Source organism: Natrinema pellirubrum DSM 15624, assembly GCF_000230735.2.
Classification (GTDB): domain Archaea; phylum Halobacteriota; class Halobacteria; order Halobacteriales; family Natrialbaceae; genus Natrinema; species Natrinema pellirubrum.
In genome coordinates this window covers 57,672-171,070 of the sequence record NC_019967.1, presented here as the reverse complement: position 1 = coordinate 171,070, position 113,399 = coordinate 57,672, and the positions used below count along the sequence as shown (strand labels likewise).

Here is a 113,399-nt window from a genome sequence, read left to right as displayed (position 1 = left end):
GCCAGACTGGAAGCCACGTCACTGAACGAAGCGTCCGTGATTTCGGTAGAACACCCCACTCTTTTTATCCGAAGCCGCGGCCAACAGCAGCGATGCTCACCAATCGACAGGAGGACCTCCTAATTGCAGTCGCTTTGGCGGAGTTTAGCTACGAGACCGAAGATGTCGATCCCGACCTTGCCAACCATGCGTGGCAACTGGCTGCAGACCGACTCGTCGCGTGGGATGTCACACCGTCTGAGGCCGTCAGAGCACTCAATATTGGAAACCACTGATGCTGACCGACAGTAGTATCGCGCTTTCTACCTCCAGCAACTTGTGGCAGGTAGATACTAATCGCTCCTTCCCTGTACTTGTCATGAGTTTTGTGAGCAGTTCAGAATAAGTCGTGAAAAGCACAGAGAATACTGAAGAAATGATACGGACACCCGACCTCACCCACTCAGGAAACTATTCCTCGAGGTAAGAATTATATCGGTAGCCGCGCAAGATCGAGTATGTCCAATACAGAGTCTCCAGACGGCCCCCCATCCTTTGAGGATGCGTTTCGTGACGATGATGTTGAACAGCGCATCTACGGGACAATCCTTCAGATCCGCGAGCCTGCAACGGCGAGCGCTATCGCAGAACAGGCCGAATGCGACCCCAAGACAGCCCGAAAATATCTGGGCTGGTTCAGTGACCTCGGGATCGTCACGCGTCACGACGGCCATCCGACGACTTACGAGCGCAATGATGCATACTTCCAGTGGCGGCGCATCAATCAGCTCGCTGCTGAGCACACCATCGACGAACTCCAAGAGCACGTCCGCACGCTCACGACACGGATTACAGATTACGAAGAAACGTACGATGCCACAACGCCGGCAGCCGTCGACGCCGTCGATGCTGCAGAGACGAGCGACGAACGGACGATCGACGATGTGTATAGCGACCTTGCCGACTGGGCGACCGCTCGAGATGAGCGCAAGCGCTACGAACGCGCCCGTCAGCAACGTGCTGGCGCTGAGACCGACCAAGCGTCCGGGTAATCCCATCGATGACGCCGCCTGCAGGAGATGGACGTAGCCCCGCGCCTATCGACCGCCCAGTACTCGAGTTTCTTCAGACACGCCTCCAAGCCACAGCGCAGGTCGCTCGAGCGACGATCACGGATTCGAGCGGGCATCTTGAACTCTATGTAACACTCGCACCATCGTACTATCCTGAAACTGTGGGGGAGGCGAGTCTCACTGTTCGCTGGTACACGAACGACGACTTCAAAATCCATTACCGAGAGGTGCATCCAGACCACGCCTGGGAGTGCCGGTGGGACCGGCATCCGAACCCTCACAATACGCGAGACCACTTTCATCCTCCGCCCACTGCCCCGACACCCGGCGAGGACAGTTCGTGGCCAAGCGATCATCGGGATGTACTGCGACTCGTCCTCGATGCCATCGAAGAACGAATCACCAGCTTGTGGGACGAGTAAGCCACAGTGTGGCAGTTTTTCTGCGCCAAAGTGGATTCACCCGCTTCCAACGTTGGCATCTCGTACGTGATCACCGGCCGGGACGATCCTCAGGGCCTCTCGATCAAAGGTGAACTCAAGGAGTACTACGAGAACGAGATCCACTATGGGCGGCTGTATCCGAATTTCGATACGGTCGTCGACAAAGAGCTCGTCTACAAAGACAAAGGCGAGGCCGACAAGCGAACGAACTACTACACGATTACAGTGCGTGGCCGACGCGAACTCGAGGACCGTTGGGAGTGGGAAGATGTACGTGTTTACCCCGAGGTCTCAACAACCGGCACAGTCTGCTCTCGTGAGATCATTTCGTTGTCGTGGACAACCCGCGTAAGTTCCTCGTATGGGTTGCGTCCCTGCTGGCGCCACGTCGCCAGCAGGGACAAGATCGTCTCGTGAACGAACATGCCACGGTCGTTCCGGAGTGTTCCGATGATTTTCCGGAGAACAACAGGTTCACGAAGGGCGTTTTCTGCGGCATTGTTCGTCGGGGAGACCGCTGGCTCACCGACGAAGGTGAGCCAGTGGTCGAGTCCACCTTCGATCTTCCCGAGGAGTGTTGCCACTGGTTCGTCGGTCACTGACCGCTCAACGAGCGATCTGAGGCCGTCCTGACACGCTCGATGCATCTGTGCTCTCGCACGAGGATCTGGGTCGGTCTCCAGCCACGACTGGAGACCGACGAACATCTGCTTGAGATACCGGTACACCGGTTCTGCCTCCTCGTGGTCACTAGCAACGTCTTCAGCCTCCCGGAGAAGATGTGCCCAGCACCGCTGAAGCGTACTGCTGAACGCTGGATACGCCGTCCACCCATCACAGATGACCGTTCCCGCGAAGTCCTCGCCAAGGACTTCCGCGGGAACATCACTCCCACGACTCTCTCTGACCGCGTACAGCGTATGCTCGTCCGTCCGAAACGTCCAGATCCACGCTTGGTCACCGTCACGCTTGATGCCGGTTTCGTCAACGTGGACGATTTCAGCCTCCTGAATCTCTCGACGGATCTGCTCGTACTCACAGCGACCGGCGCGCGCAGCGCGCTCGGTCGCGTGCCACGCGGATGCACCTGAGAGTTCGAGTCCGTGAAGTTGCTCGAAGCGGTCCGTGATTTTCCGGTAGGGAAGGCGGTGATCGTACCGTGACAGGGCAGATTGCGCGATGACGTTCACCCCGAACTGCCCCTCATCGGGGCAGTCGGGGTGAGTCGCAACCGTCTCAGTTCCACAGGAGTCGCATTGGTAGCGGTGTCGGTTGTACTGGGTGACTTCTGGTGGCTGTGGATCCGGGACTTCCTCGACGAGTCGGGGGCTGACGCCCACCGACTCGTCGAAGTGGTCGCCACACTCGGGACAACAGTCAGAGGTGACCTCGATTTCTTCATCAGGATCGGGCGGAGAGCGCCACTCCGGGTTGTGACCGTCCTTTCGACCGGGAGTACCACCATCAGTTCGGACATCGTCGTCTTCGTCGTCCTGCGAGGTCGGGGACTCGTCGGTCCCCGACCGTCGCTTACTGGGTGGAGTGTGTGGATTCTCGTACTTCCGGAGACGTGTTTCGAGTTCTTCGATCCGCTCTTGCTGCTCTTCGATCCGCTCTTGCTGCTCTTCGATCCGTTCGTTCTGTTCCTCGATCCGCTTGTCCTTCTGGGCAATCTTCTCTTCCAGCTCGTCGATTCGCTCCTCCATCTGGAGAAACCGCGAGAGGAGTTCGTCCTTGGAGAGATCGTCCCAGCTCATCGATTCCACCTCGAAACGACGACAGCAGGGCCGACGGGATGGTCTCCGGGCAGCGGAGACCATCCCTGAGAATGTAGACTGACTCCCTGCTGACAGACCATGTATCTGTCACAGGCCACCACCTACGAGACAGTGACGAAATCAGACGGGGCTAAACACGTACGGGAAGATCAGTATGTCGGCGAATTACTCTCGAGTTCGGAGTGAGACGGTTGTGGCCGCTGAGCGTGCGCGTTGAATTGGATTTCTCGAGTGTCGTTTCATCATGGCCACAGTCTCAGGATGTCGTGAATGGAACGAGAATCAGCTAGTGGTATAAAGAACCGACTAGTTGGATCAGCTTACATCTACGTACGTGTGGAATAACAAATATCATCTCGCCTGAATGGCTGGGCCATGGACGACCTTACAGGATTCCAACGCGACCTGCTGTACGTAATCGCAGGTGCTGACCAGCCATCTGGACAGGACGTCAAAGACGAGATCGAGCAGTACTACAGTTCAGAAATCAATCATGGTCGGCTGTATCCTAATCTCGATACGGTTGTGAATAAGGACCTTGTCGAAAAAGGACAACTCGACAGACGCACAAACTATTACGCGATTACAGACGAGGGAGAACAAGCGATCGAAGATCGCCGTGAGTGGAAATCCCAGTACGTCGACTAAATCGAGATCAGAAGTGGTCTGAATTCTTGCTTTGTTCTCTTGAGTCGGGAAGTACAGAACATAGAATTATCATGCAGTGAGACATAGGTCCCTACTATGACAGAGGGAAAAAAGCCGAATGAAGGCATGCTCCCCTGCATGGTATGTGGGGAACCACTGAACTACCTCAATACGCCACATATGGAGACTCACTCCCCCGAGATGCCTCAGAATGTATCTGAGTACCGAGATTGGGTAGCAGAACACTCTGGTCTTGATCGAGATCATCCAGCAGTTGATTCAAACCAGTTACTCAAACCCCAACTCTGGCGGAAAAACAACCACCTTTTCGAAGGCTGGCGGGATTGGGAATAAGAGATCCGAAAAAGCGAGAGGTTTGCAACTGTAGTGTGTGGAGGAGTCACTGAACCAGCTGTGATGGAGTAGATCTCACTGAGCGGCTTGCAATCACCGCTTTCGATAATAGGGTGAAAGCCCCTGGCACGCTCGAGTCCCGCGCCTCGCTGCGCTCCTCACAAGTTGCGGTGCTTGTGTCGGCGGGGTTCCTCGAGCGCGCCAGCCCCTTTTGATCCCACCCACGTGGATTGATCGGGCTGCTGTTGCGTTGGTTACCCCCTTTTGAGTATCGGCCCGCCCCGCTCGCCGCGTGCCGCCCTCCGCGTCGCTCGCGACCGACCATTCCGGGCTGCGGTTCGCTCCTGGCGTCGCTCACCGTTCCGGGCTAAAGTGAATCTGGTCTCGGCGCCAGCATTAAGCGCGTTTTCGGTTGCGCCCCTCGCGGGCTTTCGCGTTCCAGCGCTTGGTGCCGCCTGCGCTGTCGCGCGCCACACCGCGGCGCGCGTTCTCGACGACAGTCGCGCTGGACACGGACCCGCAGTCCGGGCCGGACACGAGAAACGGCTTAAAGCTGGCCGCTCGCTCCGGGCGGGTCGCCGCGCGGTGCTGGTTGGAACACCGCATTCAGGCGCGCTCTCGCTCGCGCCCAGATGGGCGCTCGCGAAGGCGCGAGCGCGAGCGCGCAGATATATCTAGTCGGTCGGTCTCGTCGGAAAACCGCGATGTAGTAGCATCGCGGTGGCAGGCGCGTGAACGCCTTCGGATATACAGCAATGTCTAGTAACAACTCGAGTAGCAAGGCCGTTACGGTCGATGAACAGGCACTCAAACAGGCGGACGAGCAGGCGGTCGATGAAGACGGTTTCCCGGTCGTCGGCGAGACGCCGGAATTCGAGGCAACAGTCGAGCAAGAGGTCCAAGCAAAGGTGGATGCGAACCACCCAGATGGGATCGTCGATACGAGCGATGAGCGGATTCACGGTGCAACCCTCGAGCAGGAAGAGCGCGTTCGAGCACGAGAGGACGAACTCGAACGAATCAGTGCCCAGGCCGAGATAGGAACACAAGAAGGTCGTGCAAAGCGGACACGAACGATCGCTGCGAACCAGAACAAAGCGCGGCGTGTGGAATTCCAGAAACGGGCGGCAAGTGTGGATCCGATGGCGGACCCGGAGCGGGCGGATCCCCGGACAGAACTCACCCAGGAGCAGTTGGCGGCCGTGAACAAGCAGTCGATGCGACTCGCAAAGCAGTTGGATGGCTGGTCTCGAGCAGCGATCAGCCGGCGGTTGAGTGAAGCCGTCGTCGGTGGCCAAGACCTAACGAGTGCGGTCGTCAACGTGTTCGAGGAGCTGCAGACGGCGCCCGGACACGTTATCCCCATCGGAAAACTCGAGGAGGTCTCTCGAAAAGAGGTGAGTATCGAAGGGCGTGTCGAAACCCTGTGGGATCCCTCGCATCCGAGCATCGCACAGGTCGGGCTCATCGCAGACGACAGTGGACAGACACGCGTGACGATCTGGAAGTCCTCAGACGCGCCGTGGATCGAGGAAGGCGAGCAGGTGCGCATTCACAAGGCTGCCCGGAACTGGCACGAGGGCCGTGTCTCACTGGCCGTGACCGGATGGACGACGATTCACTTCCCCGAGCGCGGCTGGTGGTGGGAATAGCCGGGGCGAAGCCCCTTTTTTGCTGGTGAACGCAGTCACCGCCACCTCCCACCACCTCCACGGTCCGGGCTGCTCACGGCCGGTGGCCGCTGCGCTGCCGGGCTTTCGCCACAGCGTGAATCCGTTTCATGACGCTGCCATCACCTAGTAGTAGTTGGTAACACGACTTCTTTATTCAGAAATATGCCTGAAACTGAATCTGGCAATTCAGTCACTACACGTTCGGATGTACCGACTGGATTTATTTCGACCAAAGTCAATTAGACGATATGGAGCCGTCATTTAGACGCGACTCAATCATTTTTATCATTACATATGTGATAGGTGTCATAGCTGTCGGCACTTTTGGAGCGGTTTTGCTCGAACGCACTCCCTCCGTGTTTCTTCGTGATTTACTCACTGACCCTATCTGGCTATTCAACTGTGTGCTACTGATAGTCCTCTGGTTTTTGATGTATCCAAAGCTCCGAAGGAGCTACGAGAGACGAACCAGCTAATTCACTGCTGCTCCGGTAACTACGTGCCCTGTACTGACCGCGAGTTTCACAAAGAGTCCTGAATAAAGGAATCCTGCTACTGCCTACTGATAGAGCAGTTTTTGTGCCCCACGAGTGGGGTGAGGGGCGGTCAGAGTTACACATCGCCCCTCGAGGGTGTCATAGAACTCTTGTCACACCGTGATGATCGTGCTTCCCGGATTGTCTCCGCGTTCATAGTTGGTGATTGCAATAACGAGGCGAAGGCACAGCGCGAGGAACACCTGTGCTCGTGCGTGGACGCGGCCTCGGGCGTGCGTTCGCCCGAGGCCGCAGCCCTTGACTGATTCGTTGGTTCGTTCGACGCCTGTTCGGCGGTTGTACGTCTCGTTTAGCGTCGATTGCTTCAGCTGAACGTCCTCGCTGTGTTGTTCGATGCGGTCTTCGACCCTGTACTCGATGTCCTTCGGGTCATCAGTGTTCCGTGGGTTGTAGGGGGCGACTGGCACGACCCCTGCGGCCAGCAGGTGGTCGTGCCAGTCAAGTGTATCGTAGGCGCTGTCACCAAGCATCCATATCGGTTTAGCGACGGCGAGCGCGTCACGGGTGACGCGCATCGCCGTCTCCTCTGGTGCTTGTTTGCTCTCGGTGAACTCCGCTGCAATCGGGATCTTCGAGCCGGTCGAAACGATCGTGCAGCCGTAGCCGTAGTAGTACTCTTCAGCCGTTGGATCGTAGCATTTCGATGCGTCAGGATCGGCAGGCATCGTTCTCACGTCTGTCGAATCAATCGAGTAGGTCAAGTCGAGCAGGCCGCGCAAGGCGGCCTGCTCGACGAGGTGGTCGAAAATCTTGTCGATGACGTGTTCGAGATCGGTGAGAAAGCGATCGACCGCGTCTCTGGACGGCGGTCGATCGAAGCCACAGCTGAGCCAGACGACTGTGTTGTTCAGTTCTCGTGCAACCGGACGAATGCCGTAGATATCCTTGTAGTAGCAGTGCAGAAACCCACGCATCATTTCGGGTGGTTTGTGAACTCGTGTTCGCCCCGTCTGCGCCGGGGCGAACACGTCGAACTCTTCGAGAAACTCGAAGGAGAGATGCTCAAACAGCGCTAGTGTCTCAGTTTCCACGACATTGAAGAACGTCTCTACCGTAGGATTCTCTTGCAGGGTCGCTGGGCTCATACCACCTCAGCGTTCACCCTGCTCTCTGGTATGAGAACTGTTCTATGACATCCTCATCGCCCCTCGTGAACACCATGACTCTCAGAGAGATCTACCAGACAACGTTCGACGAAGACGTCCAGTCCAACTCGAGCGCCAGTCCGTGCCCCAAATGCAACGGACGGGTGACCACCAACGCAGTCGAAACTCGTTGTGAAGACTGTGGACTCCTTCTCGAACCGCAACAATACCAGACCCAGAAAAGAGTCAATCCCACTTAGATAGAATGCTATTGAGAAAAACTACACAAGTATTGGAACAAGATATTTACTGGAGTAATAACATAGGTTTGGATAATGCCAGAATGTGATGGCTGTGGCTCTCATGTCACCGAGAACTATTTCCGGGTTTTCGCCGTTGATGGTGATCTGCCAGCATGTATCCACTGTGCCAGCAACCGTGAAGCTCGAGAAGCAGGACTCCGCCAGCAATAGCGTCTAAGTGAACTTATTCCCAAGATCTTCTCTACCGGACTGGAACCTGATCAAGACGTGAGGCAATACGACCCAATCAATGACTGATCGAGATTCTGACTTCGAGAAGCTTCGTCCGACCGGCGAAGCGTCGCATATCCCAGATGAGAGACTCAGAGAGTGTACTGAGGGTGAGCCGAATCGACAGCGAGTTGCAACGGCGACGACTGGATATCCAGACACTCCAACGGAAACAGACACTGAGTGTCGCTCCTGTGGCGCACCGATCCCAGCTGGTCAGACCAAATGTCTGTTCTGTCTTACCAATCATCTCGAGGACTCCCCTTCTGAGACAAACGCACCAGCAACAGAGTGGACACTGCTTGGCGTCGTTCACATGCTTGTCGAGTCGTCTACGTTCTACGGTGCCGTCGCGAAAGGCGCGGCCGCTGCGACACTCCTTGCCTCCAGTGCGGCGGAATCAACGGTCGACGACTGTACGATCACCTACGATCTCGAGGACGAGCCTGCAGCCCAATTGACCGATCGGTGGCCTGTACTACCCGCTGCAGTACGGATCTCGTCCACGGACGGTGAGCAACTTCTCGCAGCGGCCCATGATCGAACAGCGTGGACTGACCAATCAGCGGTGGATAGCGACTGCGAACCAACAACCTATCTCTACGACGAGAGTGGATTCGGCATTCGCGATGAGCAGCGACTTGCGACGGTGCTCGACAATGTCGGTGATGATGCGTGGCTAGTTCCTGCAATTGCCCTCCAGCAGGCACCTCAAGAACGTGAACCTGAGCATCAAGATAGTGGCATTCCGACCAAAGAACGCCTCGAGTGCCACCAGTGCGGACGCACAACCGAGCATCGATTCAGCGGTCATGAATCGGTTCCCGACGAAACCTGGACCGGCCACGCAATCTGGGAGTGCCAGGTCTGCGGGACGCCGCGCTATGGACCGAGCCCAGAATGACTTGCTCCGCGTCATGTCTTAACCAACAGACGGCGATGGTGCAGCGTGGCTGTTGGTTAACAGAACGGTCGCCCGTGCTATCGTGTCATGTTTGTCTGCGCCGCGATCGGCTGAGGCGCATTCAATGGACCCACGAAACACACCAGGATACAGACTGCATCGTGCACTCAGTCAACTCAACCATCTCGAGGGCGATCAACTGACTGACGCAGACAGAGAACGAATCGAGACAGCAACGGCGCTCTTGGAGGAAGTGAGCCTTCTCACTCGCTCCCCCATCATCCCAGGCTCTCCATAGACGTTTAAGTCATCCCGAGCCGATTGTGTAGACATGGCCACCGATCTCACCGAACGTGTCCAAGAGATCGCAGAAGCACGAGATGTCGCCGAGTCGGAGATCCTTGAACAGGCTCTGGAACGCGGTGTCGAAGATCTCTGGATCGATCTGGTTCTCTCGCGGTATGTCAACGACGAAATCGATCGGGAAACGGCAATTGACCTCGTTGGGCGAGATCGCGTCAAGCGTGCAGAGCGCGAACTCCAGGTAGTTGAAGACGATATTCAGTGGGGCCTGAGTGCGTGATTGGTACCCTGCACCTCTCCAAAATATATTATCGATACATATACCAATCCTGAGACGAAGACAAGAATTCACCGATTCCGAGAACTCAAGAGCATGTTTCATGGTCCGAAATCATGAAAGTCCATATTCCTAACTCAATTTAGCTTCGTCTTATTTTGCTCTTTGTACGCTATGGACGTAGACAGTGATAAGGACGACAACAAGTCCAAGCGTCCCAAGGACGCGAGCCATTGAGCTCTCAGCTACTGGTGGGATCTCTCGGTGAACCAGTACGAATTCGTCAATCATGAGTCCACCTCCAACGAGAGCGAGGACTGCAAACCACAGCCACATAATTGCGTATCCGAGTTCATCGAGGTGTGTGGTTTTTACAGCATGGCTGAGGAGTCCAATACCAGTCATGATTGGGACGATAAGAAGACTGCGAGTGGGGCTAACCACCAAGATGCCAATACCATAAGTAATTGCCGTAAAATACACGAAAATCGAAAAGAGATGGCGAACGGACTGGAGGAATCTCATAGTTACGGAACTGTTACACATGTTATTAAATACTTTCTCAATAAGAAGATTCGCCACCAATTTCAACAGGTTTCTACACGAGATTTATACTTGAAAAGCTGAAATTGATTCTCGTGGAGTCGGTTTGTGAGACTTTCACAGGGGCTGCTGGTATCCGTTCGTCGATCAGGAAGAGTACGATTCGTCTCTTATCGCCGTCTACGAGGATCCGATAGAAAGTCGACAGAGCCATACAGGATTCTGTTAGATGTCATCTCGTGTATGGTCTTCGGGATCTCCGGAAGTCAACTGTTCGGCGGTGGTCTCGCTGTTGTTGGAACAGTCGTCCTCGCGTTCAGTGGGCGATATGTTTGGCGTGCGACCAGCATCTACAGAGCAGACCACATCTCGACGCTCAACGAAACATCATCTGGAGAACTCGTTCGTATCTCCGGAACGGCTCAACAGGGCGACGCCGATCTCTTGACCGCACCATTTAGTGGCAACGGCTGTCTAACCCTCCGATACGCTGTTGAAGAACGCCGACTGAGTCCGTACTTGCTTCCGTGGTTTGTAACGATACATGAGCTGGCGGGCTCGGACGCGTTCCGTGTCCGTACACCCGAAACTGCAGTTGACATCGTTGAGCCAGCACATACAGTAACACTCAAACGCACTATTGTTGCGACCGTTCCGTCAAGCGATGAGCCACCGGAGCGGATCGCACGATTCGAACAGAACGCCGCTGCAGTCCCAGTGGCGACCCACTGGCGATCACCCCCGTCGCTCTTTCGGCCGATTACAAGGGTTCTTTCGCTTGGGACTCGCCGCTACAGCGAACAACGTGTGATTCCCGGTGACGATGTCACTATCGTCGGCCGCATTACCGAGGCAGGTGACGGCATTGACCCACTCGTCGTCTCTGATCGTCCGGCTGGTTGGACGTTCCTCCGGATGGCCAAGATTTCACTTATCGGGCTCTGTATTGGAATATTCGTCGTTCTACTCGGTCTCGTACTTGTATTATTGTGAACTTTTCACAGGCTCTGTAGCTGATCTCAAAACCGATACAGTCGGGATCGATCTCATCGATCAGCACCAGCAACGACAGTCGTCGAATCACACCCTCGAGTGTGAGTCTCCGAATGCGTTCGCAGTCGATTGGAGGCTAAATCACGTAAAGTATACCGTGGACTACCATGAGCACGGCAGTCGGTGACGTTCATGCTTGGTCGTACAGAATGGCGATCGAAATCGCGTGGGTCGTTCCAACTACCGTCATACTGAGAACAACGCCGATGTACGGGAGAGTAGCCAGCCATCCCGATGCAAGTCCGAACATCACGATGAGCGCGAACAACACGGCACCGTAACCGCGTGACCGCTGCCAGCTCTCTTTCGGCGCGGCACGTAGCGGTTCCACGTGGAGAACGGCGATGGGGAGGAAAAATAGCCGAACGGCAACGAATGCAAGTACCGCGAACGCAGCGATGGCTACAAGTAACGAATTCGGTGTGAAATCCAGATCTATCGCCGAACCCGAGTGCTCGAGGAGAGACAAAATAGCCTGTTGCACGTTCAAGATCAATTCGTCAGACATGGCAGCGTGAGACTGATCCAGTGCGAATCTGCCGAGTGATAATCAATTCGGTGAGAGAAGTCTCAGAAACGCTCGCTGAATCGGGTGTTGGAGTCAGTTTTCGATCACGAATAGAGCCGCCTGAGAGCAATGCCTCTCAGGCGGCGCGTGCTTCGACTCCGGGCAGGGGCCGTCAGATGAGGCGACTGGGAGAACGTATCAGTCCTGGTTTCCCCTGTCGGTATGTGTTTAGCCCGAGCTGATTTCGGTACTGTCTCGTAGGAAGCGTTCAACGGACGCGACATGAACAGGCAGCAGACATCGGATACGACTCTCAGGGATGGGCTCCGCAGCGGAGCCCATCCCGTTGCCTCTGCTGTCATAACTGGTTGGTGGAGTCTGTGAACGCAGACGATTTCACCAAAGAAGAGCTATTTTCTCGGTTGCTTCAGCTTGAGCAGCGGGTCGAAGAACTTGAGCAAGAAAACAAGCGGAAGGACAAGAAGATCGATCAGTTGCAAGAGCAACTTGACCAGAAGGACGAGCGGATAGAAGAACTCGAAACACGTCTTCGCAAATACGAAAATCCGCATACACCGCCCAGTAAGCGACGGTCGGGGACTGACGAGTCCCCGACCTCGCAGGACGACGAAGACGAGAATGTTCGAACCGACGGCGGCACTCCTGGACGGAAGGACGGCCATGATCCAGAGTGGCGTGTAACAGCTGGTCCCGACAAAGAGATCAAAGTCACCCGTGACTGTTGTCCCGAATGTGGCGAACACTTCGACGAGTCGGTGGGCGTCAGCCCCCGACTCGTCGAGGAGGTTCCTGATCCGCAGCCTCCTGAAGTCACCCAGTACAATCGCCACTGCTACCAGTGCGACTCTTGTGGAACAGAAACTGTTGCTAAACACCCCGACTGCCCCGATGAGGGGCAGTTCGGGGTGAACGTCATCTCCCAAGCAGCACTTTCTCGGTACGATCACCGCCTTCCCTACCGGAAAATCGCTGATCGCTTCGAGCAACTGCACGGGTTAGAACTCTCAGGCGCGTCCGCATGGCACGCGACCGAGCGCGCTGCGCGCGCCGGTCGCTGCGAATATGAACAGATTCGAAGACAGATTCAGCAAGCAGAGATCGTTCACGTCGACGAAACTGGTATCAAACGCGAGGGTGAGCAAGCATGGATCTGGACGTTTCGGACGGGAGAGCACACGCTGTACGCCGTAAGAGAGAGTCGTGGGAGCGATGTCCCCGCGGAAGTCCCTCGGCGAGGACTTCGCGGGAACGGTCATCTGCGATGGGTGGACGGCGTATCCAGCGTTCACCAGTAATCTTCAGCGGTGCTGGGCACATCTTCTCCGGGAAGCCGAGGACATTGCTAGTGACCACGAGGAGGCAGAGCCGGTTCACCGGTATCTCAAACAGATGTTCGTCGGTCTCCAGTCGTGGCTGGAGACCGACCCGAGTCCTCGTGAGAGAGCACAGATGCACCGATCATGCCAGAACGGGCTTAGATCGCTCGTTGAGCGGTCAGTAACCGACGAGGCAGTGGCAACACTACTCGGGAAGATCGAAGGAGGGATCGACCACTGGCTCACCTTCGTCGGTGAGCCAGCGGTCTCCCAGACGAACAACGCAGCTGAGAACGCACTTCGTGAACCAGTCGTTCTCCGGAAAATCATCGGGACACTTCGTAACGATCGAGGTATGTTCGTTCACGAGACGATCTTGTCCCTGCTGGCGACATGGCGCCAGCAGGGACGCAATCCATACGAAGAACTTCGTCGAGTCGTCAACAACAATGAGATGCTCTCACGGGATCACGCTGTGCCGGCTGTCGAGACTTCGGGGTAAACTCATACCCCTGTCGTTTTGCGGTGAGTGACGTCGCGACCAGAGCGACTGCCGAAAGCACGACGTGAGTTTCCACGTTGTTCTCCTTGCGTGCGCGGACGCGATCGAGGCCGGTAAAGGACTTCAGCCGAGAGAATACTCGCTCGACACCTGCCCGCAGGTGTCGATGCATTCGTTCCTTAATCGCCTGGAAGATGTAGGTCTCTTCGACGCTGCCGACCTCGACGCCGTACTCTGAGAGTTGCTCTTGTGGTAACCGTTCGAGTGCGTCGTACGGACTGTCGATCTCGTCACCGTGGTTCTTGAACAACTCCTTGATCTCATCGCGGATCGCCTTCAGTGGCGCTGAGCGTCGTGGATTGATCGCCGTCAGCAGCGGACAGTTAAGTTTCTCCTGGGTGAACTCTCGATTGCCTTGGCTGTCGAAGCCCGCATCAGCCAGTGCTGCCTGGAGATCGTCGGTGTCGTACCGCTCATCGAACTCCTCGATGAGCGGTTCGAACGCCGCACAGTCGTTCCTGCTGCCGGTCTCCATCGTGATGGCGACCGGCAGCTCTGCGGCTACGTCCACGACGATGTACACCTTGTACCCGTAGAACTTCCCCTCGTGTTTGCCCCAACTCGCTCCCTCGACCTCACCGTCGTCGATCTCTTCTCGTGTGTTTGCCCAGGCGGCGATGTGCGTGCCGTCGATCACGACGAACTCACCGGCGTGATCGTGATCAGCGAGTAAGTCGCCACACATCGACTGGAGGCAGTCACGGAGTTCATCGGGGTGAAGGTCGTCGAAGGCACGCCAGAGCGACGTCCCGTCCGGGACGTCCTCTGGCTCGTAGTCGAGAGCCTCCCGGAAGGAGTGATTCCGTCGGAGACGGCGTTCGAGGGCGTCGAAGGAGTCGCCCTCGAACTGCCGGAGGACCAGAGCGGCGGCTCGTTCGGGCGGGATCGACTGAATCTCTGAGACAGCAACCGAGAGAAACGTCGCGAGAAGTTCGTCGCGGTAGAGATAGCCCTCTTCGTCGGTATCAACTGGACTGACGTCGGTCGGCTGATCGGTTTCGCGTTGGCTCAGCTGGGCGTCCCGCAGGGACGGCCAGCTGTGGACGTAGACCGTCGTGTTCCGGTGTTCGACAGCGTGGATCTCCTGTTGGTCGGCGAGGTTCCGGAGCGCTCGGTAGCAGCGTCGATCGAGGAGATCGTTGGCTTCGGACGGAGTAAGCCCGGAGGGGCGTCTGAACACGAGATGCTTGAGCGTGGACTTGGTGTCTTCTTTGCGGTGGAAGACGGCGACGCCGTCATCCACCTCGGGTCGCCAGAAGCCGTCATGGGTGGCACGATGGCCGACAACGTGTTTGCTAGCGACGTACTGACCGTTATGGTTCAGGGAGGTGTAGAAGGTGTTTGTCGAGGCAATTTGGTCGATATACCACGCCGGCACGTCGGTGCCGGCGCGGAGCTCGTCTTTGGAGGCGACTTCATCGTGGGTTCGAAGGAACTGACGAACGGTGGCCTTATGCGAAGCGGTGGTGTTCTTACTGGTGTCGGATCTTTGTGTGTACATACCATCGATCCGACTTCTAATCTAGTTAAAGTGACTATTCTAGCTCGTAGTGATATCGCTTGGACATACCTGAGCTAATTTCGAACTCGTGCAACGGGCTACAAAAGCAAGATTCCACCAGTGTAGACAGTGAACCGCCGTGTACGAGCTGCCGTCTCACTCGCACGCGTCATTGTTAGCCACCCAGCAGCGGCGACAATCCCGATTGCAAGAAACTCAAGGCCAGTCGCGTACGCGAATGTGTCGAGCGGCAGGTCGACAAGGGCGTCAAGCGATCGGCTCGTTTCTGTCGTTCCCGTCGGATATAGCGAGTGCGTGATCTGTAGTGTCGACTCCGAAACAGTCGGTTGGACTGGGAGTGGATCTCGCTCTCGAAACACATCAACAAACGTTAACAGACAGCCGGCCGCGAGAAACGGTATCCAGACCGTGGGGTTCGATCGGAGTTCGTAGAGGATCAACGTGACCGCAGGCCGATCATTATTGTCTCGCAATAATTGCTCATCGGGCGAGTAGTCTGTGGACGCATTCGAGTGGCTGTCGTCGCTCGAGTCGGAATCTTTCCTCTCGTTCATGCCGTCTCCTCCAAAGCGATGACGCGGCGTCGATTCGTCAAGTACAGTCGGCCGTCCCCGATAATCGGCGGTGACAGAGGGACTTCTGATGGCTCGTATTCAAACAGTTCCGTACCAGTGCTCACGTCGAACCCGTGAAGTGAATACCCCTGCTCAACGGCATAGACGACGCCGTCGGCGACGACCGGTTGTGTCTCGCCGTGGAACTCTCTCGACCAGCGCACCTCGCCTGTTTCGAGATCGAGAGCATGGAATTCAGTATTACCGTCACTCAACAGCACCGTGTCGTCCGTCACGGCGACCGTCCCCTCAGTTGCGTTCCCGTCAAGATCTCGTTCCCAGACGGAATTACCATCGTTGGTCTCGAGCAGTGCGACACCAGACCGGGACATGACAATGATTCCATCATCTGTCGCTGGTGTACACAGTTGCATCTGTTCGGCACGTTCCCGTTCCCATATCGTCGATCCGTCCTCAATATCGTACGCCGAGACCTTGTTCGGCCAGTTCGCAACAAACAGCGTTTCGTCTTGGATCGTCGGCCGTCCAAACGAAGCCGAGGCGATCTCGTCTTTCTCAACAGTCACACGCCAGCGCACAGACCCGTCGCTAGCGTTCATTGCAGCGATGTCGTTGGTCCCAACGACAGGCGCATACACGGTGCCGTTGTGGGTGACCGGGTCGACCGTCGGGGTATGCTCGATTGTCGGCCGGTACTCTCCGTGTGGCGGTCCATCCCAACGTTCACTCCCGATGCCACGGTCGAGTCCCGGGACCTTGATCCCACCCCCAGCATTCACTCCATACACTCCACCTGTAGATGTGACGGCAAGCGTCAGTGTTCGATACGGCTCCGCGGTGACGGCAGCGAAACTTGATGTGTACGGTCCCCGCCGAACGAATTGTTCGGTCCCATCCTCGACGTGTACCGCAACGAGACCTGTCCCGGCTGCGTAAAGGGTATCTCCGAGCCGAATGGGGGCGCTCGAACCATGGAACCACGACGGTGCGTCATAGGTCCAGGCAGGTTCGACGTCAGACTTCGGTCCCGTCACGTTCGGATTATGTCCAGTCCCTGCCGGGTTATACTGAGACATTGGCCAGTCGCGTTCCGACGTAGGCGTCTCAACTGACGTTCCAGCGGTTGTAGCGACATATCCGCCGGCCGTAGTAGCGGCTAATGCGGTGAGGATACGCCTTCTGGAGGGCATTTAAGTCTGATTTTTACAAATCATTCAGCCTAATTGATTCTATCGATCTTATTGGATATCAACAAACTAGTATCTGCTTCCGGTTGGAAAGCTTGGATTTTTATTTGAAAGAACTGAGTATGAATTATGGATTTCCGTCGCCCTCTTGTCCTCGGTGGCTTCCTCGTGTTGTGTCTCCTCTTCCTTTCCGCCATCACAGTCGCGGTCGGGACACCTGAACCAACGGTCACGTTCGAGAATCAAGACAACGAAACCTACTATGTGACGGTGTATACTGTCTCCGACGAAGACGTAGCCGGCTATCTCAACTTTGAGGTGACGACTGACGAAGGGGATCGTCGACTTGTCACGTACGAGGACCTCGTATGGCCGGGAGAATATGAGAACGTAACACTTGTCGATGATGGAGTTGACACACAGACATTTGTTGTCGAACCCGGCGAGACGAAACACGGTATTGTTACCGGGTGGTCACAGGGAGACGTAACGGTGTACATCTCCGAGCGTGGGCCCGAACGAGAACACGACACCTCTCGCACCATCACTTGTGAGAGCCGCGGCCAGTCGCATTCGCTCACGCTCGAAGAGAGTGGATCTGGGAGTTCAAGCACCTGTGCTGGAGGATTCGGGTGGGTTTTCCGGTAATCAATTTCTCTGGAACCCAGTTCGTTGGACACTCTTTCAACGATGCACCACCACGTCGATGAAAGGCGCAACTAACAGTGAGTACAAGACTAATCTTCGATCGTCGTGCGAATCTCTCGGATCTCATCCCGGATCCGCTGCCACTGAGTTAAATCGCCAGGAATATCCGACTCTTGTCGATTGTTCGCACCAAGTCCGTCGTTGTTTGATGCTGCTCGATCGACGAGCGCTCGGATTTCACGGGGATCATCTATCGCCTGAAATGAGAGGTCATCTCCACCAGCGATCTCGAACTCGACGGAGCCGTACCCGAACATCGATCCTGTAATATCTTGGCCATAGGCACTGTTCTGGACCGTTTCGAGGTTGGCCTGTATGACATGTCGGGTCACTACTCCATGCTTCACGTAGAGTGCCTGGTCCGTTATCACGTACTGCATGCCTTGTACAGCCAAATACTTCCAGAGGGGGATTGCTACACCGACCGGAACGACTGCGAGAAAGAGTAGCGTCTCTTGTACTAGACTGCTGACGACCCCGACGGCGACGAGCAGCAATCCCGTTGCGAGTGCTGGAAGTACGGTCGTAATTCGCGGACGGCCAGTCCACGTGACTGACTCGTGGCTGTCGAGTGGGACAGCCGGGTCGATTGACTCCGTCATTGCTTTCTATCGTTCATCGGCTCGGTCCCTGGTCGGTTTCAGAGGGGTCAGTAGGCTGTTTCGTTCTCTCAGACTCGTTCAATTCGGAGTCAGTCTCGTTATTCGAGTGTCGCTCTTCCGAACTGTCAACATTAGTCATTGTGGCTGCAGTGTCGCCCACAGTCCCCTGTTGTGTCTCGAGAGTAGTGCGAATCTTCTTGAGTTCGATGAGAATTTCATCAAGCACATCACGCTTCGTTTCACCGGATTCCCGGGGTTCACCACGACTAGCCTTTACGCGCTTGTTGATGAGTTCCTGAACCTCACGGGGTTCAGGCACCGACTGGAACTGCATCTCGATACCAGATCCGCCAGCAGTCGAGACATCAACGTTTCCGTAGCCGAACTGGGAGCCAACGCTCTTCCGTAGGAGATTGTTGATGCCGTTTAGCTGTCGCTGTGGAATCGAAGAGAGCAAGGATACCGCGTCAGCGGTGTCCGTTAGGCATGATTCCGCTGGATGTGTTTGGCTCGGAATCGGTCGCAGCGGACCTGTTGCAGCAGGTTCGCTGGCGTAACGGTGTTACTTGCCCCCGCTGCCGTTCTGACCGAACGGTCAAGAACGGCAGCTATGGGCACTTTCAGCGCTATCTCTGTAAGAATTGCGACCGCACGTTCAACGACAAGACCGGCACGATTTTCGCCCATTCGAAGGTTGCACTCAGAAAGTGGCTGTTCTCGATTTACGCGTTTCTCCGGTTTAACACGAGTCTTCGCCAGCTGCAGCTAGAAATCGACGTTCAGTACAAAACGATCCATCAGCGCGTCGAGCGCTTCACGAAGGCGCTCGACGCGCCTTCAGTTAACCTCGTCGGGCCGGTCGAAATCGACGAGGTCTACGTCTCTGCAGGGCTGAAAGGCCGCGAGCGCGACCGACCGTCGCGCTCGCGTAGCCTGTCCACGCGTGGACGAGGATCGTACGAACAGGACAAACCGCCGGTGTTCACGATCGTTGATCGTGGCACCGGCAACCGGTACGTGATTCCCGCGAAATCCGCTGATGAATCGACGATTCGGCTCCTTCTCGCAAACCGCGATGAGGAGCCACTAACCGTCTACACCGACGGATTTCGCGCCTATGATCCACTCAATGAGGACGACGCATTCGACCGCGAATACGTCGTCCACGGCGACGGCGAATACGCTGACAAAGACGTCCACGTCAACACCTGCGAGAGCCACGGATCGCTGCTGCGACCGTGGCTCTCGCCTCACCGAGGCATCTCAAAAGATAAACTCACACAGTATCTCCGAGCCTTCCAACTTCGACGGAAACTACTGCGGAAACCAGGAAGAGAAGCCCTCAAACACGCTATCAAAGCTACGCTGTGAGATCAACAAAGTGCTACACAAGAGCGTTCATCGGAACTTATTCAGCGAATTCGAGAACGCGTTCGAAGAGTGGTGTAGCAAAAACCGAGCCTGAGTTTGCAACTCGTTTTTCATGCCTCGACAGGGGTAGAGGCAACATCCAATGAACGACACGCCAGAGTACTCCCAAGACTCGAGCGACCTCTCACCAGCCCAGCGACTCGAGGCACCGAACACACGGCTCATCGATGCCGGCATCGCAACGATCAGCGATATGAAGACGCTGCGAGCCTGCATCGCCTACGAAAACCAACACCAACAACGTGTCCCGATCCTCCGCCAACTCGAGAAGCGAGCCAACGAACTCCGTTCACAGGATAAGGATGACTAACTCGACGTGCCTGCTGGCAGATTGCATGACGACTGGGAGGTACCCTGCCAACTCCTTGCTCTGTACGTGATGCCACAAAATCCGTTAGCAGTCATCGTTGTACTTCTGTCCCCGCCCGGAAGCTTGTGAGGTCATCGATACGGTCTTCGAGTGCTTCGATTTCCTGTTGCAGTTCCTCGACTTCTGTCTCCTCGCTGGTGGCAAGTCGATCCTTCAACCCCTGGAGACGCGACTCCTTGACGTCGTTATCGACCTCCGCCTTGCGAACGTACTCGCTCTCATCGATCTCATAAACATCGGACTCAGTGAGTGTCGTCACCTCGAGTGCTTCGTCGACCTTCTGGCGATCAACGCTCATGACGCGCTCGCGGTCGATCCCTTCCGCCTCGAGCATCGAGAGGACGTCTTCGTCATCTTTGAGCGAGCGGTTACGGCGACTCGTGCGCTGGACTGAGCCATACTGACCGGCAACAGGCCGGTCGTGATGAAGCCGTGAGAGAAGTACGTCAGCGACTTCCTGCCGAAAGTCGTTGGCGTCACGCTGGACATCCGACAGCAGCGTGTAGAGGTTTACGAGGGTGGCCGTCTCCAAGTCAGGGAGGTCAGTTACGTCGTGGCGCTCGAGTGCATCGATTAGGAGTAGGCCATCCGAGTAGATATCCAGTCCGTCTGGTTCGGTGCGGTCATCGTCGGTATCTGGTTCGTGTGCTGTGTCGGCCAGTTGGGTCGTCGTCGGCCCGTCTGTCTCGGCGATCACACCCGCGTCTTCGTCGATCTCGAATCGGGGATGGACGCTCAACACCGCTGGATACGGATCAGCATCTGGTGGGAGCCGGTCTAGATTAAACCCATCGTGCGCGGTCTGTATCTGATGGTAGAGTGTCTCAAACTGCCCGCGTTGGAGTGGACGCTTCTCGTTCGACTCGTCAAACTGGACGACAACACGGTGTTCCTGGATATCTGTGATATGGATGCGAGAGTGCGACAATGGTGTGATCAGTGTCGCGTCCGCCGGCAGCTCATCCAGATGCTCGAGAAGCGTGTGCCAACTGACGCTGAATGGCATACAGGGAAGTTACGCGCCGACCTGACTAAACCTTGTTCTCGACGGGCAGCAGAGAACTCTCCCACTGGTTTGAGCCATTCTATGACACGCTGGAACTACTGCCGCTTCAGCCGTGAATCGCTAGATTCAGCAGATACGGAGTCTCTCGATTGATTCTAGCAGTTAAGGCCTGAAGCGGCACTACTACCTTCGTGAACACCACTCACGCAAAGCATATCTGCGTTTCTGAATTGACAATACGTGATGGTAGAATCCCATTACAAATGCAGGAATTGTGGTCGAGAATTGCACTATCAAACTACAAAACATAATGGTTGTCTGAACTGCGGACTCGTGCCACACCATAGCGCTGACTGAGTCGAATGACGGAGTAAGGATCGCCTTGTTATCGCATGGATCAGTAGGCGTATTCAGCAGTAGCCTTAGTCAAGGGGTATCATAGAAGTCTCCTCATGGTATTGATTACAGCTATCTCTACGATGAATTGGCCGATAAGTAGGTCTACGAATCTAACGCTAATACTTCTATCAGATTCAGATTATGTTGGTAGATCTATGATGAATCGCTCAGTACAGTCCGTAGACTTAGTTATCATAGTCAGCAACTGCGTTTTCCTGTCGGTGGTACTCCAGTGAAGTGAACTGATATTTAACTAGCTCTGGAATACCTGTCTAACGGTACTTCTTTTGCCATTTTCTACCACTCAAATTATGGCTTCCTCAACGTACAAATCCAAGCGTCGTTATCTAACCAACTGCGGCAACTGACGAACGGAAGTGGATCGAGATCAGTCAGTCTAACAGGCCGAGTTCATCGAGACGTGACGAGATAACGTCGAGTGCGCGGCCAGCATCCGCCGGTTCTTTTGCTCCTGTGACGACGACTTTGCCGCTACCGAAGATAAGGGTGACCACGTTGGGGTCGTCCATGCGATAGACCAGACCCGGGAATTGCTCGGGTTCGTATTCGATGTTTTCGAGACCGAAGCCGATGGCGATGGCGTTTAGATTGACTGCAGATCCGAGGTCGCCACTCGAAACGATATTTTGGATAGTGATTTCTGGATTAGATGGAACGTCGATACCTAGGCCACGGAGTTCATCGAATACAATGTTGAGACTTTCGTAGACGTCGTCGGTGCTTTTCGCACCCGTGCAGACGATCTTGCCCGACCGGAAGATCAGTGCGGCGGATTTCGGGTTCTGGGTCCGGTAAACTGCCCCGGGGAACCTCTCTTGGTCGTAGTCCGTTCCGTCGAGGTCTTCGGCGACCGCCTCGAGGTTGAGTTCTCGATCCACTCCAGTTGAAGCGACGACATTCTCTATCGTGGGAGAGTGTTCCGAAGTGATCATACCTATATGGAGAATAAGCATTTAAATGCGAAATAGGTGCTGATCTCTATGGGATCACTACGTGACGAAATATTCATTCAGATTCTATTTTAACCCTATGCATCTTCGAATACAAGGGAAAAAGTATCGGCTGTGTCCTGTATTTAAATTACATTAGGTAGGTGTAGAAATATAGTGCGTTATTTGGCACGTAGTTTATGGTAGTTATCGTAGCTGTTGATTGTCTCTCTGCTATCTGCTTGACCTGTACTTGTCGATTCAGGAGATCTCAATATGGACAGTGTGAACAGTTCGATGACTCACTCTACGGAGAGAACTTATTGAGCAGGGCGAGTCCAACACCATGGGCGAACCTGTAGACGTATCCCACTTGGTACGGAGAGGCGGCATAGCCGTACTCAGACGTCAGACTACCCTGTCCGCAGGAGTTGTTTTTGCGCCGGTGATGGGTGCCGGCGCACTCGCGCCGGAGAGAAGAGATCAATGTCAACCCGAAGTCAACTCCGATTCGTCCACCGAAACGAGTCTGTAGCAGAACAGCAATCAACCAATCGCATCGCACAGGTCTACCGGCATTCCGACGGTTATCCAGAAAGCGTCCTCCAAGACCTCGCCCACCTCAAGCAGTTGCTCAAGAAGACACGAACAGAACGTGGTCCCAGCTACGCCGCCGCGCAGTTCATCTTCCTCGAGACGCTCTCGAGTATGAGCCTCTACGTGGACGAAGAGCGTGAGCGACGCATTCGCGCTGATCAGCCGGGTGATTTGCTGGACCCGTCGAACATGGCACATCTCGAGCAACCGCTGTTCCTGCTCGGTCACGGCGTTGAGAATCCTTCCAATGGCATTCACGGTGACGAAGAGTATCTCTACATCGTCGAATTGCCGTCGCGGAACCGATTCGACGAACCGGCCGAGTGGACCGTCAAGGTGAGCGACCACGCCGGCTTTCCGCGGTGGGACCGGCCGACAGACGAGGCGTTCGAGCAAGCCTCCTGGCAGTTTCAGGGGTCGCTGGAAACTGCTCTCGAGAAACTGGGCGTCGAACTCGCGTAACCAGAAACCCTGAAGTCCTGAAGATAAACTAGACTGGCTCGTCGCGGAACCTCACGACGTTATCTTCTACGTCATCGAAATCATCGTCTGCCCCGACGAGAAGTGTTCCATCGACAGCGTCGGCCGTCGCAAGCGCATATGCATCGCGGAGTGCCATCGTATACGCTTCCTTGAGTGCGGCTGCACCGTCCCAACACTCTCGAGGGTCAAAGACTGTGACACCTAACTCTTCGAGTCGCTCGAGACTTGCCCGAACATCAGCAGAGCGGAATCCAACTCGAGGTACTAGACTGCTATCGCTACTGTTTGATTATTTGAGCTAGAGAAAATTATTTGAGTCGCATAGTACAAGTGGTAGTACGATGGCTGAATCAAATCCAAGGTCATGGAGGGAAGACATGAGTGGCCGTGAGCGTATCCGGTACGTCGTAGAATTATTGGAGGAGCCTACGCCAGTGCAGGAAATTGCAGACCGGGCGAATGTTTCACGCGCAACAGCCGACGATGAACTCCAGCGACTGCAGAGCGATGACTGGGTTACAGAGACGACTGTCAATGGAACAAAAGCGTATGATCTGAATCCCGTTCGGATGCTCTTCGATGAGGTCACCAATCTAATCGAGAAGCATTCACGCGACGAACTGGAGAGCCAACTCACAGATTTGAAACAAGAGCAGGAAGAGTTGGCAGACGAGTATGCCGTCCAGTCACTCAACGAGTTTCGGGAGCAATTCGCTGCAGACGAACTCTCGGCTGACGAGCTTCGTGAACGCCGCAACGTGATCGCGACGTGGGAGTCGATCAACACGGAACTTGGGCTCGTGAAGCATGCATTGCAGTTATATGGTGATGTGGTTGAACTCTCCTCACCCAAAACAGACTCACACTCGGCACTCGTCTAATGGTTGTCTTTCTCGCTAACCGGAAGAACTTGCAGAGTAAGCGGCTTCACGACCGTATCCAGAATCGACTCAGCCGCGAGTTCGACAATGTTCGTCGACGACGTTCCGAACCGCGTGAAGCTGGCCCGTATCGGGTCGTCGGCGAAGTAAACCCACAACAGTACCTTGGCGACAGCAACTATCCAGCAACAGTAGCTCGCATCGAGATCGGCTTTCAACTGCAGACCGGAGACCCATACGAGTACTACTGGTTCAACTGGATCGAACCAGAACAAAACCTACTCGTCGGCTGGCATCAGGACGATACGCATGACGACCTTGGGCCAGTTCATTTGCAAGTCAACGATGGCTCAATGGCTGCCACTCATCAATCGGCGCAGTTTGTTGACTCACATCCGCTTGATGTCGTCGCACACAGGCTTGCAGCTCTTCCAGATGCAGTCTCAGCTGTTGAGTGGGAGAACGGACACCCTGCTGGACTCGACTCATCTGTCTCTGTCACCAACTAACAACTCTCCAGCTGCTCGAGTCCAGCGTATTTTGTGAGACCCCCAGAGGGGCGGAGGTCTTCTCGAGTTCAGTTCGATTCGATCCGATCCGACCCGATCCGACTCGAGAAGCAGTGATCAAATATGGCTACGAGCAGCAGCTCCCGGGAAACGTTCGACGATTCGGACACCCGGCACGACGAGATGCACAGTACGATCGAGGCATGGATCCAGGACCTCGTCGACGAAGTCGATGACGCCGTCTCGAGCGAGCAGTTCACAGAGTGGTTAGACGTTCAGAGCCGCTTCCACGACTACTCCCACCGAAACACGCTGTTGATCAAACTTCAGTGTCCAGAGGCAACGCGCGTTGCCGGCTATCGAACGTGGCAAAACGAGTTTGACCGACACGTCAAAGAAGGGGAAACAGCGATCTGGATCTGGGCACCGATCATTGCAAAGCAATGTCCCGACTGTGGGAACTCCCCGTCGTACCACGAGCGCAGTGACTGTGAGTACGACGAGACCCCACCGGACAGCTGGGAAAAAGGACTCGTGGGCTTTCGGCCAGCACCCGTCTTCGATATCTCACAGACTGATGGCGAGCCACTGCCCGACCTCGAGACCGAAGCAAAGGGACAGGCTGACGAGTTGGTTCCCGCACTCCTCAAGGCAGCAAGCTTACTCGAGGTGGACGTAGAGGTCGTGCCACCCCAGGACTGGTCGCATGGGAGTGCCAAGGGAATCTGTGAGTACCGCCCCCAAGAGCAGCCCCGCGTCACCGTCCGTGATCGCGAGAACGACGCTGACCTCGCCGTCACGCTCGTTCACGAGTACGCGCATGCGCTGTTACACAGTGGCGTCGACGACGAGGCTGAGCGATCGAAACGTGAACTCGAAGCCGAAGCGGTCGGCTATATCGTTGGGCGGCACTTCGAGTTGGATACCAGTGGGTCAGCGTTCTACCTTGCCGCGTGGCACGGTGACGAGCCGGAGACGATTCTCGACCGGCTTGGGCGGATCAGTTCGACCGCCCAGGAGATCATCGCCGTCGTCAGTGAGATGGTCGACGATGAGTGATCGGCCACTTCTGCTCGAGATCATCACTTCACTCGAGGAACAGGGCTTCGATCGAGACGAGTACCAACTACAGTGGATGATCGACGCCGAAGCCCTCGAGCGACTCGTAGACTCGACGGGTCCACAGACTGATACTGATCTCGAGATTCGATTCTCGGTTGAAGAGTTCTGTATACTGGTCACAGGATCCGATGTGACTGTCTCCAGAGCATCGTAGAGTGAGGATGCATCATCTGTGCTTAAGAAAGCGGATATCCTTCTAGGTAGAGCGTGTCATAGAATCCATCTCATAGCTTCTCACAGCCCGGTTCGTTTCCTCGCTCGTAGTTGGTGATTGCAACGACGAGCCGGAGACACAGTGCAAGGAACACTTCTGTTCGTGCATGGACGCGGCCTCGGGCGCGGACGTGCCCGAGGCCGCAGTCCTTGACTGCGTCATTGGTTCGCTCGACTCCTGTCCGGCTGTTGTACGTCTCGTCCAAGATGGATTGTTTCAGCTGAACGTCCTCGCTGTGTTTCTCGATTCGGTCTTCGACCCTGTACTCGATGTCTTTCGGGTCGTCAGTGTTTCGCGGATTGTATGGAGCGATTGGCACGACTCCTGCGGCCAGCAGGTAGTCGTGCCAATCGAGAATGTCGTAGGCGCTGTCTCCAAGCATCCAGATCGGTGTATCGACGGCGAGCGCGTCACGGGTGACGCGCATCGCCGTCTCTTGGTCTGCTTGTTTGGCCTGTGTGAACTCCGCTGCGATCGGGATCTTTGCGCCGGTTGAGACGATCGTACAGCCGAAGCCGTAGTAGTACTCTTCGGCCGTTGGATCGTAGTTCCACGAGGCAGCATCGTTGTACTGGATCGCCTCGATGTGCGTTGAATCGATGGAGTACGTTGAGTCGAGCAGGCTGCGGGCGGCAGCCTGCTCGACGAGTCTCTCGAAGACATCGTCGATGACGTGTTCGAGGTCGGTAAGAAACCGGTCAATCGTGTCCCTGGATGGTGGTTTGTCGAGTCTGCAGTAGTACCAGACGAGGCCGTGTTGGAGTTCTCGTGCAACCGGTCGTGTGCCGTAGATGTCCTTGTAGTAGCAGTGTAGAAAGCCACGAAAGAGGTCTGGTGGCTGGTGAACTCGTGTTCGCCCCCGCTTCGAGGGGGCGAACACGTCATACTCCAGCAGAAACTCGAACTCAAGGTGCTCGAACAGCGGTACTGCATTCGTCTTTAGTTAAGCGAGAAACCGCGTGATAGCGGCGGCTTATCGAGGCATCTTTCGGAAGGAATGAGGAAGTCCAGTCTGTGCACGACAAGGACTCCTCATCTCGGATTATGCGTCGGCTCACTACACTGTTTCCCTCTGAGTTCCTCGAAGAGCACGCCGAGGAACTCGGCGTGGTCGAACGTGACCGCAAGCTCCAGATCCCTGCCTTCGTTTGGGCGTTCGTGTTCGGCTTCGCCGCAGGCGAAAGCCGAACACTCGCTGGGTTTAGACGCTGTTACAACTCTACTGCCGATGAGACGATCTCTCCGGGTGGATTCTATCAGCGGTTGACACCGACACTTGCGGAGTACCTCCGCGACCTCGTCGAGCATGGTCTCGACGAGGTCGCTGTTCCTAACGCTGTTGACGCTGATCTCGACCGATTTAGAGACGTGATGATCGCTGATGGAACGGTGTTACGGTTACACGAATTTCTCTCAGACCAGTTCGAAGCCCGCCACGAGGAGCAGGCTGGAGCGAAGCTCCACCTGCTCCATAATGCCACAGAGCAGACGATTGAACGGCTCGATACTGCTAACGAGAAAACGCACGACAGCACCTTGTTCAAAACAGGGCCGTGGCTTGAGAATCGCCTCCTGCTGTTCGATCTCGCGTACTTCAAGTACCGCCGGTTTGCGTTGATCGACGAAAACGACGGCTACTTCGTGAGTCGGCTGAAGCAGAACGCGAATCCGCTGATTACGGGGGAGTTACGGGAATGGCGCGGCCGCGCCATTCCCTTAGAGGGCAAGCAGCTCCGAGCTGTTCTCAATGATCTTGACCGGAAATACATCGATGTAGAGGTCGAAGTCGAATTCAAACGAGGGCCGTACAATGGGACACAGTCGCTGGATACGAAGCGATTTCGCGTCGTCGGCGTCCACAATGAGGACGCCGACGACTACCACCTGTACATAACGAATTTAGCGAGGAAAGAGTTCTTTCCGGCGGATTTAGCGGAGATCTACCGCTGTCGGTGGGAAGTTGAGTTACTGTTCCGGGAGCTGAAGACGCAGTACGAATTGGACGAGTTCGACACGAGTGACGAACACGTGGTGAGGATCTTATTGTACGCAGCGCTGCTGTCGCTGCTTGTAAGCCGCGATCTGTTGGATCTAGTCACTGAGCAGGCGGATGATGAGCTTGTGTTTCCGACAGAGCGCTGGGCGGCGACCTTTCGGTCGCACGCCCAGCTTATTCTCCACGAACTCGGTGAGTTCCTCGGCTACTCACCGCCGCCGCTGCTCGACCGGCTGATCGAAGACGCTCAAAAGATCCACAAGCAACGACCAATCTTACAAGAGACGCTCGCTACCGCTACACAACCGAGGTGTGAGTCTTAACTAAAGACGGATGAGCGGTACTGTCTCGGTAGCCGCGACATTCAAGAAGTCGTCTACCGAAGCTACGTCTTGCAGGGTTGCGCTTGTGTTGGACACACTTCGCGCACCCTGCTGCTTCGTACGTGACGCTTTCTATGACACGCTCTTCTAGGTACTCAACAGAATTGGGTCATTCGAATTCAGGCACGAAGTCCTCATCGAGTTCCGGTGCAAGATCGCCACCAGTAAGCCAGGCCACTTGGTCGGCAGCGAACCCGTACTTGGGAATCAACGCCTCCGTTGCTTCACCGAGTGGAATATCGTTTGTTACAACAGTGACCTGATCAGCCGTTCCGTCAATGAGCATCTGGAGTGATAATCCGATGATCTCCGTGTCAGCTTTTTCCACGATATCTTCTGGCCGATCGCTGGCAGTTGCGATGAATCTCCGTGACTGATCCATGATCTTCGAGACTTCCGATATCGAATAGGATGGGCTTTCGGTGACTTTCAGCCAGCCTTCGCGCAATGCTTCGTCGACAGCAAGATCACTTGACTCGTATCCATCGATCGCTGTCTCACCAGAGACTTCGGCATACACTTGCGGAGAAATTCGAAATACAACATCTCGCTGCTTGGCTTCGCGAGCTAGCGCTTGAAACCGTCCACTTCCTCGCCGTCCACAACTGATGAGTACTGACGAGTCAAGAAAAACGATTTCTCTGTCGGCATCCATTCAAATCACTCCTCAACGACGGGACGAAGTGCGTCCAGAATAATACCTGCTTCTAACGATGAGATTTCCTGCTCCCGGGCCATAATTCGATGGGTTACTGATCCCTCAGCATATTCCCGAGCATACTCGAGAGCGACCGCAAGCCCATCCAAGCCGTGACGTTCGATGTACGTATCGATATCGTCATCCCTCTCTCGACGTGCAATCGCCTCGATCAATGCTGGCGTGATCTGCCGCTGGACATCATCCTGTACCAGTTGGAGATCGATCTCACGAGCGGCATATCGTGCCGGTCGTCCCTTGTTTGACTGCTCAATGAACCCTGCAGATTCGAGATCGTTGATATAGTCGTAAGCAGTCCGCTGTGGAATCTCAAGGGAGTCAACGATATCGTCGATAGTGGTGTCCGCATTATGACGAATGTAGGTATAGATCCACGCTTTCCGGGCGTTTCTGAGGAGTTCAAACGCCTCTCCTCCAGTGTCGAGAGGCGTGTTCCAATCTGCTTCTTTTGTAGACATCCTACTAGCGAATTGCACGCAGATCGCAATAAGCCTTTCCAGGAAACCACGACTAGCGAAAGCGCTCGAGTTCCGCCGCTCAGTTTCTGTGGTGCCAGATGGATGGACACCATGACAGATCATCCGACGTTATCGGAGTTCGCTACGAACGAAGCGACTGACTCGAGATCGGCCAGTCAGCCATCGACTGATGAGACCGTGACGATGACGGCTGACGAGCGGGTTGCAACGTATCTCATCGAAGACCAGATGGCGGATCTCACAGACGCGATTCGCGAAGCTGTGCAAAACGGCATCGACAGTCCGGACTCAACTCGAGTTCTGGTCAGCATCTCACCTGAGCGATCGATCATCCTCGACGACGGTGCCGGCGTCGATCTCGAGTCGACCGAGGGACGACGCAACCTCTCAGTACTCGGCGCAGGGAGCAAGCAACGCGCAGACGACGAGACAATCGGTGAGTGGGGCATTGGCAAGGGTGCGATCATTGCAAAGGGAGCCGTTCGCATCTGGAGTCACGACACCGCACTGTGTTTCGACTACCGAGATCGACGCGACTCTGGAACGTGGGCAGACGTCAGCGGACGCGATGGCCAGCTCATGGACGCTGAGCATCATCTCGAGGGGATGCTCGTCGAGATCGATCACTACGAAGACGAGGTGCCTGATCCGGACAGCTACCGCTGGCGGCGCTACGTTCGTGATCTTCGCAAGCGCTTCGCGTACGTGCAGTCACGAACGGGCGTCTCGGTCGTGATCAACGGCGAATCGGTCGACAAGGGTGATCCACTCGAGGCAGTGGCTGACTCGCCACACCCGTCGCTTACTCGCGAAACTGAAGATGCGATTCTCGCACTCGAGTACACACCTCACGAGGGACTCGACATGCTCTGTTGCAGCGTCGAATAGCACCAGTTTCAGCCTTGTTCTCGGCTGATTTCCGTGAGGCTTGTGGGGAATTGGACGCCGTCTTGCGATATGAGGTCGAAACGGCCGATCATACGGCAGTGTAAGAATCTTGCCAAACAGCACGTGGATAACCCTGACGAACCCGCTGCGCCGGACGGCGCCAGCGGGTTCGCCGAGTGGACTCAAATCGCGTTTATCCTCTTGCATGCGGAACTCGACAAAGATTTCCGAGAGACTGAAGCATGGTTCAATGACTCCAGAGCCATCCGTGAAGAGCTTAACATCGACAAATCGCCGGATCACACCACGCTCTGTCGATGGGAGCAACAGGTCGACATGCGTGAACTCCGCAGCCTGCTCCGCCGCAGTGCGGAGCAGGCTGGCTGGTCGGGAACAGCAGCAATCGACGCCAGTGGCTTCCAGCGAGATCAAACCAGCTATCATTACCGGAATCGTGCTGGCTTCTCGTTTCACAAGCTGAAGACAACGATTTTGGTCGATACAGAGTCACTGGCGATCAAAGACGTTCATTTCACGACGAAGCGCAAGTGGGACGGACACATCGGCTTGCAGGTCTATCGGCGCAACGCCGAAGACCTGCAAGAGTTCCTTGCAGATGCGAACTATTCGTGGTCAGATCTCAGAGAGGAGTGTCGCGCTGGCGCGACACGACCGCTAATCAAACACAGGGAGCACAATGCGCTGAAGAAAGCGCATAACGCTCGGATGGACGAAGATCTGTACCATCAGCGGACACTGAGTGAGACTGCGTTCTCACTGCTGAAGGATGACGGTGAGAAGTTACGCTCTCGGAGCTGGCACGGCCAGTTCCGAGAGCTCACGCGCAAGTGTATCGTGCATAACCTATCGCAGGCGGCGAGTTAGGCTCGCCGCCTGCTCTCTTTCTCTGGACGTATCCGCCAGAGACATCGCCGTCATCCACGTACGGGTTCTCACAAAGTGACCTAATTCTGATGGTTGCAGAATCAACGAACTGTACTCCTCCCACATCATCCAGATCTCAAAACCATCAGTACAGGAGTTCTAACGCCACCTGCCTGAATGTCAAAGTTTCAATACTGCCGCCGTCTTGCGTTCAACAGAGCAACTCGACATCTATAGCAACGGTCTGTACGTGACGACGAAACGGGAGTATGGGGTCGGTGGTGTGGTCGTCTCGAAGGGGAACTTGACGCTGAACTTTGCCCGCAACGACATCCAGTCGGGCTGTGATCGCTGGCAGCGGATCGACAGCGCACTTGAGCAGGCACGTGACGACCTGTATGCGGAGGTCTCGGACGATCGGCTGACTGCCGAGAGTCGGGAGGTGATGATCGAGGCGATGGCGTCCGACGGCGATGATGCATCGGACGAGCGGTGGGCAGATCGCAAGCTATTCCAGCTGGCAACGGAGTCCCGAATCAGCCTCGAGGAGATCCAGGCGGCCCCGAAAATCGGGTGGAGCGGCGGTGCCCAGAAAGGCGCGGACAAACTCGTCGAGCGTGGTTACGTCGTCCTCGATACGAGTGATTCGGCGACCCAGCGGCTTCGCGACCTCGCAACCGACGAGGATACATCGATAACGGTGCCGGAGACGTTCGATGTTGGCGAACAAGCAGAGTCAGAGGGAGTTTGGACAGGCTATCATCGAATCGAGGATGAATCGCAGTTGAACGCCGACCAGCAGCGGTATCTCCGCTTCGCTCGAGTGCTCGCACGAGAGCTTGGGATTGAGCGAGACGTGTACTACGGCGAGGCGAGTGCCGATGCCTGGACCGACGGCAGGACGTACATCGTGATCACTGACTCAGCCGTGACGAGCCGCCAGCGTGCAGTCTGGATGCACGACCTGTATCTCGTGATGTTACACGAATCCGCTCACGAAACCTCAAGTCGTGAGGGACCCTCGCATGGGCATCACTTCGAGAGTGCATTCCGATCGCTCGTTGAAGATCCAGGAAATCGAAGTTCATTCGCGGAGCTTGTCCAGCAGGTCGTCGACGAAGGATTCGAATCCGTATTCGAAGAGTATGGGGTGGGGCTCTAGCAGAACGTGGCCATCACTTCTGGACAATTCCGTAATGGAGTGGTGAGATGTCGAACTGACTCGAGTTGAGTGCAGTGGCACGAGATCGGTGTACAGGACAACCCTTCGAAGAGCCGTTAACAATGCTTATCTGGGGACGTCACCCGAAGTTCGTCTTCAACTTCGTAGAAGTAGCCCCGCTCGAGGAGACGCGTAAGTGCGTATTCGACGTCCCGTTGCTCGAGTGCTAACTCTGCATCGGCGGCCAGAATGTCAGTAGCATCGTCATAATTGATCAGCGGAACACTGTCTTCGCCAGTATCTGGCCGACATGCCTGCGTACACAGCCGGTCGTAGCACTCGAGAATCCACTCCGGAAGAGGTGGCCGTGGATCTGTGACGCGAGCCATTGCAGTTCTGTCTGGTTGTTTCAACAGTCATCCGCTTAACAGTACCCGTCGAATACGGCGTTGATCCTGAAGCCGCAGTTGCAGCACTTGAGATTGGAAGATTAAAATAAAGGCCTGAGATAATGTTAGTGGGATTAAATATTTTGTATTTTTCGGAGTGAGTATGTTCACCGACCACGGGCGTCATTATACAAAATCAAGGAGAATACCTGCGGCTTGTGGATTGGTGTGAGTGGTGTCCCAGTATTCGTCAGCATTGGCCCAGAACTCAACGAGGAATTCCTCCATTCCAGGAAACTCGAGATCAGTAGCGCCAGCAGCGGTGTGGAGTTCATCACATTAACAGCGGAAGGACTTTATTCGTACTCCTAGTACTGTGATTTATGCGAACAGGTTCCCTCTCGGTCGCCGTTGGACTGCTTTTAGCGGCGACTGTATTGCTTGCTGTACCGGTTGCATCGCAGTCTGGTTATGATATTGAGGTCGTTAATGCGGTTTCGACACCTGAAGAAACGATCGAACTTGCAGGAACGGAGTATTCGGTTGACGGCGTCGGCATTATTGAGCCGGGCGAACCGATTGAGATGAAGGTGACTTCTTCGGACCAGTACCGTGTCTACCTTTACAACACAGATGAGAAATCGGAGTATGACAACGTGTGGAGTGCTGATGAGACCCGTGTTGCGATGGGTACCGAGAATGACGCTCTCAATACGAGTGCGCTTGAACCGGGGACATATATGCTGTCATTAGAACCGCGTGGAGAGGGAAGGCAAGCGGTCTATCCTGTCGTTGTACAGGAGTTCGAGCTGTCGGTAGAGGTCCCTGAAACCGTATCAACTGAGGAAGAAGCCGAGTTTACTGCGTCAGTTGAGCCGGCTGGGGCAGCATCGGATGTCGATACGGTCGATGTTGCTATCTGGGATGAAGAAAATAAAGACGTGACAGAGATTGAGTTAGAAGCGGATGGTGAAGGAGAGTTCAGCACTGCTGTTGACCCTGCCGAGTTGGGTGAGGGCGAGTACAACGTCTACGGTGGTGTACTGAGCGAGGAGGAAGTAGAGGGGTATCCTACTGCGGTAGCGGTCGACAGTGGGTCAATGTTTACGGTGACATCTGACAGCGAGGGTGAGGATGGTACAAGCGGTGGAAATACAGGCAGTGGAGGGACTGGTGGTGGTAGTCCGTCAAGTGGTACGGAGAACGGTTCTGACTCCTCCAGTGAGAAGGACTCGTCTCCAGAAAATAAGGCCGGTAATGAGACTGATTCTAGCGACGAAACCGATTCCGCTAGTGGAGGTGAGGCCGGAAGTGCCCCATCTGAATCTATCGGTGGAGATAACGAAACCGAATCCGATACTGATCAGGATCAGAGGATTGAACCAACTAATGAGTCAGATACATCCGATGGATCCGCAGAAACGGATGGTGAGTCGCTTGGGAGTCCCGGACCTGGCCCTGTTATAACGCTCCTCGTATTGCTGGTTGTCGGGGTTCGCGTCTCCCATTGACATCCTCCCGCGCTAAAGTGCGTGGATTCCTCCGTTGGGGGTTCGGCTACCGACCCACGGAGGAAACTTGCGGGTTTGTGCGCGCTTCTTTGGGACTTTCGTGAGGGTGTGGTTTCCCCGACCAATCGTGGTCGTCCCACTCGAATCGCACGGACCGTGCCATCGGCCTGACTTCTGTATCGCTATTTTCTCGGAGGAACGTCTCTGACGCCGTGAGGTCGGCGTGTCCCTCGAATCCGCATGGACACGTCAGCATATCCCCGTGGCGAACCGTCTCCTCGTGGTCGCCACATTCGGGACACGTCTGAGAAGTCCACGCTTCCGACTCGGCTTCGAGAGAGATCCCGTATTCCTCACAGACGCATACGAGACGGTGGATGAACTTCTTGAACGCCCAGAAGTTGTGCGTCTTCTCGTTCACCCTGACCGACCAGTGCGTGTCCAGCACGTCGGTCAAATCGCCCACGTACACCGTCCCCACGCCCTCGTCGTACAGTCGTTCAACGAGGTCGCGCACCAGTGCGTTCTGTGCGTGGTTACGGCGTTTCGTCCGTTGTCGGTACAGCCGTTGAATCCGCTTGGAACTGTAGCGCCTCACGAAGTTTTGACTGTAGGCGGGCGATTTCGTCGGTCGTCTTCCATCACCCGGACCCGTCGACGCGGGTGACGACGACTCGACGCGGACGACGATCCGGACGCGACGCTGACCGACTTCGCCGGGCCAGAAGTCGGAGGTGCGTGATGACGGACCTGACAGCCTTCGGCCTCGAGCCGCAGGACCCGCCAGCGGATGACGACGACGAGACCGACGAACCGGGGACGCAGTGGCTCGAGTGCGTCGATTGTGGCTACGATGGGCCGGAAGTCAAGACGCGGTTGAACCAGCCGGTCCCGCTGTGTACGGCCTGCTTTGCCGAACGGGAAGGGTTACTGTGAGCGCACAGAAGTTCCTCCGGTTCCAGTGCCACGAGTTCGACGGCCACTTCCACCTTGTGCGTGATGGGCTGAAACCGTACTATCAGCCCACGAACGTCCGGAAGAACCACGACTGGAGTGCCGACGGGAAGCCGACCGGCACCTTCGAAGCCGGCGGCGAGACCTGGCGCGTCTGTCTCGACTACGACGACCAGCCGATCGTTCCCTGGAGAGATCCCCAGTACCGCCTCGAGACGGCGTACCTGTACCGGATCTATTTCGTCTGTGAGGATTCGACGTACGACGACGAACGCGCCGATCGGAGCCAGCGGGTCAAGGGCGGGACGATCACGTTCCGTCCTCGGTGGCCGGACATGAAGCGCCAGGAGAAAGCAGACGACGACGGCGACGGAGAGTGGAACTGCCCGATCACGGACGTTGACGGGTACATGGACCTCGGCGTTCCGTACGTCGACGCGCAGGTGCAGGGATCGAACATCGATTTCGACCGCTACCCGCAGTTGCTCGCCGAGGCCGCGGCGGCCTTCGGGATTCCCCGCCGGTACTTCCACGAGTTCCACCGCACGTCGAACGTCACCGACGCGGCGGTGTACGTGCGCCCGATGCGGTCGGAGTCCGGCCCGATCTACGCGGCCGACGGACCGATCGCCCGGATGCATTCACTCCTCGAGTCGGATCGGTCGGGGTATCGGAAACACGTCGAAGACAACCGCGAGCGGCCTGGCGACTACGTGACGACCGTCGTCGACGACGGCCGAGCGGGGAAGGTGATCTGGAGCCACGAGATCGGGAAAGAGGCCAAGCACTACTACATGAAGGACCCGGACAACTACGATCCCGACGAGTTCGGCTGGTACCCGAGACTCGAGATCGGGTACCAGACCAGCGTGACCGATAGCACGGTCTACTGGGACCGCGACGACGACGAACTCGACCGCCACGACCTCCGGCGCGAGCTTGAGGAACTCTTAGTGAACGTCCTCGACTGGGGTGGGTTCGACGTGACCGGTGGCGGACAGTACCAGAAGGACGCCTATTTCAAACCGGACGATCGCGAGCGACGATCGCTGAAGCTGGTCGACTGCCCGCTCCCGGAGATCGAAAGCGACTACGCGGCCCAGACGATGCTCAAGCGGGTACGGTCGGCAGAGGAACAGTTCCGGCGGTCGATCGGGTCGACGGCCATGCAGGTGGCCGACGACGCCCAGGGCGTTGAGACGGACGCGTTCGAGCGGTTCGTGCGGAACTACGACGTTGGGATCGACGAGCGTCTCGACGACTGCCGTGCGCTGTTGAAGCCGCGGTACGTCGCTGCCGACCGAGAGGACGCGAAGAACCTAGCGCGGGAAGCCTACACCGTGGTCTGTGACCGTCACGGGTCCGCGTACGGGTTCCACATGCGGGTCGAACTCGCGGACGGATCGGTCGTGCGGTTCCGGGATCTCAACCAGAGATGGGCCGGAGCCGACTGGGACCGCGACGCGCACCGTCGCAAGCGCGAGCGCCAGCTCGAGGAACAGGCCGACGCGGACGGTCGCGACATCGATCCCGAGGAGATCGACATCGAAGCCGCGTGGGATCAGTTCGCCGACCGCGACGAGTGGGTCACGTACTCGACGCTGAAGGTGATCGTCTCGTCGGTCACCGACGAGGTCGACCAGGCGCTCGAGGCGCTCCAGGAGCACGGCGAGATCGTGACTGAACAGGGCCGCGGCTTTGGGCTCGCGCGCCGGTAGCGCGGCCCTGGTGAGTGGCAACACTATCGTTCGGTCTTATTTTCATGCTTTCGTGACTGTATCGTCCCTTGAACCGGGCTCGCGGCGCGTGCGGCCGGGGCCGATCCTCACGTTCGTTCCGGTCGGCCCCGGCCGCACCCATCCCGGATTTCGACTCACCGTGTCGAAATCCGGGTTAGGGGGTGTGGCTAAGGCCAAGGTCCCAAACTAACCGCCCCGCCTCCGCACAGCCGCCGCAGGCGGCGCGCGAAAATTCAGGGCTCTAACGGCTCATCAGGGAGCGTATTAACTGGATAAAACAGGAACCTCTCAGATTCCCAGTCAATTTCAGCAGCGATTATATCAGATTGAAAGAGACGGAATAGGAAATACGGATTATCAATGGACAGCTCTCTATCACGGTCGTCGTCAGACATGTTTGATAACAAATGTTGTGAGGTATATAGGTCTGTCGAGAGTCAGGATAACAACTCTCAATACTGCCTCTAAGGGGGCAGGGCAATTGCGCGGCGCGTAGAGCGCGCACTGGTGATAACAGCCTGTTATTGAGAGAAACGTCGGTCAGGGGCCAGCGTTCGAACCCCTGACCCTCGCTGGGGGGGTGGTGTGCCAATTTCGGGGTGCTGAGATCGAGTGTCGGTGGCTATCGACGTCGGAACGGTCTCAGCCGTGGCGAGGAACCGGATGTCTCGGATGATCGGATTCGGTTAGTAACGCTGATTCTCTCCCTCGCCAGTCGAGTCTTTGAATTCAGAAAGAAAAAGACTGTCGGCTAGATTATACCATTCGATATTAGTGATCCGAATTTCTTGTTCGATTGTCAACATACCCTATTCATCTGCTAAAATATCGAATCGATTGCGATCTTCGCTTGCTCGGTCCCGCGGTGATCACCGCCCCCATGCCACCGGAGGAGCGGGAGATCGCCCGCGCGGACCATCTTGTCCCGGAGGATCGTACAGCCCGAGCGCCCATGTGGCCGGTAGACGACGAAACAGTACCAGCCGTCGTGACGCCGGAGTTTCTCGTGGTACTCGCGATAGACCTTCCAGTTACCGGGCTGGCCGTCCGCGTGTTCGTGCATCGTCGACTTGATCTCGACGGGCATCCCGTTGCCGAACCGGGCGTCGTGCCAGCTCGCCCGCTCGAGGTCGAAGCGTCGCTTCTCGGCCATGCGCTTCTCGACGGCGGTGCCGAAGTGGTTGGCCCGTTTCGAGCGGTTCACGGTGATTCCCTCTTTTCGCGCGCGTCGCGATTTTTCGAACGCTCTTCCGTCGGAGATTGTTGATACAACTCTCCAGAGAAGAATTGGAACAGAAACTGGCCGTTTGATCGCCTATCAACCAGATCCTCTCCTCACTCAGTTCACTACAGAATCGCAAGACGACGCTGCATCAACAATGTGCTACGCAAGAGCGTTTTCGAAATCGCCACTCAAAAATATCAGTTTTCTTGTAGGTACCTGTCGCGCTATGAGTACGCGAGCCGGGACTACGTCAAGTCCGACTGTTGCTGTTCGTCGACACTGAAATCCCATCGGCAGGTAACCAGCCAGTCCGATCGGTCGTCGCCGGCCGTGACTTCGAGTCGGATCGGCCGCTCGAGACCAGTTCCGAAACCGACTGCGAGAAACGAGGCGATCGGGTGGTCAAACCGATCGACGGCCCCGAACGCGCTGTCGACGATCGCGACGGTGACGCGTCCGCCTGAGGCGTCGACGTCCGATTCGGCACTGTCCGCGAGTTCGAACTGTTCGACGAGCCCGTCCGTTAATTGCATCGCGAGCGGTTCAGGTGCAGTCGCGAGATCGTCGGTGAGCGTCCGTTCGAACGACTCGAACAGCCCTGCCCCGGTCGGCTCGAGGACGAGCCCGCGCTGATCGGGATCGGTCGCGATCGGGCCGCTTCGGTCGGTGATGTCGGGCAACTCGTCGGTCGTTCGCTGGGGGATGTACAGACGGACGTCCTCGGCGGTGTCGGTCGGGACGTAGACGCGGTCGTCAGTCAGGCCGAGTTCGGCAGCGATCGACGCTTCGTTCCGTGCCAGCGCGGCGTAGGTCTGTTCACCGACACCCGCGGCGATGAACGTCTCGGGCGTCACGTAGTAGGTGAGGACGCCGCCGAACAGTCCCACCGCAGCGAGCGAGAAGAGGACGTCTCGCACGTCGGCGAAAACGAGGCCAGCGAGACCCGCGAGAACCCCGACGAGCGCTAATCCCGCTGCAGTGCGACGGTACTGTGACTGTCGAGCGCGGGCGTACTCGGCCTGCAGTCGTTGGTTTTCCTCCTCGAGGAGTTCCGCTTGCGCTGCGAGTTCGAGGCGGTCCCTGTCGTCTTCATCGGCTCGATCAGCGTCCGTCTCGGTCGTCATCTCGTCCTGGTCAGCGTTACTCATGCTCATGTCTCGATCCGTTGCTGGGGCTGGCTTTCGGCGGATTTGGAGATCGATTCGTCGGCCGGCGACCGGCCTCGTCCGTCTTCGTCGGGAACGAGTTCGAGGCGAACGACCTCGAGTCGGTGCAGGGCGTACGTGGCGATCGCGAGGAGACCGAGTACCGTCAGTGCCGCGAGAGAGATCGGCTGCGAATCGACGACAAGCCACGCGATACCCCCGATCGCGAGTACGCTCGCGATTGCAACGCCCATGAGGGGGATCGGATTCGTCGTCCGCCGAAGCGGGACGAGCAAAACGGCGACGAACGCGGCTTCGATAATGACGGCCGAACTTGCGTCGATCCCGGTCGGGACGACCGCGGCGAGTGCGACGTGGCCGAGCGCGAACGCGTACGGCGTACCGAACAGGTAGCCGACGAGCGCGGCCGCGATCCCTGCGAGGACACCGATCGGGCCCGAGACGATGCCGAACGCGACGACGATGGCACCGAGAGAAGCGCCGCGTACCCAGTCGCGGCCGACCGCGGTCGGTAGCGTGTCGATTCGAACACTCATGCGCGTCCTCCGGTCGATCGCCCTGCTTCGAGAATCGCTGCCAACCGATCCGCCGGCCCCACCTCGAGCGCCGTCACGTTATCGAACGCCGACAGTTCGCGTCGAAACTCCTCAAACGACACGTATCTGTCGTAGGCACGTTCGATATCCGCCAGTCCACCGGGTTCGTATAGGACCGTCGGCGCGAGCAGGACCAGAACGTCGCCCTTTCGCCGCGCGAGCGATACGGTCTCGCGAAGTTCTGCCGGCCGCGAATCGTCCGTACAGATGACGGTCCAGAGCCTTCCCTGCGCGTTCGTCGTGCCCGTTCGGACAGCGTCGAACAACGGATCCTCACTCACTCGCTCGCGATACACCCGTTGATCGGCATAGAACGGGCGAAGCATCCGCGCAAACGCGTCGTCTCCCTTACCGAGATCACTGAAAGATTGTTGGATGTCCCCGGGGGTAGCCGCGTTCGGCTTCCGTCCGCGAATCCGGGTCGTCGAACTGTCCGGTGGGCGACGCGGTGACGGGGAGTTGTCGCGACCCGAGACAGTGGTCTCCGGCGGTTCGGTCACTGCTGTCGGCTCGAGATCGAGCAACTGGCGGCGAACCGTGCCGTGGGTGACCGCTGGCGACGCCAGTCCGATCCGGCCTGTGATCCCTTCGTCGCCGACTGTCACCAGTCCGAGCGGGTCGTTGAGACGGCGCGCAGTCCCCGCGATCGCCAGCGCTACCTCTCGAAGCGAATCGAGCTTCGTCTCGGTTCGCGAGCCGGTGCCGAGCGCTGCACGGTGGTCGACGACGAGGAGGGTCCGCCGGTCGGTCTCGGCCTCGTACTCGCGGACGTACGGCGTGCCGTACCGTGCAGTCGCTTTCCAGGCGATCTGCTTTCCGGTATCGCCCGGAACGTACTCGCGTAGTTCGGCCAGTTCGATCCCCGATCCCGACCGCTCGGTCCCGTGAGTGCCGTACGAGGCAGCGATCCGATCACCGCCCTCGCCGACGTGTAGCATCTGGGGAGTAGACGGTTCGACCGTCACCGTCGGTGTCGCCCTCGTCGTGATTGTCTCCCAGAACAGCCCGTCCGTCGCCGTGACGGCGGCGTCATCGAACGCGTGGCGACCGGCGACGGGCCAGGTGACCGTCCGCGTCCGGTCCGTTCGTTCGGTACCGGGCTTGAGGGTCACCGAGATCGGCTTGGCTGTCCTCGCCCCGACTGGGAGTCCGGCAGTGATCTCGAGGGTCAACGCCGTCTCGGTCTCGCGCGTCGCGGTGAGCGTAACCGGGACCTCGGTGCCAGTGTAGACGGTCGTCTGGGCGGGCGATTGCACGACCGACAGGTCGTCGGTCGTTCGTTCGAGATCGCGAAGGAAGCGATACTGCTGGGTTAGCAGCCACGCACCGACGAGCACTGAGCCGCCGAGGACGACCGGGCGTGCGAACACCACCGCGAGGACGGCCAGTACGACGGCGAGCGCGACGACCGTCCAGCCCCGGCGCGTGGGATGCATATCTCGACAGATTTTGCTGAGTGAGTTGAAAGTACTGATTTTATAGTGACCCGTCGTAGCATTTCATGCTACGAATCCCGTGGGATGCCGTCCCCGAACAGACAAGGGGTGGTGACGAACGCAGTCTGTTCGTCACACGGCGATGACATGGTAACACTCGGCCGGGTAGACCCGAGCGCGGTAGGGCAGAGTAGCTCACTCGTGGGAGAAGCCACACAGCGTATGCGTTTTCTCAACGAGATATAGATTTATGGGGTAGGACATGGTGAAAGATCATCTTCTCTTGTAGGTCACTCGGTAATGTTAACATGGTTGAGTTAAACTATACGGAGTATGTTAGGCGACAGACGACTCATCACTGCACTCTTTCTGAGTGCCATGATGCTTCTGGCCCCTATTGCTGGGGCGGTCGGCAGCACTAGTGGTGCAGGAACGACAGCAAAGCTATCGACAGCATCGAACAGCGATTACATTGATGCTAGTGAGAATATAACGGTCTGGGACCGGTCACCAATTTCACTTCGGGCGGATACAGGTGCTTCAGGGGCGATAACTGTTGAAAACCTCTGGCTTGATGCGGAAACAGAACGCGCTGATTCCAGTTTACACCGTAAGACGCTTGCCGTGTTCCAGACGGATGAAGAAGTAACGCTTAGATTCGGCGAGCACGTTGATACAGGCGAATTTGAGGATCGATCCGATGTAACGCTTCTTACCGGATATCTCGAGGAGGACGCTGACGCCGACCTGAGTGATGTTCCGACGACCGGTCAGGAGTTAATGGATGAACTTACGTCAGAGAATGTTGACAACTTGAATGAGAACATTTCGTTCGAAAATAGGTCAGTTGAATTCGATAGTGACGGTAATCTGACGACGACAGTCGACCCGGACCGGCCCGGATTATACATGTATGTCCTTGCAACAGGGAATAATCTCGATGTCAACAACAATGATATCGAGATCAACGGGGAGACAACGATTGTCGGCGTCGAACAGCTCGCTGCACAGGAGACCCCGTCTGAGGTCACCGCCCCGAACTCGCCAGAGCCAGGTGACGATCTCGACTTTACCGTGAGTGCAACTGACTGGAGCGGTGACACCTCACATGCCGTCGTACTCTACGAAGAAGACTCTTTCACTAAGAGTACAATGACGGTTAATATCAGCGAGCAGGTGGACTCAGACCTTTCAACTGAAGATATCACTATCAAGCACGGAATTGCCGAGGTGAACGGAGTCCAGAACCTTCAGGACGATGTAACCGTTTTCGGACAGACGTTAGACAGTCGAACCGGGACGGGTGTCGTCCAGTTTGCTGATATCGCTAGCTTCCTCGCGAATGAAGCGGATATAGATGAGCCTAGGACAGAGATAACTGAGGACGCAATCAGTCTGGATGCCTCCACCACTGCTGTCCAGACGGATGAGGATGCCACGCTTACGGTGGAAACCCATGGTAACTGGTCGGAAGATGACTACCGCTGGATCCATGTCGCATCCGGTTCCTCGAGCGATCAACTGCAGGTGAATACAGGGACGGTTACGATTAAGGAGAGAGATGGTGGCGGTGGCGGTGGTGGCGGTGGTGGCGGTGGTGGTGGGAGTCCACCGACTGATGGAGACGATGACAAAGACGATAACGTCCCTGTAGGTGAAGAGGAGACCACATCACCTGTCGTAGATGAGGAAAAGGGTAAATCGACGGCGTCATTCCAGAAAACGGCTGTTGAACAGATCATCTTTGATAGCACCGACGTCACTGGAGACGTGACGAGTCGGGACCTTGGTCGGGAACCTGGCAAGACCGGCCCCTCTCCAGGGACATCGGTAGCAGTCGTCGAGATTATCGTCCCGGAAAACGCTAAGAACACAAGTGCTACGATCCGTACAGCAGTTTCAACCGACCGTATCGACGAGACCGGTGTCGACGCTGAGGATCTGCGGATCAACCGCTACAATGAAGATAAAGGGGTGTGGCAGGGACTCGACACCACCTTCGTCGAGGAACGTGACGATGAAGTCGTGTTAGATGCCCAGACACCGGGGTTCTCTTACTTCTCGGTGAGTGCGGTGAGCGAACCGACTGCCACTGCTTCTGCTTCAGCAACGACCATTAATGCGGGTGAGGAGGTTGAACTCAGTGCTGCAGGATCGGAAGACCGGTACGGTGAGATTGTTAGTTACAAGTGGGAAATCAATGGTCAGACGCTTTCAGGCGAAACTGTGACTACCACTCTTGAGGAAGGCGGTGAATATACGGCTGAGCTAACTGTTACAAATGACGCTGGCAAGACAGGAAGTGACTCTGTGACGATTACAGTTCAGGAAGAGGGTGACGGCAGCGATGGCGGTGACGGCGATGACGGCGATGATGGTGACGGTGGAGGATTATTACCCGTCCCTGGCTTCGGAGTTAGTATCGCGGTTACGGCGTTAGCGATGGTACTGTTAGTCCTCCGCCGACGGACCCCGTAGCAGTTACAGGTTGAACAGGCGCAATGCCACGGCCTGAAGGCCGTGGATACGCGCCGTCACTTAGTGACACAATCTACCGACGATAGCACGGCCTGATATTCCAACAGTTACCTGAACTAACACACATAATTACAATTGTAATGGTCACAGTGACTGTCACCGCGAAGTTTCACAACCCATCCCTCTCACGGCGCAAAGAGTGGCAACACGCCTCTCGGCTCTACCGTGACACCAAGCAGTTCTGCATCGACGGATGGGAGAACGGTGACTTCGGCAAGTCCGTGACCACAGCCAGCATCGACAACGACCTCTACTCGGCTATCCAGAACCAAGCCATTCGAGAGGCGAAATCCGACCACAATAAGGACGGAGAGGTTCGATACCGAGAGAGCCAACCGTTCGCCGTCAACAACCAGAACTGGGAACTCGATACGACCGAGAACGGCACGGTTGTCGTCGGCTTCCCATGCGTCTCTCAATGGTGGTACACTCCAATAGAAGTGTACGAAGACATTGCCGACCCCGTAGACCGACTGGTCGAAGGGGACGCCAAGAAGACGCGACTCCAAGTGTACCGTCGGGGAGGCGACTAGTACTGTACGTTCAACATCGAGTACGACGCCGACACGTCAGGTGAGACGCCTATCTTTAAACAGCGAGAGAATCCCGCCGTTCACGGCGGGCGTGAATCGCGTCACCCGACTACTCAATCCACCGTCGCCGACCGGTCCGAAACCCCAACGCTTAGTACGCACCGCATCGTACGTATTCGCAAGGGTTACGTCGGCTTTCGGCACTTGCGCGGAAGTACGAGACGCGCTGAAACCAACGTCCTGGGTTTTCCGGGGCGAAGGTTCCCACGGTCGGATGGACCACGGTTCATCGGATGCGGGGTTCGCGTCGTTCGCGAGCACGGTAAACCGACCCACTGGGCGGCTAAGTGTGACCGAACCGTCGATGCCGCGAGGCATGACCGCTTGGGTGAGAGACGCTCTGAGAAACCGAGCGTCGATGACACGCTTGCGGATGGGAGCACACGTGGCGGTGCCACAGGACGCTCCCGGGCGAGGGACGAAACCCGTTCCACCGACCTCGGGAGAGACGGTCCTGAAACCTGCTCGGCAACAGGCCGGGTTTCCTCGTGCTGGGGAAGCCCCGTCGTTTACGACGGGGAGGACGTCACCGGTGTCGATATAGGCGAACGACACATCCTCGCCGTGACAGCCTACGGTGAGGACGAATCAATGCTGGTATCGGGTGGTGAGGCGAAGTACGTTCGACACAAATATCGTTCCCTACGCGATTCGCTATCAGAAGCAGGTGCGCTTCGCGCACGTAACCGTGTGGGTAACAAAGAACAGCGTCGAATCAAGGACTTGAACCACAAACTCTCCCGTCGCCTCATCACGTTCGCAGAACAGTTCGAGAACCCCGTCATTCGGATGGAAGACCTCGAAGGTATCCGCGAGAACAGCTCATGGTCGGGAGTTCACTCGTGGCACTTTCACCAACTCCAACAGTTCATCACATACAAGGCCGAACGTGCTGGTATTCGCGTCGAGAAAGTTGATGCCTACCATACCAGCCAGCGATGTTCGGCGTGTGGTTCGATAGGAACCCGTGATGGCGACCACTTTTCGTGTTCGGAGTGCGATCGTGGACGCACGCCGACCTGAACGCTTCGGAGAACATCGCACAACGGGAGGGTGAACCATGCACGGCGTAACAGTTCGGCTGACGCGAACCGTGCTACCTCGCTGGTTGAATAGCCAGCCGTCGTCGACGCCCGCTGTATGCGGGGAGGAAGGCCCCATTGATAGGGCTGCACGCGCTGCAAAGCACGTCCTTGGTCACAACTGGACGGCGACCATCGAAGGGTCACGCGAAAGCGTACTTGAACCCCGAGGAAACGCGCAACCTGAATATCCACTTCGTGGATTCCCGCGTCTTTAGGCGCGGGAGGATGTCAACGAGCGTCACTAGTACTGTATTTCGGCTATTCTCTCGAAAAAGAGAATTCCAATTCCGCTGTATTCCCTCCCTGCTCGCGCCTTCGGCGCTCGCTGAGGGGGAGTTAGCGGCTCAGTTACGCTAGATCTATGTTGTATATCAGTCGAACAGAACAGTTAATTATCCATAGGCACGTCCCACGGATATGGCTAGGTCCGCCGCTTCACATCAGGAAAACACTGACATCTCCTCCATTGTCACAGCAGACGGCGTGACAAAGGTCTATACGAGAGGGTCTGAGCCTGGGCGACTTGGCCGGGTTCTTGGCCGCTCAGACCCTCCTACTGTCACCGCCGTTGATTCGGTATCGATTGAGGTTTCGAACGGTGAAATTGTTGGTCTTGCGGGTCCGAGTGGGAGCGGGAAATCAACGTTGCTGCATATACTCGCTGGATTGGAGCAGCCAACTGCGGGATCCGTTCTGTTCCAAGGGTCTGATCTTGCGAGGTTATCGAAACGCGAGCGGAGCCGACACCGGCTTGAACAGATTGGCATTGTTTTTCAGCAGTTTCACTTACTTGACTCCCTTTCTGCTCGAGCAAACGTCGCGCTTCCTCTCGTTGAACTGGGTGTTCCGAAGCGACAACGCCGGAAGAAGGCGGCCGATCTGCTTGAACGTGTTGGACTCGGAGATCGTATCACGCATCGTCCGGGGGAACTTAGCGGCGGCGAGCGACAGCGTGTTGCGATCGCTCGTGCCTTGGTAACGGATCCTGCGCTTCTAGTTGCAGACGAGCCGACGGGTGAGCTGGATACGGACACTGGTCGGACGGTTCTTCAAGCGTTCAAACAGGTCGCGGAGAACCGTGCTGTCGTCCTTGCATCACATGACCGTGAAACGCTTGAGATCTGCGATCGGGTAGTTACCCTCCGTGATGGACGAACAGTTGACCGTATGAACCAGGGAACGTCTAGTCAATGAGCCTTCGTAAGGTATTGACACGGTGGGTTGGACTTGTCGGTGTAGGGATTCGGCGGACGGCATCACGTGCGACTTATACGGCAAAGCAGCGGATCCGGTTCAGTGTTCTCGGTGTAGCTATCGTGATCGCTTTGTTGGTCACGGTTACCGGTCTTGGGATCGGTCTCGCTACCGGGACGACCGTCTACGATGATGATGTTGATTACTGGATCGTCCCCGACACGGATAGTCCGGAGTCGCCGTTAGTTGCGACCGACAATCCGCAGTTCAGTTCGGTCCATGAGACGAGCGACCGTATTCGTGGTCAAGATGGAGTAGAATCCGTGACACCTGTGTTATCACAGGTACTTCAGGTCGAAACCAGTGAGTCGACGGAATACGTCCTTGTAGTCGGAATCATAAACACTCCTACGGTTGATCGTGTTACCGGTCTCGACTCGGACTTGTTAACACCGAACGACCCGTACTACGATAACGGTGGGTATAGCGGTGAATGGACCGGGGAGGTCATCATGTCAGAGGGCGCAGCCGATGTTCTTGAGGTTTCATCCGGTGATTCAGTGACAGTTGCTGGAAACGAGTCGTTCACGGTCACAGCTATCGATGAGCAGTCGCAGTCTGTCGGAAATGTCCCAACTGCCTTGGTCCAGTTAAGCGAGTTGCAGACCGTAACTGGTGCTGCAACGTACGATCAGGCGGACCAGTTCGTTGTCAGCACGAATTCGCCAGCGGTTCAAAATGATCTTGCACAGATCTATCCACAGTCGTCTGTCCAGTCTCGAGGTGAGATGACAGCGAGTATGACGGTGGATTCCGAGTTATCCTTAGCGCTTTCACTTACAGCATTTATCGTCTCGCTTTCTATTGGAACGCTGTTCGTGGTGACAACAACGGGGTTAGAGATTGCCGCGGATCGACAGCAGCTAGCGGTCCTTTCCGCGATGGGGGTTTCGGTTCGAAGTCAGTTGCAACTCGTTGGGGTTCAGACGATTATTATGACAGGAGTTGGTGGCGTGATTGGCGCTATTGGCGGATTAGCCGGGATTCGGGTTGTGAACGCTATTGCAGTCCGGACAGTGACAACTGGACCGATAGCGGTCTCTCATCCCCTATTCATTGGATACGGGGTCATCGCGGCATTGTTAGTGGGCCTTCTCTCACTACCACTCCTGTTAGTGGTGGCTCGCCGTGTGTCCGGAGGTGTTCCGTAAGGATGCTTCAGTGGTTCCGTAACCGCTGTCGACAGCATGTCGTTCGGCTTCGGACGGCTGGAAGTCTTACTATCGCTCAGTTCCGGCAACAGAAGCTCCGGCTTGCGTTAGCGATTATCGGCGTTGCGCTTGCCGTTCTCGCCGTAACATTACTTGCCGGAACAGGGATCGGTGTCCTTGAGACCGGTGAGCAGCAGTTTTCTGCGGCGGAACGAGATCTCTGGGTAACAGCAGGTGAAACTCGGATCACATCTGCAGGCGGTGGTGGCTTCGAAAATACGTTGTATGACTCTCGGAATATCTCAGCTAAAATGCAGTCACACGAGGGTGTGTCACACGCCATCCCGTTAGCATTCGAAACAGTGTATGTGAGTACAGACGGGAATGACGAGTTTGATACCTTCATTGCGACAGGACTACCTCAGGGTGGGCCAGCGGTCCAGGTAACGGAAGGGGAAGGATTGGAAGGAGATCCACACTATGCAAATGGGACATATGACGGGGAGATGACCCGTGAGCTTCTGATCGACAGAGAGACAGCGAATACCCTGGACGTATCGGTCGGGGATACTGTCAATGTTGGTGGCTCACTTGCCGCGGCGAGAGAAAACGAGTTCACTGTTATCGGGATTTCGCCCACGTTTGAACAGATGCTTGGGACGCCAACAGTAACGATGCCGCTCAGCGAACTGCATCAGATCACGGGGAATACGCGAACTGAACCGGCAACATTCATTACAATTACTGTTGAAGACGGGGCAGATACTGCGGCAGTCCAGCAGGATTTAGAGGCGGAGTATCCAGAGTACGAGATACGGTCAAACCAGGAGCAGCTTTCGGCGGTGTTACAGGAACAGGTGCTTCTGCTCGCGGCTGCAGCCACGCTTGTTTTCCTCGCGATCGGTGCTGGGATCGCTCTCACGGTCTCGCTCCTCTCACTTGTGATCCATCAGCAGCGCCAAACGTTTGCAGCTCTCACCGCGCAGGGGGTTTCATCATCGCTGCTTATCTATACCGTGATCGGACAAGGGCTCATAATCGGAGTTCTCGGTGGCGGGATTGGTATTCTTCTCACCCTACCAGGAGTCACTACATTGAACAAACTCTCTGAAGCCGTGGTTGGCTTTGACGGCCTTGTTCAAACCGCACCTTGGATCTACGGTGGTGGACTGGGGATCGCTGTAATTATCGGGACCATCGCTGCAGTCATCGCTGGATGGCGTATAAGCCGGACACCGCCATTAGAGATACTCCAGTAAACGGCGAGATTCTCTCGCTATTTAAAGATAGACTCTCTATTTGTAACCGCTTATCACTAATCAAGATTTTATTATAGGGTATGTGTTTAGCCCGAGCTGATTTCGCCACCATCTCATAGGAGGCGCACAAATCGGGCTGTATGAGCTGGCAGCGGAGGTTCGTGATGATCCACAGGGATGGGCTCCGTCGCGGAGCCCATCCCGTTGCCTCCGCTGTCTGTACTGGAAGGTGGGATCTGTGAACGGAGATGATCTCACCAAGGACGAGTTGCTCTCCCGGTTTTTGCAACTTGAACAACGAGTCGAAGAGCTTGAACAAGAGAACACACAGCTCCGAGAGAAGTTGCAAGAGAAAGACGAGCGGGTCGAAGAACTCGAAACACGTCTTCGCAAATACGAGAATCCGCACACTCCACCCAGCAAGCGACGGTCGGGGACCGATGAGTCCCCGACCTCGCAGGACGACGAAGACGACGATGTCCGAACTGATGGCGGTACTCCTGGTCGAAAGGACGGTCACGATCCGGAGTGGCGTTCTACAGCTGATCCCGACGAAGAAATCGAAGTCACCTGTGACTGTTGTCCTGAGTGTGGCGACCACTTCGACGAGTCGGTGGGCGTCAGCCCCCGACTCGTCGAGGAGATTCCTGATCCGCAGCCCCCAGAAATCACCCGGTACAACCGCCACTACTACCAGTGCGATTCCTGTGGAACAGAGACAGTTGCGGCTCACCCCGACTGCCCCGATGAGGGGCAGTTCGGGGTGAACGTCATCGCTCAATCAGCTCTGTCACGGTACGATCATCGCCTTCCCTACCGGAAGATCGCTGACCGCTTCGAGCAACTGCATGGACTCGAACTCTCGGGTGCATCCGCGTGGCACGCGACCGAGCGCGCTGCGCGCGCCGGTCGCTGTGAGTACGACCAGATCCGTCAAGAGATCCAAGATGCCGACGTGGTTCATATCGACGAAACAGGTATCAAACGTGAGGGTGAGCAGGCGTGGATCTGGACGTTCAAGACCGCTCAGCATACGTTATACGCGGTCAGAGAGAGTCGTGGAAGTGATGTTCCCGCGGAAGTCCTCGGTGAGGACTTCGCGGGAACGGTCATCTGTGACGGGTGGACGGCGTACCCAGCTTTCAGCAGCAACCTCCAGCGGTGTTGGGCGCACATTCTTCGAGAGGCTGAAGACGCCGCGGAAAAGCAGGCAGAAGGTGAACCGATCTACCACGCTCTCAGACAGGTGTACGTCGCTCTCCAGGCCCGGCTGGAGAGCGACTTGACAGTCCGTGAGCGAGCAGACCTCCAGCGTGTGGCGCGAAGAGAGCTTGAATCGCTGATTGAACGGTCAGTACCCGACGGACCAGTGGCAACACTGCTCGGGAAGATCGAAGGAGGTCTTGACCACTGGCTCACCTTCGTCGGTGAGCCAGCGGTCTCTCCGACGAACAATGCCGCAGAGAACGCGCTTCGTGAACCAGTGGTTCTCCGGAAAATCATCGGAACGCTCCGTAATGACCGAGGAATGTTCGTTCACGAGACGATCTTGTCCCTGCTGGCGACGTGGCGCCAGCAGGGACGCAATCCATACGAAGAGCTTCGTCGAGTCGTCAGCAGCAATGATATGATCTCACGGGCTCACGCTGTGCCGGCTGTCGAGACCTCGGGGTAAACACATACATTATAGGTATGGCTTGGCCAGAATCAGAAAGAAGTCCCAATCGACTGTTCCTTGGACCGCCACCCGATAACGAGGAAACAACGTTCTATCTCGAGCAGACGAGTCCGGGTGACCAGCCGCTACCGTCAGTGTTCGTGTCGACCCGGCATTCGTCGACGGCGGTTTTCGAACGCTATCGGGAGTCTATTGCCGATGATTCCCCAGAAATCGACGTTATTACCGTCGACGAAGCAAGCCACGTCCCCGCTTCTCACCCCCGAGAGGATGAGGACTACGCTGGGCGTCTGGTTTCGGTCGGAACTCGAGATCTGTCAGGGCTCGAAATCGCGATTAGCGACTCACTTACTCGTCAAGAGGAAGAGAGTCTGAACCAGCTCTGGTTTGACTCGCTAACGCCTCTGATACGGACGCTCGGTCTCGATGATGTATTCAAGTTCCTCCACATGATGACGAATCGTGTCGAGCAAGCAGGAGCTATCGCATCCTATCATCTCGATCCAACGGCTCACGAACCACAGACGGTCAATACGGCTGCGTTGAATCACTAGACGGCGTCGGGGAAGGTCAGTAAATCGAAGGAGTTGAAGCGGGAAAATTTGGTTGTCCATGACGCAAATCTCCCGCTTCACCGAGCGTTGCGTCTCGATTGCACAAAGAGTTACGGGTGAACGAGGCGAATCCGCCGCCCCGACCGGTGGCGGCGGATTCGCCGACTATGCCCTCATTTCGCTGCATTGTCTCCGGATTTACCTTGATACGTCCTATCGGATGACGATCGATCTGTTGAAGGAAATGCCGCAAATAACAGGGGAGATCGGCCTTGACGTGGCCGATCTCCCCGCTCCATCTACGCTGTGTAAGGCGTTTGATCGGATCGAGATGAGTGTCTGTCGAGTGCTGCTGCGCCACTCGGCGCAGCTGCACAACCCTTCTGAACACGCTGCTATCGACGCAACATTCTACGAACGTGATCGTGCGAGCCGCCACTACTGCCACCGAACGAATTACCGCGTTCAAACGCTTAAAGTCACAAAACTCGTCGATACAGCAACGCAAGCCGTTCTTGATCTCCATTGTTCGACGACGTTAGAAGGAAGCGACGCAGACCTCGCCGAGCAGATCGCCCGCCGGAATGCGGGCGATCTGCGGTCACTTGCTGCTGACAAAGGCTATGACAAGCAACAACTCCGAGAACGACTGCGTGAACTCGACATTCGCCCACTGATCAAACACCATCTGTTCTAGTTTAGTGACGGAGTGAAGCAGGATCTCAGCGGAGACTATACCGAATTGAGGCGGATTAGCTCAGGAGACTGGGTTCGCTGGAGCAGGCAGTCGCTGATTTGTTGTGTGATACCTTCGAGGCGGCGCACTCACAGCCGTGAGTGCGTCGCCGTTCCAGCGCTGCCGCTATCGACACAGGTGCTTCCCCGGTCGTCAGGCGAGTTCGTTACCAGAACTCGCCTGACTCAACCTGCTCACGTAACCGCGGTCGATGCGGATTTGGATCACGTGAAGCCCACAGCAACAACTCATCTAAATCCGGAAGTTCGTACCCTAAATCGAGCATCACGTACAACTGAATCAGGTGTGAATGGCGTTCGACAGCGTGAGAACATCGTCGACGAGGAAGTTGCGGCGACGACGCTGTGGCGTCGTCGGCGCTTTCCCGTTGTTTCACGTCCAGTTTCCGGAGTTCATCGACGATAACACGGCTCATCAGCAGTGAGATTGCGGCCATGATGACCAGAGCTTCGATGATGTACGGATCGGTCGTGTTGATTTCGTCAAGTCCGAAGCGTGATTTCAGTTCTTTGAACAATAATTCTATTTCCCAGCGCGCCCGATAGAGCTGTGCGATATCGGGCGCACTATAGTCGTCTTTCGAGAGATTTGTCAAATAGAGATGGTACTCTTCAGTATCCTCGTTCCAAACACCGACCAGTCGGAACGTTCGGGTCGTGCTGGTGCACGACCCTCGCTTTCGCTCGAACGAGAGGGTGATGCGAACATCGATTTCCTGTCGCTGCAGGTCGTCAAGGACGTCCTGCAGCGACTCTCCTTCGAGCGGGATACTGTTCCCCCGCCACGTCCGGAGCTCTTCGACGATCTCGAAGTTTGCGTCGTCTTTCACACGGGAGACGAACCAGCCGTTATTCTGGTCGATGCGGTCGAACAACCAGAAGTCGTAGAAACCGAGATCGAGCAAGACAAGTGCGCCAGCTACCCACTCGCCGGTGGGTAGCTGGCTCCGTTCTTGGGTTTTAGCGTCAGTTGTTCGGTACCGTGTTGGAAGGCCAGTTGAGAGTGATTCTGTTAGGTGAAGTTTCAGACCGGCCTGATCGTCACCGGTCGCAGCGTACACATCCGCGGCGTCTTGATAGAGAGAAACAATGCTCCCATCGGCAATGAGGACGTCTCGAAAGCGTTCGAGACGTCCGCTAAGGTCGGCATTTCTGGTATCGAGATTCTCGATGGCATCATCGAGAATCTCTCGAAGGAGTGCAACGAACGGTGGAGAGAACCACCCGTGGAAGGTTGCATAGGAGAGTTCATCGCAGTCGGACATTTCGACGAATCGTTCGAGAAAAGCCTGTACAGATCGGTCTGACCCAGCAGCGAAGCCAAGTGAAAGCGTGTAGAACAGCGCAACAGCGTCGAATTTCCGTTCACGCTCGACGAGATTCGTTGCGCGAGCGCGCTCGCGCAACTCATCGGAGGGAAACGCTCTTTGAATCCGATCAACAATCACTGAATCCGGTGGGGAGTAAGTCACACTATCCACCGGATTTCTCTGACTGGTAGTTACAACGATATCTAATCAGACGACGGTACACTCTGCTAAACTAGAACGGATGGATCAAACACCGGATTTTCGCTCCGTACGATTATGCACATAACGCCCGCATTGACGACAATCGGTACGCTCAGCGGTCAATGGCCGAAACCGTCAACTCAGCTGTCAAGCGCTCGCTCGGCTACGCCGTGCGAGCGCGTACCTGGTATCGAGAGTTCCGTGAAATCGCCTTGATGTGTGTTGTCTATAACATCAAGCGGGCCGTCAAACAGTGAAATCCAACGCGGTATGGCGATTCAACACAGCCGTCAATACGCTTGTATACCAGTTCGACGACGTCATCTGGTTAGACTAACAGTACGTTGTCATCGCTCGAATTGTGCGACTATCTTTCTTCGAGGAGAGAATCCCGTCCTTCAGAACGAACGAAAGCGGGGCGTGTAGCTCACCAGTTAGAGCTAAAGGGACACGGGCGATGCCACTGAGGGTTCAGGATCAGACACTGCTACGAAACCTTAAGTAAGTCTCTGTTGACATCCTCCACCTGCCTAAAGGCAGGGGAATCCCCAACATGGGGAATCCAGCCTGCTACTGGAGAGGTTTCAGCCCCACTCCGCGAGCGTCGTCTGTGCGGGTCTCGCACTCGACTCACGGTGGACTGTGGCACTATCAAGGGTGCTCCCATCCCGTGGCGAGTCATCGCGTTCCGGTTTCCAAGGAACGCTCTCTCCCCACGGGTCAACGCGATTCGCAATGTTCGCTGCTGCGTTGATATCCGCCTGATACTCCGTCACCCAACACTCCGGGTTCGTACATGCGAACTCGGCTTGTGACCCACGACGGCCGATGTGACCGCAGGCATGGCACGTCTGGGACGTGTAGCGCGGGTTCACGAACTCGACTGGGATACCGGCTTCGAGGGCTTTGTCCTCGATGCGGTCGGTGAGTCGGGCGAACGCCCACGAGTGCAAGCGTCGGTTCATGTACGTCCCATAATCTAGATTCTCACGGATGTACGACAAGTCCTCGAGCACGATTACTGGATCGTCAAAGGACTCGGCGTATTCGACGGCTTCTCGAGACGCCTTCTCGACGATATCCGTCAGGGCGTTCTGGTAGTGGTCGAAGCGTTCGTCGACACGCCACTGCTCGGCGTCACGCTCTTGGAGTCGTCGGAGCGTCGTGTACATCTCCTTGCGGAGTGCTCGCGCACGACCGCCGTTGTAGATGTACGGTTGGGTCGGAGTGTCGTCCTGACAGGCACAGCCCGTCAGCAGTTTGGACTCTCCGATATCGAAACCGTATGAGTTTACCCCGAAGTCTCGACAGCCGGCACAGCGTGATCCCGTGAGAGCATCTCATTGTTGTTGACGACTCGACGAAGTTCTTCGTATGGATTGCGTCCCTGCTGGCGCCATGTCGCCAGCAGGGACAAGATCGTCTCGTGAACGAACATACCTTGCTCTGTTGCAGCGTCGAATAGCACCAGTTTCAGCCTTGTTCTCGGCTGATTTCCGTGAGGCTTGTGGGGAATTGGACGCCGTCTTGCGATATGAGGTCGAAACGACCGATCATACGGCAGTGTAAGAATCTTGCCAAACAGCACGTGGATAACCCTGACGAACCCGCTGCGCCGGACGGCGCCAGCGGGTTCGCCGAGTGGACTCAAATCGCGTTTATCCTCTTGCATGCGGAACTCGACAAAGATTTCCGAGAGACTGAAGCATGGTTCAATGACTCCAGAGCCATCCGTGAAGAGCTTAACATCGACAAATCGCCGGATCACACCACGCTCTGTCGATGGGAGCAACAGGTCGACATGCGTGAACTCCGCAGCCTGCTCCGCCGCAGTGCGGAGCAGGCTGGCTGGTCGGGAACAGCAGCAATCGACGCCAGTGGCTTCCAGCGAGATCAAACCAGCTATCATTACCGGAATCGTGCTGGCTTCTCGTTTCACAAGCTGAAGACAACGATTTTGGTCGATACAGAGTCACTGGCGATCAAAGACGTTCATTTCACGACGAAGCGCAAGTGGGACGGACACATCGGCTTGCAGGTCTATCGGCGCAACGCCGAAGACCTGCAAGAGTTCCTTGCAGATGCGAACTATTCGTGGTCAGATCTCAGAGAGGAGTGTCGCGCTGGCGCGACACGACCGCTAATCAAACACAGGGAGCACAATGCGCTGAAGAAAGCGCATAACGCTCGGATGGACGAAGATCTGTACCATCAGCGGACACTGAGTGAGACTGCGTTCTCACTGCTGAAGGATGACGGTGAGAAGTTACGCTCTCGGAGCTGGCACGGCCAGTTCCGAGAGCTCACGCGCAAGTGTATCGTGCATAACCTATCGCAGGCGGCGAGTTAGGCTCGCCGCCTGCTCTCTTTCTCTGGACGTATCCGCCAGAGACATCGCCGTCATCCACGTACGGGTTCTCACAAAGTGACCTAATTCTGATGGTTGCAGAATCAACGAACTGTACTCCTCCCACATCATCCAGATCTCAAAACCATTAGTACAGGAGTTCTAACGCCATCTGCCTGAATATCAAAATTTCAATACTGCCGCCGTCTTGCGTTCAACAGAGCAACATACCTCGATCGTTACGAAGTGTCCCGATGATTTTCCGGAGAACGACTGGTTCACGAAGTGCGTTCTCAGCTGCGTTGTTCGTCTGGGAGACCGCTGGCTCACCGACGAAGGTGAGCCAGTGGTCGATCCCTCCTTCGATCTTCCCGAGTAGTGTTGCCACTGCCTCGTCGGTTACTGACCGCTCAACGAGCGATCTAAGCCCGTTCTGGCATGATCGGTGCATCTGTGCTCTCTCACGAGGACTCGGGTCGGTCTCCAGCCACGACTGGAGACCGACGAACATCTGTTTGAGATACCGGTGAACCGGCTCTGCCTCCTCGTGGTCACTAGCAATGTCCTCGGCTTCCCGGAGAAGATGTGCCCAGCACCGCTGAAGATTACTGGTGAACGCTGGATACGCCGTCCACCCATCGCAGATGACCGTTCCCGCGAAGTCCTCGCCGAGGACTTCCGCGGGGACATCGCTCCCACGACTCTCTCTTACGGCGTACAGCGTGTGCTCTCCCGTCCGAAACGTCCAGATCCATGCTTGCTCACCCTCGCGTTTGATACCAGTTTCGTCGACGTGAACGATCTCTGCTTGCTGAATCTGTCTTCGAATCTGTTCATATTCGCAGCGACCGGCGCGCGCAGCGCGCTCGGTCGCGTGCCATGCGGACGCGCCTGAGAGTTCTAACCCGTGCAGTTGCTCGAAGCGATCAGCGATTTTCCGGTAGGGAAGGCGGTGATCGTACCGAGAAAGTGCTGCTTGGGAGATGACGTTCACCCCGAACTGCCCCTCATCGGGGCAGTCGGGGTGTTTAGCAACAGTTTCTGTTCCACAAGAGTCGCACTGGTAGCAGTGGCGATTGTACTGGGTGACTTCAGGAGGCTGCGGATCAGGAACCTCCTCGACGAGTCGGGGGCTGACGCCCACCGACTCGTCGAAGTGTTCGCCACATTCGGGACAACAGTCACGGGTGACTTTGATCTCTTTGTCGGGACCAGCTGTTACACGCCACTCTGGATCATGGCCGTCCTTCCGTCCAGGAGTGCCGCCGTCGGTTCGAACATTCTCGTCTTCGTCGTCCTGCGAGGTCGGGGACTCGTCAGTCCCCGACCGTCGCTTACTGGGCGGTGTATGCGGATTTTCGTATTTGCGAAGACGTGTTTCGAGTTCTTCTATCCGCTCGTCCTTCTGGTCAAGTTGCTCTTGCAACTGATCGATCTTCTTGTCCTTCCGCTTGTTTTCTTGCTCAAGTTCTTCGACCCGCTGCTCAAGCTGAAGCAACCGAGAAAATAGCTCTTCTTTGGTGAAATCGTCTGCGTTCACAGACTCCACCAACCAGTTATGACAGCAGAGGCAACGGGATGGGCTCCGCTGCGGAGCCCATCCCTGAGAGTCGTATCCGATGTCTGCTGCCTGTTCATGTCGCGTCCGTTGAACGCTTCCTACGAGACAGTACCGAAATCAGCTCGGGCTAAACACATACTCGAAACCAATTCGACTCGGGTCACCCGGTGTATCTGGTTCGGCTACCTCATACTCGACGGTGACGTGTAGCACCCAGTTCGTGCGGTGCTGTTGGAGTCGAAACTCGCCAACCGTCACGCTCTCGTCGAGCAGGTCGAACCAGAGCGATTCCTGTTCGGGATCGATCTGGAGCGGAATCCAGAAAGCGTTCCCACGTCCGGCCTGTGGAACGCGCCAGCAGAACTCGTGTGTACGTTCGTCGGAATGGTCGAGGGTGAACCCACGGTTCGTGAACCGAACCGGGTGGTCGTCGGCCAACTCCGACGCGTTGTACGTATCCCGAAGTTTCGGGACGTAGTTCTTGAGCGCATCCTTCGCATAGGACGTGAGCGTGTACGGCGTGACGATATCGTTGACCGCCGTCTGCGTCTCCACACCACTCTCGAAGGTGTCCGAGAGTGCACGACGGTAGGTCGCCACGGTACGCTCAAGGCGTTGCTCTTTGCCCGTAGTGGGCGGGGCGAGCGTGGCTTCGAGCGTTTTCGTGGCGGTCGTCGTCACAACTACGAGTACGGCACCGTGAGTTATAAACGAAACGGAAATAGTGCAGATATGTGTGCGCTACATAAAGATAGAGATCGACGACGAGGAACAGTACGAACGACTGAGCGAGATAAAGGACTCGCACGGAATGACGTGGAAAGGGGTCTTACTCCGAGGTGCGAAGGGGTTGGATTCCGACGGGCCGTTGAGCGAGGACTGACTAACCGAGTGACGCGCTTCCTCCACGCCCTAAAGGGCGTGGTATCCGCGCTGTGGTATCTATGAGTGGGAGTTCCGCGGTGCCTACCTCTCGTCGCCGACGAGAGGTCCCCCTGCGCCCGCGGGTAGTGGCTAGATCACGGTCTACGAGCGTGTCATAGAAAGAGTCACGTACGAAGCAGCAGGGTGCGCGAAGTGTGTCCAACACAAGCGCAACCCTGCAAGACGTAGCTTCGGTAGACGACTTCTTGAATGTCGCGGCTACCGAGACAGTACCGCTCATCCGTCTTTAGTTAAGACTCACACCTCGGTTGTGTAGCGGTAGCGAGCGTCTCTTGTAAGATTGGTCGTTGCTTGTGGATCTTTTGAGCGTCTTCGATCAGCCGGTCGAGCAGCGGCGGCGGTGAGTAGCCGAGGAACTCACCGAGTTCGTGGAGAATAAGCTGGGCGTGCGACCGAAAGGTCGCCGCCCAGCGCTCTGTCGGAAACACAAGCTCATCATCCGCCTGCTCAGTGACTAGATCCAACAGATCGCGGCTTACAAGCAGCGACAGCAGCGCTGCGTACAATAAGATCCTCACCACGTGTTCGTCACTCGTGTCGAACTCGTCCAATTCGTACTGCGTCTTCAGCTCCCGGAACAGCAACTCAACTTCCCACCGACAGCGGTAGATCTCCGCTAAATCCGCCGGAAAGAACTCTTTCCTCGCTAAATTCGTTATGTACAGGTGGTAGTCGTCGGCGTCCTCATTGTGGACGCCGACGACGCGAAATCGCTTCGTATCCAGCGACTGTGTCCCATTGTACGGCCCTCGTTTGAATTCGACTTCGACCTCTACATCGATGTATTTCCGGTCAAGATCATTGAGAACAGCTCGGAGCTGCTTGCCCTCTAAGGGAATGGCGCGGCCGCGCCATTCCCGTAACTCCCCCGTAATCAGCGGATTCGCGTTCTGCTTCAGCCGACTCACGAAGTAGCCGTCGTTTTCGTCGATCAACGCAAACCGGCGGTACTTGAAGTACGCGAGATCGAACAGCAGGAGGCGATTCTCAAGCCACGGCCCTGTTTTGAACAAGGTGCTGTCGTGCGTTTTCTCGTTAGCAGTATCGAGCCGTTCAATCGTCTGCTCTGTGGCATTATGGAGCAGGTGGAGCTTCGCTCCAGCCTGCTCCTCGTGGCGGGCTTCGAACTGGTCTGAGAGAAATTCGTGTAACCGTAACACCGTTCCATCAGCGATCATCACGTCTCTAAATCGGTCGAGATCAGCGTCAACAGCGTTAGGAACAGCGACCTCGTCGAGACCATGCTCGACGAGGTCGCGGAGGTACTCCGCAAGTGTCGGTGTCAACCGCTGATAGAATCCACCCGGAGAGATCGTCTCATCGGCAGTAGAGTTGTAACAGCGTCTAAACCCAGCGAGTGTTCGGCTTTCGCCTGCGGCGAAGCCGAACACGAACGCCCAAACGAAGGCAGGGATCTGGAGCTTGCGGTCACGTTCGACCACGCCGAGTTCCTCGGCGTGCTCTTCGAGGAACTCAGAGGGAAACAGTGTAGTGAGCCGACGCATAATCCGAGATGAGGAGTCCTTGTCGTGCACAGACTGGACTTCCTCATTCCTTCCGAAAGATGCCTCGATAAGCCGCCGCTATCACGCGGTTTCTCGCTTAACTAAAGACGAATGCAGTACCGCTGTTCGAGCACCTTGAGTTCGAGTTTCTGCTGGAGTATGACGTGTTCGCCCCCTCGAAGCGGGGGCGAACACGAGTTCACCAGCCACCAGACCTCTTTCGTGGCTTTCTACACTGCTACTACAAGGACATCTACGGCACACGACCGGTTGCACGAGAACTCCAACACGGCCTCGTCTGGTACTACTGCAGACTCGACAAACCACCATCCAGGGACACGATTGACCGGTTTCTTACCGACCTCGAACACGTCATCGACGATGTCTTCGAGAGACTCGTCGAGCAGGCTGCCGCCCGCAGCCTGCTCGACTCAACGTACTCCATCGATTCAACGCACATCGAGGCGATCCAGTACAACGATGCTGCCTCGTGGAACTACGATCCAACGGCCGAAGAGTACTACTACGGCTTCGGCTGTACGATCGTCTCAACCGGCGCAAAGATCCCGATCGCAGCGGAGTTCACACAGGCCAAACAAGCAGACCAAGAGACGGCGATGCGCGTCACCCGTGACGCGCTCGCCGTCGATACACCGATCTGGATGCTTGGAGACAGCGCCTACGACATTCTCGATTGGCACGACTACCTGCTGGCCGCAGGAGTCGTGCCAATCGCTCCATACAATCCGCGAAACACTGACGACCCGAAAGACATCGAGTACAGGGTCGAAGACCGAATCGAGAAACACAGCGAGGACGTTCAGCTGAAACAATCCATCTTGGACGAGACGTACAACAGCCGGACAGGAGTCGAGCGAACCAATGACGCAGTCAAGGACTGCGGCCTCGGGCACGTCCGCGCCCGAGGCCGCGTCCATGCACGAACAGAAGTGTTCCTTGCACTGTGTCTCCGGCTCGTCGTTGCAATCACCAACTACGAGCGAGGAAACGAACCGGGCTGTGAGAAGCTATGAGATGGATTCTATGACACGCTCCACGGTCTACAGTTAGGGGGTGGGTATACGAGTCTCCCACTCGGAGAAGGGACATGGACCGGCGCAAGCGGCTGGGATTGCGGCTCCACCGCGCGCTGCTCTACTGGGGGCTCCTGCGCCATCCGCGCGGACGGGCAGCGGCCCGCGAGCAGTATACGCCGACTGGGAAGCGCCGCGACCAGGATTCGCCAGCCAACGCCGATGCTGCTGGCGACCGCTCGGACACTTAGATGGGGCGGCCGCAAGCGACGGTGCTGTCCTGCCGCCACCCGCCAGCGAGGGTGGGCAGCCGATCAGGTGGGCTGCGTGGTATGATCGGCCCGGCGAGCGACCAACACGGATCCGGTAGCGCGTGTGCCGGACCGTCGCGCCTGCCTCGAGGTGGTGAATCGCCGGGTCACCCTTTTGTCCACCAGGTGAGGGGCAGGTCCCGCGAATGCTGCAAGTGGCCGGCGCCTCTGTCAGCTTTCTCTCGTCACGCCGGACGGCTGCCAGAGCGGCGCTCGAGTGGTGCTGACGGCGCATCAATCAAGAGGTCGCCCCCGGTGCCCAGCACGCCGTCAGCACAGTAGGCCGTCGCCCTCTAGCGGTGGCGTCCCGGTCAGGTCTACGAAAGTGGTGACCCAGCTGTCGCGTAGCAGAGACACCTCATAGACCGCGTACTAGGAGCGGGTAAGACCAGTGACTCGTCGGTGGTCACCGCCGCTTCTGCCCGACGGTGCAGGGCCGGCCCCGCCGAGACCTGGGAGCCATCGGCGTGGCTCGATGCGCCGCCGCGAACGCGTCGGGGATGGCTGTCCCGAGCGCTGGCGGGTGCTGCCGCTGGTGTCTTCGGGCCCGTGCATGTGCGAGCGTGATAGACACATACACCTGTTGCAGGCGGCATTGCGTGCGACCGCGACCGATCGATAGACTAGGTCACCGCCGATCCGGGACCCAACAGGTGGTTCAAGTTGCTACACCCGGATCCGTCTCGTCCCCAGCCCTCGAGTCTGAGACGGTCTGCAGGACCAGCCCGCATAGTATCATCGCAGCCGTCACCAGCTCGGGCCAGGCGGCAGTACTGGTGGCTGCCACTAAAGGGCGACACCGGCGCCGGACGCGGGCGTGGGGCCGCTTCACCACCCGCACACGCGGTAGCGACGACCCGCACCGTGGCTGTCGAGGCGGTGGCGCGCCAGTCACCGAACATGCGGTGCCGCAGCCAGGTCGGTGGCGCGATCCGCCTGCCTGTCGTGGCTGGCGACCTCCAGACAGCGGGCGTTCGGCAGTCGACAAACGCACTGCCGGTGTTTACAGCCAGGACGACTCCCGCGACTCGGTCACCTAGAGTCGGGCGACTGACAGCGGCGTCCGCCGGAGTACTGGCCGGTGTGGCAGATAGCCACCCGATTAATCGCCTGCCGCCGGGTCGTGGCCGTCTGTCTCCGTGGCCGATTGGGCGCCGGCCCGCGTGCGGGCGGGCCGGTACTCTCGCAGCATCTCGGCCAGAAACGAGGTGAACACCGTCTGAACGCCGAGCGCGATGGCGACGAGCGCGGCAATATCGCTGGTGACGACCGGTAGTGCCGCGTAGCCGGCCGTCAACCACCTGTGGAGCAGGGCCAGCGCATAGAGGCTTCCGCCCGCGAACACTACGCAGCCGCCGGCACCCCCACGCCTGATCGTGAGGGCCCGATTCAGCCACCTCGTGAGCGGATCCGACGGCTGCTGGATCGGATCCGTCGCCACGGTCGAGAAGACGGCGAAACTCATGATCTGATAGCCGACGAGGACGAGTACGCCGCCAGCGATCATCGACCGCACGCCGAGGGTGATGCCACCGACAGGAGCACCAGCCGCCACGAGGCCCATGAAGATCAGTCCGAGTATGCCCAGGCCGAGGCCTGGGACCGAGAACAGATAGCCCGGGGCGTTGGTGAGCATGAACCGGACGTGGCGCCAGCCGTCCCGGAAACTCTCGAGGGTGGCCTCCCCCTCGCGTTCGTGGTACGTGATCGGGACCTCCTCGATCGCCAGCCCGCGGGCACCGGCTTTCATAATCATCTCGCTGGCGAACTCCATCCCATCGGTCTCTAACTCGAGCGTCTCCAACGCAGCGCGCGTAACCACCCGAAAGCCGCTGTGAGCATCGCTCACCTCGGTACCGTAGAACGTATTGAGAAACCGTGTGAGCAGTGGGTTGCCGATATACCGGTGGAGCCAGGGCATCGCGCCCGGCTCGATCTCCCCCGCGAGGCGACTCCCCAGGACCAGATCGGCGTCGGTCGCGACGAGGTGTTCGACGAGGTGTGGGATGGCGGCGAAGTCATAGGTCGTATCCGCATCTCCCATCACGATGAACTCACCGCGGGCGACCTCGAACGCACGCCGGTACGCGGCGCCATAGCCCGGGCGGTCCGACACGACGACGGTCGCGCCGCGGGCACGGGCAATCTCCGGCGTTCGATCGGTTGAACTGTCGCTGACGATGATCTCCGTCGGAACACCGAGGGTAGTGATCGCCCGTTCGATCCGGTCGAGACACTCGTTGATCCCCGCTGCCTCGTTTTTCGTCGGCAGGACGATCGACAACGTGGGCGAAACGTCATCGGCCGGTGTGACGACGAGTTCCTCGACTGGCCGGTCGGGCGCCGCCGGGGTGCCGCGCCCGGCCCCGTCATGGGGATCGACCGCCGTCATGGCCACTCACGGGGCACGGTCCCGGTCTGTACGTGGTGCGCACTCGGTCGCCATATGGGGTTCATCGGCTCCCACCACCCCTACTGTCCGGTCGGTGCGCTGCCGGCATCGGTGAGTGATCGCGGTACCTCCCGTCCGTGATAGCTGAGTTGGCTTGCATCGGCTCCCCCGACACGCCCAGACAGCGATCTCCCTCATAAATCGCCTCGACTGTCAACGCCCCAATCACCACGTTATTCGGTATGGACTTTTTATACCCATCCACACCGCCGGGCAGCGCGCTGGCAAATCCACAATTATACTGATGAAATAGCGTAGCGATGTCATGCAGCAGCTAAGACTGGCTGAGGAAGGAACCAATTGAGCACAACCGCTCTCGTTCGCCGGCGGCGCAACCCGCCGGGCAGGACGGCTGGACTCGGCCCTGATCTACCGACCGGTGTCGCTGTTACGAGGTCACAAGCCGGGTTTCCCGTCCGAAACACGCGGCGATCGGCTCAGGAACGGGGAGGGAACATCGGCCCTGGTCAAGGACGGACTAGGAGCCAGCCCGGCAGAGAACGCCTAGTCGTTCCGTGAGCCGGCAGCGCTCAACCGCGTCAAGTACCTTTGATCGCCGGCGGCTAGAAGCAAGGGACGTTGCCACTGTTTTGGAGCAACCGTGCTTCCGGCCACCTCGGTGGCGCTGCTGGCGGACACGTACGGGAGGCCGTCGCTCGCCACGTACGACAGACATAGGTGAGCGGCGAGGAGGAACAAGGGCTTAAGATACTCTGGATATGGGACACATACCATGGAGCGGTCAACTCGCCAGCAGGAACGGCAATCAGAAACCGATCACCACGTTGAAGAATCGGTAAGCGAGCAGACGTGCGACGAATGTGGTTCGAGTTCGCTCGTTACAAGCGAGGATCAAGGGGAGCTCGTCTGTGAGGACTGTGGACTGATCATCGAAACAACGAACATCGACCGCGGACCGGAATGGCGCGCATTCAATCACGCTGAACGGAAGAGCAAGTCCCGGGTTGGGGCACCTACAACCCAGACGATGCATGATAAGGGTCTCACCACCCAGATCGACTGGAAGGACCAAGATGCCCACGGCCGCTCCCTGTCGGCGGACAAGCGCAGCCGGATGAACCGCCTCCGCAAGTGGCAAGAACGCATTCGGGCGAAGGATGCCGGGGAGCGCAATCTCCAGTTCGCACTCAGCGAGATCGATCGAATGGCAAGCGCACTCGGCATACCCCGCTCAGTTCGCGAAGTCGCCAGTGTCATCTATCGACGAGCGCTGGACGAGGATCTCATCCGAGGGCGGTCGATCGAAGGGGTTGCCACGGCCTGTCTCTATGCTGCATGTCGTCGTGAAGGCATTCCCCGGAGTTTAGAGGAGATTGCCGACGTTTCACGGGTCGAACGGAAAGAGATCGGGCGGACGTACCGATATATTGCCCAAGAGCTATCGCTCGCGATGGAACCGGTCGATCCAAAGGAGTACGTTCCCCGGTTTTGTTCCGAACTCGACTCGAGCGAGACGGTCCAGGCCAAAGCCACCGAGATCATTGATACCACAGCCGAGCAGGGGCTGCTATCCGGGAAGTCCCCGACTGGGTTTGCCGCCGCGGCGATCTATGCCGCCTCGCTCCTCTGTAATGAGAAGCGGACCCAAAAGGAGGTTGCCGCCGTCGCACAAGTCACCGAAGTCACCATCCGGAACCGATATCAAGAACAGATCGAGGCGATGGGACTCCACTAGCCGGGAGGGTAGTGATGGTGACCCGGATCTCCCCTGGGATCCGTTGGTACTGCTCGCACATCGTCGTGTTCGGGAGCAGCCGTGGCTGACCGCTCGCAGTCACGGCTGTGGCCAGTGTCTCTCGACGGAGGAATCTCAATGGCGCAGCGATCGACCAGTGGCAGGCGATCACGACGGCCGTCGACTCCGCTCGCCCGCCGCACACGGCCACGCCGCAGGCCGATCGAGAGCCACTACTGGCGGGCAGTGGCGGACTGAACTGAACCACGGCGATGCAACAGGCAGTCAGGAGTCGGCAGCGCGTGGCGAGTCGAGATGGGCCCAGACGCGGAGCGAGACGAACACGAGCAGCGCCATCACGATCAGAGGGGCTTCCGGGTGGGTCCATGGCTGGCGGTACAGCGCGAGGAGGCGTACCCAGGGGGCGACGCTGTCGCCCGCATACCGGGGTGCGGCGAGCAGCGGCCAGCCCAGGTAGGTCACGTCGGTGGAGGCACCCGCAAGCAGGGGCTCGAGACTATCGCCGACCAGATGCGACAGGTAGCCGATGCTGAACGCCGCTGGGGTGACGGGAGCGAGGCGCTCGACCCAGTGATGTGCGGGGCGCCGGCGGTGGAGTACGTGGGCGCCCCAGGTAACGAGGCTGGCGACGAGGGTTGCGACCAGCAGCGAATGGGCGACCGACCGGCCGCTTGCGAGGACGCCGTAATACGCCAGTGGCTTATCGAGCAGATCAGGGAACTGACTGCCGATCGCCACCGGGAGCAGCGCCCAGCGTGCCGGCAACGGCCGACGTGTGAGGACCCCGTACACGACATACCAGAGATATGCGAAGGCGAGATGGCCAAGCGGAAACACACCGGAGGATGCGTTGTGGGGCCTGATAAAGTCGTGTAGTCCGACGGTGATCTAACTCTAGACATCTCCGGGAAAGAGATTCTGACCGTCAAGGGCGTGTCAAACAGCACCGATCACTGCTCGGCGACGAGCAAGACGCGCTGCGCCGACAGACGCTGAGCCTGCAAACGTCGCGAGTCGGCTGCGCCCGATGCAAGCAGCGGTGCATGCGCCCGAGACTGGCCAGCGCACGCGGTCACCGCCGATGGGGACGGCCATCGCAGGTGCGGCCGAGTTCACAGGCGCCGGGTGTGTCCCGGCGTCTGGAGACTGTCTCCAGTACCTGTCCTCGGCGAGCCGTAGTGGCGGCGCAGCCGGCGGTGGGCTGCCGCCGTGCGGCGGTGCTGGTGGGGAGGGAGATCAGCCGATCCCGCGCGGCCGTCGACGGGCAACGAGGGGCAGATGGCGGTTAGAGAGCCGTGGGCCGCGGTCCGTGTCCCATCGCCCCGCTCGATCGGGGCGTCGGCCGAGACACGGGCGGGCTGGCCGGCTACGCGGTGCGCAGCTTCCCCCGGCGCAGCAGCGCGTCGCCATCTGAACCAAAGCGTGGACTTGCCGCAGCGACTAGGTCTGCACCCTTCTCGGCGGACGTGGGCGAGGTCCCAGTTGCGAGGTTTGCGGCTGGCGATAATGAATCAGACGGTAGTGTTACATACAGATGAACTACGTGGCGATTGGGACACACTCGTCTCGACGGGATCGGGGTTAGTCAATGCCCTCGTAAATGCCTCCCAAGGAGAGATCATCCAGTGCGCCAGCAAGTCGATCACGATCTCCAACTGGCTCGATCTCGACGTTGACGACGTGGTTGTTCGTGGGGTTGACGGACAGACGACGATCACAGTTGCAGACGGGGCTAACGTCGGCGGGTTCCGAATCGGCAGCAATTCAGCCACGACGGGCGTGACGGTCAAGGATTTCCATTTCGATGGGAATTACGACGGCCAAGATCAGACGGTTAAGCGACTCCACGCCTATATCACGGAGGACTGTGACGACATTGAGTTCGTCCGCTGTTCGGCCACTCGGACCTCTCCATATCAGGAACACAATTCTGGTGGGAGTGGGTTCGCTGCACGCTCTCTGTCAACGAACATTCGATATGTCGATTGTTCGACTGACGACATTGGGGACCGAGCGTGGCAACTCGCGGGCAGCGGCCACGAACTAATCAGACCAAAAACACGGGACGGCTATGACCGCAGTGTCTCACTTGATATCCAACTACCCGATGGGTCTTGGGATGGGGCTGACGATGTGACGATCACTGATGCAGACCTTGGAGGCATGGCCGACGGCAGCGCAATCAAGACCGTCCAATACGGGGCATCTAATATCCGCATCGTCGATCCGCACATCCACGGCGGGATCAAAGGGGGCATTGAGGCACACAATTCGAACTGTTCCGATTGGACGATAATCGCCCCTGAAATTGATAAACAAACCGCAACGGGAGCGGATAGCGCACTGTATTTATGTGAGGATGCTATCGTGATTGGAGGAGATATAAAACAGACCTCCACGTCGGGAGGGTGGGGCATTGTCATTGACGTTCAGGGACCAAACGTCGAAATCTCCGATTTAGACGTTAATATCGAATCAGGAGGGGGGACGAATCAGTTGACCCGTGTCGAAGGGAACCACTTCTCTTGGAGGGGGGAGATATTAAATGCGGATCACATAACAGTGGCGTTGACATTGCAGCACCGGATAGCGTGTCATAGAATACGTCTCATACCCTCAACTTGGCGATTATACAGCTTCCAATTCGCGTGTAATCCTATGAATTTCGTCAGTCATGGGTTTTGCTCAAGGGCGAAACCGTGAACAACGCCTCCTGAGAACTATTCTATGACACGCTCGCACCGGATGCAATAGTCGAGAACATCGCTATTGATGAGTTCGGTGACGGGACGGGGACGGGGGCAGCAGTGCGAGCCAACGCCTCGAACGCCAAAGTCTCTGATTGCGTTGGCAAAACAGCAAATGGACCAAGAGCGTTCATTGCGTGGGACGACCCGAGCGGAGTCTGTACGGATAACTACGACCGTTCCTCGGCATCGACCCATTACGATTTCGGTACGTGTTTACCCCGAGGTCTCAACAACCGGCACAGTCTGCTCTCGTGAGATCATTTCGTTGTCGGTACGTGTTTACCCCGAGGTCTCAACAACCGGCACAGTCTGCTCTCGTGAGATCATTTCGTTGTCGTGGACAACCCGCGTAAGTTCCTCGTATGGGTTGCGTCCCTGCTGGCGCCACGTCGCCAGCAGGGACAAGATCGTCTCGTGAACGAACATGCCACGGTCGTTCCGGAGTGTTCCGATGATTTTCCGGAGAACAACAGGTTCACGAAGGGCGTTTTCTGCGGCATTGTTCGTCGGGGAGACCGCTGGCTCACCGACGAAGGTGAGCCAGTGGTCGAGTCCACCTTCGATCTTCCCGAGGAGTGTTGCCACTGGTTCGTCGGTCACTGACCGCTCAACGAGCGATCTGAGGCCGTCCTGACACGCTCGATGCATCTGTGCTCTCGCACGAGGATCTGGGTCGGTCTCCAGCCACGACTGGAGACCGACGAACATCTGCTTGAGATACCGGTACACCGGTTCTGCCTCCTCGTGGTCACTAGCAACGTCTTCAGCCTCCCGGAGAAGATGTGCCCAGCACCGCTGAAGCGTACTGCTGAACGCTGGATACGCCGTCCACCCATCACAGATGACCGTTCCCGCGAAGTCCTCGCCAAGGACTTCCGCGGGAACATCACTCCCACGACTCTCTCTGACCGCGTACAGCGTATGCTCGTCCGTCCGAAACGTCCAGATCCACGCTTGGTCACCGTCACGCTTGATGCCGGTTTCGTCAACGTGGACGATTTCAGCCTCCTGAATCTCTCGACGGATCTGCTCGTACTCACAGCGACCGGCGCGCGCAGCGCGCTCGGTCGCGTGCCACGCGGATGCACCTGAGAGTTCGAGTCCGTGAAGTTGCTCGAAGCGGTCCGTGATTTTCCGGTAGGGAAGGCGGTGATCGTACCGTGACAGGGCAGATTGCGCGATGACGTTCACCCCGAACTGCCCCTCATCGGGGCAGTCGGGGTGAGTCGCAACCGTCTCAGTTCCACAGGAGTCGCATTGGTAGCGGTGTCGGTTGTACTGGGTGACTTCTGGTGGCTGTGGATCCGGGACTTCCTCGACGAGTCGGGGGCTGACGCCCACCGACTCGTCGAAGTGGTCGCCACACTCGGGACAACAGTCAGAGGTGACCTCGATTTCTTCATCAGGATCGGGCGGAGAGCGCCACTCCGGGTTGTGACCGTCCTTTCGACCGGGAGTACCACCATCAGTTCGGACATCGTCGTCTTCGTCGTCCTGCGAGGTCGGGGACTCGTCGGTCCCCGACCGTCGCTTACTGGGTGGAGTGTGTGGATTCTCGTACTTCCGGAGACGTGTTTCGAGTTCTTCGATCCGCTCTTGCTGCTCTTCGATCCGCTCTTGCTGCTCTTCGATCCGTTCGTTCTGTTCCTCGATCCGCTTGTCCTTCTGGGCAATCTTCTCTTCCAGCTCGTCGATTCGCTCCTCCATCTGGAGAAACCGCGAGAGGAGTTCGTCCTTGGAGAGATCGTCCCAGCTCATCGATTCCACCTCGAAACGACGACAGCAGGGCCGACGGGATGGTCTCCGGGCAGCGGAGACCATCCCTGAGAATGTAGACTGACTCCCTGCTGACAGACCATGTATCTGTCACAGGCCACCACCTACGAGACAGTGACGAAATCAGACGGGGCTAAACACGTACCGATTTCGCTTCGGCTCCCGATCTCCAAGCCGACAACTTCCCGACTCCAGCGTGACGTACTGAATGTATACTGAACGCTGGATTCATGCCGACTTCGACTGGAGAGTAACCCCGTAGCTGAGAGCGAGAGTCGCTTGATCGCGCGTCCGCCAGCACTGGGAGAGCTGGTCTCGTGCCGCAGCCACCGGCGACGGCACGGCAGGGAGCCGTCAACCACCTCACTCCCCCGTGCCTCGACGGCTGCCATGCCGTCATGGATGCACCCTGCCCGACGGAGAGGAGTCCCGAGAGGTCCGTTCCGGATCGGCGCTCCTCACCGCGCCACCCTAACGTGGGGTGGCGTCGGGACTTGTATGCCATGGGCCCCGTCGCTGTGTATGGTGTCCGCCCCGGTCGTCACTGCCGTGGGCGGCGGCAGGTGCCGCGCCCATCCCACAGCTTGCAGTGTAGCTTTCCCTGATGCGCACGGGGTAGCCGGTATGGGCCCAGACCTGACTGTCGGCGAGACGGTGCACGGGTATCGTGTGTGCACGGTCGAGACCGACGATGGGATCGCAATCAGGCTCGCCCACCCGGGACCAGCGGAGGGGATAGCCGAGATCACGCGGGCGATCACGGCACGGACACCGGCCCGAGGGCTCGACACCGCCTGCCGGCGTGCGGCCGATGGGCACCCCTGCCGGTGAGTACGGGCACCGATCATGGTGACTGGACCAGAAGACAGATACTGGCCGCCACCTCCTGACCGACTACTACTGGGGGCGGCCAGTAGCTGGTCGATCAGTGCTCATCACCTCCAGTAGCCTTCTGTCGATGCCGACCGCACGGCGCGGGGTTCACACCGTGTCGACCTCCCAACAACGGATTGGGCCAGCGTCGCCGTCATCCCCACGCCGCAACGCCGCGGCCGACATACCATACGCACTTGGCAGCGGCGGCCCGTGGGCTGGGTGCAGCGCACGGTGCAGGCCCGCGTCCACGTCCGACCACGGTGGCCGCGAGGGCAGGTTTCGCGGGATCCTCGACGAATTCGTAGAGTCCTCGTGAGATGCGCTGGATCCAGCCGGCATCGCGAAGACTCCAGTGGGAAAACTCGACGTTCCCTTTCTCGAGGTCGGTTTCGTCCATCAACCATCGTGGATTGGCCCGTCACTACGGATCGTTGCTGTCACATCTTGTTTCAGCTCGTTCAAAACAAGCCCACCGAGACCTTCTCGGTCGAGATCCTACTACATACGTTATTCTTCCCTCGGGTCAGTAACAAAACAATAGAGCCCTCGATTCACCTTTTCAACCCAGCCTGCATCTACAAGTCCTCGGAGTGCCCGATTAATGTATTGCCGTCGCGTCTCGAGTGCCTCCTCAAGGCGCTTTGGATTCGCGTATCCCCATGGCTCGCCATCTTCCCGTCCCTCTTTTAGTATATCAAGAATAGCCTCCTGCCGGTCATCAGGCTCGAAATCCTTGTTCACCATCTTACTACAGGCTATTCTCATCGAGCACTAAGCATTACGGTGGTCTTTCATCTCACCACGGAAGGGGTTACTATGTATGTTACGATGTAACTATTAAGTAGATGGGGCTGGTATTCGGTAATGAGAACGCGGGATCTCCGAGAAAATCGGACGGTGCTAGGACACCGCCCGCGCTTCTCAGAGGTCCGAGAAGCAATGTTAGCTACGGATTCCATCACTGAACGCTCTTCTGTAGCGGATTGTTGGTGAGTTGGAGCAGTAGCTGGAAGTCACAGCGGGCAAGGGTGGCGCGACCGCGCCACCCGACGAACAATGTTCCCTATCAAGACGTTTGTCTCGGAGCGTCGGGCCGCGAATCTGCTGGCACAGATTCGCTGGCGTGACGGCGTCTATTGCCCGCGCTGCCGTGCCGAATCAGCGATTCGGTACGGCAGCTATCGGGTGTTTCAACGGTATCTGTGTAAGGATTGCGGCCGGACGTTCAACGACAAGACCGGCACGGTCTTCGAACACTCGGCGATACCACTCAGGAAGTGGTATCTGGCCGTCTACACCTATATCCGGCTGAACACGAGCATTCGGCAACTGGATGCCGAACTCGCCGTCTCATACAAGACAGTGTACCGGCGCGTCCAGCGCTTCCTGCGGGCGCTGGACGCGCCTCGGCCACAATTAGAAGGCCCGGTGGAAATCGACGAGCTCTACGTCAAGGCAGGGAAGAAGGGCCGCGAGCGCGACGGCTGGTCGCGCTCGCGTGGCCTGTCCACGCGTGGCCGCGGAACGTATCATGAGGACAAGCCGCCAGTGTTCATCCTCGCTGACCGCGGTACGGGAGAAACGTACGTTCACCCGGCGAAAGCCGCTGACGAATCGACGATTCGACTCCTGCTTGGCGACCGCCAGCAGGAGTCGCTGACCGTCTACACCGACGGCTTTCGGGCGTACGACCCGCTCAACGGGGACGACGCCTTCGACCGCCAGTGTGTCGTCCACGGCGAGGGTGAATACGCCGATGGAGACGTGCACGTCAACACGTGCGAGAGCCACGCGTCGCTGGCGCGACGGTGGCTCTCGCCCCATCGAGGCGTCTCCAAAGACAAACTCACACCCTATCTCAGAGCGTTACAGCTTCGCAAACGCGTCCGCCGAAAACCCGGCGACGAAGCGCTCAAAATCATCCTCGAAACTGCGCTATGATGCTACCAACAATCCTCTACCCATGAGCGATCAAGGTATTCCGTAGCGTTGCGTACCGTTCTGAATCTGCACTCACCTCTGTAAGAGTCAGTTCCGGTGAAAGAAACTCAAGACGAAATTGACTGTGCGATGCTCTCTCCGACAAGCAGCTCATACACTATGAGTAATCTGAGAACAGAGAGGAGTATTGACACCGACACACCACAGATTGCGCTTCCGGTGTCGGTCGAGGCGCAAATCGAGTCCCAGAGCAAGCCCTACACGGCGGCTGCGTTCTTCCACTTCAAGGCGACCGGCTCGCTCGAGCGTCACCGCGCCTACCACGCGGCGTACGAGACGGACGCGTTCGCGGTCGATTTCGAGACCGACTACGCATCGGGTGACCTGACGATCACTGTCGACCGAGCGGACAAATCCTGAGGATCGGCCGCCAGAGCAGGTTTTTGAGCGCCGGCGATGGGTGCCGGCGCAGCAGGAGCGAGCGAGCAACGACTCCCGGTGCGTCGGCGCTTCGAGGTGTTCGAGATGCACATGGTCATTTACAGTCTGGTAGAAGCATCGACAGAAGACGAAGCACTATCCACCGGAAAGACGGTGTTCGACCGCCTAGTCGGCGCCGACCCACACGCCGGCGCAGTCTTCGACTACCACGTGACTTTTGATGAGGAAGACACGTCCGTTGCGGGGAAGGCGCGATGGGGTGAGCTCCCGACCGCGGCCCCCGTCGACTCCGACGACGGCCAGGACCTCCTCGAGCGTGGCTGGGAGGCGACGAAAGAAGAGTTCGAGCGCAACCTTGAGCGAGTGAAGGAAGCGCTCAACGAGCTCTCCGACGAGGAGATCATGCGTGACGAAGACCTCGCCCGCCACGCGTTCCATCAAGTTGGTGCGTACGACGGCCCGACGATCTTCCTGTATAACGAACACGCGAACGGCATCCGTCACCGCGAACAGTTGGATCGAGTGCTGGAGGAGAGCGAGGAGCTCTGGATCGTGCCCGCCGACGTCCACTTTTAACAGATGCCCCGGATCACAAACTGGCGGCGTGAAAGTCGCACGCCGACGCTCGAGTATCGAAACGGCGAGACTGGCGCTCGGGCTGTCCTACACCGAGCCCCGGACTCGTACCGCTACAAGTGGCGTGGCGCGATCATCGTCGACGGCTACCCAGTGTGGTCGCAAGGGTACAAGACAAAGGACGCGAAAGCGTTCAGGAACGTTCTCCGCGACCAACCTGCTCCCGAGATGAGTTGTCGGGAGTGTCTGAACGGCGACGTGGTCGTCGGTGATAAATCGGCTGACGGTTCGAAGGTCCAGCGCTGGTTCGAGTGTCGGAACTGTGGATACGAAGCGCCCTCAAGGATTGTGTACGGCGCCGAGCGTTGAGAGACATACCCACCTTTACCGTGTTAGAAATCGGTCTCGAATTCGTCTTCGTCAGGCAGCATCTCAAGTGCCTCCTCAGCAGAAACAGCTTCAGGAGACTCATTACCGTCTTCGTCTCCGGCTTCTCCGGCTGTGGGAGCGGACATACAAAACCAGATGCAGTATAGTCTGATAAACCTTTACCGGCAGTACAGCACCAAGCAACATCCCTGACGACGAAATTCCTGAAAAGTGCGTGCACTCACTCAGACCAACGCCCAGTACAACACGGTCGTGATAGTTAGCAATTGAGAGGCGGATCTATTTTCAGCGGCATCGGTGGCGTTTATTTCTGGGCCGGAATGAGTGGCCCGTCTCAATCGGGCCAGATTCACAGATGAGTTTAGAAATCATCGACCGACACAGTGAGGCACTGTTCGAGTTCCTCTGGTGTCCCGTTTGCGGGCACGAGGTATTCAGCCACATTCCGTTCGAGGGCGTGTTCTGCAGGAACTGCAATACGCAGGTTGAACTCCAAGAATCCCGAGAGACACGCGGCTACGAGGAAGCCGTTCTCGCTTGCTTCGACACCCACTCAACGTGGAACCTCCACGTCGACGAAAAGCTCCGTCGCGACCTACCCGATGGGTCGGCGCGGGTGAAGATCCTCGGCGCACCGGGTGCCTACGAGGTCGACTGGTGGAGTCCAGCACCTGGGGAGGATTGGGAGCCAGTCGAGCGTGGTGAATTCGACGACGTGGAGGAACCAGACGAGGTGTCACATCTCGCGTAGTGGATAGCAATCCCGCTACGACTGCGTAGTGTTGTTCCTGCGCCGGCGATGGGTGCCGGCGCACATGTGCCGGCGAGTACCGATGTCGACACGGAGTCAACTCCGATTCGTCCAACGAGTCGAACAGACCGATGAGGCAGATGGCGGCGCCGACCGCGTCGCGCAGGTGTACCGGCATTCGGACGGCTACCCGGGGAGCGTCCTCCAGGATCTTGCACAGCTGAAAGAGCTGCTCGATGCGACCCGTGCCGAGCGCGGACCGGGTTACACGGCCGCGACGTTCGTGTTCCTCAACAAGCTCTCGACGGTCGACCTCTATCTGGATGGCGACCCAGAGCGAACGATCGACGCGGCTCAGCCAGCGGATCTCCTCGAGCCGTCCAATATGGAGCACCTCAACCAGCCGCTGTTCCTGCTGGGCTACGGTGTCGAGAATCCGGCTAACGGCATCCACGGCGACGAGGAGTACCTCTACGTCGTCGAACTCCCGACCCGGAACCCGTTCGACGAACTGACAGAGTGGATAGTCAAAGTGAGCGGTCACTCTGCATTCCCCCGCTGGGACGGCCCGACCGACGAGGCCTTCGAGCGGGCGAACTGGCAATTCCACGGGTCCCTCGAGGACGCGCTCGCAGAACTGGTCCGGGACGAAGCAGTCGTCAAGTAAAATGCCAAATCATATTTATATAGATAGGGTTTAGAAAGACCCAGATGATTTCGAAGGCCGGACTCGCCGTACTTGACGCGCTGAGTACCGGCCGTGAAGCAACACCGGAGGAACTTGCGGCCGAAACCGGATATTCACGAGACCATCTCTACGAGGTACTCGACGAATTCCTCGCAACGGGATTGCTCGCAGAAACCCGTAGCCCCAGCAATCAGCGTCGAGTCCGCATTGCGGAACATCCCGTCACCGAAGCGTATCGAACGCTCCAGTCGGTGTTCAGCCACGTAGACTGGACGGAACTACTCTCGCCAGCTGCCCTCCGCGTGTGTTGGTATCTCGATAGACCACGACACATCGCTGATATCGCAGACCGACTCGGAATCACTCGACAAGGTGTCCACAGCGCGTTATCGCCGCTCAAGCACCGAGCGTTACTCTCCAGATCCGATCCGAAGTATGCCCTCCAAGACGAGGTCTCGCCGCTGTTGGCGTTCGTCCGGGCCGCCGTAGAGCACGAACATCGATCACGAGTCCGAGAAATCGCTCCCAGCGCCACGATCGCGTGGTGTGATCCGAAGCGATCCCTCGTTCGCGTGCAGACCGGTGAGGATACAGACGCACTCCAAGCAGCTCCGGACTGGAAGATGACCGGACTGGGCCGGTTCGCAGTGTATGGTCTACAGTTTTTCCTCGCCGGCGAGCCTCCGTTCTGGTATGCTCCAGACGAGGAGCTACCGCCTGCTGAAGTCGTGTGCCATACGCTCCTTCTCGATAGCGGATCCCGGCGCGTCAGTTATTCGATGCTGCTGATCGAGGCGGAGGATATCGATCAGGAGACACTCGTCGAGACCGCACAGTGGTACGACCTAGAACCTACTGTGAAAGCGTTGTATCGGCCACTTCAAGGTGACTTCGACAGGCCAGATGATCTGCCCGTCATCCTCCCAAAGAAGGACGAATATATGGCACTCAAAGAGCAGTACGGAGTCGCGTAACACCAACCCAGAAGCCCAGCGGAAAATTGCGACGGGTTAGATGATACCGCCGATCACGAGTAGTCCGACGACAAGCAGCAGCGTCGCAACCACGCTCCCGCCAGCCAGCTGCTTGTTCTCCATTGCCTTCTCGTGGAGTGACATCTCGGCGTACTCCTCTCGGAACGCCTCGAGGTTCTCCTCGTCGTAGAAGTACTTCATCTTCAGCGCGAACCGTTCGGTCACCGCACAACCTGTACAGACCGGATCCCCTTCGAGCCGTTCGGTCTTGCTGTGGCTGCCGCAGGCGATCGCCCCGCAGTTCGGACAGTAGGTGTACGTCTCGTCAACGCCGCTCGTTTCGCAGTGGACGCAGCGATGAATCCCGTCCTCCAGAGTGACCCGTGAAGAGCCAGCAGCATAGTCTTCAGGCAGACCAGTACCTGAACCTCGAGATTCCTGTGGGGATGCTCGATAACGACTTCCGCAATCCCGACCTGGAACGATTCGTCGATCGGTTCTTCGAGCACGAGCCACAGGTCGGTGACATCGGTGACATCTACGAACCAGCTGACGCCGACGCCCACGTCGTTGCCGCTCGCGAGATCCAAGCGAGCTACCCCGAGGCCGATCTCATCGTCGTTCCGAAGTCAGGGCGGTGATCGACGCGATTCCCGAGACCCTCGTCCTCGGGTATTCACGAGGATACGCCGACCGCCTGGCCCACGAGTTCTCCGACCCTGCCGATTGGAGAGGGCGGCGCGTCCACATCCTCGGCGGGAGTCCGCCCAAGCAGCTCGACGCCATTCGACAGTTGACCCGACCGACACTCACGGACGAGCCACCAGCCGACATCGTCGGCGTCGACTGGAACGGGCTGCATCGCGGCGCGCAGTTCGGTGAGTTCTGGACGGCCGACGGCTGGGACGACAGCGGTCGCGACGCCGACCACGTCACCGTGCGAAAGACGGTGCGCCACAGCCTCGCTCGCGTCCGTGAGTTTTGGAGGGCCCACGGAATCTGGCCCGAAACGACACCGCAAAACGAGGGGCTCAACGTCGAGTACGAGGGTCCGAGTCCTGCCGATCTCGAGGACGCTGCCTGTACCGAGTGCGGGACGAACGTCTGGCGAACTCACCGCGGCCCGTACGTCGCCGAATACGATATCGGCGCAATCTGTGGATACTGTAGCTACGGGTGCTACTTCAGCCACCGTCACCGGAACAACCTGGAGGAGATCGCCGGCGAGCAGAGCGTCTACCTCCCGCCGGCGTGACTTCGCGACCTGTTTTTCGTGCCCCCAGAGAGGGCGAGGGCTCCTTCGAAAGCTCTCAGAGGTGATTTATTATGAGTCAACAACAGAGCGTTGACAACGTCTCGATCGACGACATCCCAGTCGATATCGCCAACACACAATCAGGTGAGGTCGATCCCACTGAGGTCCCCGATGAAATCGAATCGATCACCCGGGGACTTGCCGGCGACCATCCGCCGACAAATCCCATAGTGGTTCTCAAAGCGGCTCGCTGGTGGTATCTACACGGGAAGGGGGGTTCAGATCCCGCCTTCCAGTGGGCCATCGAATGGACGCGTCACCTTGCGATCGACACGCCGAGCGACGTCGAGCAATTCGACGAGTTTTGCGACTACCTCGTTACGGTCGGCTTCGCTGACGAACGCCACGAACTCCGCTAACCGACAGACTCGGTTTTTTGGACGCCCCTGAGGGGTGCGGCGCGGTCTGAACAGACGCAGTCGCCGTGACATTGATTCGGTGAACACAATGGCTACGACCAGTGATTCGTCGGTCTCCTTCGACCAGACCGACACGCGATCCGACGAGATGCACAGCACGATCGAACAGTGGATCGACGACCTCGTCGCCGGCGTCGACGACGCACAGGCCAGCGCGGAATTCCAGGAGTGGCTTGACGTTCAGAGTCGCTTCCACGACTACTCGTATCGGAACGCGCTCCTCATCAAGCGGCAGTGTCCCGAGGCAACCCGCGTGGCGGGCTACCGGACGTGGCAGGAGGAGTTCAACCGCCACGTCGCGGAAGGCGAGTCGGCCATCTGGATCTGGGCGCCGATCATCACGAAACGCTGCCCGGAGTGCGAGAACTCGCCGAGCTACCACGAGGACAGTGACTGTGACTACGACGAGACGCCGCCCGAGGAGTGGTCCGAGGGCCTCGTGGGATTCAAGCCTGCGCCGGTGTTCGATGTCTCCCAGACCGAGGGGGAATCACTTCCCGACCTGGACACGGAAGCGACCGGGGACGCCGGCGACCTCGTCGAACAGTTGACTGCCGCTGCCGACGACCTCGATGTGACGGTACGAATCGTTCCGGAAGCGGAGTGGACCCACGGCGAGGCGAAAGGCATCTGCGAGCAGCTGAGTCTCGTCGATATGCAACCGCGTGTCGAGGTGCGTGATCGGGCAAACGAGGCCGACCTTGCGCGGACGCTGATCCACGAGTACGCGCACGCCTTGCTCCACTTCGACGTCGACGACGACACCGAGCGGGCGAAACGCGAAGTCGAGGCTGAAGCCGTCGCCTACGTCGTCGGGCGCTACTGCGGGCTCGACACGAGCGGGTCAGCGTTCTACCTCGCTGCGTGGGAGTCGGACGGCCCCGAGGTCTTTCGCGAGCGCCTCGGCCGGATTAGTCGAACGGCAGAGGAACTCATCGACGTTCTGGAGGACGAATCCCCGTCCTCACCCATTTAACCAACGTGGTAATGAATTTCTTCCGCCCTGTTGGTTAAGTTTTCTGCGCCCGCCAGCCTCGTGTTTCGTTAATCGATTTTAACCAAGCAGCGAAGGCTTGTACCCACAGGATCCGACATATCGCGATTTTCTCTCGTTGCGCAAAATCGTCCACTATCCGAGCAAACGAAACGAGGGCTGAGACAGTCCATCACCTATCTGATCTTAGCCAATTTTGAAATAGCCAATTCAAAATTAGTCTATTCGAGAGTGTTTTACTGGTGGAGGACGACGGGTGCCTATGGAGCGTTTCGTGGACCGGGACGAGGAACTCTCGCGACTGCGAGAGTGCTACGACTCCGATCGGGGGGAACTGGCGGTTATCTATGGCCGGCGCCGTCTCGGCAAGACCCAACTCGTGCAACACTCACTTCGGGATCGGGACGACGCTGTCGTCTACCAGGCGACCGAGACGACGACACAGTTCCAGCTCGACGAGTTCGTCGACGTCGCCGCCGAGACGTTCCCTGGCATCACGAATATCAAGCAGAACTGGGAGGCACTCCTCACATATCTCGGTGACCAGAACGCGGTCGTCGTCTTAGACGAATTCCCCTACCTCATCGACGCCGACGGGAGTCTTCCTTCCGTCATCCAGCGTCTCTGGGATCAGCACTTCCAGCAGACGTCCGGAACGCTCGTGCTCGTCGGCTCATCGATCAGTATGATGGAGGAGGCTGCTCTCCTCGGGAATAGTCCGCTCTACGGCCGCGCCACCGTGAAGCTGGACCTCCGGCCTCTAGACTTTGCCGCCGCCCAAGAGTTCCTCCCAGACACTTACACGCCCGAAGAACGCGTGTTCGCGTGGGGGATCGTCGGCGGTGTCCCGTACTACCTCGACGGAGTGGACCTGAGTCGGGATCTCGGAACAGTGCTCACTGAGGAAGTGCTCTCACAGCGAGGGTATCTCCACAACGAACCCGAGTACGTTCTCCGTACCGAGTTGACTGACCCCAATCGGTATTTCGCGATCCTCACCGCGATCGCTGCGGGGAAGACGACATCGAACGAGATTGCGCAAGCGATCGGGATCGACGGGAAGCAGATTTCTACGTACACGCAGAAACTCGAGCGATTACGGCTCATCGAGCGGGAGGTTCCGCTCACGGAGCAGAAGGCGAAATCTCGCCGCGGTCGGTATCGACTCCTCGACCCGTTGTTCCGGTTCTGGTTCCGGTTCGTCTACGGGAACGAAGACCGCTACGAGCGACTCGGCGAAGACGCCTACGAAGCACTCATCGAACCAGAACTCGCAGACTTCGTCAGTACGGCATTCGAGACGCTCTGCCAGGACGCTCTCCCGGATCTCTACCCGGACAAGCTCTTCCTCGATATCGGGCGCTGGTGGTACAAGGACCACGAGATCGACGTCGTCGGATTCGCTGACGAGGCAACGATGGTCGTTGGGGAGTGCAAATTCACGAACGCGCCTATGGACTACAGCGCGCTCGCATCGCTGGAAGAACACGCCGAAGCGGTTCGATGGACGCCACGAGACGGTGGAGACGTCGACATCGAATACGCGTTGTTCACGCGGAGTGGTGCGACCCAAGCCGTCCGCGAAGCAGTCGCCGAGCGCGACGACCTCAACCTGTTCGACCTCCGAGAGATCGTCCGTATCCCGTGACTTCTCCCACGACTAACGTCCTGTTTCTTACCCATAAGTTCACCAAGTTCCAAACAGAGGTTTCAGACGCTGTCGACCCCAATCTATACTCAGAAGATCGAGGTGAGGAGTGAGCCGGGCGATGATCTCGGCAGTCGGGGGTTACTGAGGACGCTCGCCAGATCCAGCCAGCAGACCCACACAAAGAATAATACTTTTGTCTGTTACACAAATTTGTGTAGCTATAGAATGTATGAGGTGTGCGGTGAGAAGGAATTCAAGGTCCTCCTCGCGCTCGATCCAGGCGATTCCATCTCCGGCGTCGCGCGGAAGATCGACGAGAACCGGGAGACGATTCGGCGCGTCGTGAACCGTCTCGAGGAGGCCGGCTACGTCGTGTATGATGATGGTCTCCAGTTCCTTGATCAGACGATTCGGGATGTCGGGCTCGAGTTCCTGGCCGCAGCAGCGGCTACCTCGCCGCCGTCAATCCCGGAGGCGTACGTCCTTCCGCAGTTCGCTGGCATGGACTACGCATTCACCGCTATCGATGCAGTCTACGTCTGGACTCGCGGTGGCTATCAAGTCGCTCGCGAGCCGGATGATTATCCGCTGTTCATCGCCGTCCACGAGTCAGATTTTGACGCCTGGACAGCGTTCTTCGACCGATTTGGGATCCCCACTGCGGAGGACCGCCAACCTGCCGACGGTCTCGACGGCGCTATTCAGGTTGTCCTCGAGCCACGGGCAGAGATCGAGGCTGAGATGGTCGACGGACGACCCGTCATTCCGCTTCAGGACGCTGTTGCGTTCGCAAACGAATACTACGCAACCTTCGAGTCCGCACTCGACATGCTCGACCGGATGTACGACCAGGTCGACACCGATGTGAATTATCGCCGGGAGCCAACCTGAATGAGCCAAGAAGACCGCAGTCAGTGACTCACGACTGAAGTCGTGGGCTTTTCGGTGGACTCCCGTTCTGCCGACACTGGGGTGTCGGACGCCACGTCAGTCGCGTTCACGGTCATCATCCCCGACTTCAGGGCGTACTGACAGAACGCCCCTCCAGCGGGGGACTTCTGCCCTCGCTAGAGTTTTCGCGCGAGTTTTCGCGCCACGTTCTTCGCCGCGTTGTAGTCTGCATTTGCCTGATAGGAACAGTCCAAGCACTCGAAGTGTTGACCATCCCGGTTTTCCTCCAAGATACAGCCACACTTCGAGCATTGCTGGCTCGTGTACTGTGGCTCTACTGTAGCCACGACGACCCCGCATCCGCTTTCTGTGCGTGGCTGCCGCTAAGAAATAAAGCGGCCAGAGCGAACCGACGCTGTTTATCCGCGCCTCAACAGGAGCGGAGGCGATCATCAGTGGGCAATCCTGACAGTCAATCGTTTAACACAAGCAAGCTTTCACCAGAACAACGGCTCGAATCCCCGAATACCCGACTCATCAACGCCGGCATTGTGACGATTCACGACATGGAGACGCTGCGAGCGTGCGTCGCCTACGAGAACGCGAATCAGCAGCGCGTCCAGGTCCTCCGCCGGCTCGAAGATCAGGCCAGTGAAATCCGCTCACAGGACGGCTGACGCGACAGCTAGGGGCAGTTTGTCAGGGCCTCGGTGGGTGGAGACTCGAATGAGATGACCGACCTAAAATCGAGATTCAACGACAGACCGCGTTCGGTGATGATGGCCAGCTCGAAGTGACCGAAACGAGCATCGAGACATCACTCGAGGACTTCGGCGCTGACGTGGATCACCGCGACCGCGATTCACGACTTGGCCGACCCGAGGCGAGCGAGTTCGGCGTCGACGATCGGCCCGAAGTCGAGCACTCAGAAGAAGGCGATCAGCCCACGCTCTTCGCTGATACGGCCGAGGACCAACAGATACTCGCCGGCGACGATGCGGCCGCTCGCTGTCTCTTCGAGGAGTAACTATGACACGACTCACAAATTGGACGCGAGAGAGCCGTACACCGACCCTGGCGTACCGACATACAGAGATCGACGCTCAAGCAGTCCTGCACCGAGCACCAGATTCGCACATCCACACGTGGCGGGCCGGGATTCTCGTCGAGAGCTACCCGTGTGGTCGCGCGGCTTCGCGACGAAGGACGCCACGGCGCTTCGGGACGAACTCGAAAAGCGCCCCCAGTCGGAGCTCCGCTGTCCAGAGTGCCCGAACGACGAGGTCGTCGTCGGCCAGAAGAGTGCCGACAGTGCGAAGGTCCAACGGTGGTTCGAGTACCGGGAGTGGGGCTACGAAAGCCGCTCAGCACTTGTCTACGGTCCCGAGCGCTGATTCTTAACAAGGAAGCAGACGACAAGCGGAAGACGCAGTGGCCTCGACCTGACCGGTGGGTTCAAGACGATGGGTAAGGAATTCTTACGTAGAGTCACTCATGAGTACTGACGACCCGGAAGTCGCGACGGTGACATCAAAGGGGCAGATCACCATCCCAAGTCGGCTACGCAAACAGTTCGGCCTCGAACAGGGGACGAAACTGATGGTCGTTCCAACGGACTACGGCCTCGTGCTGAAGAAACTTGAGCTCCCCTCCGTCAAGGAGTTCCAGCAGCGTGTCGAGGAGCGTGCTGAAACGGTCGATCTGTCGATAGACGAGGTCAACGAGCTGGTCCACGAAGCGCGGGGCGCCGATGAATGAGAGCCGTTCTCGACACGAATGTCTTCATTTCGAGTGTCATCTCTACGGGTGTCCCCCACGAAATCGTCGTCAAGGGGTTTAGCAGCGAGTATCAGATCGTCGTCTCCGTCGCGACACTCACAGAATTTCGAGACACCCTGCTCAAATACCCAGAGAAGTTCCAGATGGACGAGGAAGACGTCCAGGAGGAGGTCGAAACGATCCGCTACTTCGCGGAGTTCGTCGACCCGGACGAAGAGATCACGGCGGTCGACGACGATCCCGATGACGACAAGTTTCTCGAAGCTGCCGTAGCCGGGAATGTCGACTACATCGTCTCCGGCGACCGCCACCTGCTCGATCTCGATTCGTTCCAGGGGATCGATATTGTCGAGCCCAGAGCATTCTACGAACGCCTCACGGCCCAGTAAGCCGCTCGTGACCCACAGGAAATGACTGCCTCCAGCGTATCCAGTAGTTCGTCTTCGCGTTCACCGAGGCTCATGCATTGAGACGCGGATCCTCGTGGGACGCGTCGATATCGCGGTCGTACTCGTCGGCGATCATCTCCAACGCCGGCTCGTAGTTCACCCGGTACTCCAACATGTGCTCGATTGCCTCATCCAACGGAATGACCGGATTGCCGTCAACCCACTCGCGAGTGATGTCCCCACTCCTCGGGAACAACACGTACGAGACAGTCGCATCGTAGTCGGTTGCATCCGGCCGCTCTTCGATCCGGCTCGGAATCCCGAACTCATCGAAGAACGCCGTCCACCGTTCGACGTCCTGGTCGGCGACCTGGATGAAGATCGGATAGTCGTCGTGGCCGCGGGCGATCTGATAGCCGCCGTGGGTCCAGACGTAGACGCCGTCGATTTTCGTGTACGCAAAGGGCATCCCGGCGAAGTGTGGAATGACGTAGCCGTCGTCGATCGAAGGGGGAACAGCGCGAGAGATGGCCGCGACGAGATCGTAGTAGCGATCCCTGACAGCGTACTTCTCGATGTAGACGCCGTCCTCACGCCGGATGAAGCCTGCGTCCTCCAACCGCTCGATCCAGTCGTAGACCCACGAGTAGGAGCCGTCGATCTTCTGGGCGATCCGACGGATCGAGTCGCCCGGCTGGGCCGCGACCATGATCTTCGCCGCGGTCTCGTCGACATACTCCATCATCGCTAGTTATCGGTATCGCATCTAACAGTATTAGTCTAGTCCCCCGTATTCCCTATGAAGTTATCTTGATACAGATATACTTTCCTTGGCTCCGGTAATCCGATCCGGCTCAGCATTCGAGCTGAGATGGATTAACCAACAGAGGATACGACTGATCGCTATTCGTTGGTTAAGTTTATCAGCGCCCGCCGAAGGGCGGAGGCGCACTCCTGTCTCCACCGACCTATGACCGACCGATATGTGAACTGCCCTACTCACTCGCCGCTGACGCAGCTCGGTTCTTGAGGGTAGGGCTTCCTGCTTCCACGACGCGCTTTGCAGGAACCGAAGTGGTTCCCGTAGGGAGCGCAGTCTCCACAGGCGTTGATTCGGAGTATCCCATTCCTACGTCTTGCAAACCGCGAGATAGGATGTTCCACGCCGCGTTCGCGTCTCTGTCTACCTCAAACCCGCAGGCAGGACAGGAATGTTCACGGACCCACAACGGCTTCTCCGTCGAGACACCACAGGACGCACACTCCTTGGTCGTCCCTCTCGGGTTGACCGCCACGAAATGCGTCCCTTCGCGCTCGCACTTGTATTCGAGCAACGAGAGGAACGTCCGCCACGCCGCCGACGCGGTGTTGCGGCTGTTCGACGGGGATTCCATCATTCCCTTCACGTTCAAATCTTCGACCGCCACAAGGTCGTACTCCCGAGCGTAGTAGTTCGAGAGCTTGTGCAAGAAGTCACGGCGCTTGCGTCGAAGGTCCGCATAACACTCCGCAACGCGTCGACGTTGCCTCTCGTAGTTGGCAGAGCCGTGTTGCTTCCGTGAGAGCTTTCGTTGCTCTCGTTCCAAGCGTTTGCGCTCGTCGGAGAGGTTGAGCGACTCAACGGCGTGACCGTCGGTATCGTGGGCGTACTTCAGAATCCCTACGTCTATACCCACTACATCGGTGAGTTCGTCGGGTTTCTCAGGTGGTTCGCGGTCAACTTCGACGCCGAAGGTAGCGAACCACTTACCCGTCGGCTCTTTCTTGACCGTGACCTGCTTGAGTTGGGCGTCGTCAGGGATGTTTCGGTGGAGCCGTATCGGGATATCGCCGATTTTGGAGAGGGAGAGCACAGCGTGACCGCCCTTCTTGTCGAGCTCGAAGCCACACTGGCTATAGGTGAAACTGCGGTACTCCCGTGGCGGCTTCCATTTGAGCTGGCCGACGCCGTAGCCGTTCTCTTTGAGCTTGGAGAGTCCCTTGAGGTTGTCGAACAGCCGTTCCACAACGACTTGGAGTGTCCGCGAGTACACATCTGAGAGGTCGTCCCACCACTCTTTGAGGTCGGGAAGTTCCGACCGCAGGGTGGTCATCGACGGCAGTTCGCCGTGGTTCTCGCGGTACTCGCCGAGTCGCTTGCGGAAGTGGTTGTAGACTTGCCTACAGATATCGCGGTGGCGGTCTAACTCCTCGCGGTGGGCGTCGGACGGCTCAAGGCGATACTTGTAGGCGTAGTACATAGGGCTACTCGCGTTCTTCGATTACTTCGTCTAATTTCTCACGGACGAACGACGAGAGGTTGAGGTGCTGATCCTCAATCCACTCGTTTTGATCCTCACGAATGGTGATTGTCTTCCGTTTCACCGTAATGCACGCTATGCACGTCACACGTGTAATAGCTTCGGTGGGCGTAGGCCTGTGGGCCTGCAACAGTGTATGACGGCACTGTATCTCCGACCTAAAGCGTCCCCAGAACGCGTCGCGTCCAGGTGTGCGGACGAGACGCGAAACGTCTCGTTAACGCTACTCAGGCTTCGCCCTGCGTTGCTCCTTGAGGACGGGGGCTTAACGCCTGCATTCAGCTAACGACCGTTCTCGACGAGGCAGAGCGAGTCGCAGAGCACCACGATCAGGTCGCCCAATCTTCGGACCATCCGGAACACGAGTATCTTCGGTACGCCGTCCTTCGGCTGCTCGAAGACGATGCTGACGAAACATCGGTGGAGATACCGCAGATTGGCGGCGTGACTGTCGGCTACGGAGAGGACAAGGCGATGTGCAACAGCTGGGACGACGACGTCGAGTGGTGGGAGACGGTTCCGCCGCAGGAGGCGTGTACTCGCTTCCGGATTTTCTACCCTGACGAGTACGAAATCGTCCCGCGCGTAATCGTCGACGTGATGGCGGCGCTCGGCGCGTGGCGCGTGTGGGCTGGGAACGCCGCAGCCTGTGGCTCCTACGATCATCGCGAGCGTCACGAAGTCCACTACCTGTGGCCGGAAGGCCATCCGGTGGAGGAAGTGCTCCACGAGCGGCTCAGTGGCCCTGTAGAAGCCGTCGCTCCCGACGGGGGCCGAACGGGCGACGTTCGGGACCGACTGGTCGTCGACGAGAACACACAGTCGAAGGACGATCTCGAGCCCCGCACGAAGCGTGCCGTCGCCGAAACGATGGACATCTCGCTCCTCTCGAAAGGTGGCCGCTACGAGGTGCAGTCCGCGTCCGGCAACAGGTACGAAGTCGACGTCGTAGACAACTCGTGTACCTGTCCGGACTGGCAGCAGCGCTCACCTGAAGGTGGCTGCAAGCATCTGCGTCGCATCGACCACGAAATCAAACGGGGCCGCGTTCCTCGACCAGACGGCCGCCTCCCGGCTGATACGGACTGAACCTGATTAACCAACAAAACTATGGATTGAGAATCCGTGTTGGTTAACACGGAGAGAGTCGATGTCCTACGAACCACCGTCCCCACCGGCAAACCTCCCGATGGAGATCGTCGACGCCCTCAACGAAGCCACACCGGAGCATCTTCGGGACGCTGCCAGCTACGCCGAGGCGTTGGCCGAACACAAGGAGCGTGAAGCTCGTCTCAAGGAGGAAGCAGACGACGCCAACGTCGAGGAGTGCCCCGATAGCCTTCCGGACGACGTGCCGGCGAAGGCGACCATCACGATCAAGGAAATCAACGACAATCGCTACTACTACTGGCAGTGGAGAGACGGCGATACGGTCCGTTCGAAGTACAAGGGGCCTGTCAACCCGGACGATTAGAAAGACTCCGTTAGAGTCTAGCTACGATCCACCCCCCGTATTCGAAGTGTAAACTAGTAACTGGATGATAAGGCGTAACAACCGAATGCCGTTTTTCACATCGGTGATGGGGGGTGAGGCTACCAGATTACACTTCGATGCCGGGGTGTCGTCCGTACCGCTTACACTTCGACAAAGGGGAGGGAAAATCGATTGTATCGACTGACAGATATGAAAATCACAGGAGAGCGTGGAAGTTCCCATTACACATCGATAACGGGGGGCCCTCCGTTAGATATACTTCGGTGTCGGTTACAGCACAGAGGCAATAGATCAGCCGAATACGGTGGATAGATTGACCAGACGGAACGGATAAACATCGAAGGAGGTGAATCTTTTTAACGCCTCGGCGTACAGCAAGCGTATGGCCGGTAGTGATCAGGATGGAGCGGACCAATCTACCCTCAAAGAGGAATCTCATTCTGGAACTGACGCAGAACACGTAGAAGCCGGTGTAGAAACTGATGCCGAAGACTTGGAGTCCGAGCAAGACCGAGCAGTGTCGGAAGGCAATACTCAGCGATCGATCCGGGATATGCTGGATGACGAGGGAGAAACATCGGTTTTTGTCAATCGAGACCTCGTCGAGCCAGACACAATTATCGCTAGTTGTCCACTCTCTCGATAGCGGCGGCAGCAAGAGGCTGGTCTGATATGGTGAGAACGCCGAAATGAGACGAAGGACACTTTTGGCACTACGGAGACTGGAAGATGAGTCAAAGATCTGGTTACTTGCCGCTGTGGCCATCGCTCAAACCGCTCTCAGAAGACAGCTGTTGCTCCCCGCCAGCCTCGCTTCGACCGAAGCGAGGCGGCTCACCCGAGTCCGTGCTCGTATCCTGGTGGCAGTCCTTCCCCGTTCGTCCGATGCTTGGTCTTCCAGCCGAGCTCGTCGTCCAACACCCGTTCGATCCCATGGAGAAACGCATCACTGAACGTGAACTCTACCGGGAGTGCTCGCCCGCCACGCCGTGGCCGGGCGAGCACTGCCCACTGCACCACCAGCCACAACTGCTCTAACAGGAACCCTACACCCACGTAGAAGAGCCGAATTGTCGTCGATGGCGTCGTCGTAAGGGCCCGCGCTTCCCTGAACTTCTCGTAGCTCTTCTCGATCCGTGAGCGGTTGTTGTAGATCCGTGCCACTTGCCGCGGCGTGCGGTCTTCCAGACCGTACGCCGCGTATCCAGTCTGTTTGAGTCCTGACTTCCCGCGATCACCGTTCTGGTAGGTCACGTTCACCGCCAGCGGAAACGTCTGTTCGTGCTCTTTGCCTTCACAGATCGTCTCTTCGGTCATGTACGACGCTGTCGCTGAAAGTTTCTTCCGGAGCGAGTCTTTCCCGGTCTTGACCGGGAAGACTGGCGGCGCTGTCGCCCGGAGCACGCCAATCACCTCGCCGACGTAGGCTGCTCGATCCATGAGAATCTGGTCGAGCTCGAACGAATATAGTTCGACGCGGGCGAGCACGCGCTCGACCGCGTCGGCTGCGCTATCGTCGCCAGCAACCGGTTCAACCGCCAGCGTCAGCGGCTTTCCCTGCGCGAGCACGAACGCCGTGCAGTACCGATGGCACTTCGTCGTGCCATCACGCGCTTGCATTCGCCTGAACTCGTCTTCGTCCGCTGGGTGCCCGTGAAACGGGTTGTCCATGAAGTCGATACAGACGGTTCTCGACCGCGACCGGTCGAGAACCGCCATTGCCATTGTCGCGAGAATATCGTTGACAGCGTCCAGCATCGGCTCTTTGTCGAGAGTATGGAGCCAGTCCATGACAGGTTCTCTGTTGGGTGTCTCGTCTGTGTTGGTCGTGACGCCGTTGACCGAGGTTGTCCCGACAGCTGCACGGAGCACGACTTCCATGATATCGCCGGAATCGAGGGGCGAGCCCTCGATTCCTGGCATCGGAATCAACTCAAGCACCTCCAGAGCAAGAGTCTTGAGTTGGCTATTCGTAATGAACTCGTCCGGATCTGTAAGCACCTGCTTGAGTTGTGGAAGGTTCATCAGGTGCGTATCCGGACAGCGGATGAATCAGGGACCTGATTCACCCGCTTCACTCAGTACTACGTATCAGCTGCTGGAGTCCTGAGCCAGAGTGGACAACTAGCGATTATCGACGAGGAGCGGATCGTCGGCCGTGATGATCAACTCGAGGCTGTCGTCTCGTATCTAAAACCCACACTCCAGGGAAATCGTCCTCCGAATATGCTTCTCTACGGTCCTGCCGGGACAGGTAAATCTCTCATCATCGGCGCAGTCACGCAACAGATTGTCGATCTCTGCCAATCCAAGGGTGAACGTTTCGGCGTTGTCAATATTAACTGCCAACCGATCAACACCCTCGATCAAGCCGTCTTTGAGCTCGTCCAAACCGTCGCAAACGATGTCGACGCAGAAGTCGGTGTCCCGGAAACCGGGGTGTCGACGAAGCGCAAGTATCGACGCTTGTACGAACTCATCAATGAGCACTACGACTCAGTTATTTTCATCTTGGACGAAATCGACCTCCTAGTCGGTCGACGAACGAATGAAGAGCCTGCCTACTCGAAACTGCTCTATCAACTGTCGCGAGCGAGTAACACGAACGAAATTGAGGGTCAAGTATCGGTCGCGGCACTAACGAATGACCCTAAATTCATGGAAGATATCGATGGTCGTGCCGAGAGTTCGTTCAATCCTCGGGACGTCTACTTCCCTGATTATGACGCGAACCAACTCCGACAGATACTCGAGAACCGGCGCGATGCCTTCCGGCCCAACGCCTTAACCGACGACGTGCTACCACTCGTATCGGCATTCGCAGCCCAAAGCCACGGAGACGCACGAAAGGCTATCGACCTATTCCGTGGTGCCGGTGATCTCGCGGACGAACGTGATGATGAGAAAGTCCGCGAAGAGCACGTTCGTGAATCCCAAGAAGAAATCGACAAGGATCGTTCGCTGAAGCTGATTGAGGGACTGACGACCCAGAAAAAGATCTCCCTGTACGCGACCGCCTCAGTTGCCTACCTTTCCAATTTGTCCGGAAGTTCGGTACCGAGTCCAGTCGGGTTTAAAGTCTATCAATGGGTTACCGACGAGATTGATGCTGACCAGATGACACGGGAGACTTACGTCAAATACGTCAAAGAACTCTCCACTTATGGTCTCATCTCCACGGCTCGAAAAAGTCGAGGACGTGGTGGGGGGATGTATATGGAATTCACGTTCACGGGCGAACCGGAAGCAATGATGAATCGGATCGTCGACGACACTCGCCTGGGAGCGATTGCCGATCAAGAAGACATCCTTCAGTCGGTGGTCAACGCCCAGCTAAGAGAGTTCCACAAGTAGGACTACATCTTCAGAGGAAGGCTCTCGAAACACACCCCCCGTCTTCGATGTGTAAACCGAGTCTTGTCAGGAGTGGTATTGAGCTCAATGGGCCGGTAACGGATTAGGCGTCGGGTCAGTACAGAAGACTACCTCTGAAACAGCTCGAATGTAGAACCCCCTCCCCCCGTCATCGAAGTGTAAGTGAGAGCCCGTAAGGCCATAAGGAAACACGTTTCGGAGTGTATACCAACGGTAGAGCAGCTTAAAGCTACATATTCACGGAGAACAGTACCTTAGAATCGGCTGGATTAGTCACTCGGTTTGTCGAAGTGAACTTCTCTTTTCCTCGTGACTAGGTGTATTACGGCTATGGTTGCCACGCAGTACTTATAAAACTACCCATACAATAGCTTATCTTGAGTTTAGACCTGATTAAGGTGTTTGAGAACGTCTCCGACGTATTGACGGCCATTCTTCCTGTTTCTACTGTTCTCTTGTTCTAGCCCCCTCCCCTTCCGTAGAGTTTTACACATCGATGACGGGGGGAGGGAGTGGACTGTCCTCTCCCGCTATGTAGATCACTCGTCACCGTGTGCAGTGAATGACTGACGTCGAATCTCCAATCGGTCCCATCCGAGCGGTGAAAGCACGCTCTCAACCGCTCTGACCAGCTGCGTCTCGTAGTACGAGGCGTCGTAGGTCTGATCGCTTCGTGGGCGAGGGCGACACGGTCTCGCGAGGATTGCTCGTCGTCGACGACCACGTACTCGATATCCTGTCAGGATGGATGGCGAGGTCCTAGCCACGAGCTCGTTCGAGACGTCCAAGCACCGGGTCTAGCGACCACGTGGCATCGAGCCGGTCGAGACAGTCCCGCTGGATGTCCTCGATGAACGGCGGGGTTGAGCGCTGCCGGGCTTCGATGCCTCTGCTCTTGAAGTCATCGTCGCCGTTGAGTTTTCCCGAAAATACTTCGTCAGTGCGCCAACGTCGCTCTCGCGCTACGGGACGAACGCCACCCAGTCGTAGTAGGCTTCGTGTTCGAGCCGAATCTCGATGCGTTCCGTGATCCCGTCGCGAGCATCTTGATGTCTTCGCGCTTATCGTCGTCGACGTCGGGGTTCGGGGTCACCCAGATGGAGTCGACGATGCCGTGGACGACGCGCCAGCCGCCGGCTTCCAGCCGTTGTTTCGCCGTCAGCAGAATTTCGTGAGCGAACGCATTGATTGCCTCGTGGCACTCGATGCGGCCGAACTTCGCGTTGCTGAATCCTTGATAGCCGAAGCAGGCGACGAGGATCCACTTCAGCGGTCCTGACCGTCCCTCGAGTTCAGCTAGGCGGTCCTCGTCGGGTCGTCCCGATCATCTCGGGACGGATGTCCTCGATGCTATCGTTTCCCGGTTCTAGTCCTGGTCTTGCTTTGCCAATTCACGGATCTTCTCTTTCGTTTCTTCCTGATGTTCACCGAACGCCACCTCGAAAATACCCCTATAGAAATGTTTGTTTTTCTCGAGCGTGATGTCTTCTCGCTTTAATTGCTTCTTCAATCGTGTGAATGTAACCTCAATGTTCTCACTCTGTTCCGGTTCAACATATATCGTGGCCGAATCCCAATCCTCTCTGATGTTCAATGGTTCATCGTCTGATTTCTGGGTCGACGGTTTATTCTCCGCAGCGGGGGTGGCACTCTGTTGACCTGATTGCTCTTCGGTTGCTGTTGTCGGGTCACTGTCCCGGCTTTTTGCGTCCGGCATGGCCTCCGTCGGCTCGTCATCGACCGTGGCTTCCTTGTCTTCTGCTTCTTCTGACGGATCCTCAAATCGCTCGTCCATTCCTCGGGGCATCCTTACACCTCCACCTGCGTCTTGTCGAACGCTCGTTCCATTGTCTCAGCAACCTCTAGGAAGAGCTCGCGCTCGACTTGCTGGTCGTTCGCGTCTTCCCACTCGAAAATATCGCAGCCGTTGTCCCACGCACGCTGTATCGCCACCCGCATTGGGAGTTTGAAAATCGGGGCTAGTGACGCATATGACTCGTCGAATGCATCCAGGAACTTCTGTGATTGCCCATCGTCTCGGTACATGTTGGCCAGTAGCCCTACGATCGCTATCTCGATTTGCTGGTTATCTTCGATGGATTCTAGCTGATCCCAGAGGTCATCCAGAGCATCCCGTGATGTCGCTTGGGTCTGGGCAGCCAGGAAAACGTTTTGTGCCGCGATAAACGCTGCATCCGTCAAAACCGAGAGATCAGGTGGGCAGTCTATCAAGATATAATCGTAGTCGTATCCGCCGTCAATCAGCTCTTCCAGAGCAACTTTTAACGAGAGACGAGCACCTGCATCGTCCATCCAATCTCGGGCAAGCCCCATGTCCTTGTGGCTCGGCACCAGATCGAAATTCAGGTGTTCGTAGTCGTCGCTGCGGATCACAATTTCTGAAAGCGTTGTGTTGTCCGTGCGCGGATTGTCAACGAGGACATCGAGGAGATTTGCGTCATCGGTCGCGAGCGTATTTGGAAGATCGTTCTTCGGGCTTGACGGATCGTTATCATCGCCTGGCCCCAATCCCAGCCCCTTCGTCATATCGGCCTGTGGATCCATATCGATCGCGAGGACATCGTGGTCTCGAGAGGCCAGTGCCGCGGCGCTGTTTATCGTCGCCGTTGTTTTCCCAGTCCCGCCTTTCTGATTGCCGAAGGCGATCGTGGGGATACCAGTCGATGGTGTGACGCCCCAGCCACGAGGTGACTCGGTCATAGTTCGATCATTGATTCACTGATTCATAAATCTACGCCAGACATCGAATCCCGCTCTAGAAATTCTAAAGTGCCGTATTCAGGGTATAAACCGCTAACAGGCGGTTTTGGTGATGTATTTGGTGGGAATCAAAGAATCACTGATTCATTGACTCAACACATCCTGGAATCCCCGCTTTGCTGGGTCCTCGTGGAATGGTGGTTGCAACTGGCAGTTACTGAATGAGTGACTCTGTGCTTCTCGGAGTAGGTAATTCATTGAATCCCTATCTCTTGGATTCACTGATTCATTGATTCACTGACTCCATGACTCGACACATCCTATTGGATTCCAAGAATCAAGTACTCCTTAACACCCTGATTTATGGCTTCAGTCAACTGCTCCACGCACGGTGGCGCGGGGCTTGTCAGTGAACTCGGCCTCTGCCGACAGTTAGTCGGACGGGACGAATCCCCGGTTCGGCGTCACGGTTCCTGACTTCAGGGCGAGTTGACCGTCGCCCGTCCGCCGCGACGACTGTAGGCTCCGACGGATATACCGCCACCTAACATTCTTCGCTCCAACATAGTCCGCATTCGCTGTCGCACCACATTTCTCGCATTCGAATTCCGCTTGCCTGGCACGGTTCCCTTCGCTCGTGTGTCCACACTCGGGACACCGCCGACTCGTGTTCTCCGGATCAACGTACTCCACACAGATGCCTTCTGCATCGGCCTTGTACTCCACGAGGTCAACGAGTTGTCGGTGCGCCCACTGGTGGAACTCCTTCACCGGGGGCGCACGTTCCCGAATATGCCGCAGGTTCTCGAACGCGATGTACGCGCAGCTGTGTTCCAACGCTTCTTCGATGATGTCGTTGGCCACGCGGTGCAGCACATCCCGAACGTAGCGGGACTCCCTGCCGCTCATCTGCTGGATGGTACGGTGTGCGGACTGCGTGCCGGTCTGTTGGAGGTTGCCGCGAATCCGCTCGAACTCCCGGTGTCGATGTCCAAGTTCTCTGCCGGACGCGAAATAGGCCGTCGAGGTCGTGGCGATATTGACGATGCCGAGGTCGACGCTGTGAACTGTCTTGTCCTCGTCGTCGCCCTGTTTTTCGACCTGTTTCTCGGGCTTCGGTTTGCGAAAGCCGAGATGTAGGTAGTAGTCGCCATCACGCCGAGAGAGCGTGGATTCGGTGAGTTCCCAGTCCTCGTTGTTGAGGTACTGGTGTTGGTAGCCACCTTCGTCGTCCGGCAACGTGAGATCGCACCGAATACGGTCGTCGACCGTGGAAAGTGAGACTGTTCCGTCGTCAAATAGTGTCATCGTCCGAGTGTCGTATTTCACAGGCGGTACGAGGCGGATGTCCCGACCCTTGAGGTCGGGGAGGAAGCCGACACTCGATGAAACTAACTACGTTCTATAGATAGGCCAGCTCCCCCCACTCTACTAATAAACTTTTATTAGGCAACAAAGGTAAATGTGAGCCACAGATGGACGATGCGCTACGACGCACCGTGCCGGTCAAACTCGACGTACCAGAAGAGCGTCGTGGCGACCTCCATCAAACCAAAGCTCAGTTCTTGCACTGCGCCAACCGCACGAGCGAGTGGGCGTGGCGCTACGACGACTACTGTGTCACCAACAAGAGCAAAGCCGAAAACGCCCTGTACGACGAGTTGCGCGAGGAAACCGACCTCACCGCCAACCTCGTCCAGAAAGGCATTCGACGCGCCATCGAAGCCGTCCAAAGCGGCGTCGAGAAACTGAAGCAAGGCGAACAAACGAGTCAACCCGAGTTCGACTCGTGGAGCGTCGTCTACGACAAACGCTCTGCGTCATTCAACGACGACTACGCCACGCTCTCTACCCCCGACGGCAGAGTCACTGCTGAATACGTCCTCCCACCCGAGGACGAACGCGAAGACACGCCGTTCGGCAGGTACTACGAGAGTGAGGCGTGGGATGCGTCGATCGCCACGCTTCAGTACGACGAACAGGAGGATGCGTTCTACCTGCATGTCACGCTGAAGAACCCGAACTACGAGGGTGACGGAACGGAACGCCAAGAAAGCGAGTCACGTAGTGAGGGTGCCGAGAACGGAGTGGTTCTCGGTGTTGACCTGAACGTGACTGGCGCGTTCGCTGTCACCTCCACAGGCGAGTTCATCGGCAGTGCGGACTCCCTCACCCACAAGCGCAACCAGTACGAACAACGCCGCGCCAAACTGCAACAGACGGGTACACGGTCGGCTCACCTCACGATGCAGTCCATCGGCAGTCGGCTCTCGGATTGGTCATTGGACTGGCTCCACAACCGCGCCAACGACCTCATCACGGAAGCCCAAGACGCGGACGTGGACGGCATCATTTTCGAGACCCTTGACCACATCCGCGAGAACATTGCGAACGGGTCGAAGTTCCAGCAGTGGGCCTACGCGAAGTTCGTGGAACTCGTCGAGTACAAGGTCGAGTCTACGGAGTTGTTCGTGGATACCGTGAATCCGGCGTACACGAGTCAGCGTTGCTCGCACTGTGGGTTTACCCACGAGGACAATCGTGACGACAAGGCGTTTGAGTGCCAATCATGTGGGTACGAAGTGAACGCGGATTATAATGCCGCGAAGAACATCGCAAATCGGTACTGCGGGTATATCCATCGCGGGCAGAAGTCTCGCGGTGGATGGGCCACCAGTCAACTGGCCCTCAAGTCAGGGACGTTGAGCGTGAACGGCGACTACACGCCTACCGAACTACTCGGTTAGAACGGGAGTCCACTGACAAGCCTCGGGGCTTGACCCCGAGGTGGTTGACGGAGAATATACGTGTAGAGGCGAGCGAGCCGTGGCTCTTCGAGTAGCTGTGCCACTGAGATAAGGCCATTAACGGCGCATTCGAGGTCCCCCGTCGCTTTCGACGTACAATACATAATTCGTATACTGTATAATAACGATTAGGTTGCAACCGAAGTCGGAGGCGTCCAAGTATCACTCTTCGCTTGGTTCGAATGCAGCAGCCAGCTGATCGCGCATATACTTCCGGCAGAGCGTGCGGGCCCGGGAATCTGAGAGATAATTCTGCAGGACGACGTCGGCACTCGCGCTTCCTTGTTCGGCCGCAATTTCGTCGGTATCATCGATCCCCGCCGACAGTCGCTCGTCTGCGGCTGATTCCTCAATCATTCCAGCATCAATCACGGTCAACGAGACCCCCAATTGACTCAACAATAGTCACGCTATCGGGTGCTTTTCGAGGTCTGTTGGAGCCTCGCCCAACACTTATAGTGTTGGCCGCTATCCCAACACGTAGGGAATGCCGCAAGAGCCGCTCTTCCAGTACACGCACGTCGAGGCCGGCCTGGTCGAGAACGTCGTGCTTCGGCCGACTGATGACACCGAGACATACCCCTCAGGCTGGAAGTACACGCTCCACTTGGGCACACTCGATGACCTCACGCTCGTCCGGTATGACAACTCGCACGAGGACACGAAGGGCCACGAGCACCACACCGCGGCCGGTGACAGAGACGACGTCGAATTTCCCGGGATGGAAGACCGGCTCGTCGAGTTCTGGGCGAGCGCGGACGAGTACTGGGAGGCCGTCGGCGGCAACCCGCCCCGACCACACTGATCGAACACCACCCGACCAACCGACATCCTGACTATGACCACGCTCCAGATCACCGTCGGCGACCGAGAACAGCTTCGCCAAGACACGCTCCAGTTCGTCCAGGACAGCGACGCTGACGACCTCGACAGCCAGGATGGAAAAGCGACGCTCCAGTTCGGAACCTACGACGACTTCGTTGACAGTCTTACCCCACTCCGCCTCGAGCTCATCCGGGCGATCGCGGAGGAGACTCCTGAGAGTATGCGCGAGGCGGCCCGTCTCGTCGATCGCGATGTGTCTGATGTCCACTCGGACCTGAAGCAGCTCGAAGTGCTGGGTATCCTCACTCTCGAAGCGGGCGGGCCCAGCGGCGCGATCCAGCCCGTTGTCCCGTTCGATCGGATCGAGGTTCACATCGACTACCCGCTTATCGATCGCGACGACGCCGATAGCGCCTCCGCGAGTGCGTAGCACGAGAACTCAGATATGACCATTTCTTTTTGTACACACGTGAGTGGTGAACCCCGAACGACAACTCACCACCCGCCGTCGACGGCGCGCTGGTACGCGGTCACGGCTTGCTCGACGATCACGCCGAGGTCGGACTCCGGAACGTTCTTCGCTGCCTCATCGATCACCTCGAAGTTCCGAAGGAGGGAGTCGACAGTCGTCGAGTCCTCGACGAACTCCGCGTAGTCCATTCCCTCCGTGAAGCGCTCGATCTTCTCGACGGCTTCGAGAATGTCGTCGAGATAGTCGAGGACCTCGGTCATACTTGACATCCTCCCGCGCCTGAAGACGCGGGAATCCCACGACACCGCGCCGCTGGATTGGGATATTAGGGTTTGCAGTCTACCACTTGATCCTGCGGTTGGAATCCGCTGGACAAGTCATACAGGTAGACTCCGGGCTGTGCCAACCAGCCGGTACTCCTATCCCCGTCCAAACTGGCCGAAGACTCGGAGTTACTTTCGTTCATGTCGAGACGGATGTTCTCCGCCCCATTCACGTCAGCGTTGAACGCCGCATCACACTCCTCGCAGACGTACAGACCACGTTCAACACGCTGACTCTCGTTTTCTCTCCCACACATACAACACGTCTTGCTCGTGTCACGCTCAGATACTTCCACAACCTCGATACCCTCGACCTTCGCCTTGTATTCGAGAAGGTCCGTGAAGCGGTCGAACGCCCACCCGTGCAAGTCGAGGTTTCCGTGCCGACCCCAGTTCTTTGAGCCACCATCTTCGTCCTCTCGGATACCCTCCAAGTCCCCCACGTTGATACGACCAACTTGTTTTTCAACACACCGCTGAACGATATGTTTGGCGAGACTGTGGAAGAAGTGAGTGCGCCGCTCCGACCATTTCGCGTGTAGACGGGTGGCTTCTTCGCCACCCGAATCGTCGCACTTGGCGATCTCTTTTGGGAAGTAGTAGCCGTCCTGTTTCAGCCGGTTGCCGGGGTAGAGGTCGGCTTCCTCGGTACTGTACGCAACGGTAGCGAAGTTACAGATACCGAGGTCGATACCTGCCGTCTCGGTGCCGGGAGCGTCAGGAGTCTCAACTTCGTCTTTACAGACGAGGTGTAGTTCCCAGTGCCCGTTTGAGTTGTCGTAGACGGCGCGAACCTGTTGTAGATTTTCGACGGTGACGCCGGGTGCGGTTTCGTACTCAACGAGGATGTACTCTCTCGCTCGGGGGTACTCTTTGTGATTTCGACCTTTTGAGAGGCGAACCCGATCGTTCTTTGAGTCGTGACGGATGCCTTTCTGTTTCCACGTCACCGTGCTACGCGGGTGTTCTTCGTGGACGCGACGACCCTGTTGGTCGTAGTAGTTTTCTTTGCGGTAGCCGGGTGGGTTGTCCCTGTCGTCTTCGGAGCCGTACCACGAGTTGAAGGATTCAGCGAGTTCCTCCAGAACGCGCTGACTGGACTGACTGTGTAGTCCTTTGTACTTGTTGTGGGTCTTCAACTCGTCTTTGAGGTCTCCGTGATCGGGGATTTCACCCGTTTCATCCCATACTTCGCGGGAGTAGTAGTTAGCGACGTTCCAGAGCTTGCTGGCTGACCAGCCGTGCCTGTCAAGCGACTCCTCTACCTGACCGTGGTTGAGGATTTTCGCTTGGTGGGTTCGGTGGACTTCCAGCATTTGGAACGCTCTATAACAGGTTATAGTTGATTCGTAAGTAAAAGTTCGGGTTGGGAACAGTGGAATATCCAACCGTGCTATCGATAGTAGGGTGTGTCAGAGTTGTCGGATTCATCCCGCGCCTCAAGGCGCAGGTATTCTCCTTGTATTCTATAATTGTTCGTTCCTTGCCGAAGCTGTCGGCACGTCCCCAGCATAGCGCATGCCTTACCGAGTTAGATATCAGCGTCATCGTCAGCCCGCTGCCAGGAGAGTGAGTCCTGTGCCGGACCGGTTTCGCCATCTCCTAACAACTGTTCTGCGCGCTCAAGCGCGTCGACGACCTCATTTAGTCCCATTTTTGAACCCCTCCTGTTTTACTGCGTTAAGTGCTGGCGAGTCTCGGAGCGTCACCCCTTCGGCGAGAATTTCACTGGTCCGGTCGTGATTCCCGGCCGATCCTTTTGCTTCGACGATGATATGTGCCTCGTACCGATCTCCGTCGAACTGTTCGTCGGCGATCTCTTGTTCAATGGTATGGGCCTCGCGCTGGGCTTGCATTCGGTCTTCCTCGACAACGACAAACAGGTCGATGTCGCTCGTTCGGTCAGCGGTGCCTCGCGCGACGCTGCCGAAGAGGACTACGCCGATGTCGTCGCCAATTCGTTCTTCGAGATCGGTGAGGATCGCTCTGATCGGTGCGTGATACTCCGATTGTGGAATAGTCGTTACCGGATCGTCAGCCTTGACGAGCATCTCTGCATCAATCCGAACAGCATTTGCCCGGCCTGATCGATCGACGGTGATCACGCCAAGTACCTCGAGCGTATCGCCGGCGGCATTCACACTACTCAACTCTTCCCCGTCACTCGGTGGAGTTCTCGATTCGTGAACCCTCGCTCTGGATTGTCGATGAGAAGATGTAGAATATCGCCGGTTGCCCCGTATCGGAATGCATCCGTATCAGTAGTTGAAAACACGGCGATTCTATTCAGCAACGGCCCCTGAGAATCAGTCGGCGTCTGAGGTGCTCCAACCGGCCCCGAGAACGTCGCCAAATACTTGTCGGGTTTCTGGTGGTTCGGTCGGAATCTGGAGGTCGTGCGGGTCGTCCTCGATGGCCTGCATCAGCTCACCGGCAGTCAGTTGCTTCCCGTCACTCAGCGATTCACCTGTCTCCTCAGCACGGAGGATGTTCGCCACCGTCCAGATGTTGAACAGGTGCGCCGCGAAGTTGAAATAGAACGCCCGAAGCGCCGGGTTTCGAGACCCACACTTGGCGAGGAACTCCTCCTTGATCACGCGGAAGTCCGTCTCGATGCCCCACCGACGGCGGTACGCCTCGCCCAACTCTTCCGGCGAGACCTCTTCGGGATGCAGGTTCGTGTAGAAGTACGTGTAGTCGTCCATCGGCTCATCAGCGTCTGACTTCCGTAGTTTCACCGTCTTGTCCGACTTCAGGCCGACCGCGTAGTAGCTGTCTTCGTCGAGGGAGCCGACGCCGTAGGGGTAGTATGACGACCGCAGATCGGCACGCGCCATTCCGTTCAGGAAGTGTTTGACCGTCTTCCCCGACTTGCGGCCCTGCATCACCAGTTCCAGCCCCTGCTCGGTGATGGTCGAAATCGTGTCCGAGTTGTAGAACTCCGTCCCCGCGTCAAGGTAGACGCGGCCGATACTCAGGTGTTGCCTGGCCAGCCGGAGCATCCGACGGATGTACTCTGGCGTCTTGCTCTTGTCTTTGACCGGGAGCACGACCAGGATCAGCGGCGTGTCAGTCCCGACGAGGGCCAGCGTGATGTACTTCCACGCCCACGAGTAGTTCCGCCCCGGCTTCGTCCCACGAATGAACTCGTTACTCTCGTAGTCGCCGTAGAACGGCCAGTCCGTGATGTCAAAGGCTACCTCTGCGCTGTCGGGAAAGTAATCGTATCTGGCGGCGATCTCGAACAGTTGCTCATTCGCCTCGCGGAACATCTGTACAACGTTCTCTCGTGAGGACTTCCGAAGGTGGTGCGTGAGGTTCTGCCCCGTCGGAATGTCGCCGTCGTCGTAGAATCCCTTGTACTTGAGGTTCTTTGCGGCATCGTTGACAAACCCGTTCCCATTTGCGGCGGCGATGAGCACCCGGAGCGCCGCGTCCTTCGTCACCTCAAAACTGCTGTCGCGCTTCAGCCGGAGGTACTTGAACGTCTTCGATCGCAGACTCCGGGCGATCACCTGGACCGGAGGGAACCCTTCGCCGTCAGTGACTATCGTGTCCGGCGTCGGGTCTCGAAACCAGTGTTCGAGCTTCGTATCCTGCAAGCGCCGGACCAGCGTCTCAGTCTCACTCGCGTAGTAGTGCCGCGTCTCGTCATCCATCCGCCCCGGCATCCGGTTCAGCGTCGGCTGACTCACCGAATTCTCAATTCCCAACGCCTTCCGGATGTCGGGGTTCTTGATGGCACGGGCTACGCCCGACTGGTTGAGTGCCGAGAGGTCGAAGAACAGATACAGCCGCGTCGCGTCCTCTCCGTCCAGATTCTCAGTGAGGTTCTCGTTCGTCCCTCTCGACCAGTAGTAGTGCCGAAGCTGGACCTTCCCGAGTGCCTTTGCGAGTCGATGCTCGGGCGACTCCAGGTCGTCGTACCGATCACGTTCCACCGACCAACGGTAGACGCGGTAGGCCTCTGATTTAATGGCTTCCCACAGCGGCGGCGTGATGTTGTTGGCCGGATTCCGGCTCAGGAGACCCGTGTACGCCCAAGGATCATCCCGAGGGTCGTCCGGCAGCTTCTTCTTGGTCTCGGTGTACCGGCTTGAAATCTCTCCCTTCCTCTCCCACCGCTCGTGGATCTCACCCTTCGACTCAGGATCACGGTCAGCGTCTTCGTCTTTCTCCTTTGCCACGGCAGATCACTCTCTACTCATCGTCTCGCCACGACCCCCATACTTCCCGGTACTTGCCGAGTTCGCGGTATTCCTTCTTCCGCTCGAAGGCGTCGATGGCGTAGATCACCTCGTTGTCCTTGTCCCAATCAATCAGTACGCGAAAGTCGCCGACGCGAAGCTTGTAGCCGGGATGGTTCTTCAACCGGTCAAGGAAATGGTCCGGGAAGTCGCCGATGTCCTCCAGCTTGTTGATGATCCGCTCGGCGTCATCGGTCTCGAACTGTTCCAGCGTTTCGACCAGCGTCTCCGTCAGAACGACCTCGTGAGCCACCGTTCAGCCCTCAGTCGTCGATACCGAGGCGTTCGCGGGCCTCGTCCGTGGACATCGTCCGCCCCGCTGCAACGTCCGCGTAGCCCTCCGAGACGCCCTCCTGCGCGCCGGGCGTCAGAATCGGTTCCGTGGTGTCGCGCAGCACCTCACGGATGAACTCCGAGCGGTTGGTGTACTCCAGTTCCTCGGCCAGTTCGTCGATCTCCTCCAGAAGCCGCTTTGGCACCTTTACGTTCAACTTCACCATGTCCCCGTCGCCGTTGTCTCCCGCGTCCGTGCTCATAACGCGTGGTACGCGGGTGGTACTCAAAGAACTGTCGCTCAGTCGTCGCGCGGATCGTCAACCAGTTCGTAGAGGCCACTGTCGTGGGCTTTTTCGACGTGTCCAGCGGCGACAAGAACGTTTAGACGATTGTGAATGGTCTGCTTCGACAGACCCGTCCAATCCACGAGAACAGCAGGCGTACACCGCCCCTTCTGGAGTTCATCGAGGATCTCTCGGTCACTCTCTATCAACTCGTCCGCCTCCATCATTGTTGCACTCATGTGTGACTATGGCCATAGGTATTACGAGTGGCCAGTTAGTCCTTTTGGATAGTATGGACTGAATGGATTGACTAACAGTAAAGTATAAGGTGATGGCAAAGAGAGTGCCTGTTGAGAAGCGCGGGACATCGGTCAGAAGTTGGCCGGGACGGGCTGCAACCCGTCCGACCGCGCTTCGTGGAGCACACGAAGCATGTCAATGAAGACATCCGCCGGACTTCAGGATTCCGGCACGACGGACGAATCGACCGCCGAAAACGTGGAAGCAGACCTCGATCTCGCGGAACTGATCGAGCTGCACGAGAACACCGACTGGAGCGAGATTCCGGGCATCAGTGCTGCGGAAGCCGGTGCGTGGACCGCTCGATTGATAGAAGCGCGGGAAACCGTGCAGGAGGGTCTGTGATGCAGCGTCGCCAATTCCTCGCCGCAGCCGCCACCCTCGCTGCGCTCCCACAGGCCGCGACCGCTGACACGGGGCGCGCCGAGGAGATCGTCGAAGACCGGAGCGTCACCGACGATGGGACGTACTCCATCACGGACTGTGGCTCCGTTCCCGGCGGGCTGAACAACGTCCACGTCACGGCAGACATGAACGACGGCCCGCTCGAAGTCGAAGGCGTCCATGAGGAGAACGGCTGGAGTGGCGTTGACCTCCGATGGTCATCCGGCCCCATCGAGGTCGGCACCGGCCTCGACCCCGACGACGCCCGCGACCTCGCCGCTCGGTTGGTGGTCGCCGCCGATGCAGCGGAGGGGGAGTTCGATGACTGACGGCGACACCTGCGCTGCGAAGTTCCGCGGTACGAGCCACTCTCTCGATGCAGTCTCGTGGGAACTCGAAGCGCAGGAAGCAGACGGCTACGCGTTCGTGGCTCTGCGATTCGGATTCGCCGGGCTTGAAGCCGAACTGACGTTCGACATCGAGACTGCCGAGGAGTTCCTCATCCAGTTCCGCGACGAGATCGTCCGCGCGAAGCAGAAAGAACTGGAGTGGGAGACCAACACCGACCCGGACACGGGCATCGCGGAGGAGTGTGAATGACGCTCCAAGACGCTCGCGTGACCGCTCGCATCGTCCGAACGGAGGACGGCAAGACCTTCCACGAGTACGAAGTCGGAGGCGTCGCCTACGGCTCCCTGGACGCGCTCGAATCGGCACTCAACCACTGCTAACCCCAAGACAATGATTGAAGACATCGAGAAGGACGTTTTCGTACGAATTCAAACCGACCTACTGGTGGTCGGCGACAGCATCATGACCGACCGGCACCACGCCAGCAACGGGAACTACGAGGACGACGACCCGCAGAACCAAATCGGCGGCATCATCCCCGCGTTCAGCCTCTCGGGCTGGCTTCGCCACGGGATGGAGAAGTCCGTTCAGGAGCGCGATAGCACCGCCTGCCACCCCGGCGAGGCCAACGCGAACTTTCGGAAGGACGGCGTCTACAGCCGCGACCTCGATGCCGGCTACCACCCGAAAGGCGACTGTCTCGAAGACGACGACGGCAACGGCTGCGTGATTCTGGACCTCTTCGGTGGGTTCGGGAATCGCCCCGGCAAGGTGATGCGTCGCCCGATCAAGTTCTCACCTGTCCGCTCCAGCGTGGACTACACGCGTGGACAGGCAGAGGGCCACTACCGGCGGCTCAACCGGAACATCGTCTCCCGGAACGAGGAAGACAATCGTGAGCCGCTCCGGAACGCCGAACTGGACGCCGTCGGGAACCTTGACGGCTGCTGGCACCTCTCCTTCCGAGAGACCAAGCCCGAGTTCGTCGCGCTACTCGCCGAGGCCATCGACTACCTGGACGCGCACAAGACCGACTTCATGCACCAGCTCGGCGGCGCGCGGAACTTCGGCGGCGGGATCGTGGACTGCGAGCTCGTGAACCCGCTCTACAACGAGACCGAACTCCGCCGCGTCTTCGACCGCGGGAAGGGCAACACGAACAAGATGGACGACAAAGACGAGAAGTGGGAGAACGAGTACCTGCCGGAGTTTCAGGCGGCGCTCGCAGAGCGCGTGGAGGACGTATGAGCGACGTGATGCTCACTGCCTTCCGGCACGACGTCCACAAGTTCACCGGCGAGAGCCACGAGGACGCCCGTGAGGAGTTCGCTGGTGTTCCCGTGAACCAGTCGGTGCCCGAGGGTGCGGACGGCGATGCGGCGGCGCTCTCGCGGCCTCAGCAGAAGCAAGAGCAGACCGTCCCGACCCACGACGACCACTACCGACTCTCACTGCTGACCGGTGAGACCGCCTACGACCCGGGTGAGTTCTCCCGGGCGACCACCGAGAGCGAGGTGTCGGACCTCATCGGCATCGAGGACGCACAGACGGCCCACGAGCGCTGGCTCACAAGCGACGTGGCCGCCGCGTTCAACGAGTCGGTGTATCACCCCTACACCTCGCTGAAGTACCACACGCTGCTCGTGGCGGCGCTGCTGGACAACTACCGCGCCGACCACGACTTCGCCGATCTCCGGCTCATCATCGATCCGGCGGGCGAGGTCGTCCCGTTCCGCACCGTCTTCGACGGCGACCACTTCGCGCTTCGGATCGACGAGAACACCGACGGGAATCCGTCGGCCCGGCTCGGGAGTCGCCCGTGGCGGTCGTGGGCGTCAGCGTGGAACCGCCTGACGGCGCACCCGCTTGATACCGACCACGACAAGTACGACATGACCCTCGATGCCAACCTTCGGCGGATGCAGTCCTGGAGCGCGGCGCTCCAGTACATCGAGGACTACGCTGAATGGAGGCCCGACCGATGACGGCGATTCAGCAAGTCCTGTGGGAACTGCGGATGGACTACATCGGTCACCCGTACTACGTCTCGGGGAACGCCATCCTGCACGCCATCGGCCAGCACCTCGATCCCGAGACCCACGCAGCAGTGTCGGCCAGTCACGGCGTCTTCGTGCCCGGCCAGTTCGGGACGTTCCCGGAGGAACACACGCAGTCGGGCATCCGCCCGTACCTCGGGAGCGGCCTCCCCGACGTCGAGGCCTACGACGACCTGTTCCTCCAGCGGGAGGCGATGCACCCGTGGCTGCTGGATACTCGCGCCCGGGACGCGCTGAACACGCACGATCTCCGAGTCCACGGCGGACACCCGGCGCTCGCTCACGAGACGATCATGGGCCGCCGGGAGGACCAGCGGAAGCAACAGCAGACGACGAAATGGTACGTTCACGCCTACCTCCACGCCGATGACCCGACGGTGCTCCCGCTCGGCGAGGATGTGCTGGAGGGCCTCCAGTTCGGCGGCAAGCGCAACTACGGCTACGGCGAGGTCCAGCTGAAGGATACGCAGATGGTGGATCTCGATGAACTGGACTACTCGCGGCTCGAAGGCGCGGAGACGTACCTCATCGAACTCGTGACGCCGTTCGTAGTGGCTTCGGAGTATCCCGACGCGGACGACCGGCCCGTGCCGTGGTGGTGGGCCGAGGACCGCGACGACCTGCGGCTCCGTGAGGAGAAGATCCTCGAACAGCGTGAGGTCTTCCGGCTGGAGACGGTCGATCACGGCCAGGTCGTGAAGTACCTCGGCGACCGCCCGGTGGAGACCGCGAAGAACGGCCTCACGCGGGTCGGCTCACACTCCCGATACGGCTTCGGAGAACTGCGGCTGAAGCCCCTCGGCGAACAGTATCAGGAATCAGAGAAGTAACGACTAACTGGCCACCAATGCAACACCAGAATCAGGATGAATCGGGCGAGAAAAATACAGCGGTGCGGCTGAATAAAGAAATCGTATTACCAACAACTGGTATCACCGAGTGGGACGGGGAGCCGAACGTACGAACCCTCTGTTGGCCCTTCTCACCGAACCGTCTCGCTGTTCATGAATGTTCTAATGGTTCAAAGCAACAACCCTCGGTGACAACGATACACGGAGTTATCGAAGTCTTCTCAACTTCCTGTATCGGGGAGTAGCTGCCGAATTAGCTATGAAATCAGTCACCTCAGCGGTGGTGTATCCAGCTATACCGTGCTGTGAGGGGTGTTTCTGAGGAGACGTACTCGTCACTCACCATCTAGGATTTCTTGGGCGCGCTCGCGAACGCGCTCACCGTCGCGGTCACGGTAGGACTTGTGTGTTGTCTCGATGCTCTGATGACGGAGCGCCTCCTGAGCGGCCTCCGCGTCGTGGGTATAGAGTTCGTCCCCGAGGCCACGTCGGGCGCCGTGTAGTTTCAGATGCTCGCCATCGGAGCCGACCAGCCCTGACGCGTCGGAGTGTTCGCGGAGGATGCGCCGTGCCCCGCCGATGGAGAGCGCCGGCGGCGTACCGCCGTGCTCGCGGTAGACATCCAACACCGTGTCAGGGGCGAGGCGGTCGTCGTCTTCGTCGACGCCGTCGAGTATGCGAGCGCCGGCGTAGAGTGACGGAGGGTGTCGCGTCACCCAGACAGGCCAGTCCTCATCCCTGGGGTTCTGACGCCGATAGTGGTCCGCCAGCCGCGTCCTTCCGGCGTCAAGGAGCGGGGCTTCCTCGATTTCTTGGGACTTCCCGAGGACAGACAGCGTCCCCGCGTCGAGGTCGACATCGCGCCACCGAAGACCGTTGCGTCGGTCGTTGTCCAGGTCACGGAAGAGTTCGGCGCCGCGGGCCCCAGAGTAAGCGACCGTGGCGATAAGGGCCCGCTCGCGGGCAGCATCCGCCGGCGTGACCCATCCCTGCTCGTCGTCGAGGGCGGCGTCGAAGTACCAGTCCGTCCAGCGGACGATCTGCTTGCGCGTCGCCGGACTCCAGAACTGCTGGCCGTCGTCGGTCGTGCCGAGTGACTCATCAGGGAGTTCGTCCTCGACGTGATGGCTCTTTGCAGGGTTTTCCGAGAGGAGGTCGCGTTTGACGAGGTACTCCAGCCACGCACGCACCCGAGCGAAGTACTGGTGGGCGGTGGCTCCGCTGATGCCGTGGGGTTTTCCCTGTTGCTCGCGCGTCTGGACGCGGCGGTCGAGGTGCTGGGCGTAGCCTTCGAGGAGGCGCGTCGAAATCGACTCGACGTCCTCGACGCCACGGTCGGCGGCGAATTCTTCGAAACGCTCCAGCAGGCGTTTCGAGTCGGTGGCGTACCGTCCAGAGTCGCCGACCTTCCCCTTCGACTGGACGAACTGCTGTATTGCCGCCTCGAAGGTGGTTCTGTCGGCGTCTTCCCTGGGGGTAACGCCGTCCTGAGTGTCGTCCATTCCGTTGACTGACCCGACGGCGGCGACCTCCATAATTCTACCGTCGCTTATTCGATTAAGCACAAGTGGACTATGGAGAGACACTAAAACCGCGATATTGCGGTGTACAGAATTGCTAAGCCTAAAATACGATCTCAGCATCCGTCTTTAGTTAAGCCTCACACCTCGGTTGTGTAGCGGTAGCGAGCGTCTCTTGTAAGATTGGTCGTTGCTTGTGGATCTTTTGAGCGTCTTCGATCAGCCGGTCGAGAAGCGGCGGTGGTGAGTAGCCAAGGAACTCACCGAGTTCGTGGAGAATAAGCTGGGCGTGCGACCGAAAGGTCGCCGCCCAGCGCTCTGTCGGAAACACAAGCTCATCATCCGCCTGCTCAGTGACTAGATCCAACAGATCGCGGCTTACAAGCAGCGACAGCAGCGCTGCGTACAATAAGATCCTCACCACGTGTTCGTCACTCGTGTCGAACTCGTCCAATTCGTACTGCGTCTTCAGCTCCCGGAACAGCAACTCAACTTCCCACCGACAGCGGTAGATCTCCGCTAAATCCGCCGGAAAGAACTCTTTCCTCGCTAAATTCGTCATGTACAGGTGGTAGTCGTCGGCGTCCTCGTCGCGGACGCCGACGACGCGAAACCGCTTCGTATCCAGCGACTGTGTCCCATTGTACGGCCCCCGTTTGAATTCGACTTCGACCTCCACATCGATGTATTTCCGGTCAAGATCATCGAGAACAGCTCGGAGCTGCTTGCCCTCTAAGGGAAGGGCGCGGCCGCGCCATTCCCGTAGCTCTCCGGTAATCAGCGGATTCGCGTTCTGCTTCAGCCGACTCACGAAGTAGCCGTCATTTTCGTCGATCAGCGCAAACCGGCGGTACTTGAAGTAGGCGAGATCGAACAGCATGAGGCGATTCTCAAGCCACGGCCCTGTTTTGAACAAGGTGCTGTCGTGCGTTTTCTCGTTAGCAGTATCGAGCTGTTCAATCGTCTGCTCTGTGGCATTGTGGAGCAGGTGGAGCTTCGCTCCAGCCTGCTCCTCGTGGCGGGCTTCGAACTGATCTGAGAGAAATTCGTGTAACCGCAACACCGTTCCATCAGCGATCATCACGTCTCTAAATCGGTCGATATCAGCGTCAACAGCGTTAGGAACGGCGACCTCGTCGAGACCATGCTCGACGAGGTCGCGGAGATACTCCGCAAGCGTCGGTGTCAACCGCTGATAGAATCCACCCGGAGAAATCGTCTCATCGGCAGTAGAGTTGTAACAGCGTCTAAAACCGGCGAGTGTTCGGCTTTCGCCTGCGGCGAAGCCGAACACGAACGCCCAAACGAAGGCAGGGATCTGGAGCTTGCGGTCACGTTCGACCACGCCGAGTTTAGTGATTCGGGAAAGTTATTGAGTAGAAGTATCTCTTTAGTGTAGTGACTGGTCGAGAGAAGAAAATCGTGCGACACCTGAGTGAAGAAGATCTGGATCGTCTTCTCGGCGAGGCAGACGATCAGAAGGAATTCGAACGCCTCGTGTTCATCAAACGGCTGTACAAGGGTGCCACGCTGAAGGAAGCCGCCGACGACGTCGGGAAATCTGAGGGCACCGCCACGAACTGGGTTAACCGCTGGAACGAAGGAGGTCTCGGCAAACTCACTCCGAACTTCGGGGGCGGTCGGCCCCCGAAGCTCGACGAAGACCAACAAGACGAACTCATCGATCGACTACGTGAGGGACAACCGTGGAAAAAACAGGAGATTCAGCACCTTCTCGACGAGGAGTTCGACGTCGAATATCATCCACACTACCTCCCAACGTTCCTACACAATCTCGGCCTTTCCTACGCCATTCCTCGGACAAAACGGCCTGATCGACCCGACAACGCCGAAGAGATCCTCGACGAACGCGTTGAGTACGCGTTCGACGAGGATGCTCACGACCAGCCACATAATAAGCGCGAGAGTGACGACGATGACGACGAAGAGAAGTGGCGTACCGATGAGGATATCTGCACTGATGGCGGGACTGTGGTGGGATTTTTCGATGTCTCGCATCCACAACCATGGGACAACTCTCAGCGACTGTATACGGTCGATGAACCACATATCACTCGGCCGCTGGTGAAAATCGATACACCAGCGGCCGGGTTCTATGCGCTCAACGGAGAGAGCGTGCTGTCGTTCCCACCGAACCAGGAGAAAGAACAAATCTGTGGGTGTTTCGAGGAGATCCGCGAGCAGAATCCCGGCAAGCGGATTCTGCTCGTGTTGGATAACTTTTCGTCACACGTCTGCAAGCACACGCGCAAGCGTGCTCATGAACTCGGGATTGATCTGGTGTTCCTTCCGGTTGGTTCCCCGGACCTCAACCCAATCGAACCTGTCTGGAAGAGTCTCAAGTGGGAGTCTTCGCCGTTGATTGTTAACGGCGAAGACGAGTACCGGAGACTCCTTGACGAACTGTTCGACCAACTGACCGAGAAACTGAGTTTCGCTGCATCGTGGATTGACAATCACCTCAGTGGATTTCTCAATAAGATTTGCTAATCACTATCCTCGGCGTGGTCTTCGAGGAACTCAGAGGGAAACAGTGTAGTGAGCCGACGCATAATCCGAGGTGAGGAGTCCTTGTCGTGCACAGACTGGACTTCCTCATTCCTTCCGAAAGATGCCTCGATAAGCCGCCGCTATCACGCGGTTTCTCGCTTAACTAAAGACGGATGACGATCTCAGATGTAGGTGGTAAATCGTATATCGCTATATAATAAATCCGTGGCGCAGCAGCCCGCATTCACCATATCTAACTTACCGCCTGTTTCACTCTTAAAGTTCGGATGTTGGTTGCAGGCTGCAAGCAGACATGTGCCTCGTTACAGGGGTGTTCACCTGAACTCGACTCGGTCAATACTGTCGAACACTTCCCGCCACTGGTCGGGCATGTCGCTACTCGTATACTCGCCGTCGTTCGCTCGCTTTAGGACTTGGCGAGCTTCCGTGTTACTGAGGGTCGTGAGGTTCATTTCGTTGACCGCGTGTTTCCGGGACTGTTCTGTGCTCATCACACGATCTTCCCGTATCGCCGTGTAGACGTAGTACCAGAACCACATGTCGCCTTCTTGCTCGATTGATTCCGCCGATGGACTCGACGCCTCAGGGGGTGCAAAAAGTCGCTCAGCGAGTGATACCCCAGGGAGTGTTGCGACCGTGTTGAGGAAAGCCCGGCGTAACATACTCTGTCGACAGAGGATGAGACACAAAACCCTTCCCCAAGTGCAGTGACACCGGAATCTCGAACTGATCACAGAGGACTGCAAAATATTGATACCTGTTAGTGATTATCTGATCACACTCTACTGTGACTCTTCTTGGGGAGTGACCCTTAGTTAGGGACAGGGGACATTCGCACTCACTCCTCGAAGGATGGCTCCGATCTATCTTTCGACGTGATCATATTCCATGTTCGATTCGCGTCCTTCACAGTCGTCTGAGCAGGCTGATCGAGGAGTCGCCGACCGCGGGCAGTGAGATCATAGATTTCTCCCTCAGACGTGACTGCTCGATCCAGAAGGTCGAAGAAATACAGCTCGTATAGAATCCCCTGTGTCGCGTAGAGATTCATCCCGATCCGATCTGCCGCTTCTCGTGGGGATATTCCGCTGTGGTTCTCCAGTTTCTGGAGTAAGTCATGCGCCTGTTCGGTCACGACCACGATATCGCTCGGAGTAACTTCCTCGTCGGCTTCCGCTGATAGCTCACGGGACAGTTCGACAGCTGACTCGACGAGCTCGCCAAACAGTTCGGATTGCCGACGTTCGTACTTCTCCTGTTTCGAGAGGACGAACTCTCCTTTCTCCGTCGTGACGTGCATCCCGGAGTTCTCGGCTGGGCCGGGTTGTTCGAGCAACCCCATCTCGCTGAGTTTCGAGAGTTCTTTCGAGATGTAGTTCGGTGACTTGTCCAGCGCTGCGGCGATGTTTTTGCGCGTTTCGCGGTTGTCGCTACAGAGGTCGAGAATTCCCCAGTCGGTCTCTGAAAGCTCCATTAGCAGTTTGCTGCACGCCTATTGTAATAGTTATTGTGTTCTTCTCCACCCATCTATATCTATGGTACAACAGAATAGGTTCTCTGGAAAACTTTATAAGTAGCACAGCCATAGCGGGACGTAGTCATGATTCAACGAGACCGAAGACGGAAACGACGGCGGAAGGGAGGGGTTTTCTCGCACCATTGCCCCTCTCGTCGTCCAGCACGAGGTGAAAACTGTCTGCAACAGAACTCAACGTACGCGCTGAGTCTGCTAGA

102 protein-coding genes and 24 pseudogenes are annotated in these 113,399 nt (G+C 57.6%); 72 read left to right on the top strand and 54 right to left on the bottom strand.

Translation table 11 applies throughout. From position 1 onward, the window contains the following. Positions 1-92 precede the first annotated feature (92 nt). The 4 genes and pseudogenes from NATPE_RS19190 to NATPE_RS21720 all read left to right on the top strand — a co-directional run. Positions 93-275 carry a hypothetical protein gene (locus tag NATPE_RS19190; RefSeq protein WP_006181070.1) on the top strand — a complete coding sequence of 61 codons (183 nt, stop codon included), beginning with the start codon at positions 93-95 and terminating at the stop codon, positions 273-275. A 222-nt stretch (positions 276-497) separates the two neighbouring features. Continuing rightward, positions 498-1,031, top strand: coding sequence for a DUF7342 family protein (locus NATPE_RS19185; RefSeq protein WP_006181071.1), 534 nt, complete (start codon positions 498-500; stop codon positions 1,029-1,031). A gap of 8 nt (positions 1,032-1,039) precedes the next feature. Then, positions 1,040-1,474, top strand: a complete 435-nt coding sequence (locus NATPE_RS23125) for a hypothetical protein (protein ID WP_015310293.1) — start codon at positions 1,040-1,042, stop codon at positions 1,472-1,474. Between the two features lie 30 nt (positions 1,475-1,504). After that, a pseudogene (locus tag NATPE_RS21720) lies at positions 1,505-1,765 on the top strand (helix-turn-helix transcriptional regulator); the annotation flags it as partial. 8 nt (positions 1,766-1,773) lie between these two features. Here the strand turns inward: NATPE_RS21720 and NATPE_RS19180 are convergent. Further along, entirely contained in the window at positions 1,774-3,252 is a 1,479-nt protein-coding gene (locus tag NATPE_RS19180; protein ID WP_015298760.1) for an IS66-like element ISNpe8 family transposase, read from the bottom strand. Between the two features lie 396 nt (positions 3,253-3,648). Here NATPE_RS19180 and NATPE_RS19175 point away from each other — a divergent pair, with 396 nt between their 5' ends. Both NATPE_RS19175 and NATPE_RS19170 read left to right on the top strand, forming a co-directional pair. Then, a complete protein-coding gene (locus NATPE_RS19175; protein ID WP_006181073.1) occupies positions 3,649-3,921 on the top strand; it encodes a PadR family transcriptional regulator in 273 nt (90 codons plus the stop codon). Between the two features lie 1,109 nt (positions 3,922-5,030). Then, on the top strand, positions 5,031-5,927 hold the full coding sequence (locus NATPE_RS19170; protein WP_006181074.1) for a hypothetical protein: 897 nt from the start codon (positions 5,031-5,033) through the stop codon (positions 5,925-5,927). Positions 5,928-6,597: 670 nt separating this feature from the next. On the opposite strand, the gene NATPE_RS19165 is transcribed toward NATPE_RS19170, so the two are convergent. Then, positions 6,598-7,590, bottom strand: a complete 993-nt coding sequence (locus NATPE_RS19165) for an IS5-like element ISNpe17 family transposase (protein ID WP_015298976.1) — start codon at positions 7,588-7,590, stop codon at positions 6,598-6,600. Between the two features lie 335 nt (positions 7,591-7,925). Here NATPE_RS19165 and NATPE_RS23595 point away from each other — a divergent pair, with 335 nt between their 5' ends. The 3 genes from NATPE_RS23595 to NATPE_RS19160 all read left to right on the top strand — a co-directional run bounded on the left by NATPE_RS23595 (position 7,926) and on the right by NATPE_RS19160 (position 9,610). Further along, positions 7,926-8,063, top strand: a complete 138-nt coding sequence (locus NATPE_RS23595; protein ID WP_015310288.1) for a DUF7563 family protein — start codon at positions 7,926-7,928, stop codon at positions 8,061-8,063. A gap of 79 nt (positions 8,064-8,142) precedes the next feature. Next, positions 8,143-9,027, top strand: coding sequence for a biosurfactant protein 1 (locus NATPE_RS21705; RefSeq protein ID WP_015310287.1), 885 nt, complete (start codon positions 8,143-8,145; stop codon positions 9,025-9,027). Between the two features lie 331 nt (positions 9,028-9,358). After that, on the top strand, positions 9,359-9,610 hold the full coding sequence (locus NATPE_RS19160; protein WP_006181076.1) for a hypothetical protein: 252 nt from the start codon (positions 9,359-9,361) through the stop codon (positions 9,608-9,610). A 150-nt stretch (positions 9,611-9,760) separates the two neighbouring features. Here the strand turns inward: NATPE_RS19160 and NATPE_RS19155 are convergent, their stop codons facing one another. Then, the gene (locus NATPE_RS19155) at positions 9,761-10,132 is read right to left on the bottom strand and encodes a hypothetical protein (RefSeq protein WP_006181077.1); all 372 of its coding nucleotides are present in this window, start codon (positions 10,130-10,132) and stop codon (positions 9,761-9,763) included. A gap of 261 nt (positions 10,133-10,393) precedes the next feature. Here NATPE_RS19155 and NATPE_RS21700 point away from each other — a divergent pair, with 261 nt between their 5' ends. Next, positions 10,394-11,143, top strand: a complete 750-nt coding sequence (locus NATPE_RS21700) for a hypothetical protein (RefSeq protein WP_015310285.1) — start codon at positions 10,394-10,396, stop codon at positions 11,141-11,143. Between the two features lie 190 nt (positions 11,144-11,333). Here NATPE_RS21700 and NATPE_RS19150 read toward each other — a convergent pair whose 3' ends face one another. After that, entirely contained in the window at positions 11,334-11,711 is a 378-nt protein-coding gene (locus tag NATPE_RS19150; RefSeq protein WP_006181078.1) for a hypothetical protein, read from the bottom strand. A 380-nt stretch (positions 11,712-12,091) separates the two neighbouring features. On the opposite strand from NATPE_RS19150, the pseudogene NATPE_RS21695 reads away from it, so the two are divergent. After that, positions 12,092-13,550, top strand: a pseudogene (locus tag NATPE_RS21695) (IS66-like element ISNpe25 family transposase). Here NATPE_RS21695 and NATPE_RS21690 read toward each other — a convergent pair. Further along, positions 13,489-15,111 carry a transposase gene (locus NATPE_RS21690; protein WP_015310284.1) on the bottom strand — a complete coding sequence of 541 codons (1,623 nt, stop codon included), beginning with the start codon at positions 15,109-15,111 and terminating at the stop codon, positions 13,489-13,491. The pseudogene NATPE_RS21695 and the gene NATPE_RS21690 sit on opposite strands and share 62 nt — an antisense overlap. 571 nt (positions 15,112-15,682) lie before the next feature. Next, positions 15,683-16,897 carry a PQQ-binding-like beta-propeller repeat protein gene (locus NATPE_RS19130; protein WP_015310283.1) on the bottom strand — a complete coding sequence of 405 codons (1,215 nt, stop codon included), beginning with the start codon at positions 16,895-16,897 and terminating at the stop codon, positions 15,683-15,685. A gap of 126 nt (positions 16,898-17,023) precedes the next feature. On the opposite strand from NATPE_RS19130, the gene NATPE_RS19125 reads away from it, so the two are divergent. After that, positions 17,024-17,542: a hypothetical protein gene (locus NATPE_RS19125; RefSeq protein WP_006183410.1), complete on the top strand. Its 519-nt coding sequence runs from the start codon at positions 17,024-17,026 to the stop codon at positions 17,540-17,542. An 89-nt stretch (positions 17,543-17,631) separates the two neighbouring features. On the opposite strand, the gene NATPE_RS19120 is transcribed toward NATPE_RS19125, so the two are convergent. Together NATPE_RS19120 and NATPE_RS19115 are read right to left on the bottom strand one after the other, a co-directional pair. Continuing rightward, the gene (locus NATPE_RS19120; protein WP_006183411.1) at positions 17,632-18,204 is read right to left on the bottom strand and encodes a PH domain-containing protein; all 573 of its coding nucleotides are present in this window, start codon (positions 18,202-18,204) and stop codon (positions 17,632-17,634) included. A 13-nt stretch (positions 18,205-18,217) separates the two neighbouring features. Beyond that, on the bottom strand, positions 18,218-18,538 hold the full coding sequence (locus NATPE_RS19115; protein ID WP_006183412.1) for a hypothetical protein: 321 nt from the start codon (positions 18,536-18,538) through the stop codon (positions 18,218-18,220). Between the two features lie 152 nt (positions 18,539-18,690). On the opposite strand from NATPE_RS19115, the gene NATPE_RS19110 reads away from it, so the two are divergent. After that, positions 18,691-19,575 carry an IS1595 family transposase gene (locus NATPE_RS19110; RefSeq protein WP_015310282.1) on the top strand — a complete coding sequence of 295 codons (885 nt, stop codon included), beginning with the start codon at positions 18,691-18,693 and terminating at the stop codon, positions 19,573-19,575. 142 nt (positions 19,576-19,717) lie between these two features. Then, on the top strand, positions 19,718-19,945 hold the full coding sequence (locus tag NATPE_RS19105; RefSeq protein ID WP_015310281.1) for a hypothetical protein: 228 nt from the start codon (positions 19,718-19,720) through the stop codon (positions 19,943-19,945). A gap of 91 nt (positions 19,946-20,036) precedes the next feature. On the opposite strand, the gene NATPE_RS19100 is transcribed toward NATPE_RS19105, so the two are convergent. Both NATPE_RS19100 and NATPE_RS19095 read right to left on the bottom strand, forming a co-directional pair. Further along, positions 20,037-21,011, bottom strand: coding sequence for a hypothetical protein (locus tag NATPE_RS19100; RefSeq protein WP_015310280.1), 975 nt, complete (start codon positions 21,009-21,011; stop codon positions 20,037-20,039). A gap of 791 nt (positions 21,012-21,802) precedes the next feature. Next, positions 21,803-22,363 (bottom strand): TATA-box-binding protein, encoded by a 561-nt coding sequence (locus NATPE_RS19095; RefSeq protein WP_006183532.1) that lies wholly within the window; start codon positions 22,361-22,363, stop codon positions 21,803-21,805. 483 nt (positions 22,364-22,846) lie between these two features. On the opposite strand from NATPE_RS19095, the gene NATPE_RS19090 reads away from it, so the two are divergent. Continuing rightward, a complete protein-coding gene (locus tag NATPE_RS19090) occupies positions 22,847-23,419 on the top strand; it encodes a hypothetical protein (protein WP_006183533.1) in 573 nt (190 codons plus the stop codon). A 28-nt stretch (positions 23,420-23,447) separates the two neighbouring features. On the opposite strand, the gene NATPE_RS23395 is transcribed toward NATPE_RS19090, so the two are convergent. Further along, a complete protein-coding gene (locus NATPE_RS23395; RefSeq protein ID WP_338047158.1) occupies positions 23,448-23,576 on the bottom strand; it encodes a hypothetical protein in 129 nt (42 codons plus the stop codon). A 241-nt stretch (positions 23,577-23,817) separates the two neighbouring features. Between NATPE_RS23395 and NATPE_RS21680 the strand changes: the two genes are divergently transcribed. From NATPE_RS21680 to NATPE_RS19065, 4 genes are all read left to right on the top strand, one after another. Then, positions 23,818-24,321 carry a winged helix-turn-helix domain-containing protein gene (locus NATPE_RS21680; protein ID WP_081597637.1) on the top strand — a complete coding sequence of 168 codons (504 nt, stop codon included), beginning with the start codon at positions 23,818-23,820 and terminating at the stop codon, positions 24,319-24,321. Further along, positions 24,321-24,830 carry a hypothetical protein gene (locus NATPE_RS21675; protein ID WP_015310277.1) on the top strand — a complete coding sequence of 170 codons (510 nt, stop codon included), beginning with the start codon at positions 24,321-24,323 and terminating at the stop codon, positions 24,828-24,830. Before NATPE_RS21680 ends, NATPE_RS21675 begins: the two co-directional genes overlap by 1 nt. A gap of 123 nt (positions 24,831-24,953) precedes the next feature. After that, the gene (locus NATPE_RS19070) at positions 24,954-25,889 is read left to right on the top strand and encodes an ArdC-like ssDNA-binding domain-containing protein (protein WP_006183535.1); all 936 of its coding nucleotides are present in this window, start codon (positions 24,954-24,956) and stop codon (positions 25,887-25,889) included. Then, a complete protein-coding gene (locus tag NATPE_RS19065; protein ID WP_006183536.1) occupies positions 25,882-26,106 on the top strand; it encodes a HalOD1 output domain-containing protein in 225 nt (74 codons plus the stop codon). The genes NATPE_RS19070 and NATPE_RS19065 overlap by 8 nt, the downstream gene beginning before the upstream one ends. 70 nt (positions 26,107-26,176) lie before the next feature. On the opposite strand, the pseudogene NATPE_RS19060 reads toward NATPE_RS19065, so the two are convergent. After that, positions 26,177-27,103, bottom strand: a pseudogene (locus NATPE_RS19060) (IS5-like element ISNpe19 family transposase); the annotation flags it as partial. Positions 27,104-27,210: 107 nt separating this feature from the next. Between NATPE_RS19060 and NATPE_RS19055 the strand changes: the two are divergent. After that, positions 27,211-28,485, top strand: a complete 1,275-nt coding sequence (locus NATPE_RS19055) for an IS4 family transposase (protein ID WP_015298935.1) — start codon at positions 27,211-27,213, stop codon at positions 28,483-28,485. Positions 28,486-28,654: 169 nt separating this feature from the next. Here NATPE_RS19055 and NATPE_RS23120 read toward each other — a convergent pair whose 3' ends face one another. Next, the gene (locus NATPE_RS23120) at positions 28,655-29,200 is read right to left on the bottom strand and encodes a hypothetical protein (RefSeq protein ID WP_015310276.1); all 546 of its coding nucleotides are present in this window, start codon (positions 29,198-29,200) and stop codon (positions 28,655-28,657) included. A 5-nt stretch (positions 29,201-29,205) separates the two neighbouring features. Continuing rightward, positions 29,206-29,721, bottom strand: coding sequence for a DUF7437 domain-containing protein (locus tag NATPE_RS19045; RefSeq protein WP_006182483.1), 516 nt, complete (start codon positions 29,719-29,721; stop codon positions 29,206-29,208). A gap of 111 nt (positions 29,722-29,832) precedes the next feature. Here NATPE_RS19045 and NATPE_RS19040 point away from each other — a divergent pair. The 3 genes and pseudogenes from NATPE_RS19040 to NATPE_RS19030 form a co-directional block, all read left to right on the top strand. Then, a pseudogene (locus tag NATPE_RS19040) lies at positions 29,833-30,609 on the top strand (ATP-binding protein); the annotation flags it as partial. A gap of 90 nt (positions 30,610-30,699) precedes the next feature. Then, positions 30,700-31,515 (top strand): IS5-like element ISNpe14 family transposase, encoded by an 816-nt coding sequence (locus NATPE_RS21990; protein ID WP_015298633.1) that lies wholly within the window; start codon positions 30,700-30,702, stop codon positions 31,513-31,515. 445 nt (positions 31,516-31,960) lie between these two features. Further along, complete coding sequence (locus NATPE_RS19030) at positions 31,961-32,677, top strand: hypothetical protein (protein WP_241432776.1); 717 nt, start codon at positions 31,961-31,963, stop codon at positions 32,675-32,677. A gap of 116 nt (positions 32,678-32,793) precedes the next feature. Here NATPE_RS19030 and NATPE_RS23115 read toward each other — a convergent pair whose 3' ends face one another. Next, positions 32,794-33,066: a hypothetical protein gene (locus tag NATPE_RS23115; protein WP_015310274.1), complete on the bottom strand. Its 273-nt coding sequence runs from the start codon at positions 33,064-33,066 to the stop codon at positions 32,794-32,796. A 383-nt stretch (positions 33,067-33,449) separates the two neighbouring features. On the opposite strand from NATPE_RS23115, the gene NATPE_RS21665 reads away from it, so the two are divergent. Continuing rightward, a complete protein-coding gene (locus NATPE_RS21665; protein ID WP_006182486.1) occupies positions 33,450-34,577 on the top strand; it encodes a hypothetical protein in 1,128 nt (375 codons plus the stop codon). 46 nt (positions 34,578-34,623) lie between these two features. Here NATPE_RS21665 and NATPE_RS19025 read toward each other — a convergent pair. Next, positions 34,624-35,215 (bottom strand): annotated as a pseudogene (locus NATPE_RS19025) (transposase); the annotation flags it as partial. A gap of 103 nt (positions 35,216-35,318) precedes the next feature. Here NATPE_RS19025 and NATPE_RS19020 point away from each other — a divergent pair. Together NATPE_RS19020 and NATPE_RS19015 are read left to right on the top strand one after the other, a co-directional pair. Next, positions 35,319-35,513 (top strand): hypothetical protein, encoded by a 195-nt coding sequence (locus NATPE_RS19020; RefSeq protein ID WP_006182488.1) that lies wholly within the window; start codon positions 35,319-35,321, stop codon positions 35,511-35,513. Next, on the top strand, positions 35,510-37,249 hold the full coding sequence (locus NATPE_RS19015; protein WP_006182489.1) for a DUF7845 domain-containing protein: 1,740 nt from the start codon (positions 35,510-35,512) through the stop codon (positions 37,247-37,249). Before NATPE_RS19020 ends, NATPE_RS19015 begins: the two co-directional genes overlap by 4 nt. Positions 37,250-37,503: 254 nt before the next feature. Here NATPE_RS19015 and NATPE_RS22465 read toward each other — a convergent pair whose 3' ends face one another. The 5 genes from NATPE_RS22465 to NATPE_RS18995 form a co-directional block, all read right to left on the bottom strand. Further along, complete coding sequence (locus NATPE_RS22465; RefSeq protein ID WP_157557368.1) at positions 37,504-37,665, bottom strand: hypothetical protein; 162 nt, start codon at positions 37,663-37,665, stop codon at positions 37,504-37,506. Positions 37,666-38,090: 425 nt separating this feature from the next. Beyond that, positions 38,091-38,474: a hypothetical protein gene (locus tag NATPE_RS19010; protein WP_006182490.1), complete on the bottom strand. Its 384-nt coding sequence runs from the start codon at positions 38,472-38,474 to the stop codon at positions 38,091-38,093. Between the two features lie 266 nt (positions 38,475-38,740). Then, entirely contained in the window at positions 38,741-39,649 is a 909-nt protein-coding gene (locus tag NATPE_RS19005) for a hypothetical protein (protein ID WP_006182491.1), read from the bottom strand. Then, positions 39,646-40,197: a hypothetical protein gene (locus NATPE_RS19000; protein ID WP_006182492.1), complete on the bottom strand. Its 552-nt coding sequence runs from the start codon at positions 40,195-40,197 to the stop codon at positions 39,646-39,648. Before NATPE_RS19000 ends, NATPE_RS19005 begins: the two co-directional genes overlap by 4 nt. Continuing rightward, positions 40,194-41,693, bottom strand: coding sequence for a DUF58 domain-containing protein (locus tag NATPE_RS18995; RefSeq protein WP_006182493.1), 1,500 nt, complete (start codon positions 41,691-41,693; stop codon positions 40,194-40,196). The genes NATPE_RS19000 and NATPE_RS18995 overlap by 4 nt, the downstream gene beginning before the upstream one ends. A 333-nt stretch (positions 41,694-42,026) precedes the next feature. On the opposite strand from NATPE_RS18995, the gene NATPE_RS18990 reads away from it, so the two are divergent. The 9 genes and pseudogenes from NATPE_RS18990 to NATPE_RS18955 form a co-directional block, all read left to right on the top strand. Beyond that, complete coding sequence (locus NATPE_RS18990) at positions 42,027-44,171, top strand: PGF-pre-PGF domain-containing protein (protein WP_015310271.1); 2,145 nt, start codon at positions 42,027-42,029, stop codon at positions 44,169-44,171. Positions 44,172-44,311: 140 nt separating this feature from the next. After that, positions 44,312-44,761: pseudogene (locus tag NATPE_RS18985) on the top strand (RNA-guided endonuclease TnpB family protein); the annotation flags it as partial. Positions 44,762-45,340: 579 nt separating this feature from the next. Then, positions 45,341-45,897: pseudogene (locus tag NATPE_RS21660) on the top strand (RNA-guided endonuclease TnpB family protein); the annotation flags it as partial. Positions 45,898-46,326: 429 nt separating this feature from the next. Beyond that, positions 46,327-47,103, top strand: coding sequence for an ABC transporter ATP-binding protein (locus tag NATPE_RS21655; protein ID WP_006182497.1), 777 nt, complete (start codon positions 46,327-46,329; stop codon positions 47,101-47,103). Then, positions 47,100-48,314 carry an FtsX-like permease family protein gene (locus tag NATPE_RS18975; RefSeq protein ID WP_015310270.1) on the top strand — a complete coding sequence of 405 codons (1,215 nt, stop codon included), beginning with the start codon at positions 47,100-47,102 and terminating at the stop codon, positions 48,312-48,314. The genes NATPE_RS21655 and NATPE_RS18975 overlap by 4 nt, the downstream gene beginning before the upstream one ends. Positions 48,315-48,316: 2 nt before the next feature. Then, positions 48,317-49,573 (top strand): ABC transporter permease, encoded by a 1,257-nt coding sequence (locus NATPE_RS18970; protein ID WP_015310269.1) that lies wholly within the window; start codon positions 48,317-48,319, stop codon positions 49,571-49,573. Between the two features lie 238 nt (positions 49,574-49,811). Next, on the top strand, positions 49,812-51,248 hold the full coding sequence (locus NATPE_RS18965) for an IS66-like element ISNpe24 family transposase (RefSeq protein ID WP_015298959.1): 1,437 nt from the start codon (positions 49,812-49,814) through the stop codon (positions 51,246-51,248). A 17-nt stretch (positions 51,249-51,265) separates the two neighbouring features. Beyond that, entirely contained in the window at positions 51,266-51,805 is a 540-nt protein-coding gene (locus NATPE_RS18960; protein ID WP_015310267.1) for a DUF7504 family protein, read from the top strand. Positions 51,806-51,863: 58 nt separating this feature from the next. Then, a pseudogene (locus NATPE_RS18955) lies at positions 51,864-52,499 on the top strand (IS5 family transposase); the annotation flags it as partial. Between the two features lie 208 nt (positions 52,500-52,707). Here the strand turns inward: NATPE_RS18955 and NATPE_RS18950 are convergent. Continuing rightward, the gene (locus NATPE_RS18950; protein ID WP_012289608.1) at positions 52,708-54,042 is read right to left on the bottom strand and encodes an IS4-like element ISH32 family transposase; all 1,335 of its coding nucleotides are present in this window, start codon (positions 54,040-54,042) and stop codon (positions 52,708-52,710) included. 74 nt (positions 54,043-54,116) lie between these two features. Here NATPE_RS18950 and NATPE_RS21650 point away from each other — a divergent pair. Next, positions 54,117-54,329: pseudogene (locus NATPE_RS21650) on the top strand (IS5/IS1182 family transposase); the annotation flags it as partial. A gap of 327 nt (positions 54,330-54,656) precedes the next feature. Here the strand turns inward: NATPE_RS21650 and NATPE_RS18940 are convergent. Next, a pseudogene (locus tag NATPE_RS18940) lies at positions 54,657-55,355 on the bottom strand (RNA-guided endonuclease TnpB family protein); the annotation flags it as partial. 8 nt (positions 55,356-55,363) lie between these two features. Continuing rightward, a pseudogene (locus tag NATPE_RS22460) lies at positions 55,364-55,516 on the bottom strand (IS66 family transposase); the annotation flags it as partial. A gap of 90 nt (positions 55,517-55,606) precedes the next feature. Here NATPE_RS22460 and NATPE_RS18935 point away from each other — a divergent pair. Next, positions 55,607-56,422: an IS5-like element ISNpe14 family transposase gene (locus NATPE_RS18935; RefSeq protein WP_015298633.1), complete on the top strand. Its 816-nt coding sequence runs from the start codon at positions 55,607-55,609 to the stop codon at positions 56,420-56,422. 217 nt (positions 56,423-56,639) lie between these two features. Here the strand turns inward: NATPE_RS18935 and NATPE_RS18930 are convergent. Both NATPE_RS18930 and NATPE_RS18925 read right to left on the bottom strand, forming a co-directional pair. Next, positions 56,640-57,959: pseudogene (locus NATPE_RS18930) on the bottom strand (IS66-like element ISNpe25 family transposase); the annotation flags it as partial. A 159-nt stretch (positions 57,960-58,118) separates the two neighbouring features. Then, positions 58,119-58,661: pseudogene (locus NATPE_RS18925) on the bottom strand (transposase); the annotation flags it as partial. Positions 58,662-58,716: 55 nt separating this feature from the next. On the opposite strand from NATPE_RS18925, the gene NATPE_RS22850 reads away from it, so the two are divergent. Then, positions 58,717-58,863: a hypothetical protein gene (locus tag NATPE_RS22850; protein ID WP_006181042.1), complete on the top strand. Its 147-nt coding sequence runs from the start codon at positions 58,717-58,719 to the stop codon at positions 58,861-58,863. A 292-nt stretch (positions 58,864-59,155) separates the two neighbouring features. Here the strand turns inward: NATPE_RS22850 and NATPE_RS18920 are convergent, their stop codons facing one another. Then, positions 59,156-60,430, bottom strand: coding sequence for an IS4 family transposase (locus tag NATPE_RS18920; RefSeq protein WP_015298935.1), 1,275 nt, complete (start codon positions 60,428-60,430; stop codon positions 59,156-59,158). A gap of 107 nt (positions 60,431-60,537) precedes the next feature. Between NATPE_RS18920 and NATPE_RS18915 the strand changes: the two are divergent. Further along, positions 60,538-61,464 (top strand): annotated as a pseudogene (locus NATPE_RS18915) (IS5-like element ISNpe19 family transposase); the annotation flags it as partial. A 1,413-nt stretch (positions 61,465-62,877) separates the two neighbouring features. Here the strand turns inward: NATPE_RS18915 and NATPE_RS18910 are convergent. After that, entirely contained in the window at positions 62,878-64,167 is a 1,290-nt protein-coding gene (locus NATPE_RS18910) for a glycosyltransferase family 2 protein (RefSeq protein WP_006181034.1), read from the bottom strand. A gap of 793 nt (positions 64,168-64,960) precedes the next feature. Between NATPE_RS18910 and NATPE_RS18905 the strand changes: the two genes are divergently transcribed. After that, a complete protein-coding gene (locus NATPE_RS18905) occupies positions 64,961-65,923 on the top strand; it encodes a transcription initiation factor IIB (RefSeq protein ID WP_006181032.1) in 963 nt (320 codons plus the stop codon). Positions 65,924-66,208: 285 nt separating this feature from the next. On the opposite strand, the gene NATPE_RS18900 is transcribed toward NATPE_RS18905, so the two are convergent. Continuing rightward, positions 66,209-66,781: a metal-dependent hydrolase gene (locus tag NATPE_RS18900; protein WP_015310263.1), complete on the bottom strand. Its 573-nt coding sequence runs from the start codon at positions 66,779-66,781 to the stop codon at positions 66,209-66,211. A 669-nt stretch (positions 66,782-67,450) separates the two neighbouring features. On the opposite strand from NATPE_RS18900, the gene NATPE_RS18895 reads away from it, so the two are divergent. Further along, the gene (locus NATPE_RS18895; RefSeq protein WP_015310262.1) at positions 67,451-68,647 is read left to right on the top strand and encodes a hypothetical protein; all 1,197 of its coding nucleotides are present in this window, start codon (positions 67,451-67,453) and stop codon (positions 68,645-68,647) included. A gap of 326 nt (positions 68,648-68,973) precedes the next feature. On the opposite strand, the gene NATPE_RS18890 is transcribed toward NATPE_RS18895, so the two are convergent. Together NATPE_RS18890 and NATPE_RS21635 are read right to left on the bottom strand one after the other, a co-directional pair. After that, the gene (locus NATPE_RS18890; protein WP_015298760.1) at positions 68,974-70,452 is read right to left on the bottom strand and encodes an IS66-like element ISNpe8 family transposase; all 1,479 of its coding nucleotides are present in this window, start codon (positions 70,450-70,452) and stop codon (positions 68,974-68,976) included. 1,401 nt (positions 70,453-71,853) lie between these two features. After that, on the bottom strand, positions 71,854-72,090 hold the full coding sequence (locus NATPE_RS21635; protein ID WP_006181028.1) for a helix-turn-helix domain-containing protein: 237 nt from the start codon (positions 72,088-72,090) through the stop codon (positions 71,854-71,856). 312 nt (positions 72,091-72,402) lie between these two features. Here NATPE_RS21635 and NATPE_RS18880 point away from each other — a divergent pair, with 312 nt between their 5' ends. The 4 genes and pseudogenes from NATPE_RS18880 to NATPE_RS18865 all read left to right on the top strand — a co-directional run bounded on the left by NATPE_RS18880 (position 72,403) and on the right by NATPE_RS18865 (position 74,673). Beyond that, positions 72,403-73,287 (top strand): IS1595-like element ISNpe7 family transposase, encoded by an 885-nt coding sequence (locus tag NATPE_RS18880; RefSeq protein ID WP_006181027.1) that lies wholly within the window; start codon positions 72,403-72,405, stop codon positions 73,285-73,287. Between the two features lie 180 nt (positions 73,288-73,467). Next, positions 73,468-73,707, top strand: a pseudogene (locus NATPE_RS18875) (hypothetical protein); the annotation flags it as partial. 105 nt (positions 73,708-73,812) lie between these two features. After that, positions 73,813-74,304: a hypothetical protein gene (locus NATPE_RS18870; RefSeq protein WP_006181025.1), complete on the top strand. Its 492-nt coding sequence runs from the start codon at positions 73,813-73,815 to the stop codon at positions 74,302-74,304. A 3-nt stretch (positions 74,305-74,307) separates the two neighbouring features. Next, positions 74,308-74,673: a DUF7568 family protein gene (locus NATPE_RS18865; protein ID WP_006181024.1), complete on the top strand. Its 366-nt coding sequence runs from the start codon at positions 74,308-74,310 to the stop codon at positions 74,671-74,673. Between the two features lie 23 nt (positions 74,674-74,696). Here NATPE_RS18865 and NATPE_RS23340 read toward each other — a convergent pair whose 3' ends face one another. Continuing rightward, positions 74,697-74,819: a hypothetical protein gene (locus NATPE_RS23340; protein WP_275040165.1), complete on the bottom strand. Its 123-nt coding sequence runs from the start codon at positions 74,817-74,819 to the stop codon at positions 74,697-74,699. A 230-nt stretch (positions 74,820-75,049) separates the two neighbouring features. Between NATPE_RS23340 and NATPE_RS18860 the strand changes: the two genes are divergently transcribed. The 3 genes from NATPE_RS18860 (at position 75,050) to NATPE_RS18850 (ending at position 77,107) form a co-directional block, all read left to right on the top strand. Then, on the top strand, positions 75,050-75,445 hold the full coding sequence (locus NATPE_RS18860) for a DUF7567 family protein (protein WP_006181022.1): 396 nt from the start codon (positions 75,050-75,052) through the stop codon (positions 75,443-75,445). Positions 75,446-75,527: 82 nt separating this feature from the next. Next, positions 75,528-76,112: a hypothetical protein gene (locus NATPE_RS18855; protein WP_006181020.1), complete on the top strand. Its 585-nt coding sequence runs from the start codon at positions 75,528-75,530 to the stop codon at positions 76,110-76,112. 44 nt (positions 76,113-76,156) lie between these two features. Further along, positions 76,157-77,107, top strand: a complete 951-nt coding sequence (locus NATPE_RS18850) for a MarR family transcriptional regulator (RefSeq protein ID WP_015310258.1) — start codon at positions 76,157-76,159, stop codon at positions 77,105-77,107. Between the two features lie 36 nt (positions 77,108-77,143). Here NATPE_RS18850 and NATPE_RS18845 read toward each other — a convergent pair. Next, positions 77,144-77,515 (bottom strand): annotated as a pseudogene (locus NATPE_RS18845) (restriction endonuclease); the annotation flags it as partial. Between NATPE_RS18845 and NATPE_RS18840 the strand changes: the two are divergent. The 5 genes and pseudogenes from NATPE_RS18840 to NATPE_RS18820 all read left to right on the top strand — a co-directional run. Beyond that, a pseudogene (locus tag NATPE_RS18840) lies at positions 77,515-78,362 on the top strand (DUF6610 family protein); the annotation flags it as partial. The pseudogenes NATPE_RS18845 and NATPE_RS18840 overlap by 1 nt on opposite strands. Before the next feature lie 71 nt (positions 78,363-78,433). After that, the gene (locus NATPE_RS18835; RefSeq protein ID WP_006181015.1) at positions 78,434-78,781 is read left to right on the top strand and encodes a hypothetical protein; all 348 of its coding nucleotides are present in this window, start codon (positions 78,434-78,436) and stop codon (positions 78,779-78,781) included. An 88-nt stretch (positions 78,782-78,869) separates the two neighbouring features. After that, positions 78,870-79,817, top strand: a complete 948-nt coding sequence (locus NATPE_RS18830; RefSeq protein WP_006181014.1) for an ArdC-like ssDNA-binding domain-containing protein — start codon at positions 78,870-78,872, stop codon at positions 79,815-79,817. Positions 79,818-80,097: 280 nt separating this feature from the next. Further along, positions 80,098-81,483: an ATP-binding protein gene (locus NATPE_RS18825; protein WP_006181013.1), complete on the top strand. Its 1,386-nt coding sequence runs from the start codon at positions 80,098-80,100 to the stop codon at positions 81,481-81,483. 228 nt (positions 81,484-81,711) lie between these two features. Beyond that, positions 81,712-82,377, top strand: coding sequence for a helix-turn-helix domain-containing protein (locus NATPE_RS18820; RefSeq protein WP_006181012.1), 666 nt, complete (start codon positions 81,712-81,714; stop codon positions 82,375-82,377). Between the two features lie 20 nt (positions 82,378-82,397). On the opposite strand, the pseudogene NATPE_RS21630 reads toward NATPE_RS18820, so the two are convergent. Next, positions 82,398-82,733: pseudogene (locus tag NATPE_RS21630) on the bottom strand (zinc ribbon domain-containing protein); the annotation flags it as partial. A gap of 99 nt (positions 82,734-82,832) precedes the next feature. On the opposite strand from NATPE_RS21630, the gene NATPE_RS18815 reads away from it, so the two are divergent. The 5 genes and pseudogenes from NATPE_RS18815 to NATPE_RS18795 all read left to right on the top strand — a co-directional run bounded on the left by NATPE_RS18815 (position 82,833) and on the right by NATPE_RS18795 (position 84,545). After that, positions 82,833-83,054 (top strand): hypothetical protein, encoded by a 222-nt coding sequence (locus NATPE_RS18815; RefSeq protein WP_006181011.1) that lies wholly within the window; start codon positions 82,833-82,835, stop codon positions 83,052-83,054. A gap of 68 nt (positions 83,055-83,122) precedes the next feature. Beyond that, on the top strand, positions 83,123-83,404 hold the full coding sequence (locus NATPE_RS18810; protein ID WP_049804884.1) for a hypothetical protein: 282 nt from the start codon (positions 83,123-83,125) through the stop codon (positions 83,402-83,404). Between the two features lie 2 nt (positions 83,405-83,406). Next, positions 83,407-83,771 (top strand): annotated as a pseudogene (locus NATPE_RS18805) (DUF7568 family protein). A gap of 100 nt (positions 83,772-83,871) precedes the next feature. Further along, the gene (locus NATPE_RS18800; protein WP_006181008.1) at positions 83,872-84,135 is read left to right on the top strand and encodes an AbrB/MazE/SpoVT family DNA-binding domain-containing protein; all 264 of its coding nucleotides are present in this window, start codon (positions 83,872-83,874) and stop codon (positions 84,133-84,135) included. After that, positions 84,132-84,545 carry a putative toxin-antitoxin system toxin component, PIN family gene (locus NATPE_RS18795; RefSeq protein WP_006181006.1) on the top strand — a complete coding sequence of 138 codons (414 nt, stop codon included), beginning with the start codon at positions 84,132-84,134 and terminating at the stop codon, positions 84,543-84,545. Before NATPE_RS18800 ends, NATPE_RS18795 begins: the two co-directional genes overlap by 4 nt. A 70-nt stretch (positions 84,546-84,615) precedes the next feature. On the opposite strand, the gene NATPE_RS18790 is transcribed toward NATPE_RS18795, so the two are convergent. Both NATPE_RS18790 and NATPE_RS18785 read right to left on the bottom strand, forming a co-directional pair. Continuing rightward, on the bottom strand, positions 84,616-85,287 hold the full coding sequence (locus tag NATPE_RS18790; RefSeq protein WP_015310257.1) for a helix-turn-helix domain-containing protein: 672 nt from the start codon (positions 85,285-85,287) through the stop codon (positions 84,616-84,618). 253 nt (positions 85,288-85,540) lie between these two features. Next, positions 85,541-86,785, bottom strand: coding sequence for an RNA-guided endonuclease InsQ/TnpB family protein (locus tag NATPE_RS18785; RefSeq protein ID WP_006181004.1), 1,245 nt, complete (start codon positions 86,783-86,785; stop codon positions 85,541-85,543). A 480-nt stretch (positions 86,786-87,265) separates the two neighbouring features. Here NATPE_RS18785 and NATPE_RS18780 point away from each other — a divergent pair, with 480 nt between their 5' ends. Together NATPE_RS18780 and NATPE_RS18775 are read left to right on the top strand one after the other, a co-directional pair. Further along, positions 87,266-87,934 (top strand): SWIM zinc finger family protein, encoded by a 669-nt coding sequence (locus tag NATPE_RS18780; RefSeq protein WP_006181002.1) that lies wholly within the window; start codon positions 87,266-87,268, stop codon positions 87,932-87,934. Positions 87,935-87,995: 61 nt separating this feature from the next. Then, positions 87,996-88,319, top strand: a complete 324-nt coding sequence (locus tag NATPE_RS18775) for a hypothetical protein (protein WP_015310255.1) — start codon at positions 87,996-87,998, stop codon at positions 88,317-88,319. An 855-nt stretch (positions 88,320-89,174) separates the two neighbouring features. Here the strand turns inward: NATPE_RS18775 and NATPE_RS18770 are convergent. Beyond that, complete coding sequence (locus NATPE_RS18770) at positions 89,175-90,365, bottom strand: ISH3 family transposase (RefSeq protein ID WP_006181000.1); 1,191 nt, start codon at positions 90,363-90,365, stop codon at positions 89,175-89,177. A 105-nt stretch (positions 90,366-90,470) separates the two neighbouring features. Between NATPE_RS18770 and NATPE_RS18765 the strand changes: the two are divergent. Further along, a pseudogene (locus NATPE_RS18765) lies at positions 90,471-91,694 on the top strand (orc1/cdc6 family replication initiation protein); the annotation flags it as partial. A gap of 560 nt (positions 91,695-92,254) precedes the next feature. Here NATPE_RS18765 and NATPE_RS23110 read toward each other — a convergent pair. The 4 genes and pseudogenes from NATPE_RS23110 to NATPE_RS18750 form a co-directional block, all read right to left on the bottom strand. Further along, positions 92,255-93,030: pseudogene (locus tag NATPE_RS23110) on the bottom strand (type B DNA-directed DNA polymerase); the annotation flags it as partial. 51 nt (positions 93,031-93,081) lie between these two features. Then, the gene (locus NATPE_RS18760; RefSeq protein ID WP_006180998.1) at positions 93,082-93,510 is read right to left on the bottom strand and encodes a hypothetical protein; all 429 of its coding nucleotides are present in this window, start codon (positions 93,508-93,510) and stop codon (positions 93,082-93,084) included. A gap of 14 nt (positions 93,511-93,524) precedes the next feature. Then, entirely contained in the window at positions 93,525-94,436 is a 912-nt protein-coding gene (locus tag NATPE_RS18755; protein ID WP_006180997.1) for a ParA family protein, read from the bottom strand. Positions 94,437-94,868: 432 nt separating this feature from the next. Continuing rightward, a pseudogene (locus NATPE_RS18750) lies at positions 94,869-95,765 on the bottom strand (RNA-guided endonuclease InsQ/TnpB family protein); the annotation flags it as partial. A gap of 146 nt (positions 95,766-95,911) precedes the next feature. Here NATPE_RS18750 and NATPE_RS18745 point away from each other — a divergent pair. Continuing rightward, positions 95,912-97,183, top strand: coding sequence for an RNA-guided endonuclease InsQ/TnpB family protein (locus NATPE_RS18745; protein ID WP_006180995.1), 1,272 nt, complete (start codon positions 95,912-95,914; stop codon positions 97,181-97,183). A gap of 44 nt (positions 97,184-97,227) precedes the next feature. On the opposite strand, the pseudogene NATPE_RS23105 reads toward NATPE_RS18745, so the two are convergent. Together NATPE_RS23105 and NATPE_RS18740 are read right to left on the bottom strand one after the other, a co-directional pair. After that, a pseudogene (locus NATPE_RS23105) lies at positions 97,228-97,347 on the bottom strand (DUF7437 domain-containing protein); the annotation flags it as partial. A gap of 58 nt (positions 97,348-97,405) precedes the next feature. After that, positions 97,406-97,549, bottom strand: a pseudogene (locus NATPE_RS18740) (tyrosine-type recombinase/integrase); the annotation flags it as partial. Positions 97,550-97,730: 181 nt separating this feature from the next. Here NATPE_RS18740 and NATPE_RS18735 point away from each other — a divergent pair. Next, the gene (locus NATPE_RS18735) at positions 97,731-98,048 is read left to right on the top strand and encodes a toxin-antitoxin system TumE family protein (protein WP_015310253.1); all 318 of its coding nucleotides are present in this window, start codon (positions 97,731-97,733) and stop codon (positions 98,046-98,048) included. 33 nt (positions 98,049-98,081) lie between these two features. Further along, on the top strand, positions 98,082-98,498 hold the full coding sequence (locus NATPE_RS18730; protein WP_006180992.1) for an HVO_A0114 family putative DNA-binding protein: 417 nt from the start codon (positions 98,082-98,084) through the stop codon (positions 98,496-98,498). Positions 98,499-98,563: 65 nt separating this feature from the next. Here the strand turns inward: NATPE_RS18730 and NATPE_RS18725 are convergent, their stop codons facing one another. From NATPE_RS18725 to NATPE_RS18695, 7 genes are all read right to left on the bottom strand, one after another. Further along, positions 98,564-98,800, bottom strand: a complete 237-nt coding sequence (locus NATPE_RS18725; RefSeq protein ID WP_006180991.1) for a HepT-like ribonuclease domain-containing protein — start codon at positions 98,798-98,800, stop codon at positions 98,564-98,566. 65 nt (positions 98,801-98,865) lie between these two features. Then, positions 98,866-100,179, bottom strand: a complete 1,314-nt coding sequence (locus NATPE_RS18720) for an RNA-guided endonuclease InsQ/TnpB family protein (RefSeq protein ID WP_006180990.1) — start codon at positions 100,177-100,179, stop codon at positions 98,866-98,868. Between the two features lie 324 nt (positions 100,180-100,503). Next, positions 100,504-101,004, bottom strand: a complete 501-nt coding sequence (locus NATPE_RS18715) for a nucleotidyltransferase domain-containing protein (RefSeq protein WP_241432739.1) — start codon at positions 101,002-101,004, stop codon at positions 100,504-100,506. A 165-nt stretch (positions 101,005-101,169) separates the two neighbouring features. Then, positions 101,170-103,050, bottom strand: a complete 1,881-nt coding sequence (locus NATPE_RS18710; protein WP_006180988.1) for a transposase — start codon at positions 103,048-103,050, stop codon at positions 101,170-101,172. 13 nt (positions 103,051-103,063) lie between these two features. Continuing rightward, positions 103,064-103,363, bottom strand: coding sequence for a type II toxin-antitoxin system RelE family toxin (locus tag NATPE_RS18705; RefSeq protein WP_006180987.1), 300 nt, complete (start codon positions 103,361-103,363; stop codon positions 103,064-103,066). Positions 103,364-103,373: 10 nt separating this feature from the next. Next, complete coding sequence (locus NATPE_RS18700) at positions 103,374-103,646, bottom strand: ribbon-helix-helix domain-containing protein (RefSeq protein ID WP_006180986.1); 273 nt, start codon at positions 103,644-103,646, stop codon at positions 103,374-103,376. A 38-nt stretch (positions 103,647-103,684) separates the two neighbouring features. Beyond that, the gene (locus NATPE_RS18695) at positions 103,685-103,897 is read right to left on the bottom strand and encodes a winged helix-turn-helix domain-containing protein (protein WP_241432738.1); all 213 of its coding nucleotides are present in this window, start codon (positions 103,895-103,897) and stop codon (positions 103,685-103,687) included. A 211-nt stretch (positions 103,898-104,108) separates the two neighbouring features. Between NATPE_RS18695 and NATPE_RS18690 the strand changes: the two genes are divergently transcribed. The 7 genes from NATPE_RS18690 to NATPE_RS18665 are packed head-to-tail and all read left to right on the top strand — an operon-like array spanning position 104,109 to position 107,592. Beyond that, positions 104,109-104,315: a hypothetical protein gene (locus NATPE_RS18690; protein WP_006180984.1), complete on the top strand. Its 207-nt coding sequence runs from the start codon at positions 104,109-104,111 to the stop codon at positions 104,313-104,315. Then, complete coding sequence (locus tag NATPE_RS18685) at positions 104,315-104,683, top strand: hypothetical protein (protein WP_006180983.1); 369 nt, start codon at positions 104,315-104,317, stop codon at positions 104,681-104,683. Before NATPE_RS18690 ends, NATPE_RS18685 begins: the two co-directional genes overlap by 1 nt. Further along, on the top strand, positions 104,676-104,954 hold the full coding sequence (locus NATPE_RS18680; protein ID WP_006180982.1) for a hypothetical protein: 279 nt from the start codon (positions 104,676-104,678) through the stop codon (positions 104,952-104,954). The genes NATPE_RS18685 and NATPE_RS18680 overlap by 8 nt, the downstream gene beginning before the upstream one ends. Beyond that, complete coding sequence (locus tag NATPE_RS23335; RefSeq protein WP_006180981.1) at positions 104,951-105,085, top strand: hypothetical protein; 135 nt, start codon at positions 104,951-104,953, stop codon at positions 105,083-105,085. The genes NATPE_RS18680 and NATPE_RS23335 overlap by 4 nt, the downstream gene beginning before the upstream one ends. Positions 105,086-105,095: 10 nt before the next feature. Further along, positions 105,096-105,953, top strand: a complete 858-nt coding sequence (locus NATPE_RS18675; protein ID WP_006180980.1) for a hypothetical protein — start codon at positions 105,096-105,098, stop codon at positions 105,951-105,953. Continuing rightward, entirely contained in the window at positions 105,950-106,690 is a 741-nt protein-coding gene (locus tag NATPE_RS18670) for a hypothetical protein (RefSeq protein ID WP_006180978.1), read from the top strand. The genes NATPE_RS18675 and NATPE_RS18670 overlap by 4 nt, the downstream gene beginning before the upstream one ends. Further along, positions 106,672-107,592, top strand: a complete 921-nt coding sequence (locus NATPE_RS18665) for a hypothetical protein (protein WP_006180977.1) — start codon at positions 106,672-106,674, stop codon at positions 107,590-107,592. Before NATPE_RS18670 ends, NATPE_RS18665 begins: the two co-directional genes overlap by 19 nt. A 356-nt stretch (positions 107,593-107,948) precedes the next feature. Here the strand turns inward: NATPE_RS18665 and NATPE_RS18660 are convergent, their stop codons facing one another. Continuing rightward, a complete protein-coding gene (locus NATPE_RS18660; RefSeq protein ID WP_006180976.1) occupies positions 107,949-109,148 on the bottom strand; it encodes a tyrosine-type recombinase/integrase in 1,200 nt (399 codons plus the stop codon). Positions 109,149-109,266: 118 nt separating this feature from the next. Beyond that, positions 109,267-110,493: an IS4-like element ISH8A family transposase gene (locus NATPE_RS18655; protein ID WP_049897302.1), complete on the bottom strand. Its 1,227-nt coding sequence runs from the start codon at positions 110,491-110,493 to the stop codon at positions 109,267-109,269. 38 nt (positions 110,494-110,531) lie between these two features. On the opposite strand from NATPE_RS18655, the gene NATPE_RS18650 reads away from it, so the two are divergent. Further along, positions 110,532-111,644: an IS630-like element ISNpe13 family transposase gene (locus NATPE_RS18650; RefSeq protein ID WP_015298696.1), complete on the top strand. Its 1,113-nt coding sequence runs from the start codon at positions 110,532-110,534 to the stop codon at positions 111,642-111,644. 335 nt (positions 111,645-111,979) lie between these two features. Here the strand turns inward: NATPE_RS18650 and NATPE_RS21610 are convergent, their stop codons facing one another. Both NATPE_RS21610 and NATPE_RS18640 read right to left on the bottom strand, forming a co-directional pair. Beyond that, the gene (locus tag NATPE_RS21610; RefSeq protein WP_015310249.1) at positions 111,980-112,327 is read right to left on the bottom strand and encodes a hypothetical protein; all 348 of its coding nucleotides are present in this window, start codon (positions 112,325-112,327) and stop codon (positions 111,980-111,982) included. A 176-nt stretch (positions 112,328-112,503) separates the two neighbouring features. Further along, positions 112,504-113,007, bottom strand: a complete 504-nt coding sequence (locus NATPE_RS18640) for a phage repressor protein (protein ID WP_241432806.1) — start codon at positions 113,005-113,007, stop codon at positions 112,504-112,506. Positions 113,008-113,399: the final 392 nt, after the last annotated feature.

Bases quoted from the DNA above. Each gene is read 5' to 3' on its own strand.
- NATPE_RS19190 (WP_006181070.1), top strand. From the start codon at position 93: ATGCTCACCAATCGACAGGAGGACCTCCTAATTGCAGTCGCTTTGGCG.
- NATPE_RS19185 (WP_006181071.1), top strand. From the start codon at position 498: ATGTCCAATACAGAGTCTCCAGACGGCCCCCCATCCTTTGAGGATGCG.
- NATPE_RS23125 (WP_015310293.1), top strand. From the start codon at position 1,040: ATGACGCCGCCTGCAGGAGATGGACGTAGCCCCGCGCCTATCGACCGC.
- NATPE_RS19180 (WP_015298760.1), bottom strand. From the start codon at position 3,252: ATGAGCTGGGACGATCTCTCCAAGGACGAACTCCTCTCGCGGTTTCTC.
- NATPE_RS19175 (WP_006181073.1), top strand. From the start codon at position 3,649: ATGGACGACCTTACAGGATTCCAACGCGACCTGCTGTACGTAATCGCA.
- NATPE_RS19170 (WP_006181074.1), top strand. From the start codon at position 5,031: ATGTCTAGTAACAACTCGAGTAGCAAGGCCGTTACGGTCGATGAACAG.
- NATPE_RS19165 (WP_015298976.1), bottom strand. From the start codon at position 7,590: ATGAGCCCAGCGACCCTGCAAGAGAATCCTACGGTAGAGACGTTCTTC.
- NATPE_RS23595 (WP_015310288.1), top strand. From the start codon at position 7,926: ATGCCAGAATGTGATGGCTGTGGCTCTCATGTCACCGAGAACTATTTC.
- NATPE_RS21705 (WP_015310287.1), top strand. From the start codon at position 8,143: ATGACTGATCGAGATTCTGACTTCGAGAAGCTTCGTCCGACCGGCGAA.
- NATPE_RS19160 (WP_006181076.1), top strand. From the start codon at position 9,359: ATGGCCACCGATCTCACCGAACGTGTCCAAGAGATCGCAGAAGCACGA.
- NATPE_RS19155 (WP_006181077.1), bottom strand. From the start codon at position 10,132: ATGAGATTCCTCCAGTCCGTTCGCCATCTCTTTTCGATTTTCGTGTAT.
- NATPE_RS21700 (WP_015310285.1), top strand. From the start codon at position 10,394: ATGGTCTTCGGGATCTCCGGAAGTCAACTGTTCGGCGGTGGTCTCGCT.
- NATPE_RS19150 (WP_006181078.1), bottom strand. From the start codon at position 11,711: ATGTCTGACGAATTGATCTTGAACGTGCAACAGGCTATTTTGTCTCTC.
- NATPE_RS21690 (WP_015310284.1), bottom strand. From the start codon at position 15,111: ATGTACACACAAAGATCCGACACCAGTAAGAACACCACCGCTTCGCAT.
- NATPE_RS19130 (WP_015310283.1), bottom strand. From the start codon at position 16,897: ATGCCCTCCAGAAGGCGTATCCTCACCGCATTAGCCGCTACTACGGCC.
- NATPE_RS19125 (WP_006183410.1), top strand. From the start codon at position 17,024: ATGGATTTCCGTCGCCCTCTTGTCCTCGGTGGCTTCCTCGTGTTGTGT.
- NATPE_RS19120 (WP_006183411.1), bottom strand. From the start codon at position 18,204: ATGACGGAGTCAATCGACCCGGCTGTCCCACTCGACAGCCACGAGTCA.
- NATPE_RS19115 (WP_006183412.1), bottom strand. From the start codon at position 18,538: ATGCAGTTCCAGTCGGTGCCTGAACCCCGTGAGGTTCAGGAACTCATC.
- NATPE_RS19110 (WP_015310282.1), top strand. From the start codon at position 18,691: ATGATTCCGCTGGATGTGTTTGGCTCGGAATCGGTCGCAGCGGACCTG.
- NATPE_RS19105 (WP_015310281.1), top strand. From the start codon at position 19,718: ATGAACGACACGCCAGAGTACTCCCAAGACTCGAGCGACCTCTCACCA.
- NATPE_RS19100 (WP_015310280.1), bottom strand. From the start codon at position 21,011: ATGCCATTCAGCGTCAGTTGGCACACGCTTCTCGAGCATCTGGATGAG.
- NATPE_RS19095 (WP_006183532.1), bottom strand. From the start codon at position 22,363: ATGATCACTTCGGAACACTCTCCCACGATAGAGAATGTCGTCGCTTCA.
- NATPE_RS19090 (WP_006183533.1), top strand. From the start codon at position 22,847: ATGTCAACCCGAAGTCAACTCCGATTCGTCCACCGAAACGAGTCTGTA.
- NATPE_RS23395 (WP_338047158.1), bottom strand. From the start codon at position 23,576: ATGGCACTCCGCGATGCATATGCGCTTGCGACGGCCGACGCTGTCGAT.
- NATPE_RS21680 (WP_081597637.1), top strand. From the start codon at position 23,818: ATGAGTGGCCGTGAGCGTATCCGGTACGTCGTAGAATTATTGGAGGAG.
- NATPE_RS21675 (WP_015310277.1), top strand. From the start codon at position 24,321: ATGGTTGTCTTTCTCGCTAACCGGAAGAACTTGCAGAGTAAGCGGCTT.
- NATPE_RS19070 (WP_006183535.1), top strand. From the start codon at position 24,954: ATGGCTACGAGCAGCAGCTCCCGGGAAACGTTCGACGATTCGGACACC.
- NATPE_RS19065 (WP_006183536.1), top strand. From the start codon at position 25,882: ATGAGTGATCGGCCACTTCTGCTCGAGATCATCACTTCACTCGAGGAA.
- NATPE_RS19055 (WP_015298935.1), top strand. From the start codon at position 27,211: ATGCGTCGGCTCACTACACTGTTTCCCTCTGAGTTCCTCGAAGAGCAC.
- NATPE_RS23120 (WP_015310276.1), bottom strand. From the start codon at position 29,200: ATGGATGCCGACAGAGAAATCGTTTTTCTTGACTCGTCAGTACTCATC.
- NATPE_RS19045 (WP_006182483.1), bottom strand. From the start codon at position 29,721: ATGTCTACAAAAGAAGCAGATTGGAACACGCCTCTCGACACTGGAGGA.
- NATPE_RS21990 (WP_015298633.1), top strand. From the start codon at position 30,700: ATGAGGTCGAAACGGCCGATCATACGGCAGTGTAAGAATCTTGCCAAA.
- NATPE_RS19030 (WP_241432776.1), top strand. From the start codon at position 31,961: ATGATCGAGGCGATGGCGTCCGACGGCGATGATGCATCGGACGAGCGG.
- NATPE_RS23115 (WP_015310274.1), bottom strand. From the start codon at position 33,066: ATGGCTCGCGTCACAGATCCACGGCCACCTCTTCCGGAGTGGATTCTC.
- NATPE_RS21665 (WP_006182486.1), top strand. From the start codon at position 33,450: ATGCGAACAGGTTCCCTCTCGGTCGCCGTTGGACTGCTTTTAGCGGCG.
- NATPE_RS19020 (WP_006182488.1), top strand. From the start codon at position 35,319: ATGACGGACCTGACAGCCTTCGGCCTCGAGCCGCAGGACCCGCCAGCG.
- NATPE_RS22465 (WP_157557368.1), bottom strand. From the start codon at position 37,665: ATGTCTGACGACGACCGTGATAGAGAGCTGTCCATTGATAATCCGTAT.
- NATPE_RS19005 (WP_006182491.1), bottom strand. From the start codon at position 39,649: ATGAGCATGAGTAACGCTGACCAGGACGAGATGACGACCGAGACGGAC.
- NATPE_RS19000 (WP_006182492.1), bottom strand. From the start codon at position 40,197: ATGAGTGTTCGAATCGACACGCTACCGACCGCGGTCGGCCGCGACTGG.
- NATPE_RS18995 (WP_006182493.1), bottom strand. From the start codon at position 41,693: ATGCATCCCACGCGCCGGGGCTGGACGGTCGTCGCGCTCGCCGTCGTA.
- NATPE_RS18990 (WP_015310271.1), top strand. From the start codon at position 42,027: ATGTTAGGCGACAGACGACTCATCACTGCACTCTTTCTGAGTGCCATG.
- NATPE_RS21655 (WP_006182497.1), top strand. From the start codon at position 46,327: ATGGCTAGGTCCGCCGCTTCACATCAGGAAAACACTGACATCTCCTCC.
- NATPE_RS18975 (WP_015310270.1), top strand. From the start codon at position 47,100: ATGAGCCTTCGTAAGGTATTGACACGGTGGGTTGGACTTGTCGGTGTA.
- NATPE_RS18970 (WP_015310269.1), top strand. From the start codon at position 48,317: ATGCTTCAGTGGTTCCGTAACCGCTGTCGACAGCATGTCGTTCGGCTT.
- NATPE_RS18960 (WP_015310267.1), top strand. From the start codon at position 51,266: ATGGCTTGGCCAGAATCAGAAAGAAGTCCCAATCGACTGTTCCTTGGA.
- NATPE_RS18935 (WP_015298633.1), top strand. From the start codon at position 55,607: ATGAGGTCGAAACGACCGATCATACGGCAGTGTAAGAATCTTGCCAAA.
- NATPE_RS18920 (WP_015298935.1), bottom strand. From the start codon at position 60,430: ATGCGTCGGCTCACTACACTGTTTCCCTCTGAGTTCCTCGAAGAGCAC.
- NATPE_RS18910 (WP_006181034.1), bottom strand. From the start codon at position 64,167: ATGACGGCGGTCGATCCCCATGACGGGGCCGGGCGCGGCACCCCGGCG.
- NATPE_RS18905 (WP_006181032.1), top strand. From the start codon at position 64,961: ATGGAGCGGTCAACTCGCCAGCAGGAACGGCAATCAGAAACCGATCAC.
- NATPE_RS18895 (WP_015310262.1), top strand. From the start codon at position 67,451: ATGAATCAGACGGTAGTGTTACATACAGATGAACTACGTGGCGATTGG.
- NATPE_RS18890 (WP_015298760.1), bottom strand. From the start codon at position 70,452: ATGAGCTGGGACGATCTCTCCAAGGACGAACTCCTCTCGCGGTTTCTC.
- NATPE_RS21635 (WP_006181028.1), bottom strand. From the start codon at position 72,090: ATGGTGAACAAGGATTTCGAGCCTGATGACCGGCAGGAGGCTATTCTT.
- NATPE_RS18880 (WP_006181027.1), top strand. From the start codon at position 72,403: ATGTTCCCTATCAAGACGTTTGTCTCGGAGCGTCGGGCCGCGAATCTG.
- NATPE_RS18870 (WP_006181025.1), top strand. From the start codon at position 73,813: ATGCACATGGTCATTTACAGTCTGGTAGAAGCATCGACAGAAGACGAA.
- NATPE_RS18865 (WP_006181024.1), top strand. From the start codon at position 74,308: ATGCCCCGGATCACAAACTGGCGGCGTGAAAGTCGCACGCCGACGCTC.
- NATPE_RS23340 (WP_275040165.1), bottom strand. From the start codon at position 74,819: ATGTCCGCTCCCACAGCCGGAGAAGCCGGAGACGAAGACGGTAATGAG.
- NATPE_RS18860 (WP_006181022.1), top strand. From the start codon at position 75,050: ATGAGTTTAGAAATCATCGACCGACACAGTGAGGCACTGTTCGAGTTC.
- NATPE_RS18855 (WP_006181020.1), top strand. From the start codon at position 75,528: ATGTCGACACGGAGTCAACTCCGATTCGTCCAACGAGTCGAACAGACC.
- NATPE_RS18850 (WP_015310258.1), top strand. From the start codon at position 76,157: ATGATTTCGAAGGCCGGACTCGCCGTACTTGACGCGCTGAGTACCGGC.
- NATPE_RS18835 (WP_006181015.1), top strand. From the start codon at position 78,434: ATGAGTCAACAACAGAGCGTTGACAACGTCTCGATCGACGACATCCCA.
- NATPE_RS18830 (WP_006181014.1), top strand. From the start codon at position 78,870: ATGGCTACGACCAGTGATTCGTCGGTCTCCTTCGACCAGACCGACACG.
- NATPE_RS18825 (WP_006181013.1), top strand. From the start codon at position 80,098: ATGGAGCGTTTCGTGGACCGGGACGAGGAACTCTCGCGACTGCGAGAG.
- NATPE_RS18820 (WP_006181012.1), top strand. From the start codon at position 81,712: ATGTATGAGGTGTGCGGTGAGAAGGAATTCAAGGTCCTCCTCGCGCTC.
- NATPE_RS18800 (WP_006181008.1), top strand. From the start codon at position 83,872: ATGAGTACTGACGACCCGGAAGTCGCGACGGTGACATCAAAGGGGCAG.
- NATPE_RS18795 (WP_006181006.1), top strand. From the start codon at position 84,132: ATGAGAGCCGTTCTCGACACGAATGTCTTCATTTCGAGTGTCATCTCT.
- NATPE_RS18790 (WP_015310257.1), bottom strand. From the start codon at position 85,287: ATGGAGTATGTCGACGAGACCGCGGCGAAGATCATGGTCGCGGCCCAG.
- NATPE_RS18785 (WP_006181004.1), bottom strand. From the start codon at position 86,785: ATGTACTACGCCTACAAGTATCGCCTTGAGCCGTCCGACGCCCACCGC.
- NATPE_RS18775 (WP_015310255.1), top strand. From the start codon at position 87,996: ATGTCCTACGAACCACCGTCCCCACCGGCAAACCTCCCGATGGAGATC.
- NATPE_RS18770 (WP_006181000.1), bottom strand. From the start codon at position 90,365: ATGAACCTTCCACAACTCAAGCAGGTGCTTACAGATCCGGACGAGTTC.
- NATPE_RS18760 (WP_006180998.1), bottom strand. From the start codon at position 93,510: ATGGACGAGCGATTTGAGGATCCGTCAGAAGAAGCAGAAGACAAGGAA.
- NATPE_RS18755 (WP_006180997.1), bottom strand. From the start codon at position 94,436: ATGACCGAGTCACCTCGTGGCTGGGGCGTCACACCATCGACTGGTATC.
- NATPE_RS18745 (WP_006180995.1), top strand. From the start codon at position 95,912: ATGGACGATGCGCTACGACGCACCGTGCCGGTCAAACTCGACGTACCA.
- NATPE_RS18735 (WP_015310253.1), top strand. From the start codon at position 97,731: ATGCCGCAAGAGCCGCTCTTCCAGTACACGCACGTCGAGGCCGGCCTG.
- NATPE_RS18730 (WP_006180992.1), top strand. From the start codon at position 98,082: ATGACCACGCTCCAGATCACCGTCGGCGACCGAGAACAGCTTCGCCAA.
- NATPE_RS18725 (WP_006180991.1), bottom strand. From the start codon at position 98,800: ATGACCGAGGTCCTCGACTATCTCGACGACATTCTCGAAGCCGTCGAG.
- NATPE_RS18720 (WP_006180990.1), bottom strand. From the start codon at position 100,179: ATGCTGGAAGTCCACCGAACCCACCAAGCGAAAATCCTCAACCACGGT.
- NATPE_RS18700 (WP_006180986.1), bottom strand. From the start codon at position 103,646: ATGAGCACGGACGCGGGAGACAACGGCGACGGGGACATGGTGAAGTTG.
- NATPE_RS18695 (WP_241432738.1), bottom strand. From the start codon at position 103,897: ATGATGGAGGCGGACGAGTTGATAGAGAGTGACCGAGAGATCCTCGAT.
- NATPE_RS18690 (WP_006180984.1), top strand. From the start codon at position 104,109: ATGAAGACATCCGCCGGACTTCAGGATTCCGGCACGACGGACGAATCG.
- NATPE_RS18685 (WP_006180983.1), top strand. From the start codon at position 104,315: ATGCAGCGTCGCCAATTCCTCGCCGCAGCCGCCACCCTCGCTGCGCTC.
- NATPE_RS18680 (WP_006180982.1), top strand. From the start codon at position 104,676: ATGACTGACGGCGACACCTGCGCTGCGAAGTTCCGCGGTACGAGCCAC.
- NATPE_RS23335 (WP_006180981.1), top strand. From the start codon at position 104,951: ATGACGCTCCAAGACGCTCGCGTGACCGCTCGCATCGTCCGAACGGAG.
- NATPE_RS18675 (WP_006180980.1), top strand. From the start codon at position 105,096: ATGATTGAAGACATCGAGAAGGACGTTTTCGTACGAATTCAAACCGAC.
- NATPE_RS18670 (WP_006180978.1), top strand. From the start codon at position 105,950: ATGAGCGACGTGATGCTCACTGCCTTCCGGCACGACGTCCACAAGTTC.
- NATPE_RS18665 (WP_006180977.1), top strand. From the start codon at position 106,672: ATGGAGGCCCGACCGATGACGGCGATTCAGCAAGTCCTGTGGGAACTG.
- NATPE_RS18660 (WP_006180976.1), bottom strand. From the start codon at position 109,148: ATGGAGGTCGCCGCCGTCGGGTCAGTCAACGGAATGGACGACACTCAG.
- NATPE_RS21610 (WP_015310249.1), bottom strand. From the start codon at position 112,327: ATGTTACGCCGGGCTTTCCTCAACACGGTCGCAACACTCCCTGGGGTA.
- NATPE_RS18640 (WP_241432806.1), bottom strand. From the start codon at position 113,007: ATGGGGTTGCTCGAACAACCCGGCCCAGCCGAGAACTCCGGGATGCAC.